The organism is Massilia aquatica (assembly GCF_011682045.1).
Classification (GTDB): domain Bacteria; phylum Pseudomonadota; class Gammaproteobacteria; order Burkholderiales; family Burkholderiaceae_D; genus Telluria_A; species Telluria_A aquatica.
The window spans coordinates 112,145-202,756 of the sequence record NZ_VVIW01000010.1 but is presented as its reverse complement, the minus strand read 5'-3'; the positions used below and the strand labels follow the sequence as shown (position 1 = coordinate 202,756).

Below are 90,612 nucleotides of genomic sequence, written 5' to 3'. Positions count from 1 at the left end.
GTCTGCGACGCGTTGAACATGGCCATTCAACAGCGGCAACCGGCACCGGGACTCGTCGTCCATTCGGACCGGGGCAGCCAGTACGCGAGCGCGCTTTACCAGGATCTGCTGGCAGAACACGGCTTCGGTTGCAGCATGAGCCGCAAGGGAAATTGTTGGGACAATGCCGTTGCAGAGCGTTTCTTCTTAAACCTCAAGATGGAACGCGTCTGGCAGCGCCAATATGCCAATCATGCCGAGGCCAAGGCCGACATCACCGATTACATCGTCGGCTTCAACTGCAAACGCATCAATTCAGCATTGGGCAATCTGTCGCCCGCCGTCTACGAACGGAAAATGGCAGTACGCGAACCTATCGTGGTGTCCGAAATTACTTGACCACAGCAGCTCGCAAGTCGGGCTTTCACCGTGCGTGATCCCATCCTCACATACTTCGAAATTCATTCAAAGCCTTTCCCCTCCATGAAAGGCCAGATCTGGACCAGGTCCTCAACGTGGAATTTAGTAGCAGCTACAAATTCTAAAATTCTTCGTCCAATATATGTTTCAAATTCATCATTCGCATTCGTGGCATATATGCATGTCTCGACCTCCTGAAAACACTCTCGGGCATTCAACCGAAAGTAATTTCCCGCATGGTCGCGAATGACGCAAACGGCGACAGGAGACATATCATCGATTCCGTCAAAAAACAGAAATCCATATTTATCAACTAGCTCAGCAACCTTCAGTTTGCTGTGCATAATAGCTTGGTCGATAACCACATCTTGTGGGCAACTGATTCCATCCAAATTTTCATAACTCAAAGTAAGGACGCTTTCTTCAAGGTGCTGCCGGTAACGGTGTCGGAGGTGCAGGAATACCGGGGCGTACCCGACAGGCGTGCCGCGAAACTACTGCGCGAGACGTGGCGTTTGCGGCTCGCCATCTATTCATGTCAAAGACGGCATTTACGCATGTCATGCACTCGGGCCTACCCGCGCTCGTGCAATTGCCACGAATAAAGGCAAGCGTCTCTTACGCCGCGTCCAGCATGCCGCTATAACACGCGTCCGCAAACCCGATCCGGTCGGTGGTGGCGTTGCGCGCATCCTCGACGCTGATCTTCTTCTCGCGCAGCAGGTTCACCAGCGCCGTGTTCATCGAATGGCAGCCCGCGTTGAACTTGCCGGTGCCGCCGTCCATCAGCGAGCGCACTTCGCCCACGCGGCCCGACTCGATCATGCGCACCACTTCCGGATTCGAACTCAAGCACTCGGTGGCCAGGTAATAACGCTCCCCACCCACCGACGGCAGCAAGGCCTGGCACAACACGCCGCGCAAGGCGCTCGCCAGGGCCTGCGCCTGCGCATCCGAGTTCCCCAGCAAACGCAGCATCTTCTGCAAACCCAGCTCGGTCGAACGCGCGTGCAGGGTGGCCAGCACCAGCGGTCCCGATTCGGCCAGCGCCAGCGCTTCCTGCGCGGTCTGGGCGTCGCGGATCTCGCCGATCACAATCACGTCCGGCCGCTCGCGCAGCGCGTCCAGCGCACCGAGATAGTAGCTCTCCACGTCGCCGTCAAAGCCCACTTCGCGCTGGGTGATGATGCATTTACGCTGCGGGATCAGGGTTTCGACCGGGTCTTCGATGGTGATGATGTGGCCCGAGCGCGTCTTGTTGATCTGGTCGATCATCGAGGCGATGGTGGTCGACTTGCCCTGGCAGGTGTCGCCGATGATCAGCACCAGCCCGCTGGTAAACAGCGCAAAATCCTGCTCGGCGGCGCGCAGACCCAGTTGATTGAGCGGCAGCGGTTCGCGCGGAAAGCGCCGCACCACGCAGCCGAGCCGCTTCTTGCCCTGGAAGGTAAAGCAGTTGGCGCGGATGCGCGCCGTATGCAGGTCGATCGAGCGGTCGAAAGCGCGGTCGGCAATGCGCTCGGCCCAATCGGGCTCGATCACCTCGAAGAACTCTTCCAGCTCCTCCTTGGTGATCGGCGAATCGGTCACCGCCACCAGCCCTTTCGGCTGGCGCAGCATCAGCGGACTATTCTGGTGAATGATGATGTCGCTGAAAATGAGCTTCGAATTGAGCAGGTGAAGAATCTGTTCGACCAGGGTGCCGAACACCGGATGGTCTTCATTCTCGACATAGGACAGGGTACGGATCTGCGAGGACTGGTGGTTTTCCATCTGGCTCTTGGCGTGGTCAATAGTGCCGATAATTATAAGACCAGTCCCCGCAAAAAATTGCAATCGTGAAAGATAATTTTTCTCGATGGTGATATCCGCGCCCTTCCTGTGTCACTCCAGTGCAACAGCGCGGCGCGATCCGGCCAGCCGCGCCAGCCCACAAGCGACGCCGACCGCGATCGCGCCCGCCAGCGCCGCCACCGGCGCCATGCCGGTCAGGCGTCCGTCGGCCGCTTCGCCCAGCTGCCAGCTGGTCACCAGCGCGGCCGCGCCGATCGCCACATCCTGCACCAGGCTTTGCAGCGACATGAAGCCGGCCCGCTCGTGCGGCGACGGCACCTGGCTGACGGTGGCGGCCATGGTCACGTTGCGCCCCGCGTTCCCGGCCATGAACAGCACGAAGAACAGGATCGGCAGCGCCGCGCCAAGTCCGAAAAACGGGGCCAGGCCGGCGCAGAAGGCGGTCGACGCCAGCGCGGCGGACAGCACCGGGCCGGAACGGTCGGCCAGGCGCCCGAGCAGCTGCACGGTGATCAGCGCCACCACGCCCCCGGCAAAATACAGCATGCCGAGCTGCGCGCGCGGAAAGCCCAGGTTCAGCAAAAAGTAGGCCGAAAAATGCGGGATCACCAAAAAGGCCGAGAACGCGCTGGCCCCTTGCAGCAGCATCGCCAGGCGCACCGCGGGCCGCGCCAGCAGGATGCGCGCCGAGACTTTTTCGCGCGCGTTCAGGTGCCCTTCCAAAGCCGGCAGCAGGAACGCCATGGCCACTAACACCAGCGCCGCCAGCGCCGCCACCATATAGAACGGCGCCTGCCAGCCGCCGATGCGCGCCACTTCCAGCCCGAGCGGCACGCCGGCAATGGCCGCCAGCGAAAAGCCCAGCATCACCTTGGCCATGGCCTTGCCGCGCTGTTCCGGCGCCGTCATGTCGATCACGATGGCCATGCCGATCGCCACCGCCGGCCCGCCAAAGGCGCCGGTCAGCGCGCGCGCCACCATCAGCGCCGGCAAACCGTGGCAAAAGCTCGTCGCCAGGGTCGCCAGCGCCAGCAAGCCGAAGGTGAGCAGCAGCGCTGGCTTACGGTCGAAGCGGTCCAGCAGGCGGAAGGTGACCAGGCCGGACAGCGCCGACGCCAGCGTGTAGGCGGCCGCCAGCCACCCCAGGCGGTCGACCGCAAAGCCATGCTCGCGCGCCAGGTCGGGGCCGAGCGGCAGCACCATCATGAAGTCGACCAGGTACACGAACTGCAGCGCCGCGACCAGCAAAATTGTGCGCGACTGCTTAGACATCGGCGCCTCTCCGCCGCGCCGCCACGTCCGCCCGCAGCGCTTCGCGCGCGGCGCGCAGCATGGCCGCCGTCTCGTCCCAGTCCACGCACGGATCGGTCACCGAGCAGCCGTAGCGCAGGGCCGACAGTTCGGCCGGAATGGCCTGGTTGCCCGCCTCGATGAAGCTTTCGATCATCACCCCGGCCACGCTGCGGTTGCCCGCCAGGCGCTGGCGCACCACGTCGGCCATCACGCCGGCCTGCAAGGTGTGGTTCTTGTTCGAGTTATCGTGCGCGCAGTCGATCACGATGTTGGGCGGCTGGCCGCCCTTCTCCAACGCCTGCCCGGCCAGCGCCACGCTGGCCGCGTCATAGTTGGTACGCCCTCCTCCGCCGCGCAGCACCAGGTGCCCGTACGGGTTGCCCGGCGTGCGGATCACCGCCGCGCGGCCATCGGCGTCGATGCCCAGGAACGCATGCGGATGCGAGCTCGATGCGATCGCGTTGACCGCCGTATCGACCTTGCCGTCGGTGCCGTTCTTGAAGCCCACCGGCATGCCCAAGCCGGACGCCATCTCGCGGTGCGTCTGCGACTCGGTGGTGCGCGCGCCAATCGCGGCCCAGCTGATCAACTCACCGACGTAATGCGGCGACACCGGGTCGAGCGTCTCGGTGGCCGCCGGCAAACCCAGGTCGGCCACCTCGATCAGGAAGCCCCGCGCCAGCGCCAGCCCTTCGTCGATGCGAAACGAGCCATCCATGCGCGGATCGTTGATCAGCCCTTTCCAGCCGACCCGCGTGCGCGGTTTTTCGAAGTACACGCGCATGACCACGAACAGCGTGTCGGCCACTTCGTCGGCCAGCGCCTTGAGCCGGCGCGCGTAATCGCGTCCCGCGTGCAGGTCATGGATCGAACAGGGGCCGACCACCACCATCAGGCGTGGATCGCGGCGGTCGAGAATATCGCGCACGCTCTGGCGCGCGGCGTCGATCGTCAGGGCGCTGGTATCGGACAGCGGCAGTTGCGCGCGCAGTTCGGCGGGCGAAGGCAGCGGGCCGGGCGTGTCGTGCGACAGCGGAGACAGGTCGCGCTTCATGCGCGCCCGCCGCAGGTGGTGGCGTGGACGGCATGGGCCGGCGCGGCGGGCGCTGCGAACAATAGCGCACCCGGTTGGCGAACGGCGATGTGAAGTGCGGGCATGGTAGGTCTTCTCAAGTGGGATGAACAATTGCCATCGTTGACAGGTGTGAAAGTTAAGCATACCATACTCGATAAATGCGAATCAATCTCATTTGCATTAATATTTAGGTTGTAAATGCTTATCATTTCGATCTATAGTTCGGCCCGCCTATCCGGCGAAACGCTCCGACTGCCCTCCTAACGCAAGGAACTTCACCATGAATGACAGACTGCACGGCCACTACCTGAGCCGCACCAGCGCGGCCGACCTGTGCGCGCACTACGAAGCTGGCGCCACCCTGTTTTCGTCGCCCGGCCACACACTGCTGGCCAGCGGCAAGCGCAGCATTCTGGCGCCGCAGTCCGGGGCGGCGCTGGCCGATGCCGCAGCAAGCCTCCTGCGCGCCGCGCGCCGCGACGGCGAAGCGCTGCCGGTCATGATCGGCGCCGTGCCGTTCCTGGCCGACGCGCCGGCCCACCTGTTCATCCCCGAGCATGTGCTCATCGCCACCGGCCCGGCCAACCTGCCGGCGGCCACCCCGCAAGCGCCGGCGGCGCGCGCGCGCTTCCCGCGCACCATCGCCGTCGTGCCCGACCAGGCCCAGTACCGCAGCGCGGTAGCCCGGGCGGTCGAACGGATCCGCGCCGGCCAGCTGGAAAAGGTGGTCCTGTCGCGTTCACTGACGCTGGAAACCGAGATCGACGTCGCCGCCCTGCTGGCGCGCCTGGGCGCCCGCAACGCGCACGGCTACACCTTTGCCATCGACCTCGCGCCCGACCATGACGGCCGCCGCACCCTGATCGGCGCCAGTCCCGAGCTGCTGCTCTCGCGTACCGGCACCCGCGTGCGCTGCCATCCGCTGGCCGGCTCGATCCCGCGCAGCGCCGACCCGCATGAAGACCAGCGCCGCGCCCAGGGCCTGCTGGCGTCGCAAAAAGACCTGCACGAACACGCGCTGGTGGCCGACATGGTGGCCGAGTCGCTGCGTCCATACTGCCACTTGGTGACTGTGCCGGCCGTGCCGTCGCTGATCGCCACGCCCACCATGTGGCACCTGGGCAGCGAAGTGACGGCGGAACTGAACGAATCCGGCATGACCTCGCTCGCGCTGGCCATGGCGCTGCACCCCACGCCCGCCGTCTGCGGCCATCCCGCCGCCGACGCGCGCAGCTTCATCAACGACGCCGAAGGTTTTGATCGCGGCTACTTCGCCGGCCTGGTGGGCTGGATGGACGCCGACGGCGACGGCGAATGGGCCGTCACCCTGCGCTGCGCCGACGTGCGCGCCCACAGCGCCACCCTGTACGCAGGCGCCGGCATCGTGGCCGGTTCCGATCCCGAACTCGAATATCTCGAAACCTCCGGCAAGCTGCGCACCATGCTGCGCGCGATGGGCCTCGAAGCGGTTCTGGAGGAAGCGGCATGAGCGGTGACTATCTGCCCGGTTTCACCCCATACCCGGAAGACTTTGCGGCGCGCTATCGCGCAGCCGGCTACTGGACGGGCGAAACCTTTGGTTCCCTGCTGCGCGAACGCGCAGCCCGACATCCCGAAAGCACAGCGCTGGTGTGCGGCACGCGCCGCTGGAGCTACGCCGAACTCGATCGCCGCGCCGACCGCTTTGCCGCCGGCTTGATTGGCCTGGGCATCGCCGCGCGCGACCGCGTGGTCGTGCAACTGCCCAACGTGGCGGAATTTTTTGTGGCCTGCTTCGCCCTGTTCCGCATCGGCGCACTGCCCGTGTTTGCCCTGCCCGCGCACCGCCGCCACGAAATCGGCCACTTGTGCGCGTTTACCGACGCCGCAGCCTATATCATCGCCGACGCCGATGCCGGTTTCGACTACCGCACGCTGGCGCGCGAAGTGCAGGCCGAAGTACCGGCTCTATCGCGCGTAATCGTGCTGGGCGAGAGCGCCGAATTCATCTCCTTCGACTCGCTGTATGCGGACCCAGTGACGATCGCCGGCCCTCAGCCGGACGACGTGGCCTTCTTGCAGCTCTCCGGCGGCACCACCGGCCTGCCCAAGCTGATTCCACGCACCCACGACGACTATCTATATAGCGTGCGCGCCAGCGCCGATATCTGTGAACTCGACCAGTCCAGCGTGTATTTATGCGCCCTGCCGGTCGCGCACAATTTTCCAATGAGCTCCCCGGGTTCCTTTGGCGTCTTCCATGCCGGCGGCTGCGTGGTGCTGGCGCGCCGCGCCTCGCCCGACGACGCATTCCCGCTCATCGAAGCCGAAGGCGTAACCATCACCGCGCTGGTGCCGCCATTGGCCATGATCTGGCTCGACGCCGCCGGCGCCACGCGCTACAAGCTGGGTAGCCTCAAGCTCTTGCAAGTGGGCGGCGCGCGCCTCTCCGCCGAAGCGGCCTGCCGCGTGGGGCCGGTGCTCGGCTGCGCCCTGCAACAGGTATTCGGCATGGCCGAAGGCCTGGTCAACTACACCCGCCCGGACGACTCGCCCGAGCTGACCGCCAACACCCAGGGCCGCCCGATCTCGCCCGCCGACGAAGTACGCATCGTCGACGACGAAGACCGCGACCTGCCCGATGGCCAGATCGGCCATCTGCTCACGCGAGGGCCCTACACCATTCGCGGCTATTACAACGCCGAAGAACACAACCAGCGCGCCTTTACCAGCGACGGTTTCTACCGCACCGGCGACCTGGTGATGCGCCTGCCCTCCGGCCACCTGGTGGTCGAAGGCCGCGCCAAGGACCAGATCAACCGGGGCGGCGACAAGGTCGCGGCCGAAGAGGTCGAAAACCACCTGCTGGCCCACCCCGCCGTGCACGACGCCGCACTGGTGTCGATGCCCGACGCCTACCTGGGCGAGCGCAGTTGCGCCTTCATCGTTACGCGCGGCGCGCCGGTGCGGGCGATTGAACTCACGCGCTTCCTGCGCGAACGCGGCGTGGCGCAGTACAAAATCCCCGACCGCATCGAATTCGTCGAACGCTTTCCTAAAACGGGCGTCGGCAAAGTCAACAAACGCCAGCTGCGCGAACAGATCGCCCAGTTGATCAGCACTCAATCACAAGATCGGCAAGCACCATGACCATCCCGAAAATCGCCTCCTACCCCATGCCCACGGCCATGCCGGATAACCGCGTGACCTGGATGCCCGAACCCAAACGCGCCGTGCTGCTGATTCACGACATGCAGGAATATTTTCTCGATTTCTACGACAACGCCGCCGCGCCGATTCCCGAACTGATCGCGCACATCGGCCAACTGCGCGCCGCCGCAGACGCCGCCGGCGTACCGGTGGTCTATACAGCGCAACCGGCTGTGCAATCGCTTGAGGACCGTGGCCTGCTCACCGACTGGTGGGGCCCCGGCCTGACCGCGCGTCCCGAACGCGCACCGGTGGTGGCAAGCCTGGCGCCGCGCCAGCAAGACGTGGTGCTGACCAAATGGCGCTACAGCGCCTTCTTTCGCAGCGACCTGCTGGCGCGCATGCGCGAACAGGGCCGCGACCAGCTGATCGTGTGCGGCGTGTACGCCCACATCGGCTGCCTGATGACGGCCGCCGACGCCTTCATGAGCGACATCCAGCCCTTCCTGGTGGGCGATGCGCTGGCCGACTTCTCGGCCGGACAGCACCAGATGGGCCTTGACTACGTGTCGCAGCGTTGCGGCGTGGTTGCCAGTACCGCCACCGTGACGGGCGCGCTCAAACCTGCGGCAACGTGGCACGCCACCCGCACCGCCCTGCAGGCCGAAGTGGCGGAACTGCTGGCCGTTCCGGCGTCGGACCTGCTCCCGGACGACAACCTGCTGTTCGCCGGCCTCGATTCGATCCGTTTAATGAGCCTGATCGAACGCTGGCGCCGCGCCGGCATCGAAACCACCTTCGTCGAACTGGCCGAGCGCCCGACCCTGGCCGACTGGTGGGAACTGCTCGACGCGCGCCGGGTGAGCCGGTGAGCGGCGCGCGCCTGGCGCTGACCAGTGCCCAATACGGCATCTGGCTCGGGCAGCAGTTGGATGCCGCCAGCCCGGCCTACTGGACGGCGGAAGCGGTCGAACTGAGCGGCCCGCTGGATGCCGCCCTGTTCGAAGCCGCGCTGCGCCAGGCCGTGCGCGAATGCGATGCCCTGCATATGCGCTTCGCCAGCGACGGCGAAGCGGTCTGGCAAACGTTTTATCCCATCGAGGACTGGACGTTCGCGCAGCACGTCATGGGCGGCGCCGACGCCCAGTTGTGGATGCAGGCTGACCTCAAGCAGCCAGCCGACCTGGCACGCGGCCCCCTCTTCGCCAGCGCGCTGCTGCACATCGGCCCCGAAAAAGCGCTGTGGTACCTGCGCACCCACCACATCGCCCTCGACGGCTTTACCTACGCCATGCTGGCGCAGCGCGTGGCGGCCCTGTATTCGGCGCTGTGCGCCAATACCGACGCACCGCCCGCCCGCGCCGGCAAGCTCGATCCGGTGGTGGTGGAAGATGCCGCCTACCTCGCCTCGCCCGCCTATGCACGCGACCGCGACTTCTGGATGGCGCGCATGCTGAACGCCCGTGCCCCTGCCATGCTGGCGCCAGCGGCCAGTGTCGCGCGCGGGGTGCGCCGTGTGCGCGGTGGCATTGCCACCAGCACCATCGAACGCTGTCAGGCGGTAGCTGCCGCCGCCGGCGTGGACTGGGCCGCCGTGCTGATCGCCGCCACCGGCGCCTGGCTGCGCCGCTACGCCTCGGCGGGCGACCTGACCCTGGGCCTGCCCGTCATGGGCCGGCTTGGCTCGGTGGCGCTGACGATTCCGTGCATGGCGATGAATATCGTGCCCCTGCGCCTTGCGCCAACGCCGTCGCAATCGCTGGCCGACCTGGCGCGCGCGGTCGCCGCCGAAATGAAGGCGATCCGCCCGCACCAGCGCTACCGCTACGAACACCTGAAACACGACCTGGGCATGAGCGGCGGCACGCGCCGCCTGTTCGGCGCAGTCATCAACCTGATGCCGTTCGACCGCCCGCCGGTATTCGGGCCATTGCAGGCGCTCTCGCACCCCGTATCCGCCGGCCCGGTGGAAGACCTGTCGATCACCATTGCGCCGGGCGCGAACAGCCGCATCGACATCGAAGCCAACCCGGATGCGTACGACGACGCCACCCTGCACGCGCTGCACGCGTCGCTGCTTGACGCGCTGGCCGCCCTGCTCGCGCAGCCCGACGCGGCACTTGCCGAGATCCTCGGGCAAGCGCCGCACGCAACGCCTGCAATGGCGTCCGGCGCCCCGCTGCCAACCGCGCCGGTCTGCGTGCTCGCCTCCCTGCTTCGGCACGAGGCGCACAAGACCGCGCTGATTCACGGCGACACCGAGCTCAGTTACGCCGAACTGGTGGCGGCAGTCCAGAACATGGCCGGCCGCCTGCGCGACGCCGGCGTGACCGAAGAAAGCCGGGTCGTACTGCTGCTGCCGCGCAGCCTTGACACCGTCGTCGCCATGCTGGCCATCCTGTGGGCCGGCGGCGGCTACGTGCCGCTCGACCCGGACGGCCCCGCCCTGCGCGTGGCCGCCGTGCTGGAAGACGTCAAACCCACGCTGGTGGTCAGCCTGCGCAAATACGCGCCCCTGCTGCCCATCTCCATGCCGCTGCTGTGCATCGACGAAGCCGCGCCAGCCGAACCGATGCCAGCCCCGCTGCCGGTCGCCGGCAGCGCGCTCGCCTACATTATCTACACCTCCGGCTCCACCGGCCGCCCGAACGGCGTGATGATCGAGCGCGCCGCACTGGCCCACTTCGGCGCCGGCGCCACGGCGCGCTACCAGATGACAGCAAGCGACCGCGTGCTGCAATTCGCGCCGCTGCATTTCGACGCCAGCGTCGAAGAGATTTTTCTGACCCTCGGCGCCGGCGCCACGTTGATCCTGCGCGACGACGCCATGCTCGAATCGCTGGAACGCTTCATCGACGCCTGCGCGCGCCTGCGCATCAGCGTACTCGATCTGCCGACCGCGTTCTGGCACGAACTGGCCTTCCACGTGGGTCAGACCGAGGCAAAGCTGCCCGACTGCCTGCGCCTCGTCATCATCGGCGGCGAAGCCGCGCTGGCCGAAAGGGTGGCGCGCTGGCGCACCGCCGCCCCAGCCCATCTGGTGCTGCTCAACACCTACGGCCCGACCGAAGCAACCGTCATCTGCACCACCGCCCAACTGGCCGGCCCCGACGCCATCGCCTGGAGCGGCGACGCGGTCCCGATCGGCCGTCCACTACCCGGTGTCGACATCGCCGTCTGCGCCGAGCACCCGGTCGGCATCGGCGAAGAGGGTGAACTGTGCCTGATCGGCGGCGGCCTCGCGCGCGGCTACTTCGACCGCGAAGCGCTGACTGCGCAACGCTTCGTCACCCTGCCCGACGGCCGCCGCGCCTACCGCACTGGCGACCGCGTGGTGCTGGGCGAAGATGGCGAACTGCGCTACCTGGGCCGGCTCGACGACGAAGTCAAGATCAGCGGCCACCGCATCGACCCGACCGAAATCGAAGCGGCCCTGCTGCAATACCCTGGCGTGCGCGAAGCGGCGGTGGTGTGCCAGTCGCAAAGCGACGGCGCCAAGCACCTGCGCGCCTTTGTCGCCACCGCCGGCAAGCTCAATGCGCCGGCCCTGCGCGCCTTTTTGGCCGAACGCCTGCCGGCAGCGGCGGTACCCGCCAATTACGCCAGCCTGGCGCGCCTGCCGCGCAACGCCAACGGCAAGATCGACCGCGCCGCGCTGCGCGCCAAAGAGCCCGACGCCGCGCCAACAGCCATCGGCGCCACCCCCTTGGAACAGTCGGTCATGTCCGTCTGGCGCGAAGTGCTGGGCGTGGAGGCCTTGACGCCGCTGGACGACTTTTTTGCCCTCGGCGGTAAGTCGCTGCAAGCGATCCAGGTCGCCAACCGCCTCGGCGCGGCATTGAAGCGCGAAGTGGCGGTGTCCATCCTGTTCCGCCACCGCACCGTGGCCGCACTGGCGCATTCGCTCGGCACCGTCGGCCATGCGCCGCCGGCAGCCGCCGCCGGTGGCGAATTCGCTCCGCTGCTGACCATCCAGCGCGGCAGCGGCCCGGCCCTGTTCTGCGTACACCCGGCCGAAGGCCTGTCGTGGTGCTACCTGGGGCTGGCCGCCTACCTGCCGCATACGCCGATCTACGGCCTGCAAGCGCGCGGCATGAGCGGCACGCCCCCGGCTGACATCGACATGCAGGTCGACGATTACCTCGGCCTGGTGCGCGGTGCGCAACCACACGGCCCGTACCGCCTGATCGGCTGGTCCTCGGGCGGCGGCCTCGCCCACGCGCTGTCGGCGCGCCTGCAAGCGCTGGGCGAAACGGTGTCGCTGCTGGCGATGATGGACTCCTACCCGAGCGACATCTGGGAAGGCAAGCCCGAAGCCGAAGAACGCGACGCCCTGATCGCCATGCTGGACGTGATCGGCGCGCCCTCGGTCGACGCCGACGGCCAGCCGCTCGGGCGCGAGGCGCTGCTGGCGCAGTTCCGCCAGCCGGGCAGCTCGCTCGCCACCGCCGATGACGCCCACCTCGAACGCATCACCACCACCGCGCTGCTGTCGATGCGCCTGTACCGCCAATTGCGCCATCCGCGCTATGAGGGCGACGTGCTGTTCTTCCACGCCAGCCGGCGCGGCCCCGATGCCCCCGACTGGCAAGGCTGGACGCCGTACGTGAGCGGCCAGCTCGAACGCATCGACGTCGATTGCACCCATTCGTCCATGAGCCAGCCGGCGCCCCTGGGGCACATCGGCCGCGTGCTGGCCCAACGTATCCACCCTGAAGGCAGATCATGACCACTCCCAAACGCACACCCCCAAGGATGCTGTACGTGCGGCGCACCTTGCAACTGACCCCGCTGATGCGCCGTATCACCCTGGCCGGCGACGCGCTGGCCGGCTTCCCGACGGGCAGCGACGGCGCCCACATCAAGCTGCTGCTGGCGCGCGAAGGCCAGCGCGAACCGGTGCTGCCGACCCTCGGCCCGGATGGCCCGGTGTGGCCGCCGGCCGACATCCGCCCCATCGCCCGCACCTACACCGTGGCGCGCTACGACGCCGACGCCGGCGAACTCGATGTGGACCTGGTGCTGCACGGCGACGATGGCCCCGCCTCGCGCTGGGCGGTGCACGCGCAGCCGGGCGACGCCGTCGGCGTGGCCGGTCCCGGCGGCCCGCCGCGCTTCGTGCCCGGCGCCGACTACCACCTGATGATCGGCGACCCGAGCGCACTGGCCGCGATTGCCGCCGCCCTGCGCGGCGTGCCCCGCAAGGCGCGCGGCACGGTACTGATCGAAGTGCCCGACCACTCCGAAGTCCAGGCCCTGCCCTACCCGGCCGCGTTTACCGTTCACTGGCTGTCGCGCCGTGGCGCGCGCGCTGGCGCCAGCACCTTGCTGCTCGACGCCGTCAAGGCGCTGGCGTGGCCACCGGGCCGCGTGTCGGTCACCCTGGCCGGCGAAAGCAACCAGCTGCTGGCCGTGCGCGACTATTTGCTGCACGAGCGCGGCGTGGCCCGCGCCGACATGTACGCGGTCCCGTACTGGAAGGACGAACACACCGAAGAGGCGTACCACGCCGAACGCCACCGCATTATGGATGAACTGGAAGAAGCCGAATCATGATCACATTCTCACCCCTGCGCCGCGTCGCCTTGTTTGCGCTCATGGCCATGTGCACCGCGCCCGCGCTGGCCCAGCGCAACATCGTGGACGCCGCCAACCGCGCCGTCACCGTGCCCGAACGTCCGCAACGCGTGGTGGCCCTGTCCGAACTCGATCTGGACGCCCTGCTGGCACTGAAAATCAAGCCGGCCGGCGCCACCAAGGGCCGTGGCCAGACCGCCATGCCGCGCTACCTTGGCGCGGCGGCGAACGCGATCCCGAGCGCCGGCAATTTTGCCGCGCCGGTGCTCGACCTGGTGGTCGGCATGCAGCCCGACCTGATCCTCGCCGGTGGCATGAGCGACCCCGAACTGCTGACCCAACTGGCCAAGATCGCCCCCACCGTCGTCACCTACCAGCCGGGCGAAAACTGGCAAGCGAGCTTTCGCCGCATCGGTACTGTCATGGGCAAGACGCCCGAGACAGACGCGTTTTTGGCCGACTACCTGGCCAGGGCCGACGCTTTGCGCCAGCGCCTGGGCAAGCGCGCCGACACCACCGTGAGCGTGGTGCGCTGGAATCCGCAAGGCCCGTCGTACATGCTGCGCGATTCGTTTGCCAGCCTGGTGCTGGCCGACCTCAAGATGCGCCGCCCCGCCGCGCAGATGCAGCCCGGTGCGGCGCACTCGCGTCCACTGAGCCTGGAAGCGCTGGCGGCCATCGACGCCGACTGGATTTTTGTCGGCACCCTGAGCAGCAGCGGGCCGGCCAACGACGCCCTGGCGGCGGCGCGCCAGTCGCCGCCCTTCCGCCAGCTTGGCGCCTCGCAGCGTAACCAAGTGCGCGCGGTGGACGGTTCGCTCTGGACCAGTCCCGGCGGCCCCCTGGCCGCCCTGGCGATCCTGGCCGACGTCGACAAAGCCCTGGCCGCGCCTTGAGTCCAGCCTGCCGCATCGCGCTCCTCGCGCCCATCCTGCCGGCACTGCTGCTGGCATCGATGCTGCTTGGTGCCGGCGACGCCGGCATGGCCGACCTGCGCGCCGTGCTGGCCGGCGGCGACAACGCGCCCCTGCACATGATCGTGCGCGACGTGCGCGCCCCACGCACGCTGGCCGCGCTGCTGGTCGGTGCCGCCCTTGGCGTGGCCGGCATGCTGATGCAAACCGTCACCCGCAACCGCCTGGCCGAACCGGGCCTGCTCGGCGTGAACGCCGGCGCCGCGCTGGGCGTGGTGGCCGGCATCACCTGGGCCGGCGCAGAATCGGGCCTGGCTTACCTGCTGTGGGCCGGCGCCGGCGCCCTGCTCGGAAACGCCTGCGTGCTGGCCGTGGCCAACGCCGGACGCAGCTCCGGCAGCCCGCTGCGCCTCGTGCTGGCGGGCGTGGCGTTGGGCGCGACCTTTCACGGCTTGAGCTCGGCCATGCTGCTTAGCCAGCCTTCCGGCTACGACCAGTACCGCTTCTGGGTTCTCGGTTCGCTCGCCGGCTCGAACGGCAGCATGCTCCTGCTGGCCGCGCCCTTCATCATTTTCGGGCTTCTGGCCGCGCTGTTCCTGGCGCGCCCGCTGTCGGCCATGCTGCTCGGCGACGACATCGCCCGCTCGCTCGGGCACTCGCCGCGCATGCTGCGCGCCGCCGTCGCCTTCACCGCCACGCTGCTGACCGGCAGCGCCGTCGCCCTGACTGGCCCGATCGCCTTTCTCGGCCTGCTGGCGCCCTTCCTCGCGCGCGCGCTGGCACAGGGGCTGGCGGCCCAACTGGCGGCATCGGCCTGGGTCGGCGCGATCGTGCTGCTGTTCGCCGACCTTGGCGCGCGCCTGGTGGCGCAGCCGTTCGAAACGCCGATCAGCGTGCTCACCGCCCTTCTGGGAGCGCCGCTGCTGGTGTGGCTCGCGCGCGGAAGCGTACGATGATGGCGCCCGAACCAGGTTTGCTGGTGCTGCGCGGCGGCGCGCTGTCGGTGCTGGTGGCCAGCCGTTCACTGTACGCCACGCTCGCCCTGCTGCTGGCGCTTGCGCTGGCGGTTGGTGTGGCCTTGTCGGCCGGCCCGGCGTGGCTGTCGCCATCGCAGCTGCTGGCCGTTATCAGTGGCGACGCACCCGGCGGCACGCGCCTGATGGTGCTCGAATTTCGTTTGCCGCGCGTGCTCACCGGCGTGCTGGCCGGCGCCTCGCTGGGTCTCGCCGGAAGCCTGATCCAGACCCTCACGCGCAACCGCCTCGCCTCGCCCGACATGCTCGGCGTGGCCGATGGCGCCATGCTGGGCGTCTTCATGGCCCTCATTGCCGGCACCACCGGCATGCTGGGACCGTGGTGGGTCGGGCCGCTGGGCGCCTTGGGTGCGGTGGCCTTGCTGCTGTTGGCCAGCGGCCCGCTCGACAGCCGCGGGCACCGCCTGCTGGTGGTCGGCATCGCGATTGCCAGCCTGCTGCGCGCCGGCGCCGAACTGCTGCTGTCGCAGCAGGAGCTGATGCACGCCAGCGCGCTGTACGCGTGGAGCATCGGTAGCCTGAGCGGGCGCACCTGGGGTTCGGCCTTGCCGCTGGCCGTCGCCCTGCTCGTGCTGTTGCCGCCCGCGCTGCTGGCCAGCCGCCGCCTGGCGCTGCTGCGGTTTGATCCGGACATCGCCAGCGGCCTTGGCCTGCCGGTGCGCGCCACCCAATGGCAGGTGCTGCTGTGCGCCGTGCTGCTGGCCGGGATGGCGGTCGGCGTATGTGGCCCGATCGCCTTCGTGGCGCTGGCCGCGCCGTTTATCGGCGAGCGGCTGGTGGGCTACGGACGCGGCGCCCTGCTGGCATCGGCCCTGTGCGGCGCCGTGCTGGTGGCCGCCGCCGACACGCTCGGGCGCGTGGTGCTGGGCGACGCCGAACTGCCGGTCGGCGTGATCTGCAACCTGCTCGGCGGGCCATTTTTGCTGTACCTGCTCCTTCACGAGCGCAATGGAGAAACACAGTAATGGACAAACAAGTGACCGAACTAGTTGTACGCGGCCTGCATGCCGGCCATCCGGGCCGCCCCGTGCTGCACGGGATCGACCTGGCGATCGAGCCAGGCAAGGTCACCGCCATCGTCGGCCCGAACGGCTGCGGCAAATCGACCCTGCTGCGCTGCATGGCGCGCCTGCATCGGCCGCAGCAAGGCAGCATCGCGCTCGGCGCGCACGACCTGTGGCAGATGCGCCAGCAGCAGGCCGCGCGCAGCCTGGCGATGCTGCCGCAAACGCCGCAGGCGCCCGAAGGCATTACCGTCAGCGCCCTGGTGCGCTTCGGGCGCCATCCGCACCAGGGTTTGTTTCGTCAATGGTCGCGCGACGATGAACTGGCGGTGAATGCGGCCATGTCGGCCACCGATGTCATCGCGCTGGCGCAGCGCCGGCTCGATCAGCTCTCCGGCGGCCAGCGCCAGCGCTGCTGGCTGGCCATGACCCTGGCGCAGGAGACGCCGATCCTGCTGCTGGATGAACCGACCAGCATGCTCGATCTGGGGCATCAGGTCGATGTGCTGGACCGGGTGCGCGCACTGGCCGCCAATGGGCGCGCGGTGGTGATCGTGCTGCACGACCTGGCTGCGGCGGCGCGCTATGCGGACACGCTGGTGGCCATGCGCGATGGCCGCATCGTCGCCGCCGGTGCGCCGCGCGATGTGGTCACCCCGGCGCTGGTGCGCCAGTTGTATGAGCTGGAGGTGGACGTGCTGTCCGCGCCCGGCGACGGCGCGCCGGTGGTGGTGCCGGTCCGGCGTTTTCATTAATCAGAGAAGGAACGAGATGACAAATCAATTCGAAGGCAAGGTCGCGCTGGTCACCGGCGCGGCGCAGGGCATCGGCGCGGCCGTGGCGCGCAAGCTGGCAACGGGCGGCGCTGCAGTGGCGGTGTTCGATGTCAAGGCTGGCGCGGTCGAGGATATGGCGGCCACGCTGCGCGCCGGCGGCACTCAAGCCATCGGCATCGCGGTCGATGTGACCGACAGCGCGGCCGTGAACAAGGCGGTGGCGCGCGTGCGGCGTGAACTGGGCGAGATTGATGTACTGGTCAACGTGGCGGGCATCCTGCGCATGGGGGCCATTCTGGACTACAGCGACGACGACTGGGAGCGCACCTTCGCGGTCAACGCCGGCGGCGTGTTCCGCCTGTGCCGCGCGGTGGCGGCCGGCATGGTGGAACGCAAGCGCGGCGCCATTGTGACGGTGGCCTCGAATGCGTCGAGCGTGCCGCGCATGCAGATGGGGGCGTATGCGGCATCGAAGGCGGCATCCACGCAGTTCATGCGCTGCCTTGGATTGGAACTGGCGCCGCACGGGATTCGCTGCAATGTGGTCTCGCCCGGATCGACCGATACCGAGATGCAGCGCCAGTTGTGGAATGGGGCCGATGGCTCGCAAGGCGTGATCGGCGGTTCGCTGGAGACGTTCAGGCTGGGGATTCCGCTGAAACGGATCGCAACGCCGGACGATATTGCCGACGCGGTGCTGTACCTGGCGTCGGACAGCGCGCGCCACATTACCATGCATGATTTGAGGATCGATGGCGGCGCGACCCTGGGAAGTTAAGTGCGGCAGCACCCGTGTGTGTTATCTGGTCCGGAGCTTCGCGTCATCGCCAGCAGTCACGCTGGAGAGGACGATGCAACAGTGCCATTGAATGCGGGGACTAGCGAGAATTTCCCGGCAATGAAATCCATGAACACGCTGACACGCCGTGGCATGAGGCGATTTGCCACATACAGAATATGAATCGGCACCGGTGGCGGCACATGCTCGCGCAGCAGAAGGCGCAAGCTGCCGTCGCTTAATCCAGCCTCGAACAGCCACTGCGGCCCATAAGCGATGCCAAGACCGGCCGCGACCAGTTCGCGCACGGCCTCGGGCGAATTGACACTCACCCTGCCCGATACCGGGACGTCGGCAGTCCGGAAACGCCAGCTATTGCCCGATGAGAGAAACGTGTAGGGCAGACAGTCGTGGCCGCGCAAATCATCAGGACTTTCCGGGTACCCGCGCGCAGCGATGTATCCTTCGCTCGCAACACAGACTCGCTCGAATTGGCCGATGCGGCGCGCGCGCAACGCGCTGTCTTCAAGATGGCCGATGCGAATTGCCAGCTCGGTGCTTTCATCGACCAGATTGACATAGCCATCGTTGAGCTGGAGATCCAGCGTGACTGCCGGATAGCGCCGAAGAAACTCCGGCACGTGGGGCAATACGAACGCATGCGTCAGTGTCGTGGGGCAAGCAACACGCAACAGGCCTGATGGCTCGACGTTGTCGCGAAGCGCCGTTTCCGATTCCGCCACGGCGGTCAGAATACGCCGTACCTCCGCGTAGTAGCGCTCGCCTTCCGGCGTGAGGCTGAGCCTGCGCGTGGAACGATGCAGAAGCCGGATTTGCAGATGCTCTTCCAACGCCGCCACATACCGGCTGACGTTGGGTTGGCTTAGCCCAAGGTCGCGCCCGGCCGCAGACAGGCTTCCCATCTCTACCGTGCGCGCAAAACATGTCATCAGCAAGAAGCGGTCCATTGCTCATTCATGCACTGAAAGCATGAATTATATACAAATACAGCCACTTATCTATTCCTGTAAAGAGGTCCATCCTGACGGTCGAGATGCAGCGGAGGCGCTTGCGTCCATGTCAACCAACCAAACAAAAGGATGTCAATGTCTCGCTTACAAGGAAAACGTACCCTGATTACCGGCGGTACCAGCGGTATCGGTCTTGAAACGGCCAAGCATTTCCTGGCCGAAGGCGCACGCGTTATCGTTACCGGCGTCAACCCCGATTCCATCGAAAAAGCACGATCCGAGCTGGGGCCCGACGTGCTCGTGTTACGTGCCGACTCTGCCAGCGTAGCGGCACAGCAAGAACTGGCGCAAGCAATCAAGGATCATTACGGCCAGCTCGACGTCGCCTTCCTCAACGCTGGCGTGTCGGTCTGGATGCCGATCGAAGAATGGACGGAAGAGATGTTCGACCGCTCATTCGATATCAACGTCAAGGGGCCGTATTTCCTGATCCAGTCGCTGTTGCCGGTGTTTGCCAATCCTGCTTCGGTGGTGTTGAACACCTCCGTCAACGCGCACGTGGGCATGGCGCGCTCGTCGGTTTACGCCGCGACCAAGGCAGCCTTCCTGAATCTGTCCAAGACACTGTCGAGTGAATTGCTGGGACGCGGCATTCGATTCAATGCGGTCAGCCCTGGCCCGGTGGACACCCCGCTGTACGACAAACTGGGCATCCCTGCCGCCTACCGCGATCAGCTCAACAAGGAAATCACCATGAGCATACCGTTCGGCCGTTTCGGCACGCCGGCAGAAGTGGCCAAGGCGGTGTTGTACTTCGCGTCGGACGAGTCCACATGGACATTGGGTTCCGAAATCGTGGTCGATGGCGGCCGAATGCTCAACGGTTAAAGGCCCTGGCTTCCCGATCGTGAAGCCCGCGATCGGGCGCAGGAATATCGGCGTGAACGATGCGTCAATGGCGCCAGTGATCTATGTTGATTATCGATGGCGCACTAGGTTGGGAAGTCAGGCGAAGCGCAATCAGTGGGAAGACCGTCAGTTTTTGCGCCGCAGACGATGCATCGGCATTGGGTAGCGGAACAACTGATGCATATTTTCCATGCATTATTTCGGTAATGCTCGGGTGTACGTCTATCCCAAGAGTTATTGCATTCCCGGCAGATACCGAATGACCGGACTACCTCCTTGTTTCTGCACGGCTCACTACAGTACAGCGCTACAAGTTCAGACGACATAAGAGGACCTAAGAAGAAGTAATGGGTGGTGCGAACCAGCCGGAAACCTCACGTTGATTACAGCGGGTTGATGGCCGCGCTGCTCAATTGTTCCGGCACGTCCATCTGCACTGCCTGCAATATCGAACGGCATGTCCTGGCAGAGTCGCAGGGAATCAGAAAATCGCCCTCCGCGCTCAAGCCAACGACGTCGAAGAAGACAATTCCCCTTGTCGATTGCAGCTTCACTTTGACGGGAACGCCATACGACGCTGCACGATAGATCGTGGCAGTTTCTTCCGGCCATTTCGCCGGCGTCGGTGCCATTCGCACGTTCATTTTGCTGTTCTTTATCTCGAAAACGGGCATGTTGGCGCGTACAGCGAACGAATCCGGCGTGGTTTCGACGACGATTCCCTTGGTATAGAGTACGCCCAAACCGAGCGAGATGCCAGTGACGACCAGTGCCCCCACGGCTAGGCGAACCATGTCATCTTCCTGGTGGTGAAACCGCTTCGTTGTACATGCCAGCGTGAACCCAGGTGCCGCCCTCCAGCCTCGCAAGCTCATCCCATTCCGTATTGACACCCGTACCATGATAATGCAGCACCACCGAGTCGGCACGCAGTGTCATGAACGCCAGGCCGCTTTCAAAAGCTCTGGGATGCAGTCCGGATTTGCGGCACTCATCTGCGCATGACGCTTGTACGGCATTATCGAGGCGATCAAGATCGCGGAGCAGGCTTCTTGCCACTTCCAGAAGCGGCTCGTCAACGTGGTCCGCCTCAAAATAGAGCGCGCATTGGTCATCGTCATCAACGCCCATCGGAAGCGAAATCAGGTAACTTCCGCTTTCATACTCGATGTTTTTCGCCTCGATATGTTGGATCATGGCGCGCGCGTTGTTTCTGTCTGGCGTTACTTTCAGCTCCAGCATGTTCTTCTCATTTTCAGATGGCGGCCGGTGACGACGCGCCACTTCATTTTAACGGAACTTGTAGCGTTCGCCCGTCTTCAAATCCAGCGCATACTTCACGCCATTCTCCGTCACCGGCACTTCATCGGGCGGCTCGTCGCCCGCCAGCGCGCCTTCGACGAACGGCAATCCTTCGCCCTTGCGCACCAGTTCATCGGCGCGCTCGTACACATTGCGGCAGCCGGTTTCGGCGATCAGGGTCTGCACGATCGGCACCTTCCACGCATCGACGCCGGCGGCCTGGAATTCGCAGATCAGATATCCCTCTTTACCGCCATACTGCTCCACCAGCAAACCCGGCAAATTATCCGCCTCGGCATTGACCAGCTTGACCACCTGGTCCGGACGCGCCTTTTTCGCCGCCGCCGCGCTCTTGGCGAGCGCCGCTTTTACCCGCCGCTTGATCAGCGCATGGTCAACCGGCTCGCCTTCGTCAAAAGTCCACACGCGCGCGCGGATCTGCGACTTGGAATTGTAGGCGGCGCGCGCCAGGAATTTGGTCGACGACGACTGCACGATCGCCGTGCCGCCCGGCTTCATTTTTTCGTTCGGCTTGCCGTCGACTTTCTCGATCGCGGACGCGTAAATCCAGGGCTCGCCGGCGAGCAGGCTCTTTTCCTTGCCCTGTTTGATGGTGATGATCAGCATGTGGTTCCAGTGAAAATGCATTGCAATACCGAATGATACCGCCTGCCGGCCCATTTAGAACCCATCCTCTACCCCGCAAAGATTTTTCTTGCGCCTAGACCGATCAGTCTATAGGATGAATTGCATGAAACCAAGCGATGCCAAACAGCGCCTGATCGGCGCCATGATCGACGCCCTGCAACGCCGTGGCCTGCACGGCAGCGGCCTGACCGAACTGCTGGCCGCCGCCGACGCGCCCAAAGGCGTGCTCTACCATCATTTCCCCGGCGGCAAGACCGAACTGGCGGTGGCCGCCATCGACCTGACCATCGCGCGCCTGTGCGACAGCATGGAGGCGAGCATGGCTGCCAGCGGCGATCCGGGCGCCGCGCTGATGATCTGGATTAACGGCGCCCAGAAGCGGCTCGACGCCAGCCATTACGAACGCGGCTGCCCGCTGGCCACCATCGCCCTCGAAACCACCGCCGACGATGTCGCCATCCGCGCAGCGCTGGCCAAGGGCTTCGCCGCGCTGCGCGAACGCATCGCCAGCAGCCTGACCCAGGCCGGCTACGAGGCCGCCAGCGCCCACGCCACCGCCGCCCTGCTGCTGGCCGCCTACGAGGGCGGCCTGCTGCAGGCGCGCGTGGCCGGCACGCCGGAGCCGATGGCACTGGTCAGCGCCGCCCTGCTCACCTATCTGAAACTGCAGCGCCCCAAGGAGCCCGATCATGCGTAAGCCAGTCGATGCCGAATCCCTGACCTTGATGACCGCCGACGGCTACCCGATCGCGGCGCTGCGCTACCCTGCCACCGGCCTCACGCGCGGACACCTGGTGGTGGCCGGCGCCACCGGCGTGCCGCAGGGCTTTTACCGGCGCTTCGCGCAGTACGCCAGCAGTTGCGGCTATAACGTGATGACGCTCGATTATCGCGGCATCGGCCTGTCCAAACCTGCCTCGCTCAAGGGCTTTCGCATGGATTACCTGGACTGGGGCCGCCAGGACCTGGCCGCCGCCGTCGAGGCCATGAGCGTGCCCGGACTGCCCTTGTACATGGTCGGCCACTCCTACGGCGGCCATGCCTTTGGCCTGCTGCCCAACCACGACAAGGTCGACGCCCTGTACACCTTCGCCACCGGCGCCGGCTGGCATGGATGGATGCCGCCGGCCGAGCGCCTGCGCGTGCTGCTGATGTGGCGCGTGGTCGGCCCGCTCATCGTGCGCGTCAAGGGCTACCTGGCCTGGAACTGGATGGGCATGGGCGAAGACCTGCCGATCGACGTGTACCGCCAGTGGAAGCGCTGGTGCACCTTTCCGCGCTATTTTTTCGAAGACCCGCACATGACCCACATCGCCGCCTCGTACGAGAACGTGCGCAGCCCGATCATGGCCTGCAACGCGCTCGACGACCTGTGGGCGCGCCCGCCCTCGCGCAACGCCTTCATGTCGGCCTACCGCAACGCCGGCTGGCAGTCGACCGACATCGACCCGCGCCAGGCCGGCCTGGGGCCGATCGGCCATATGGGCTATTTCAAGGCCCACTGCAAACCGTTGTGGGAAGGGGCGCTCGGCTGGCTGGAACAGCACGGACGGATTCGCCCGGCCGCTTTATCGCGTTAAATTGCAGCCTGTCCGGCGCGCGCTGCCGTCTGTCGCAAACGGCGCGCGGCGCGATGCATGCTTGCCTAGTATGCTGGTCAGGAGCCTTATCCAACCACATACCGAGGAAGCCGCCATGACCCGAGCACAAACAACCCGTTCCCCCCTGCGCTACCTCGTCCTCGCAGCCGCCCTCGCGTGCGCGCTGCCCGCCAGCCACGCGGCCGGCGACTGGTTCAGCGGCGAGCGCGTCGAGGGCAGCACCATCCTCAAACGCGAAACGCGCGCGCTGGGCCGCTTTAACGGCGTGGCGCTAAGCCTTCCGGCCAAGCTGGAAGTGCGCACCGGCGACACCGAAAGCGTCACCATCGAAACCGACAACAACCTGCTGCCATTGATCGAGACCGTGATCGAAGACGGCACGCTCAAGCTGCGCCCCAACAAACGCAACCTGCACCTCAAGACCGGCAACATGAAGATCGTGGTGCAGGCCAGGAGCATCGATCACCTGTCGATCGGCGGCGCGGGCAGCATCAGTGCCGACGCCGTGCGCGGCGACAGGGTCACTATCAACGTCGGCGGATCGGGCTCCATCGTCGTCAAACATATCGAGGCCGACAACGCCGTCATCGCCGTTGGCGGCAGCGGCAGCCTGTCGGGCGTCGCCGGCTCGGTGAACAAGGCATCGATTTCGATCGGCGGCTCGGGCGACGTCGACCTGGGCAAGGTCAAGGCGCGCGACGCCAGCCTCAGCGTGGCCGGTTCCGGCGAGGCGACCGTGTGGGCCAGCACCAGGCTGCATGCATCGATTGCCGGTTCGGGCAACGTGAACTACTACGGCGACCCGACGGTGAGCAAATCGATCGCCGGCTCCGGCAACACGCGCCGCCTGGGCGACGTGCCGCGCTGAGCGCTTACAGGTCGAAGCGCAGTTCCGCCACGGCGGTGCGCTGGGTGTACGGGTGAAAGGCCCAGTAGCGCGCATTGTTCACATTGTCGATCCCGAGCGCCGCGCTCCACTGCTTGCTGATCTTGTAGCGCACCCGCAGGTCGGCCACCAGATAGCTTGATACGCCCATGTAGGTGGCGCCGTTCGGATCGGTGTTATCCAGGGTGCCGTATTGCTTGCCGCTGTAGCGCACCCCCACGCTGCCGGCCCAGTCCCGGCCCAGGTGGTAAGTCGTAAGCAGGTTGGCGCGCCACTGCGGCACGCGCGGCTGGCGTTTGCCGACGCTGGCCGCAAAGCCGCGGTTTTGCACGATGCCCGAATCGGCGTAGGTCAGGCTGCTGTTGATGGTCAGGCCGTGCACCATCACGTCGTCGCCCTGCCATGCCATTTCCACGCCGTTGGTACGGATCTTGTCGACGTTCTGCACCGTGTTCACCAGGTTGGTCAGCGCTTGCGAGTACAGGGCGTCGCGCGTGGTTTCGTGGAACAGGGTGGCGCGCAGCGACGTATCGCTGGTCATCCGTTCGGCCGTCAGTTCGCCCGTCCATGAGCGTTCGGCGCGCAGGTTCGGGTCGCGGTTGACGATCTGCTGGTCGACGATCGAGCCCTGGAACAGTTCCGCCGCGGTCGGGTTGCGCACCGCGCGCCCGGCCGATGCCTTGAACGCCCACTCGTCGGTGGCCTGCCACGCCAGCGCCGCTTTCGGCGACCAGCTCGTTTCGCTGCGCTCGCCGAACGGCAGCGGCGCCACCGAGGCGGTGTTCGATACGTCGCCGCCGTACGCGCTCCAGCGCTCCAGGCGCATGCCGAGCGTGGTCTTCCACTGCGGCGCAAAGCGCCAGGTGTCCTGCGCGTACAGGCTGCGCAGGCGCGTGTTGCCGTTAAACGTGGACACGGTGGCACCGTCGCCCGCGCCGATCCAGTCGCTGCTCGAAAACACGCGCGTGCGCAGGGCCGCAGTGTCGCTCTGCACGCCCATGTCGACGATGTGGGACGCAATCGGGCGCCAGATGGCCTTGAGCGCCAGCGTGGTCCAGCCGCTGCCGCCCATGTCGGTCACGTTGCCGCGCCCCGTCTGATCGATGTTGGCAACAGGCACCACCGGCGTACGTACCAGGTCTTTGGCGTAGTCGTATTTGCTGGCCGCGACTTCCCAGTCCCACACGCCCTTGCTGTGCTGCTTGAGCGAGAAGCCGTGCATCAGGTGTTCAAGTTTGCCAATGCTCGGCGCCAGGTCCGAGGCCTTGAGCTCATAGCGCCTGCCGCCCACGTTGATGAAGCCATTGGCGTCGCCGCGATACACTGGCGCACCATTCGCGTCGCGCAGGTAGGTCTCGGTGGCGCGGTGGGCGTCGTTGCCCCACCAGCCCAGCGTATAGCTGGCGCGCAGCACCGGCGAGACATCGTAGGCCAGCTTGATCTTGGCGTGATCCTGCACCGTGTGCGACTGGCCGCTGGCGCCGATGATCAGCCAGTCCTTGTTGGCGGAGTTTTTGTCAAGCACGGCACCGCTCACCGGCAGGCCGGCGGCGCTGTTCACGCCCGTCGACACCAGCTTGTTGGCGAACGCGATCGGCTGGCCGCGGCTGTCGAGGCGCGACACATCGACCCACCACGACCACGCGCCCTGGCGGTTGCCGACCGAGGCGCTGCCCTGCCCTCCGCCGAAGCGGTCGTCGGTAGCGTACTGGCGATAGCGCTGGCTGAACGCGGACAGCTTCACGTGCGCTTCCAGGCGGGTCGGCATGCGGGTCTGGAAGTCGACCACGGCGCCGGCCGAATTACCGGGGTAGGCTGCCGAAAATGGCCCGTACAGCACATCGACGCGCTCGATTTCCTCGGGCGAGACCATGCCCCAGCGCGGGGTGAACGTGGCGCCGTTGCCGAGCAGGTTGGAGAGCAGGATGCCGTCGGCGTACACCAGCGAACGCGCACTGTTGCCGGTGCCGGACGCGCGGCTGGCCAGCACCGCGTGGTCGTAGTCGCCGATGTAGCGCTTGCGCACATTCAGGCTGGGGAAGTATTTGAGCGCGTCTTCGCTGTCGGTGGCGTTGATGCGCTGCTCCACCTGGGCGCCGCTGATCGATTCGATCGTGGTCGGGATCTGGGTCGGCAGCGAGCTGGGACGCCCGCCATTAACGGTCACCACCGGCAGCTTGTCGGGGGTGTGCGTGGCTTGTACCACGCCGGCGCTACAGGCGAGCAGGATCCCCAGCGCCGGGGCACTGGTAAAAAATGGTTTCATGACGAGCCCTTAGTGGTGGGGTGCGCCGGCTGCGGCGGGGAGAATCTCGATAAACGGTGCGGGCGAGGCGAGCTTCGCGCCGCTGGCGTCGGCAATGGCGTCCCAGTCCATGCGGCCTTCGTCGCACAGCTGCGTGACCTTGAAGTAGTGCCTGCCGACCGAGGCGGGCAGCTTGACCTGCATGACGAATTCATCGTAATGCGCGTCGAGCAGCGGGCCGCCTTTCCAGGTGACCTGGCTGGCCGTGGCGCTCACAGTCCACCCGGTTTTGGGCATCGGTTTGGCGCCATTGACGCCGTCGGGCAGGTTCACGGTGAGCGTGTGGGTCGGGCTGCCCTTGCAGCCGTGGCCGGCGCGGAAGGTCAGTTTTTGGTAGGCGCCGGCGGTGGCGCTGGTTTGTTCGAGCGTCACGTGGGCGTGCACGAGCGGCGCGGCCAGGGCCGCGCAGGCGAAGAGAAGGCGAATGTTCATGATGGAGTCCGGGTCGGGGTTTGCGTCAAGGTCAGTGGGCAGCGTGCGCACCGGGTTGGCTGACGAAGTTCAGCGGCTTGACGGGAACCTGGACGGTCATCGATTCGCGTTTCCTGTTCGGGTGTTCGATGGTCAACGTGAGCGGCACCGAGTCGCCCGCCTTGAGCTGGCGTTTCAGGTCGATCAGCATGAGGTGGTAGCCGCCCGAGGCCAGCCTGACGGCCTTGTTGGCAGGCAGCTCGATGGCGTCGACCTGCTCCATTTTCATCTGGTCGCCTTTCATCTCCATCTTGTGCATTTCGACGCTGCCGGCCACCGGCGAACTGGCGCCGACGAGGCGCACGTCTGTGGGCGACTGCAACTGCATGAAGGCGCCGCTGGTTTTCTGGACCGGCACGGTGGCGCGTGCCCACGGAGCGTCGACTTTAAGCTGGGCAAAGGCGGACGAGGCAAAGGCGCACAAGGCGACGAGCGCATAGATATTCTTGTTCATGGTGGTTCTCTGTAACAGGTTCTGTAGACGCGGGCCTGCCGGGCAGGCGCGCAAGGTCGCAAGGGTGCGGCGCGCGGGGCGCCGCAATATCCATCAGAGAACCGAAGGCGGGCCGCGCGGTGGAGCGGCGGTGAGCGCGAGCAGCGGCTGCGGCGCGCGATAGAACAGGAACGGGCGCAGCTCGTGGCCGCCGAGGATGGCCATGCCGGTGATCTGGTTCGGCATCAGCGAGTAGCTGCCGGCGTGCGGAAGGCAGTAGCCGCAGTCCTGCATCATGCCGGCGTCGGAGTGCTCGAGCTGCGCGGCGACGAAGCTGATGGCTTCGACGGCGGGTGCGGCGCGCATGCCGGGATCGGTGAAGCAGATATCGGCGCCGGGAGAGTCGGCGCGAACGGCCGCCAGCGCGTGCGAAATCGAGGGAGCGAGCACGTTCATCAGGATCGCAAGACACGCGATCCAGATTTGCAGGCGCCACTTTGTCGACTTCATATTCATGGGGTGAATTATATCGTAGCGATGCTGCGTTGGGGCCAATACCTCCCACGCCAAAAGAACTAGGTACTCCAAGGCATTTGGCGTTTTGATGATTAAACAACGGTTTCAAAAACGATAATTTTGCATTGGCGCTTGACGTACTATTTGCGACGCCCGGTCCGGGGAAACCCAATCCCAAGGAATGACCATGGCGCCGCAAACGCGCCGTGCAAAAAAACGCCTGACCTGGTCTACTGTGTCTCGCCACTGCTGCGTTTTCTGAACTGGGCGGCCTTGTAGCGATTGCCGCACAAGGCCATGCTGCACCAGCGGCGCTTGTGCGCCTTGGTGCGGTCGTAGAACCAGAGGATGCAGTCGGGGTGCTCGCACTGCTTGACGAGCGTGAAATCACCGTCCACCAGTAACTGCGCCACCGATTCGGCGACCGGTCCCAGCAACGATGCCAGCGCGTCGCCGCGCGCCATGCGCGTCAACATCAGCTTGCCCTCGCTGTCGCGATCGAGATGCGGGGCGCTCAGGTAGGCGTGCAGATACGGGTTGAGCGCGCTGGCGTCGCCCGGCTCGTCCTCCTTGCGCTGAACAATCAGCCGATGCGCCAGTGTACGCAGCGCCGTCGCGCGCGCCAGCAATACGTCCAGGTCGATGCCCCCTTCCGCCGGCACCACGCCGCAACGCGCCAGCCAGGCGAGCACATCCCCACCACTGTTCCAGTAATCGACGAGCGCGCCGTTGCTGCGCGCCTGCGTATTCATCAAGTCCATGGCGAGATGGTCGCCCAGGATCGGCGCCTCGGCCAGGCCGCCATCGCGCTGGATTCCTGCATTTGTCATTAGTAACCCCTAAAAATGTCGTTGACAGGTTACTAAAGCGCACGCATACTGCGGTTAAGTAACCTGTTTGAGTCAATTATAACGGTTATACGGATGCCATACCCATCACTTCAAGGACAATCATGAACCCCAACAACACACTGTTAGCCGCCGCCCTCGCCACTGCGCTCACCGCCAACGCCGCACCAGTTCCGGTGCAAGTCCACCACAAGACAATCGACATCCAGGGCGTGCAGGTGTTCTACCGCGAAGCCGGCTCACCCAACGCGCCGGCAGTGCTGCTGTTGCACGGCTTTGGCGCCTCGTCGCACATGTTCCGCGAGCTGATCCCGCAACTGGCCGCAAAATACCATGTGATCGCCCCCGACCTGCCAGGCTTCGGGCAGACCAGCGTCAAACCGGGAGTCAAGTTCAACTACACCTTCGACAAGCTGACATCGGTGATCGACGCGTTGACGGTGGCCAAAGGCATGGAGCGCTACGCCATGTATGTGTTCGACTATGGCGCGCCGGTTGGCTGGCGCCTGGCGGTCAACAACCCGCACAAGGTGACCGCGCTGGTGAGCCAGAACGGCAATGCCTATGAAGAGGGATTGAGTGCGGGATGGGCCGACATGCGCCGGGCCTGGGCCGAGCCGAGCGCCGCCAACCGCGAGGCGCTGCGCCGCTTTAACACGGCTGACATGATCAAGTGGCAGTACACGGAAGGCGTGCGGGATGCTTCGCTGATTGCGCCGGAAAGCTACCAGTTGGCCCACGCGGCCATCGAGCGCATCGGCGTCGAGGCGCAGATGGACCTGCTGCTCGACTACGGCCAGAACATCAGGCAGTATGCGCAGCTGCACGATTATTTCCGCCGTTACCAGCCGCCGACATTGGCAATCTGGGGCAACAAGGATCCGTTCTTCACCCCGGCCGGCGCCGAGGCATTCAAGCGCGACAATCCCAAGGCCGAAGTGCGTTTCCTCGACACCGGCCACTTCGCCCTCGAAACCCATGGCAAGGAGATCGCGGCGGCCATGCTGGAGTTTCTGGACCGCAGCGTCAAGCCCTGAGCTTGGGGCGCGCTGGTTTAACGCAGCGCCTTGAAATCCTCGCGCTCGATCAGCACCGTGTTGACGCTGTCGGTCAGGTAGATCTGGCCGTCCTGGATCGTGCACTGCAACTGCATATTGCGCTGCGCAAGGGCTTCGAGCTGCGCGCTGGCGTCGGCCGGGATGTTAATCACGGTCAGGTTCTTGGCGCGCTCGAGTTTATTGGCGATCTGCTTGTACCAGATATGGCTGGTCGCGCTGTAGCTGTAGACGATCACGCGCTCGCTGCGGCCGCACGCTTTCATCAGGCGCTTTTCGTCCGGCTGCCCGACTTCGATCCACAATTCGATCGCGCCGGTCAGGTCTTTTTGCCACAGGTCCGGTTCGTCGGTATCGAACAGGCCCTTGGTAAAGGTCAGCGATTCGCTCGCGTGGATGGCAAACGCGAGCAGGCGGATCATCATCCGCTCGTCGGTCTCCGATGGATGCCGCGCCAGGGTCAGGATGTGCTCCTGGTAGTAGTTGCGGTCCATGTCCGCAATCTGCAGCTCTGCCTTGTAAATTGTCGCTTTAAGTGCCATTGATACGCCTGCCTTTAACTTCTTTGAATTGAATTATTTGAAGACGACAGTCTTGTCGCCATTTTGCAAAATGCGGTGCTCCACGAACCATTTCACCGCGCGCGCCAGCACCACGCATTCGACGTCGCGCCCGATCGCGCTCAAGGTATCGGCATCCATCGCGTGATCGACCCGCTCGACATCCTGCTCGATGATCGGACCTTCATCCAGATCGCCGGTGACAAAATGCGCGGTCGCGCCGATCAGCTTCACGCCGCGGTGATGCGCCTGCGCATACGGCTTGGCGCCTTTAAAACTCGGCAGGAACGAATGGTGGATATTGATCGCCTTGCCGCGCATCGCCTCGCACAGGCCCGGCGACAGGATCTGCATGTAGCGCGCCAGCACCACCAGGTCGATCTTGTGCGTGTGCATCAGGTCGAGCACGCGCGCTTCCTGCGCCTCTTTGGCCGCCGCATCCGCACCGGTCGCCAGCGGCAAGTGGTGGAAGGGAATGTTGTAGCTGGCCGCCAGCTGGTAAAAATCCATGTGGTTCGACACGATGGCTGGAATGTCCACCGGCAGCAGGCCGCTCTTGTAGCGAAACAGCAAATCATTCAGGCAATGCCCGATTTTCGAGACCATCAGCATCACGCGCGGCTTGGCGCGGGCGTCGTGCAGTTGCCCGTTCATGCCCATCTGCGTGCACAGGGATTCGAAATCGGCGCGCAGCACAGCGTCGCCGACGGCGCCCTCTTCCAGCGCAAAGTGGACGCGCATGAAAAACAGCTTCGATTCGGCATCGCCGAACTGGGCCGAATCGATGATGTTGCAGCCATGCTCGGCGAGAAAGCCCGACACACGGTGCACAATGCCGCGCTGGTCGAGGCAGGACAGGGTCAATATGTATTCTGGATGCGTCATGGTCTTGGTGTGAATGGCGTGGAAACTGCGAACCTTGTATTGTCGCATGCGTCAGGGAAAATCGTTCCATTACAAAAAAGCACGCCCGTGCAGAATTACGGTATAGTAGGCAAATCACCACTTCAACCAAGGACTCGCCATGACCACTGCCGCACTGATGAACCAGCAGTTCCGCCTCGCCGCCCGCCCTGTCGGGATGCCGAAACGCAGCGACTGGGAGCAACTTACCGAACCAGTGCGCGAGATCACCGATGGCGAGATCGTGATCAAGGTCCTGTACCTGTCGCTCGACCCGGCCATGCGCGGCTGGATGAACGAAGGCAAGTCGTACATCCGCCCGGTCGCCATTGGCGAAACCATGCGCGCCGGCGGCGTGGGCGTGATCGTCGCCTCCAAGTCCGACAAGTTTGCAGTCGGCGACACCGTGTCCGGCGGCACCGGCGTGCAGCAATACTGGGTCGGCGCGGCCGATGACAAGTCGGGCAACTTCTACAAGATCTTCCCGGCCATGGCGCCGCTGACCACCTGGCTCAACACGCTCGGCATGCCGGGCATGACCGGCTACTTCGGCCTGATCGAATCGGGCCAGCCGAAAGCCGGCGAGACCGTGGTGGTGTCGGGCGCGGCGGGTGCGGTCGGCATGACGGTCGGCCAGGTCGCCAAGCAGCTCGGCTGCCGCGTGGTCGGCATTGCCGGCGGCAAGGAAAAATGCGACTTCGTGGTCAATGAACTGGGCTTCGACGCCTGCATCGACTACAAGAACAGCGCGGTCAAGGATGGCCTGAAAGAACATTGCCCGAACGGCGTGGACGTCTACTTCGACAACGTCGGCGGCGAGATCCTCGACACCGTGCTCACGCGCATCAACCTGCGCGCGCGCATCGTCATCTGCGGCGCCATTTCGCAGTACAACAACACCACCCCGGTCAAGGGTCCGGCCAACTACCTGTCCTTGCTGGTGAACCGCGCGCGCATGGAAGGCATCGTCGTGTTCGACTACGCCGACCGCTATCACCTGGGCGTGGCCGCCATGGCCAAGTGGATGCAGGAAGGCACGTTCAAGAGCCGCGAAGATGTCGTCGACGGCCTTGAGAATTTCCCGGAAGCGCTGTTGATGCTGTTCGAAGGCAAAAACTTCGGCAAGCTCGTGCTCAAGGTGGCGGACGCGTAAGCCATGCGCCGCGCACCATTAATATGATCTGAAGCACCGGGCCGCCCGTTCGCGGCGGCCCTTTACTCCCTTCCCGCTTGACCTAACGCGCCTTCGCGCAAAGTTCGTGGAACTTTGGCGCGCCTTGTCACGTCTATCACATGTCGACGCACGTTCGCCTGAACGCGACAGCGTCCTTCCCCATGTTTTACGACAAGGAACGTCATGCCATCCTATTCAAACCGACCACCGATGCATTCGCCCTTCGACACGCAGGTCCATTTTCTCACCGAGCTGGCGCGCGCGGGTGTCGATGCGCTACGCAGGCTGAGCGAGCTCAATCTGCAGCTCGCCCGGCAACTTAACGGCGACGCCATCAACGCCGCACGTGCGCTGGTGGCGTGCCCCGATCCGTTCCAGCTGGCGCTGGTGGCGGCGCGCGCGGCCGAGCCGGCCATCGGCCACTGGCACAGCTATCAGCAGCAGCTGGGCGGCGTGCTGTCCGGCGCCGGGCTCGATCTGGCAGGCGGCGCCGGTGCCGCGCAGCGCCTGCTGCGCTCGTCCGGCGAGGCGCACGCACCCCACCACCGGCCGGAGTAACGGCCGGCAAACAGTCACCACGGAGTTCACCCATGTCTACCCACGGTAAGCCAAAAAGCGGCGCGGCGATCGACGCGCTCGAATTGCTGAAAGCCGACCATGAAAAGGTCAAAAGCCTTTTTCTCGAATTTGAAAGCCTGCGCGAGAACGACAACGACGACGACGAACGCAAGTTCGAGCTGGTCGACGAGATCTGCTACGAACTGACCTTGCACTCGATGATCGAGGAAGAGATTTTCTATCCCATGCTGCGCTCCGTCATCGATGACGGTGACCTGATGGACGAAGCCGACGTCGAGCACGGCGGCATGCGCGACCTGATCAGCCAGCTCGAAGTGATGTATCCGGGCGACGACCATTTCGACGCCACGGTCACGGTGCTGGGCGAAGAGATGGCGCACCACATCGACAAGGAAGAACGCGACATCTTCGATGTGGCACTCGAATCGCTCCTCGACCTCGGGGAACTGGGCGAGCGGCTGGCCGCGCGCAAGGAAGAACTCGACGACGACCTGACCGCGCCGCCGACGCCGATCGACGCGATGGAACCGCACAACAATGCGCGCCGCACCCCGCGTCCACCGGATTAAGGGTCGCGTAGCGCCATCGCAGGGGAACTATTGAATTGAGCACTTCTCTAACCCACAAGCCCGGTAACGCACGAGAGCGGGGTTCCGATATCCATACACAAGGAGAACGACATGGCGACAAGTAAGGAAAGCGCAGGCAACAAAAACAGTACGTCAAGCGGCAACGCGCAAAAGAGCGGCAGCGGCAGCGGCAGCGGCAGCGGTCCCGCCAAGCGCGGCTTCGCGGCGATGGACCAGAATCAGCAGCGCGAAATTGCCAGCAAGGGCGGCCAGGCCGCCCACCAAAAAGGCACGGCGCACGAATTTGATTCCGAAGAAGCGCGGCGGGCCGGGCAAAAAGGCGGTGAAGCGGTCAGCCGCAACCGCGAGCACATGGCCGACATTGGCCGCAAGGGTGGCGAGAGCCGCCAGTCGGCGGCGCGTGCTGCCGCCGCCGCCGCCGCCGGCAATGGCGATGGCGCCGCCGCCAAGGGAGCACGCCAGGGCAGCAAGGAAAAGCCCAAGGACAAGGCGGCGGATTAAGGTCCGGTGGCGCTGCCGGCATGCGGGCGCCATCGGTCCACCTGCACAAACGTGATGGAGCCTGCGTGGTATCCACGCCGTGCGCATGCCGTCCGGACGGTACGTCGTTGACGGTCCAGGCAGGACCGCGAGCGACGGATGTGCACCGTCGTCCCTCGACACGCCAGAGTGACGATCCACACTGCAACGGCAGTGCCGGCCAGATCGCCGCCTGTTGATGTGCGCGTACGTTTCAGGGCTCAGCGGTATGCGCCCGGCACGGTGTGATGTCGAATCAGGCATCTGCATGCATATGCAGATTGGCGACAGCGCACCACCATCGCGCACATCGCCCCGCACCTTTGCATCGCGCCTTCGCGCGCAGAATCTTCCGCTGCAGCCGCATGCATCTATGCACAGGTTCGCACCAGTCACGGCGCTCGCCGCGTGCACGTGCATATGGCAAGCGCGCCAACGCCAGCAAGGCGCGCTGTCAAATTAGTTCGCCGCCTCACCTCCTCAAGAAATAGTAAATAATCTATGATGCAACTCTGGAAGCCGCATCCGACGGCATCCCCATCCAACAAGAAAGACGTTCGCCATGCCACGTTTCGCCTTGCGTTTATCCGTGACCGTCATCGCCGCAGTGTGCGGCGCTTCCAGCTTTGCCCAGGCCCCCTCCGCGGTCGATGCCGGGCTCGCGTTTTCCCACCCAAATCAACTGGTCGATATCGGCGGACGGCGCCTGAACCTGTATTGCAGCGGCTCCGGAGCGAACACGGTCATCTTCGACGCGCCGTCCGGCATGGGAGGCTGGGTCTGGCACAACGTGCAGCCGGAGGTGGCCAAGCAGACGCGCGCCTGCATCTTCGACCGCGCCGGCATGGGCTTCAGCGACCCGTCGCCGCGCCCGAACACCTCGGCCAACGTGGTGGAAGACTTGCACGCCGCCCTGGGCAAGGCCGGCATTGCGCCGCCTTACGTCCTGGTCGGCAATTCCCTGGGCGGCGCCAACGTGCAGTTGTTCACCTACCGCTATCCCGATGAAGTCAAGGGATTGGTGCTGGTCGAAGGCCACCATGAAGATGAAATGGACCGCATCAATGTCGTCTCGAAAGGCAAGTTCAAGGAGATGATGGCGGGCAGCCTCGAGTACGCCAACGCCTGCGAGGCCCAAGCCAAAAAAGGCTTTGTTCCCGGCAGTGAGCTGTTCACCAACTGCACGGGTGGGGTCCAGCCGCAATTCGGCCGCGCCCTCAACGCCGCCTACCTCGCCTCGCTCACCTCGCCCGCCTACTGGCGCGCGCGCAACGCCGAGGAAGACGCTTTCGAGGTCAGCAACGCCCAGCTGCGCGCGGCGCGCAAGCCCTTTGGCGACCTGCCACTGATGGTGCTCACGCGCGGCGTGTCGCCGTATGCCATTCCGGGCAAACCGCAAAGCGAGTTGAACAAGGCAACGGAAAAGGAAAACTACGCGATCCACCAGGAGATGGCGGCGCTGTCCACGCGCAGTACGCACCGGGTGGTGCCGGGCGCCGGCCATATTATCCAGGCCGACCAGCCGCAGGCGGTGATCAAGGCAATAGCTGACGTACTCGCGCAAATCAAGCCATAATGCCGGACCGGGCAGGTGGACCGACACCGCCTGCGGAACACAAGGAACCAGCATGATCCCAGACGAGGTAAGGACCGAGATAATGACGCGCCTGGCGCGCACCGAGCGCGAAGAAGGCGTGCGCATTATCCTGGCGATTGAATCGGGCAGCCGCGCCTGGGGTTTTGCGTCGCCCAACAGCGATTACGATGTGCGTTTTATCTATGCGCGCCCGGCCGACTGGTATCTGGCGGTCGATCTGGAAGAGCGGCGCGACGTGATCGAATACCCGATCGTCGACGACATCGACCTCAATGGCTGGGACCTGCGCAAGGCCCTGCGCCTGCTCTGGAAAACCAATCCGGCGATGGTGGAATGGATCCAGTCGCCGATCACCTATATCGAGACTGGCGGCTTCGGCGCCGGGGCGCGGGAACTGCTGCCGGCGCTGTATTCGGCGGAGCGCGGGATTTATCACTACCGCAGCATGGCCAAGACCAATTACAGCGACCATTTGCGCGCCGCGCAGGTTCCGCTCAAGAAGTATTTTTATGTGCTGCGCGCGCTGCTCTCGGTGCATTGGATCGAGCGTTACGGCACGGCGGCGCCGATCGAATTCCACAAGCTGCTGCATTTGCTCGACCATCGCCCGGATTTGCTGGCGCGGATCGACGCCCTGCTGGAGCAAAAACGCGCCGCGCCCGAGCTGGGGCTATCCGAACCGATCGCCCTGCTCAATGACTTCATCGAGCAGGAACTGACGCGCCTGGAATCGGTGCAACCGCTGCCGGTGCCGCGTGCCCAGCCCCTGCCCGCCCTGAACGCCCTGTTTCACGCCGTACTACGCGAACACGAAAAGTAATCCGGCCGACCCGCCTGGCGCCACCCCGCTTGGTGTCAGGTCCGACATTTGGACACGGCCTCATCCTTGCCCCCTGGGTGTGAGGTCTGACATTTGGACCCGGCCCGGATACGCACGACCTCATCCTTTATATCTAGTCACATGACGCGCCTGCCAAGCAGGCGGGCGCCCGCCTGACCGTCCAGTTCGTGTCCGAATATCAGACCTGACACCCAGCGAGGACACCCAGCGACGCAGCAATGGCATTCCAAGCTCTCCCCTGCACGTAATTCGTAAACCTTCTATAATTTCAGTAATTCCTGAAAATTCAATACTTCCAAAGACCTATAGACATGACAAATCTCAGTCCACTTGCCCAGAAATTCATCCTCCACTTCGGCGAAATGGGCAGCCGCTGGGGCATTAACCGGACCGTGGGGCAGATCTACGCGCTGCTGTACGTGCTGGCCAAGCCGCTCAATGCCGACGAAATCGCTGAACATCTGCAGTTTTCGCGCTCGAATGTGTCGATGGGCCTCAAGGAGCTGCAATCCTGGCGCCTGGTCAAGCTGCTGCACCAGCCGGGCGACCGCCGCGAGTACTTCGAGCCGCCCAAGGATATCTGGGATATCTTCAAGGCCCTGCTTGAGGAACGCCGCCGCCGCGAAGTCGAGCCGACCCTGTCGATGCTGCGCGACGCCCTGCTTGAAACGCCGGCCACCGACGCCGACCGCGTGGCCCAGGAGCGCATGCGCGAAATGTATAACCTGATCGAGCTGTCGAGCTCCTGGTTCGACGATGTCCAGCGCCTCTCGCCCGAAACCCTGACCTCGCTGATGAAAATGGGCTCCACCGTCAAGACCCTGCTCAACGTGGGCGACACCGTGCGCGGCACCTTCCGCAAGAAACGCCCTGCGGAACCGGTCGCACCCGAGCAAGCCGAAGCCGGTAGCGGCGACGCCAGCGGCAAAGGCGAATAAGATGCGCGCCCTTCTTCACCGCCTCCCGTTCGCACTGGCGATCACGCTGGTGCTGGTTTTGAAGGCCGTCATCCTGTTCATGTTCTACAAAGCCTTCTTCTCCACGCCCCAGGTGAAAAAAATGCGCATGCCGACCGCGCAGGTCGAACAGCACCTGCTCGCCACGCCCCGACCGAAACCACCACCACTTACTCCTGCCAAGGCCACGCCATGATTCCCATCGATGATGTTGTCAGCCTGTCGCGATTGCAGTTCGCCGCGACCGCCATGTATCACTTCCTGTTCGTTCCCCTCACCCTCGGCCTGTCGTGGATCCTGGTGATCATGGAATCGGTCTATGTCATGACCGGTCGCGAAATCTACCGCGACATGACCAAGTTCTGGGGCAAGCTGTTCGGGATTAACTTCGCCATGGGCGTCACCACCGGCATCACCCTCGAATTCCAGTTCGGGACCAACTGGGCCTACTACTCGCACTACGTGGGCGACATCTTCGGCACCCCGCTGGCGATCGAGGGCATGATGGCCTTCTTCCTCGAGTCGACCTTTGTCGGCCTGTTCTTCTTCGGCTGGTCGCGCCTGTCGAAAGTGCAGCACCTGGGCGTGACCTTCCTGGTGGCCCTCGGATCGAGCCTGTCGGCCTTGTGGATCCTGATCGCCAACGGCTGGATGAACAACCCGGTCGGCGCCGAATTCAATTTCGAGACCATGCGCATGGAACTGGTCAGCATCTCGGATGTGATCTTCAACCCGGTGGCGCAGGTCAAGTTCGTGCACACCATTTCTGCCGGCTACGTGACGGCATCCATGTTCGTGCTGGGCGTATCGGCTTTTTATCTGCTCAAGGCGCGCGACGTGCCGTTCGCCCTGCGCTCGTTTGCGATTGCGGCCGGTTTCGGCCTGGCCTCGACGCTGTCGGTGATCGTGCTGGGCGACGAATCGGGCTACACCGCCGGTGAAGTCAACAAGGTCAAGCTGGCCGCCATCGAAGCCGAATGGGAAACCGAACCCGCACCGGCCGGCCTTACCCTGATCGGCCTGCCCAACGATAAAGAAGAACGCACCGATTACGCGGTCAAGATCCCATACGTGCTGGGACTGATCGCTACCCGTTCGACCGACACCCAGGTGACCGGCATCAAGGACCTGAAAAAGCTGCACGAGACGCGCATCCGCAACGGCATGCTGTCGTACGCGGCCCTCACGCGCCTGAAAAGCGGCGACAAGTCGCCCGAGGCGCGCGCCGACTTCCTGCGCCTGAAGGACGACCTGGGCTACGGCCTGCTGCTCAAAAAGTACACCCCGCGCGTGATCGACGCCACCGAAGCGCAGATCAAGATGGCGGTGGGCGACACCGTGCCGAAAGTGGCGCCGCTGTTCTGGTCTTTCCGCATCATGGTCGGATTGGGCTTCCTGTTCCTGTTCATCTTCAGCGCCTCGTTCTACTTCCTGATCCGCAAGCGCCTGGCGCAGCAGCGCTGGCTGCTCAAGCTGGCCGTGTGCGCGATCCCGCTGCCATGGGTGGCGGCGGAGCTGGGCTGGGTGGTGGCTGAATATGGCCGCCAGCCGTGGACCATCGCCGGCATCCTGCCGACCCACCTGTCGGCGTCGACCCTGCAGGTGTCGAACCTGTATTTCAGCCTGGCCGGCTTCATCGGCTTCTACACGCTGCTGCTGGTGATCGAGATGGGACTGATGATCAAGTACACGCGCCTCGGCCCGAGCGCGCTGCATACGGGTAAATATCACTGGGAACAGAAGGAGGCCGCATGATCTTCGACTACGACACGCTCAAGGTGATCTGGTGGGGCTTTGTCGGCCTGCTGCTGATCGGCTTCGCGCTGACCAACGGTTTCGACTTCGGGGTCGGCATGTGGCTGCCCTTCCTCGGCAAGGATGACATGGAACGGCGCGTCATCATCAACGTGATCGGGCCGACCTGGGAAGGCAACCAGACCTGGTTCATCGCCGCCGGCGGCGCCATGTTCGCGGCCTGGCCGCTGGTGTACGCGGCCGCCTTTTCGGGCTTTTACGTGGCGCTGATGCTGCTGCTGTTCGCGCTGTTTTTCCGGCCGGTCGGTTTCGACTACCGCAGCAAACTGGCCGACACGCGCTGGCGCAATGCCTGGGACTGGGGCCTGTTCACCGGGGGCTTCGTGCCGCCGCTGATCTTCGGCATCGCCTTCGGCAACCTGCTGCAGGGCGTCCCGTTCCACTACGACGACACCATGCGCATGGAGTACACCGGCAGCTTTCTCGGCCTGTTCAATCCCTTCGGCCTGCTGGCCGGGGTGCTGGGCGTGGCAATGCTGACGATGCACGGCGCCACCTTCCTGTATCAGAAGACCGAGGACGTCATCGCCGAGCGCGCGCGCAAGGCGGCCATGGCGGCCGGCGCGCTCACCTTGCTCGCCTTCGGCGCGGCCGGGCTGTGGGTCGCCACGGGGCTCGACGGCTTTCGCATCGTTTCGATGCCGCCGGTCGATTCGGCCTTCATGCCGACCGCCAAAGTGGTCGAACGCGGCGTCGGCGCGTGGATGGATAACTACACGCGCTGGCCGCTGACGATCGCCTTCCCGGCCATGGGCCTGTTTGGGGCCGCGCTGGCGGTGCTGCTGTGCGCGGCGCGCCGCAGCCTGCTGGCGTTTTTGGCCAGCGGCGTGTCGGTGGGCGCGATCGTGCTCACCGCCGGCGCCGCCATGTTCCCCTTCATCATGCCGTCCTCGCTCTCGCCCGGCAGCGGCCTGACCGCGTGGGATGCGGTGGCCAGCCACAAGAGCCTGGGCGTGATGTTCTGGGTGATTGTGATCATGCTGCCGATCGTGGTGATGTACACCAGCTGGGTCTATTCGATCATGCGCGGCAAGGTCACCGCCGCGCATATCCGCGAAAACGAACACGAATCTTACTAGGAGCAGACCATGTGGTATTTTGCCTGGATATTGGGAATCGGCCTTGCCCTCTCGGCCGCCATCATCAACGTGATGTGGCTGGAGGCGAACTACGCGTTCGGCCTGCGCGACGAGGATGTGACGCGGACCAGCTTTGAAGAGGCGAACAAGGAAAACCGCCTGTTCTGATTGCCACGCCGGCGGCCCTCCGGGATGGGGGCGGCCGGATCGTTACCGGCCGATGGCGTCAGGGCGCGTCCTGCTCCTCGGTGATTTTGACGTACTGCACATTGAGCGTGATCGTTTCGCTGTAGCGCAGCACGAACGAGTCGCCGTCGACCTCGTAGAAGCGCTCGCTGTCGCTGGCGTCGGGTGCATCCGGGCCGGGCTTGTCGGCCACCATCGGCCGGCGCGATACGCCTTGCAGCACCATGCGGTCGAGCTGTCCTTCCGCATTGACGAAAAATTCGTCCAGCACGCCCACGTACAGCACGGCTTCCTTGGCAATTTCGACCACGGCCGAGACGATGATGAAGTCGGGCGCGTCCTCCTGCTTGAAATCGGCGCCGGTCAGCAGGTAGTACCAGGGTGCGTCGTGGAAGCGGAAAAACGGGCCAAGGCGCGCCGTGGAGCGGTCCAGCCGGTAACGCGAAATGATCAGGCGCGCCAGGGTCGGCAGGACAAACGAGGCCAGGAACAGGCTGACGAAGTAGGCGGCGATCCAGCTGAAACCGGCGGCCACGGCGGCCGTGGCATCGGCCTGGATCGACGGCGCGGAGGACAGCAGTTCCATCAGCACCAGCGGGGCGAAACGCTGGCCGAAGACCACCGCCGACAGCGCCAGCCAGGCCAGGTGCGCCATCAGCGACCACAGCACCGCTTCGGCGACTACCTGGCCGAACGGCGAAAAATCGAGGGAAGTGCGCTCCGAGCGCTTCAGGCGGGTTCTGAAAATAAAGCCGGGCAAGAGCAGCAGGAAGGCAATGAGTGCGGGAAGGGCAATATTCATCCGACCGTCATGCGGCCTTTGCCTTGGGCACCAGTTCGACCTTGACCGTGACGGCGGAGCCGCCGCGACGGATCTGGAACGGTCCGCTGGCGGCGCTTTGCGGCGTCGCTGGCGAGCCTTGACGCTTGCCGACCAGGAAACGGCGTAGCTCGTCGCGTGCCGCCGGATCGGCAAGCAGTTCGACGGCAAGGGGACTTTTGAGCGCTTTCATGATGAGATGATGCCACAAGTACGCCATCAACGCATCATTGCCGGCCCCGGCTGCGGCTTGATGCCGCCAGGCTTGCCGGCGGCGCTGTGGTAAAGTGCCCACATGCAACCCCTTAAATACCTGAGCGCCTATTCCGAGCAGACGCAGGCGCAAGTGACCCAGCTGATCGCGCAAAACAAGCTCGGCGAGGTACTCAAGCAGCGCTATCCCGCCGCCCACGAGGTGCGCACCGACCGTGCCCTGTACGACTACGTGCAAGACCTCAAGACCGAATTCCTGCGCAACGCCGACCCGATCAACAAGGTCGTTTTCGACAGCAAGCTGCATGTGATCCAGCACGCGCTGGGCCTGCACACCTATATCTCGCGCGTGCAGGGCAACAAGCTCAAGGCCAAGCACGAAATCCGCGTCGCGACCGTGTTCAAGGACACGCCGATCGAGTTCCTGCGCATGATCACCGTGCACGAACTGGCGCACGTCAAGGAAAAGCAGCACGACAAGGCGTTCTACAAGCTGTGCTGCTACATGGAGCCGAACTACCACCAGTACGAATTCGACCTCAGGCTGTACCTGACCCAGCTCGATGTGTCGGGCGAGCGCCTCTGGTAGGCGCGGCGCCGTTGCGGCGTTCGCGCGAGCGCGTTGCCAACTGCGTCAGGCAATCGGCACCCCACGTAGCTCAGCGTCGGGATCGGTTTGAATCACGGTGCCTCCGTACATCCCGATGTCGTCCGGCTCCAATGGCGTCATCAGATGCCAGATCCAGAGACCGCGGATGCCACCTGCCACATGCAAGAGGTCGTGCCCATCGCTTCGGCACGCGAGCTGGCGTAGCGCAGGTTCATATCGGTTGAGCGATTCGGCACGGGATAAGAACATGATCAGCGCCGCTGCCGGGCCGTCGGCTTCGTACTGTTCGTACGCCATGCTGAAGTCGGAAAACGTCGCGGAGACAGTAAACAACATGGTTCGACCTTCATGCACCCTGGCGTATCAGACCATCGCAGTCCAAGTTACCGGCGTGTTGATTTATTAAAAAATGAAAGAGTGTGCATCTGGGAAGACGCATTGATGCGCTACGACGTTGAGAATAGACGCATGTCGAACAATTGACAATATTATTCGATTGAAATGGTGGATGACCAGCTTGCGGAGCAATGAGGGGGGGCTGCCACAACCCCCTGCGACCACCGTTTCGGTCCCGTCAGCCGGGCAGCCGCGCTCGAGCGATCCCACAATCTCTCCGAATGTTGCTTTTCCGCAGCACAAGTTATCAGGGCGATTACGTTCGTGAGGAAAATGTTCGACAAGCGCCACCCTGCTCTATAAAGTCGAGCCTGAATCCCGCGCTGGCCAAACCCGCGCTAGCCTGACCGACAATATTCCCGCACCTGACCCAGCCGGCGCGCCTCCGCCGGTGCTGCGCCTGCGCGAAGCATGCTTCACCGGACCTCTATTCATGACCAAGCCTGACCCACGCACCGCCCAAGTCGTCGCCACCCGCGCATGCATTTCTGTCGCACTGCTGGCCGGCGGCGTGGCGCAGGCGGCCGATCCCGACGGCCTGGCCTGGACCTTCGGCGGCTTCGGCACGGCGGCGGTGAGCCACTCCGACAACCGCCGGGCCGACTTTGGCGCGAGCGTGCTCAAAGCGAGCGGCGCCGGCTACAGCGACGCCTGGAGCCCGCACGTGGACAGCCGTCTCGGCGCGCAGCTCGGCGTGACCATCAACAAGCAATGGTCGGGCGTGGTGCAGGTAATCACCGAACAGCGGCTCGACCGCAGCTACCGCCCGCTGGTCGAGTGGGCCAACGTAAAATACCAGGCCACGCCCGACCTGTCGCTGCGCGTCGGCCGCATCGCCCTGCCGATATTCCTCGCAGCCGACTACCGCAAGATCGGCTACGCCTATCCGTGGGCGCGCACGCCCGGCGAGGTGTACGGCGCCCTCTCGATCAGCAGCAGCGACGGCGTCGACGCCAGCTACCGCTGGAAGGCGGGCGGTCTCAAATTGCTCACCCAGGCCTTCGTCGGCGGCACCGGTTTCGATCTGTACCAGGGCTACACCGTCAAGGCGCGTAAACTCACCGGCGTGTCCACCACCGCCGAACGGGGCGCCTTCAGCAGCCGCGTGAGCGCCTTCAGCAGCGAAGTGTCGATCAACCTGGCCGACGAGCTGTTCGACGGCTTCAATCAGTTCGGCCCTCCCGGCCAGGCCCTGGCGCGCCAGTACGGGATCGAGCGCAAGCGCTTCAACGCCCTGACCATCGGCGCCGGCTACGACCCCGGCGACTGGTTCGTGATGGCCGAAGTGGGCCGCTTCAATTCCCATTCCTTCCTCGGCAAGACCCTCACCGGCTATGCCGGTGGTGGCTACCGTATCGGCGCCTTCACGCCGTACCTGACCTACGCCGCGTCGCACGCCAAAAGTCCCACGCGCGACCCTGGCCTGGCGCTCGACGGCCTGCCGCCGGCGCTGGCCGCGCCGGCCGGCCAGCTCAATGCGGGCCTGAACTACCTGTTGATGAGCGTATCGGTGCAGAACACCGTCAGCGCCGGCGTGCGCTGGGACGTGCGCCGCAACGTCGCGCTCAAGCTCCAGTACGACCGGGTGCGCCCGGACGCGCATTCGCGCGGCACCCTGCTCAACGTGCAGCCGGGCTTCGGCGAGCGCCCGCGCGTCAACCTCGCGAGCGCGGTGCTCGATTTCGTGTTCTGAGGACGGCGCCATGCACAATCGAACCCTGCGCCGCCTGCTGGCAAGCTGCGCCATGACCGCAGTCTTGTCCGCGTCATCGCTGCACGCTTGCGGCGCCGAACTGGTGGTGATCGTCTCGGCCAGGAGCCCGGTCGCCAGCCTGCGCGCCGACCAGGTGGCCGACATCTTCCTCGGCCAGGCCGGCACCTTTCCCGACGGCGCCGAAGCGGTGGCGCTCGACCAGCGCATCGGCAGCGCCCTGCGCGACGAATTCTATGCGCGCGTGACCAGCAAGACGCCGGCCCTGCTCAAGGCTTACTGGACCAAGATGATCTTCACCGGCCGCGGCCAGCCGCCCAAGGAAGCCGGCGACAGTGCCGCCGTGCGGCGCATGGTGGCCGACAATCCCGCCCTGATCGGCTACATCGACAAGGCCGCGCTCGACCCGAGCGTCAAGGCCGTGCTGATGGTGCGCTGAGCATGAACAGCATGCGCGCCCGCCTCACGCGCCTGCTCGGGCTCGGGCAGGAAACCCACATCTCGCTGCCGCTGTTCGCGCTGCTGCTGCTGGTGATGATCTGGATGGCGACCGACCACTTCATCGGCATCGAGCGCAGCGCCGCCGCCAACGCCGCGCGCGCGTCGAGCCAGGAACTGATCGACACCTACGAAGCGCAGATGCAGCGCAATCTGGGCAGCATCGACCAGACCCTGAAAGTGCTCAAGTACGCGGTCGAGCTGAAAGGTACGGCCGGCGCCCTGCCCGCCCTCGACCAGCAAGGCTTGCTGCCGTCCGGCCTGGTGTTCGTGGTCAGCATCGCCAACCGCGACGGCATGGTCGTGGCCAGCAACCCGCCGGCGCGCGAGATCGACGTGTCGCAGCAGGGCTACTTCGGCTTTCACCGCGACAGCGACACCAGTACGTCCTACGCCAGCCAGACCTTGCGCGACGACGCCAACCAGGACTGGCACCTGCACTTCACGCGGCGCCTGAACGACACCGACGGCAAGTTCGCCGGCATCGTCATCCTCGAAGTCGACCCGGCCTACTTCACCAGCGGCTACGAGCGCTCGCGCCTGGGCGAGTCGGGGGCGCTCGGGCTGTACGGCGCCGATGGCGTGTTTCGCGCCCTGCGCATCGGCGACAAGGTGACCTGGGGCCAGAGCGCGCCGCGCTTCTCGTCCGGCACCGGCGCCGGCCAGGTGGTGGCCAGCGGCTGGGACGGCGTGCCGCGCTACACCAGCGTGCGCCGCCTGCACGGCTTTTCGCTGACCGCGCTGGTCGGCCTGTCCGAACACGAATCGATGGCCGCCTTCGAGCAGCAGCGCCGCAACTACCTGTGGGTGGCCGGCGGCAGCAGCACCGTGCTGGTCGTCATCGTCACCCTGGTGTGCGTCTGGTCGTGGCAGCTCACGCGCACCCGGCGCCGCATCCGGCGCGCCCAGGAAACCTACGCCGCCGCGTCGGAAGCGAGCCTGGATGCGTTTTTCGTCATGCGCCGCATTCTCGACGAGAGCGGCGCGATCACCGACTTCGTCATCGAAGCGACCAACACGCGCGCCGAAAAACTGGCCGGCATGGACAAGCCGGCCCTGCGCGGCATGCGCCTGTCGGCCATGCTGCCGGCATTCCGGGACACCGGCATCTTCGAGGACCTGATCAAGGTCACCCTGGCCGGCGGCGTGCACGAAGCCGAATGGCTGGCCGAACTGAGCGGCGATCGCACCTGCTGGCTGCACCGCCAGGTGGTGGCGGTCGAAGACGGCGTGGTGGCGATCGTGCGCGACATCACCGAACGCAAGGTGGCGGAAGAACGCATCCGCCACATGGCGCACCATGACGAGCTGACCGGACTGCCCAACCGCAGCCTGATCCGCGACCGGCTGGACCAGGCCATCGTCCAGGCCCAGCGGCGCGGGCGCTGCGTGGCGGTGGCCTTCATCGACCTCGATGGCTTCAAGCTGGTCAACGACGGCCTCGGTCACAACGCCGGCGACGAACTGCTCAAGGTGGTGGGCACGCGCATGGCCGCCTGCGTGCGGCGCGAAGACACCCTGGGGCGCTTCGGCGGCGACGAATTCATCATCATCCTGCCCGACCAGGCGGACAACCCGATGGCGGTGGCGCCGGTGCTGGAAAAGATCCGCCAGGCCGTCACTGAACCGATCCTGCTCGACGGCCAGGAAGTCCAGGTCAGCTGCAGCATGGGCGTGGTGATGTACCCGCGCGACGGGGCCGAACCGAACACCCTGATGATGAACGCCGACGCCGCCATGTACCGCGCCAAGGAGATGGGCAACAATAACTTCCAGTTCTACACGCGCGAAATGAACGCCAGCGTCGAAGAAAAACTGGTGCTGCTCGAAGGCTTGCGCGGCGCCCTCGACGACGCCCAGTTCCATCTGCTGTACCAGCCCAAGGTGGACCTGCGCAGCGGCCTCATTTTCGGGGTCGAAGCGCTGATCCGCTGGGAGCATCCCGAGCATGGCGTAGTCTCGCCGATGCGCTTTATCGGCCTGGCCGAAGAAAGCGGGCTGATTGTCGCCATCGGCGACTGGGTGCTGCACACGGCCTGCCGCCAGAACAAGGCGTGGCAGGATGCGGGCCTGGCGCCGGTGACGATGTCGGTCAACGTCTCGCCGCGCCAGTTCGAAGAAAAGCGCCTGGTCGAACGGGTCGCCGCCGCCCTGCGCGAGAGCGCCCTGGCACCAGGCGCGCTGGAGCTGGAAGTGACCGAAAGCCTGATCATGCGCGACCTGTCGCAGTCGATCGGCAAGATGCGCGAGCTAAAGGCGATGGGCATTTCGCTGTCGATCGACGACTTCGGGACTGGCTATTCGAGCCTGTCGGCGCTCAAGTCCTTCCCCATCAGCACCCTCAAGATCGACAAGTCCTTCGTGCGCGAACTGGCCGACAACACCGATGACCAGGCGATTGCGAAGGCGGTGATCTCGCTCGGGCACATGCTCAAGCTGCGCGTGATCGCCGAGGGCGTCGAGACCGAACAGCAGTGCGCCTTCCTGCGCGACAACGACTGCGACGAAATGCAGGGCTACCTGTTCAGCCGCCCGGTGCCGGCGGCGCAGATCGCGTTGCTGCTGGAAGAACAGGCGCGCATGCAGGCCGGCTGCGACAGCGCCGGGCGGCCATTGTTCGCGCCAGAGGCCGATGCGGCGTGACGAAACTGACTGATGCGCCGTCACGCAAACCGCATCGCCACCGCGCCACCCGCAATCAAACCGACCGCGCACACACGCCGCACGCCAAGCCGCTCGCGCAGGAACACGCTGGCGATCAGCGCCGCGAACAGGATCGAGGTTTCGCGCAGCGCGGCGATGACGGCCACTGGCGCCGCCGTCATGGCCCACAAGGCCAGCCCGTACGAGGCCATCGACACCAGGCCGCCGAGCAGGCCGGTCTTCCAGTACCGGCGGCCGTAGTCAGCCAGGGCGTGCCGTTTGCCCACCACCGACACGAGCAGCACGAGCGCCGACAGCGCGAACAGCCACAGGGTATAGGCCACTGGCGCGCCGGACAGGCGCACGCCGACGCCGTCGATCAGGGTGTAGCACGCGATCACGGCGGCGTTGAACAAGGCAAACAGGGTGGCGCGGCGCGACGGCGGCGTGGTGTCGGCGCCGCGCCACAGCCCCATCGCCAGCACACCGGCGCAAATGAGTGCGATCGCGCCATACTGCCGCACGCTGAGCACTTCACCGACCAACGCGGCGGACGCCAGCGCCACCAGCAGGGGCGCGCTGCCGCGCATGAGCGGATAGGCGTGGCTCATGTCGCCATGCGCGTAGGCGGCGGCCAGCAGCCGGTAGTAAACCAGGTGCATGCACGCGGACGCGGCCAGCCACGGCCAGCTGGCCGGCGCCGGCAGCGCCAGGAACGGCAGCGCCAGCGCGGCCGGCAGAGCGCTGCCGCAAGCTACCAGCACGGTGGAGAGGAGTTTGTCGGGGCCGGCCTTGACCAGTGCATTCCAGCTCGCGTGCAGCAGCGCGGCAAACAGCACCAGCAGCACGATGGCGCCGGACACGGGGTGGCCGGCTTAGCCTAGCGGGCCAGCAGGCGCGCCAGCAGCGCCTCCGGCTCGGCTTCGACCATCATCAGGCCCACATGGTCTTCGCGCACGAACGCTTCGCGATGCTGGTGCATGACAAACGCGGCCAGCAGGTCGTAAAAGCCGCCGGCATTGAGCACGCCGATGGGTTTACGGTGGATGCCGAGCTGCGACCAGGTCAGCATCTCGAACAGTTCTTCGAGCGTGCCCATCCCGCCCGGCATGGCGATGAAGCCGTCCGACAGTTCGGCCATCATGGCTTTGCGCTCATGCATGTCGCGCACGATGAACAGCTTGGTCAGGCCCTGGTGCGCCAGTTCGCGCTCGACCAGCGCCTGCGGAATCACGCCGACCGCTTGGCCGCCAAGACGCAGCACTTCGTCGGCGATGACGCCCATCAGGCCCACCTTGCCGCCGCCAAATACAAGACCGATGCCCTGCTCCACCAGCGCGCGGCCCATGGCGCGCGCGCTGTCCGCGTACAGCGGCGAGGCGCCGTACGAGGCGCCGCAATAGACTGCGATTGATTTCATGTGTGCCGCTTCTTATTTGAGTTTTTTCAGGTATTCCTCGGACAGCTTCTGGAACAGCAGGTGCGTGTCGCCGCGCAGGTAAGGACCGATCTGCGAGAGCACCTGGTAGCAGCCGCGCGCCAGCGCGTCCGACATGGCCTGCTGCTCCGAATACTTGCGCGGATTGAGCACGTATTCATACGACAGCCAGTAGGTGGCCACCACCACCATATTGGTGGCCATGGCGTTGATGTCGGCGTCCGACGCTTCGAGCGACTTTTCGCTGCGCAGGTCTTCGCACAGTTCCTTGGCCACCTTGATCTTGTGCGCCAGGATCAGCTTGAAATGCAGTTCGAGCTTGCGGTTGCGCGAGAGCAGGTCGTTCAGGTCGCGGTAGAAAAAGCGGTAGCGCCAGATCAGTTCGAACATCAGGTGCAGGTAGATCCACACGTCCTCGATGTTCGAGCGGCGCCCGTCCGGCACCGTCAGGATGCGTTCGATCTCGGCTTCGAACTGCACGAAGATCGAATTGACGATGTCATCCTTGTTACGGAAATGGTAGTAGAGATTGCCCGGAGAAATATTCATCTCCTCGGCGATCACCGTGGTCGTGATATTCGGCTCGCCGAACTCGTTAAACAGCCGTAACGACAATTCGAGGATGCGTTCACGGGTGCGGCGGGGAGCTTTCTGTAGCATGGCGGGGCGGTCGGTGTTTTTTCTCATGCAAGCATAACACCGAACATGGGGGTATTCACAGGCCAATGACGATACCCCGGCGTACGGTCAGGCGTCCTCGCCGCCCGGCGGTGCAGGGGCTTTGGCTGTTGCGCGCTTGCGTGGCGTCCCCACTGCCTTGGCGGCTGGCTTGGCGGCTTTCTTCGCTGCCGGCTTGGCAGGCGCCCTGGACGCCGTCTTCGCGGCGCTCCTGGCGGCGGCTGCCGCCGGAGCCGGTTTACCGCTCAGTTCAGCCACCTGCTTGCTCAATTCCTCGACGCGCGAGGCCAGCGCCTTGAACTGCTCCTGGGTCGGCACGCCCATGCCCGCCAGGGCGCGCGTGACGCGGTCTTCGAACACCTGCTCCATCTTGTCCCATGATCCGGACGCCTGGCGCGCCACCAGCTCGGCCACGCTGGCGGCGCCCTCGGCCACGCCACCGGCCTTGTCCTCGGCCATCGAGCGGGTGCGTTTTTGCAGGTCGTTGCCTTCCTGGACCAGTTTGCTGAATACCCGGCTGCCCTCTTCCTGCGCCTTGGCGAACGCGCCAAGGCCGGCTTGCCAGATCTGGTGCGCCGAAGCGCGCACGGCGTCGGCCAGTTGCGAGTCGTCCTCGACGGCCTGCGGCTTGAGTTTTTTTGTCATTGCGGAACTCCGTGAATGAAATAGGGGTCGGATCTGCGATCCATTCTAGTGAGCTACGCTAGAGAGTGCGTTCTAAAGCGCATGCGGTGCCGGCCGGCGGTCAACCCTGCGATGCGACGCGCAGCATTGTGTCATACACATGCTGGTTGGGCGTGACCTTGAAGCGCGGATCGCGCGGGTAGCAGGTGTCCGCAATCGCTACGCCATACAGGCCGGCCAGCACCTCGGCCACGGCCGGGGAACGGCTGGCGCCGGCGAAACAGTGCACCAGCAGCAGGTCGATCCCTTCGCGCGCCAGCACCTCGCGCAGCTCGCGCAGGATGGCCCGGGCGATCGTTTCCGAGAAAAGATGCGGCGCCGCGCCGGCATCGCTCGCGGCGCCGGGCACGATGTCGTCGAAGGCGTATTCGCGCACCCAGGCGTGCCCCTCGCGCAGCGGCGGATAGACGTGATGTCCGACCGCCTGCCCGTCGAGGATGCGCAGCACGTACGTGCGCGCGGAAACGTCGGGCGGCACCTCGCTGGCATCCTCGGCGCTCATGAACAGCACCTTGCGGATCTGGCCTATTCCGGTGTCTTGACCTTGCATCATCGTTTTCACTCCATGTCCACCAAGGTGACACCGCATGCGAACACGGTGAGGGATTTGTTCGCGCTCAAGAAATAGATACGGTAATGCCGTACCCGGCCGCCATAGGGAAAATGCCTGGTCCATGCCGTGGCCGCTTCCGAATCGGGATACTCGGCCAGGGCGTCGATCGGCACCGTGTGCGCTTGGTCATGCTCGAACGCGGCCGTCGCCACGCCGGGAAATGACGCGTAGGTGAACGAGCACACCGATGTGAACACCAGCTTTTTGCGCTCAAGCACTTGCTCGCCGTCGAATTCGATGATGACCGACAGCTCCCTGCCGTCGGTGGCCACGTCGACCGTCGTCTCGCCATACTCAGGCAACCACGCGCTGGTGTCGATTACCAATACATCACGTCCCAATTTCATCGTTGTGTCCATTCTCATCGACATGCGCAGGTCGGGTAACCGTGCCCATGTTTATTCTACGCAGTGCGAAAATCTTCCCGCGCCGAGGTTGGCGTAACGTATCGCAAATGCATCATCGTTACGCGTTCATTGCGTGCACCGGGTAAATTTTCCTGCCTTGACGATCCGGTATTGCAAGGCCTTTGTCGCCGCGTCATCGGTCCCGCCTCCAGCCACCACGCGGATGCTCCGGATGTCGATGCCGGCCGGCGCCGACCAGCATCGCTCGCTTTCCGTCAAGCGCGGCAGGCGCAGGCGCGAGCGGATCTTTTCGTTTTCGAACTGGAAACTTCGAAACAGGTACGGCACCGTGCCGATGGCCGGGCTGGCAATATCAAACTCGATCACCTCGCCAACCACCTCGGACCAACTGATCCTCAACGTCCCTGTCGCTCGCACATTGCCTTTGAAAAGAAAGATACCGGCATGGTAGTCTTCGATGGGCGCGTATCCGCAGGCGGCGACCAGCGTCAATGCCGGCGTACCCTTCAAAATACTGCTGTCCCGCAGTTGGAGTGGATAGCCCGGCAGCAGCGAGCTGCCGCAATCGCAACCGGGTCCCACATCGAGCTCGGCGGCATAGCGGGCGCACCGGTCCGCACCGGCGGTGGCGGCGCCGGACAGGGTTGCCATTAGTACAGCGGCAATAAACAGGATGGATTGCAAGACAGCGGCTCCTCGGGCAGGCAAGACGGGCCTGCGTGGCATGGCCGCCATGATACAGGGTCAGCGCGGCTATTCCAGGGGCGCAATGCCGTGATCCTTGTACGAGAAAGCATACACCTTCTGCAGCCGCGCCAGGCGGCGCTGCGCGGGGCCGGCGGGCAACGCCACCAGCCAGTCGCCGATCTCCCTGAAACATGCCGCGCGCAAAGCGCGCTGCTGGATGCGGATGTTCCCGAGGGCGGCTTCGGCCTGTTTCGCCACATCCTCGCCGGACCCGGCCGCCATCCGCAACAGCACGCTCATTAGTTCAGGCGTCCTCGGTGCAATGCGCTCGATGCGCAGCACCGCCAGCCCTCCCCTGGTGGTCGGCATGGTGCTCTCGGGCATGCCGGGACTCATGCCGATTGATCTGCTGTATTCGCTGTACGACTGCGCCAGCGCGCGATCGGCATCGGCGGCGAATGGCAGTGCCAGCAAGCCCGGCACGACGCGCGCCTGATAAGTTGCCAGAAACTCTTCGCCGCCCGGCGCGAGCAGCATGGACTCGACCATGACCAGCCGGTCGCCGCGCAGGCGGCCAATGCCAGCCGCGATGCGCGGCACGGCGGGCGCGATATTGATCGTCAATCCGCGCCGCAGATCGTCCATGTCGTGCTCGCGGCGGCTGGCCAGGAAACGCTCGTACAGGAATTCAAGGGCCGGACGCGACCCCAGGCTGGCGATCAGACCGGTGGTGTTGCTCAGGCACGCGCGCGCACCGGCCTGTGCGGCGTCGCGGTACGCGCGTTTGAGCATCGGCAAGTCGGACGCCACGAGCGCTCCGGATTTTTCCAGCAGCCTGGCGCTCAGGCAGTCGACCGGCGCGCACAGCTGGCCCTTGCAGGGGCGTTGACGCTGTTCCAGGTCCTTCTGTCGCAGCGCCACCCGCAGGTCGTCTTGAAAAGCGTCGAGCAGCAGGCTGCGCGCAATCCCGGTGACCGGGCCGGTGCTGTCGATCGCATTGAGCAAAAGATTGCGGCGCGCACGGTCCCGCGTGCCGCCGGCGTCCAGCAGCGCCAGCAGTTTTTGGTTGGCCGGCGCCGATTTGCGCCCGATGGTAACGAACGCCGTGGCGGCACTGTCGGCGCTTGCTGGATTGTCCAGCTCGTCAACCAGGTGCGCCATCGCGCCTGGCAAATCGATGTCCCTGAGCAGGGCGATGGCGGCCGTTCTCGATGACGGTAGCTTGATGGCGTCCGTTACATACCGGTCAGCCAGCGGACCCCGCTTTCGGAGCGTATCGGCAACCGGCGTGGGCGACTCCCCTCCCACCTGGAACAGATACGGGATACCGATCTCGTCTCCCTGCACGGCAAGATAAGCATCAATCAGTCCGCTCGTCCAATCATTGAGCAAGCTTGTCCGCAGTGCAGGCAAGACCGGACTGGCGCGGCTACCCATGCGGATCAGGAATGGCGCGATCAATTGTGCCGCCTCATGCGTCACCTTCCCGCTCGACAGCAGCGCCGCAATCGTCCGCAGGCGTGCGCTGTCATTTTCCTCGGAGATCTGCCAGATCGCCATGGCGATCTCGTCACGCAGCCCGTGCGGGTAGGCGGGATTGGCGTACAGCGCCGACAGATACGGGATCGCCGGCTGCGCGACGCGGCCAAGATCCCTGAACACGCGCGTGACGGTGGTCGCCGCACTTTGCGCTTGCGCAAGGGTCTTGTAGTCGGCGCCTTGCGCCTGCAGGCGGTCCAGTTCGCCCATCTCGCGCTGGTGCAGCGCCATCAGCTCGGGCAAGGCCGGCGCTGCCGCCGGACCCAGATGAACCATCGTCCACAGGGCAACGGTGCGTGAAACATCGCGCTGATCGCGCAGCAGGCGAACCAGGACAGGCACGGCCTGCCCTTGCGAGCGCACCAGGGCCCGCATATAGCACTCAAGGTCGGGCCGCGGCTCCTGCTGCATCATCGTCTCGACGCGCTCGGGCGTGAGATCGGCTAACTGGCTGGGACATTCAAGCTCATACGCGATCTTCGACGCCTGTGCCGCGGGTGCAAACACGGCAAGTGCCGCGCTCAGTACCGTATATTGTATTGCCGCCTTCAATCTCATTGCGTTCGCTTCCCGTCGTGGCAAACGGCCAGCCGGGGCGGCCGGACGTTGTCCCATTAGATTTCCTCTAGACATTAATTGTATACTGTCAACTTAGCTTACCGACAAGTGCCGCCTGCGCGCCACGGAAAGACGAATGTGAACAAGAACATGATGCGATGGAATTTACTGGCGCTGGCGCTGGCCGGATGGCAGGGACAAGCGGCCGCGACGGCTATTCCAATGCGCGAGGCGGCCAAATTCTCCGACAAGATGAGTTGCACCATTGATGGCGCCGCCACCTTCAGCGCCAGCGGCGCCCAGGTCAGGATCACCCGCCTGGGCGCGGTCGAAGGGCCGGCCGTGCTGAGCTTCGGGCTGGGCATGACGGCGGCCAGCAATGGCCAGACGCACGAGATCGACACCGGCGCCATCGAACTGCCCGCCAAAGAAGGCCACTACCAGTTTCCCAGGCCGGGGCAAGATGGCGCCTGGTCGAGCGTGTACCGGATCCGGAATGGCGCCAACGCCGTCGTGGAAGACTATACCGGCAAGGCCTGGTGGCAATTTTATGGCGTCGCGGCGCAAGGCGCGCAAGCACGCCTGATGCTCGATATCGACCGTCTGAACGAGCTGGAACTTGGCAGACGCTACGGACGTCCTCTGCGTTTCAACATGAGCGGGCAGTTTCGCTTCAACGCGGCCTGGGCCGCCGGCGTCGACGGCAAGCTGGCGCAAGCGTGCCGGGCGGCCACGCCTTGGTCGATCCCCGCCGCTGCGCCGGCAGTTGATGCGCGCCGCGATCCGGCCGCGTGCGGGGTGCGCCAGCATTTGGTCGAGTGCGCCTTCGAGGTCTACCTGGAATTGCCTTACCGCCGCTAGTGTCCTGAGTTGGAAATGCGTTGAATATAAATATGGCGAAATCGTGCTGAGACAAGGAACAAAGCGCAGGCAGGCAAGCGCCTGGCGAGCATTTGTGACGCGGTATCGGCGCGATTATCGCCATATTTATTCAACGAATTTCTAACTCAGGACACTAGCTCCTGGATTAGCGACAGTCCGCGTTCCACGCATCGTAGTCGGCGCCGCTGCGGCGCGCCCAGATGGTGGCGTCGGCCCCGCGCCCGCTGCGGTAAGTCAGCGCCACCATTTCCTCGCTGCTCGAGCCGGTGGCGCCGACATCAATCGCATGCAGGTAGTACGGCAGCGAACGATCGCGCGCGCAGGCGGTGTTCCCGGCCAGGAGCAGGCGCGCTTTTTCCAGCAATGCCCCCTGCTGCGCCAGCACCCCGGTCAACTCCGTGTCGGGCATGCGCTGCAACAGTTCCACCGGCCTGGCCGGGATCGCGCAGCCGCTGGCGCGGTCCAGCCAGACGAACTGGCGCAGCCTGTCGGCAGCGCTCCACTGGCCGCCGGCGACGTACGTGAAGTCGACCCGCTGCATGCGGCACAGCTGCTTGAGGCCGCGCCGTGGCGCCATGCTCACCGCCGCGCTGACTTCCCACGGCGCGCCGGCGTGCGCGCGCGTGACCGAAAACGTCGGCTGCGCACTGTGATTATCGGGAAAGCGCTTCTGGTAATACGCATGGAAGGATTTCACCTCGGCCTCGGAGGGCGCGCGCGTCTGGAGGTTGATCACGGTATCGGCGGCGGCCGGCGCGCCCGCCGCCAGCAGCGCTGGCAGCACCAGCATCAACACCCGCCTCATGCGCGCGCCAGCATGCGCCGCTCGACCGAGGCGCCGGCTTGCATGCGGAACGTGAAGCGGGTGGCGCCATCCTCGGAAATCACTTCCAGCGTGGCGCCGTGCGAACGGGCGATTTCGGACACGATGAACAGGCCCAGTCCGAGGCCCTCGCTGGCGACCTGGCTGGACGCCCGCCAGAATGGCTTGAACAGCTGCCCGATCGTGGCCGGCGCGATGGCCGGCCCGCCGTTGCTCACGCTGATCTCGAACTGGCCGTCGCGCGCCCGGGCGCACACCAGCACTGGCTCGCTGCGCGCACCGTGCACCAGCGCGTTTTTGAGCAGGTTCGACAGCAGTTGCTGGATGCGCGCCGGGTCGCAGTACACGCTGTGCGGCAGGTCGACCTCGAGCCCGATGCGCTGCTCCGGATAGGCGCCCTGCAACTCGGCCACCACCTGTTCGAGCCACTGGCGCAGGCCGGCCTCATTGCGCAGGTCGAGCGCGATACCGCCGCCCATGCGCCCGCGCGTAAAGTCCATGACGTCGCCAACCAGCGCCGAGATGCGCAGCGCGCTGCGCCGCATGCGCTCGACCACGCTTTCGGCCTGCGCCGAGAGGGGCTCGCGCCGCAACAGTTCGGTGCCCAGCAGGATCGACGAGAGCGGCGTGCGCACATCGTGCCCGAGCACGGCGATGAACTGCTCGCGCAATTCCGAGGTATCGCGCTCGTCCAGCAGCGCCGACTGCGATTCGGTCAGTTTCAGTTCGTTTTCGAGATGCTTGGAGATGAGCTGGGCGAACAGGGTCATGCTCGACACCGTGGCCGTGGTCGACAACGACGCCGGCAAGGGATCGAGCCCGCACAGGGTGCCGAAATACGAGCCGTCCGGCCGGTGGATGGGCAGCGATATATAGCTCTGGAAGCCGTACATGCGCGGCGTATGGTGGTCGCGGTAGCGCGCGTCTTCGCTGACGTTGTCGATGATGACCGGGCGGCCCGAGTCGCGCACTTCCTCGCACAGGGTGGTGGCCACATCGAGGCCGTCGCCGACCTTCACGCCGAGTCCGAGCTCGTCGCGCACGGCGCAGGTGGTCCACGCATCGTGCGTCACGCGCGCGATGCAAACAAAACGCAGGCCCGTGATCGCGGCCACCGCTTCGAGGATGGTTGGAACAGATGAAATCGCCTCAATGGCGGCGATATCGGCGGCTATCTCTGTTTGCATCAATCTCTCTTGCGCGAAAACCCGGTTGGACGAAGCGCAATCGTATCATGCGGGCCGGGTGCGGGAGATTTTGCGCCGCTCTAAGCCGCCTGGCGCCCGTGCATCTGGCGATGCAGGCGGAAGCCTTCGCGGATATTCTCGCGCAGGACCGCCCCCTTCCACGGCTTGGTGTAAAAGCGGTCGATCGCGCCATGGTTGATCGCCGCCATGATGGGCGTGAGGTCCGAATACGCCGACAGCATGATGCGGAAGGTATCCGGGCACAGGTTCTTGACCCGCTCCATGAATTCGGTCCCGCTCATGAGCGGCATGCACTGGTCGCACAGGATCACCTGCACCTTGTGGCGCGCCAAGATGTCGAAGCCTTCGGCCGCCGTCTGCGCGGTCAGGATGCGGTAGCCATCCTGCGCCAGGAAGTCCGACAGCACGTCGAGCATGAAGGCGTCGTCGTCGACGATGAGCAGGGTTTGCTGGTTCAGCAGCGACTCGTCGAGCGGCGGCATCAGGTACTTGCCTTCGCCGAGCATCTGCTCGAAGTCCTCTTCCGGCAGCGGGCGGCTGAAGTAGTAGCCCTGCATCTCGTCGCAGCCGTGGCGGCGCAGGTAGGCCAGTTGCGCATCCTTCTCCACGCCTTCGGCGATCACCTGCAGCTTCAGGCTGTGCGCCATGTTGATGATGGCCAGCACGATGGCCGCGTCGTCCGGATTGCTGGTCACTTCGCGCACGAAGGCGATGTCGATCTTCAGTTTGTCGATCGGGAAGCGCTTCAGGTACGCCAGGCTCGAGTAACCAGTGCCGAAATCGTCGATCGAAATCTGGATCCCGAGCGCCTTCAGGTTGCGCAGCACGGTAATGGTATCTTCCGCGTTCGACATGAGCGAACTTTCGGTCAGTTCGAGTTCGAGCAGTTCGGGCGCGATGTCGTGCACCTTGATCGCATTGAGCACTTCCTGTTCCAGGCCGCCGACGAAAAACTGGATGCCCGACACGTTCACCGACAGATGCACCGGCCCGATCTTGCTTCTCCCCCATTCGCTGATCTTGCGGCACGCTTCGTTCAGCACCCAGGTGCCGACCCGCACGATCAGGCCGGTCTCCTCTAAAATCGGAATGAACAGGCCGGGCGAGACCATGCCGTGGCCCGGCCGCTTCCAGCGGATCAGCGCTTCGGCGCCGCTGATGCGCCCCGACCCGATGTGCACCTTGGGCTGGTAGTACAGCACGAATTCTTCGTTGTCGATGGCGCGCCGCAGCGCGTTTTCCAGATCCAGCCGCGCCAGCGACTGGGCGTTCATCTCGGCCGTGAAAAAGCGGAACGCATCGCGCCCGGCTTCCTTGGCGCGGTACATGGCTGTGTCGGCGTACTTGATCAGGGTATCGGCGTCGAGCCCGTCGTCCGGATAGACCGTGATGCCGATGCTGGCCGTGACGGTCACTTCGTGCCCTTCCAGGTCGAACGGGCGGCGCAGGCTCTCGCGGATCTTGTCGACCACCGCAATGGCCGTCTGCGGACCTTCCGGCAGCATCAGGATGGCGGCGAATTCGTCGCCGCCGAAGCGGCCGATGGTGTCGCGCACGCGCAGGCAGTCGACCAGGCGGCCGGCGAACTGGCGCAGCAGCTCGTCGCCGATCGGGTGCCCGAGCGTGTCGTTGACGGTCTTGAAGCGGTCCACGTCGAGGAACAGCACGCCCACCGCCCAGCGGTGTTCCGCGGCCTGTTCCAGCGCCCGCGTGAGCGAAGAATAGAACTGGCTGCGGTTGGGCAGTCCGGTCAGGGTGTCGAAATGGGCCAGCTTGAGCAGGCGCAGTTCGGATTCCTTGCGCTCGGTGATGTCGCGCGCCACCGCCACCAGGATCCAGCTGGAACCGGAGCGCAGGGTGCGGCGCTGCACTTCGACCGACAGGGTCGAGCCGTCCTTGCGCTGCACCAGGATTTCGGCCATGGCGCCCGACTGGTCGCCCGAAAGCAGCTTGTCGTACAGGTCTTTGAGGCGCAGCTTGTCGTTCTCGTCCTCGCCCGGCCGCGCCGGCGCCGACAGCGCCAGGAAGTCGTCGCGAAAGAAGCCGAGCATGCGGCAGGCGGTGGCGTTGACGTCGACGAAGGCCATGCCCGAGCGGTCGATCAGGAAAATCGCGTCGGCGGTGGCGTCCATGGCGGTGCGAAAGCGGCGCAGGTCTTCGTCGAGGCGAATGCGCGCCGTCATGTCGGCCGTGAGCTGCGCGTGGTGGCGCTTGATTTCTTCGTACAGCAGCAGGTTTTCGTAGGCCACCGCGATCTGCGCGCTGACCGTCACCGCGACCCGTTCGTCGACTTCCGAAAAGCCGTCGGCGCCGAGCTTGTCGACCAGGTACAGCCAACCGTGCACGCGCTCGCGCGAGGCGATCGGCACGCCGAGAAAGGAATGCACCGGCGGGTGGCCCTGCGGCAGGCCGACCGAACGCGGGTCGCCATCGATGCCCTCGATGCGCACCGGGACTTCCTCGTCGAGCACCTTGGCCAGCACCCCGGCGCGCGGAGTGGCGGCCACCACGCGCGCCTGGCGGTTTTCGCCGCACGAGGAAAAGTAGCTCAGTTCATCGGCGCCCTCATCGAGCACGCCGATGCAGGCATATTTGGAGACGCAGATGTTCTGCGCCACGCGGCAGCCGATTTCGAGCAGCGCGGTCGGATCGCGCTCGGCGCCCAGTTCGATACCGAGTTCGATCAGGGCGGTCAGGCGCAGGCTCACCGCCTGCAGGCTCGACAGGGAACTCGAGAGCCGGTCGGTCATCTGCGACAGGTCGTACGAGGGCTCGGGCATGCCGTGGCTGGCGATGCGCGAGAGCACCTGGCTGCTGCTCGACTCGACTTCGACCAGGTATTCGGCCACCGTGTTATCGATCGAGAACATGCGGCTTGGCTCGGCCGGCGGCGCCGTGAACGAGGGCAGCATGACCGGATCGGTGATGCCAAGCGCTTCGTGCACGGTGCGCAGGATCACATCCGGGTCCGACGGTTTGGGCAGCACCCATTGCACCCCGCAGGCCTGCGCCATCTTGTTCGCTTCGCGCTCGCGGTAGGTGGCGGTGTAGAAGATCACCGGCAGGTGGGCCGTGGCCGGATCGCTGTGCAGGCGCGTGACGAATTCGTAGCCGTCCATGTTCGGCATCAGGATGTCCGAGATGACCAGGTCAGGCCGCTCGGCATGCACCATCTTCAGGCCCTCGACGCCGTTGGCCGCTTCGAGCAGGCGGTGGCCCCCGTAGCCGAGCAGGGTCATCAGGAATTCGCGGTTCAACACATGGTCGTCGACGATCAGGATGGTGGCCTGCTTGTCGGTGCGGCCCACGCCCGCCGGCGCGGCGGTCGGCACGGCCAGGCTTTCCTCGACGCTGGCCACCAGCTCGGCCGGCGCCTGCAGCGGCAGGAAGCTCTCGAGCTGGGCCACGAAGGTATCGGGCTCGATCGGCTTGCCGATGTAGCCGTCGAAACCGGCGTCGAGCAGGCGTTCGCGGTCGCCCACCATGGCCAGCGCGGTCACCGCCAGCACCGGGATTGCGGCCAGGCTGGGGTCGCCCTTGAGCGCCGCTACCACCCCGTAGCCGTCCAGCTTGGGCAGGTGCACATCGCAGATGATCAGGTCGGGCATCGTCTCTCGGGCGGTGTCGACGCCGCTCACGCCGTCGTACGCCGTCAACGGGGTATAGCCGAATGCCTTCAGCAGATACACCATCAACTCCATGTTGGTGGGGTTGTCTTCGATTATGAGGATGCGTGCGGACACTGTGGCGCTCCTGGTTAATACCGGTACTCGTGCAACTGGTGGCATCACCGTCTGCTCTTCTGTTGCATCCTGACACATTCATGCATGCATAGGCAATTGTGCGCGACGAAACAGGAACAACACGGCCGCAGCAGTCGTTAATCGGCGACAGAATGCGCCGGCATCATGCATACAGCATAAGAAACTCACCATTACTCACGAGAGGAAATCGGATTGTCCATGACAATCAATTTCACAATGACTGTAGCACGGCTTTCAGGGGTGTTGCTAAAGATTATCGCGGGCTGTAGACAGAGTGTTAATTTCCTGCATCAGGCGCGCCAGCACGCGCCGGTTGCGTCCCAGCGCCACGTGGCCGACGCCACCGAAGGCGATGTTGCGGGCGCCTTCGAGCACGCTCGACGTTTGCGGGGCGACGATGTTGTCGTGATGGGTGAAGAGCGACGTGATCAGCGCGCGCGTCTGCGCGCTTTCGCTGGCGGCCAGTGCGCGCAGCCAGCCACCCGCCGCTGGGTCGCCGCCGTCGCCGCCGGCGTCGCCGCCGTGGTACTGCATCTGGACCGCGTTCAGGCCCGGCCCCTTGCTGGCCAGGCTGGTGCCATGGTGCGGGGTGCCGATGGTGAAGACATGCGCCACGCGCGCGCTGCCGTGGGCGCGCAGGTAGGCGCGCGCCACCAGGCCGCCCATGCTGTGGCCGACGATGATCACCTGCTGCGCGCCGCTGGCCGCGCACAGGGCCTCGACGGCGCCCCGCACCGCCGGCACGAAGTCGTCGATCCCGGCCAGCATGGGCTCCAGGTCGAGCGTGGCGTGGCTGATGCGCGCCGCGTCCAGCTCGCGCACCAGGTGGGTCCAGTAGCCGCTGTTGCAGCCGTAGCCATGCAACAGCAGCAGTGGCGGCGCCGTGGCGCCCGCGTGGATGCGCTGGTGCGCCGACGCGTGCGCCATGAACCATGAGGAATGGGTCAGGGTCGCGATGAATTCTTCGGCGAACAGGCGCAGCCTGGCCCCCGCGCCGATCTGGAACGGCGCCGGGGTCGCGCTGGAAAAGCGCGCCGTGGCCCTGAAGTTGTTCGCCGTGAGCAGCATGCGCGCCAGCAGCACGCAGGCCAGCCCGCAGGCGGCCGCCAGCCAGGTCGACGCCACCGCGCCGTAGCGCAGCGCGCCGTACGCAATGGCCGCCGACAGCACCAGCTGCACCAGCAGCACCCAGCGCAGCATGGCGCGCGCGCTCATGCCGCTGGCGCCAAGGGCGCGGTCGGGCGCCCGGTCAGCGCCTGCGCCAGCTCGCTGGCCAGGCGCGCCGTGATGGCGTACACCGACAGCTGCGGATTGGCGCCGATGGAGGTCGGGAACAGCGAGCCGTCGTGCACCGACAGGTTGCGCACGCCGTGATAGCGGCCGTTGGAGCCGGCCACGCCGCGCCGCTCGTCGTCGCTCATGGTGCAGCCGCCCATCACGTGGGCCGAGACCACGCGCGTGATGTGCTCTTTCATCGGCAGCGCGCCGATGCCTTTTTTGGCGGCCTCCCAGCTGGTGTAGCGCGCCGCCAGTTCGTGCACCGGCTGCACGCTGGCCGCGCCCGCGGCGAACTGGATTTCGGCCATCGACAACAGGGCGCGCCGCATGCCGTCCCAGACATAGCCTTTGATCGGGTAGTCGAGCAGCGCCGCGCCCTCGCGGGTCAGGCCCACGCTGCCGCCGGGGGCGTCATCATGGAAGCCGTCGCGCAGCAGCGCCAGCAAGCCATGCACATGCGGGAACTGGCGCATGGTGTCGGCGTGCGCCTGGCCGTAGCCGGCCATGGTGGTCGACAGCAGCAGCGGGTGCAGGGGCGGCGCTTCGAGCTTGTAGCCGATCGGGCCGTCGAGCGGGCCGTTGTGCAGGAAGTGGTCGGAATAGATGGTCTGCGGCGCGCCCGCAAAGCCATCGACGCGCTGCGCGAAAATGGCGGCCGAAATCACGGTCGGATGCAGGAAGGTGCGCCGCCCCAGCAGCCCGTGCGGATCGGGCGCGCGCGAACGCAGCAGCAGCGCCGGCGAGTTGATCGCCCCGCCGGCGACGATGAAGTGCTTCGCGCGCAGCGTGACGGTGCGCCCGCTGGCGGCCAGGCCGTCCGCGCCGAGCGCCTCGCACAGCAGGTGATCGACGGCGTCGCCCCTGAACACCAGGCGCTGCGCGCGCGCATGGGTGACCAGGGTGGCGCCGTGGGCCAGCGCCGATGGAATCGTCGTCACCAGCATCGACTGCTTGGCGTTGGTCGGGCAGCCCATGCCGCAGTAGCCGAGGTTCCAGCAGCCCTTGACATTGCGCCTGATCGCCGCCGAGGAGATGCCGAGGCGTTCGGCGCCGCGCCGCAGCAGGTCGTTGTTTTCGTTGGGCGGGGCTTGCCACTCGCCGATCGACAGGCGCGCCTCCATCATGGCGAACCACGGAGCCAGCGCCGCGCTGGTGTAGGTCGACAGGCCGAAGTTCTTTTGCCAGTAGCCGAGGGTCGGTTCCGGCGTGCGAAAGCTGGAGGTCCAGTTGACGGTGGTCGAGCCGCCCACGGTACGGCCCTGCAAAATGTTGATCGCCTTGTCGCGCGTCTTGCGCGCGGCCGACTCCTGGTACAGGGCCGGATACGCATCCGCTTCGCGCATCTTGAAGTCGCTCGAGGACTTGAGCGCGCCCTCTTCCACGATGATCACCTTCAGGCCGGCCAGCGCCAGGATTTCGGCACTCACGCCGCCGCCGCCGCCGCTGCCGATGATGACGACGTCGGCCTCAAGAGCGCGGTCGGCTTCCAGCGCGGCGGCGTCGATCACCTTCCAGCCGGCGGCGATGCCGGCGGCGACCGGATCAGGGATAACAGAAACTGCGGCGCTCATGCCAGTTCCTTCATCGGCCCGGGGTAACCGATGGCGGCCCAGCTCGACGGATCGGCATACCAGGAGCCGATGATCAGGTCGTGCAGCGCGTGGTAGGCGCTTTGCAGCATGCCGAGGCGGTGAAAGCGCCAGTCGTGCAAAAACACGGCCACCTGCTCGACGCTGGCGCCGGCCCAGCCGCCCGATACGCCCGCCAGCAGACGCCGCGCAGGCGCCAGCGACAGCAATCCGAACAGGTCCTGGACTTCCTTCTGCGCCGCCAGCGGCAAGCCCAGAATGGCCTGGTGCACGCGCACGGTGGTCGCGGCCACGGCGGCGCCGCGCGCGCCCGGATCGTCCGGCAGGGCCCCGGCCAGCATGGCCGGCACGATGGCGTCGATGGCCGCCTTGGCTTCGCCGTCGAGCACGAAGCGCCCCAGCGGCGAAGGGTGGATGTAACGATAAATCCCGCCGCCCGCCGCCAGGGCCAGCGCGCCGAGCGCGCCAACCTTGAGGAAGGTTCTGCGTTTTGTCTCCATGTCGTTGTTTTCCATACTATTTTTTGGCTAGTGTACGCCAAAGCGGCGGGCGCGAAATCGCACAAACTAGAGTCATCCATCTAGGAGTTTCTGGTAAAAAGACGGGCCCGCGTTAACTTTAAACGTATAGTTATTACTATGTTTTATTACTTTGAGGAATCGGAACTTCGTGTAATAATAGAATGTATTACTTTATGGAATCGGTTTTACGCCGGTTTCACCATGCCAGGCGCGCCGCATCATTGTCCCGGGCGCCACCGACCCGCGCCCGCGCGCCCGCACTCTCACGACCCATGTTGCACGCCACCTTGTTTGCCCGACTTCTTGCCCGACCATGACAATATACGACCTCAAGCCACGCTTCCAGGCGCTCCTGCGCCCCTTCACCACCTGGCTGTTCCGGCGCGCGGTCACGGCCAACATGGTCACCGTGGCGGCCATGCTGGCCTCGGTGGCATATGGCGCGTGGATGCTGTTGGCCGGCTCCACCCTGCCCTACCTGCTGCTGCCGCTGTTCATGTTTGCGCGCATGGCCCTGAACGCGGTCGACGGCATGCTGGCGCGCGAGCACGGCCAGCAGAGCAAACTGGGCGCCGTGCTCAATGAAGTGGGCGACCTGATCGCCGACGCCGCCCTCCTGGTGCCGTTCGCCGCGCTGGCGGGCGTTAATCCGCAACTGGTATACGCGGTGATTTACCTGTCCACGCTGACCGAATTCATCGGCGTGGTGGGCCAGACCACCGGAGCAGGGCGGCGCTACGACGGCCCGTCCGGCAAAAGCGACCGCGCCTTCCTGCTCGGCCTGCTCGGCCTGCTGATCGGCACGGGCGTGCCGGTCCTGCCCTACCTCAATCCGGTCTTCATGTTCATGCTGGTCCTGCTGGCGCTCACCTGCTGGAACCGCGCCCGCCGCGCCGCCGCCGGCGCGCCCTGACCGCCCTACTCTGACAAACGCTCTCCCACATCCAGGATTTTGACCGATGACCATTGATCACAGCAGTAACAGCAACAGCACCAGCACCGTCCGCACCTGCCAGGAATGCGGCTTCGACAGCTTCGACGGTACGCGCCTGTTCTACCGCTACTGGCCGGGCGCCGCCGCCAGCGGCCAGCGCGCCGTGGTGCTGTTTCACCGCGGGCACGAACACGGAGGCCGCGTGGCGCACCTGGTCGACGAGCTGAAACTGCCCGAATTCGCCTTCTTCGCCTGGGATGCGCGCGGCCTCGGACGCTCGGCCGGCGAGCGCGGCTACGCCGAGAGCATGGCCACCCTGATCAAGGACATGGACGCCTTCATCGCCCACATCGGCGCCACCTACGCCATCGCCCCGAGCGAGCTGGCGGTGATTGCGCAGAGCGTGGGCGCGGTGGTGGCCTCGGCCTGGGTGCACGACTACGCACCGAAGATCCGCGCCATGGTGCTGGCCTCGCCCGCCTTCAAGGTCAAGCTGTACGTGCCGCTGGCCCGTCCGGGCCTGGCGCTGCTGCAAGCCTTGCGCGGCAAGTTCTTTGTCAATTCCTACGTCAAGGCCAAGTTCCTGACCCACGATCCGGCCCGCATCGCCTCGTACAACAGCGACCCGCTGATCACGCGCCCGATTGCCGTCAACATTTTGCTGGGGCTGTACGACACCGGCGAGCGCGTGGTGGCCGACGCCGGCGCCATCACCGTGCCGACCCAGCTGCTGATCTCCGGCGCCGACTGGGTGGTGCACCACGGCCCGCAGCACGCCTTTTTCGATCGCCTGGGCAGCCCGGTCAAGGAAAAGCACGTGCTCGACGGCTTTTATCACGACACGCTGGGCGAACTCGACCGCGCCAAGGCGGTCGACCTGGCGCGCGCCTTCATCGTGCGCCAGTTCGCCGTTCCCGCCTCGGTGCCGAGCCTGCTCGACGCCGACAAGCACGGCCTGACCAAGACCGAATTCGACAACATCAGCCGCCCGCCATCGTCAAGCCTGGCCAGTGCCTACTGGGCCATGTCGCGCTTCTGGATCGGGGTCGGCGCCAAATTGTCGGAAGGCTTGCGCATCGGCGCCGACACCGGCTACGACTCCGGCACCACGCTCGACTATGTCTACCGCAACAAGGCCAGCGGCGTGCCGCTGCTGGGCACCCTGGTCGACCGCATTTATCTGAACAGCGTCGGCTGGCGCGGCATCCGCGTGCGCAAGGTGCACCTGGAACGCCTGATCGCCAGCGCCATGACGCGCCTGGAAGCGGCAGCGACGCCGGTGCGCATCGTCGACATCGCCGCCGGCCACGGCCGTTACATCCTGGAAGCGCTGGCGCCCCAGCAGCAGCGGGTCGAGCAGATCCTGCTGCGCGATTACAGCCAGCTCAATGTGGACGGCGGTTCGCGCCTGATCGAGTCGATGGGCTTGAAGGAGCGCGCGCGCTTCGTGCTGGGCGACGCGTTCGATCGCGGCTCGCTGGCCACGCTCACCCCGCGCCCGACCCTGGCGGTGGTGTCGGGCCTGTACGAACTGTTCCCCGACAACGCCCTGATCCGCGCCTCCTTGGCGGGCCTGGCCGAAGCGGTTGCCGAAGGCGGCTACCTGGTCTACACCGGCCAGCCGTGGCATCCGCAGCTCGAACTGATCGCGCGCTCGCTGACCAGCCACCGCCAGGGCGCGGCCTGGGTCATGCGCCGCCGCACCCAGGGCGAGATGGACCAGCTGGTGGCCGACGCCGGCTTCGAGAAGGTCGACCAGTTCACCGACGAATGGGGCATTTTCACCGTTTCGCTGGCACGCCGCACCGGCGCGCCCGTTCGTTAAATGGTGGCGGCTCCCGCAACGCCGCAGGCAGAGGCGCGGCCATGGCGCCGCGCCTGCGTCTGGCTGGCCTTCCTCGGCCCCTTCTTCTTCCTGACCTACGGGCTGGCCAACTGGTGGAGCGCCAGCCTGCCGCACGTGGGCAGCCTGGCCTTCGAATGGGAACGCCATATCCCGTTCTGGGACTGGACCATCCTGCCGTACATGTCGATCGACGCCTTTTACGCGGTGTCGCTGTTCGTCTGCGCCACCAAGGCCGAGCTCGACACCCACGCCAAGCGCCTCTTGATGGCCACCTGCGTCTCGGTGCTGTTCTTCTTCCTGTTCCCGCTGCGCTTTTCCTTCGACCGGCCCGAGACCACCGGCTTTAACGGCGCCCTGTTTACCGCGCTGGCCGGCTTCGACAAGCCGTTCAACCAGGCGCCCTCGCTGCATATCAGCCTGCTGGTGCTGCTGTGGCTGGTGTACGGGCGCCACTTGCGCGGCGTGGGCCTGTGGCTGCTGCACATCTGGTTCATCCTGATCGGCGTTTCGGTGCTCACCACCTTTCAGCACCACGCGATCGACATCGTCGGCGGCCTGCTGGTGGCGGTGGCCTGCGTGTACGTGTTCCCGGACGCCCCGCACGGCTGGCAACGCTCACCCGCCCCGGGCGTGCGCGGCAAGCCGCTGGCGCTGTTCTACGGCATCGGCGGCGCGGCCCTGTGGGCGGCGGCGGCCCTGCTGGGCGGCTGGGCCTGGCTGCTGACATGGCCCGCCACCGCCTTGCTGCTGGTGGCGCTGGCCTACAGCCACTTCGGCGTAAACGTGTTCCAGAAACACGGCGGGCGCACCAGCTGGGCCGCGCGCACCCTGTTGCTGCCCTATCAGCTGGGCGCCTGGACCTCGTCGCGCTGGTTCACCCGCGCCATTCCGGCGCGCGCCGAAGTGGTGCCGGGCGTGTGGATCGGGCGCGTGCCTGGACGCGAAGCGCTGGCCGGCATGGCCGTGCTCGACCTGACCGCCGAATTCCACGCCGCGCCACACCGCCGCGCCCGTTACGAAAGCGTGCCGATGCTCGACCTGCGCGCGCCTTCGCGGGCGCAGCTGGGCGCCGCCATCGACGCCCTCGACCGTTTGCACGGGCAAGGACCGGTGCTGGTGCACTGCGCGCTCGGCTATTCGCGCAGCGCGCTGGTGATTGCCGGCTGGCTGCTGCGCCGGGGTCTGGCGGCCGACGCCGCGCAGGCGCTGTCCATCCTGCGTAAAGCACGCCCGCAAGTGGTGCTGAACCAGGCCCAATTGACCTTGCTGGAAACCCGCGCCCATGGCTAATCCACATCTTCGCGAGCAAGCCACGCAAGCCGGCGTGATGGCGTCTTTCCTGCGCGTCGGCGCTCCGGTCGACCACGCCTCGTCGCTGCTGCTGGCGCTGGGCGTGCTGTGCGCGCTGCTGGGCCACGCGGCGCCGCTGGCGGGGCTGCTGGCCCTGCTGCTGGGCCTGGGCGAGAAATATGTTGCCTGGCGCGCCGCGCTCGACGCCGACCTGTTCGCCGTGCTGGCGCGCGAACCCGGCAACGAGGCCGCCTTCGACGCCGCCCTGGGCGCCTGCCTGGGCCGCGGCACGCCTTTGCCGCAGCGCACCCTGGCGCAGCGCTGGCCAGGGGCGCGCCGCTTTTTGCTGTGGCAGATCGGACTTGTCCTGGCGCAAGCCCTGCTGCTGGCCGCCATGCTGTTTTTGGGGTAGTGTACGTTCTTCCCTGTCTGTTTCCGGTGCAAGAACCATGAACAAAGACACGCTGGCCAAAGAACTGGAAAGCCACCTGCGCGCAGTCGCCGCCGAACGCGAGATGGCGCGCCGCGATCCGGCCCTGCAGGCGGCGCGCACGGCCGTCAAGCGCTACCAGTCGGCGCGCCTGGCGGCCACCCACCCCGACCTGCTGGCTGCGCCCGACACGCGCGAGGCGGCCGCGTTTTTTCTCAACGATATCTACGGCGCCCACGACCTGGGGCAGCGCGAGGCCGACCTCGAACGCATCGTGCCCAGCCTGCAACGGCTGCTGCCGGCCGAGTCGCTGCACACCATCACCAGCGCCATCGCGCTCGACGCGCTGACCGAAAAGCTCGATACCGGCCTGGCGCGCGCGCTGGGCGCCGTTTTCGATGAACAGGCCTATCTGATGGCCTACCGCAGCGCCAGCGCGCCCGAGGAGCGCGCGCGCCAGCTCGACCTGGTGCAGCAGCTGGGCGATTCGCTGTGCACGCTGGTGCGTATTCCGCTGTTGTCGCTGACCCTGTCGGTGATGCGCGGACCGGCCAGGCTGGCCGGCGTGAGCGCGCTGCACCAGTTCCTCGAGCGCGGCTTCGGCAGCTTTAAAAAGATGAAAAAGCCGGCATATTTTGTGGACACCATCGTCGGACGCGAACGGCGCGCCATGGGGCACATCTACGCCGGGCGTAAAGAGCCGTTCGACGTGTTTTGATTTCAAGGACAGCAATTTTGGTCCGACAATCTCCGAGCGGCTGCATGCGGTGAAACTGGCTGATTCGACACCGTCATGCCCCCACGCCTTGCGCAACGCGCCGAGCCCTTGACCACGCGCAGATAAACAGGCTTCATTCGCCGGCCGAGGGCGCACGGGCGCCGAGCATCGCCACGTACTCCTGCAAGAAATCGTCGCTGACGCGCCAAGGGCCGCCGCTGCGCTCGAAAATGAACTCGCCTTCATGCGCGTCGCTGATGCCCGTGCCGTCCATCTCCCACTCGCGCCTCTCGATCACCAAACGGCAGCTGTAGCGGCGCTTCTCGATCAGTACGCGGCACGGCCCGACCGGCTCGACCTCGGCCACCCGGTGCGGCGCGGCTTCGAGCACCGGATAGCTGCGCCGGTGGCGCGCCAGGATCTTGAAAACCCCTGCGCGAAATGCCTCGTCGAGACGGGCGCGCCCGATCGGCGCTCCCGTGTCGGGAAACTTGCCGCCGCTGTCGAGATGACCATAGCGCGCCTGCACCAGCGCCGCTTGCGCCGGCAGCACCTCGGTCACCTTGTGCTTGCTGTCGATTGTCACCGTAAAGGCGAATGGCTCGGCCTTGCCGTCCACGGCGAGCGTGGCGGCGCAGGCGCGCACCCGCGTCTGGCTGGCAAAGCCGACTTCGCGCACCCCGGCCAGCTGCGCGAGACTGGCGCGGGGAACCCGGTTGTTGGCCGCCAGGAGCACATCGGGGTCGGTGCAGGCGGGGACCGGGAGCACCGGACCGGGCCGTATCGCCAGCCAGAGCAGCAGGCCGGCCACGGCCAGCCCGGCGCCGATCCACAGCCGGCGCGAGCCGGGTATGCGCTCGACCAGCAGGCCGGCGACGTCGCGGTCGAAGCGCATCAGCATGGTTTCGGCTTGGTCCAGGATGGCGCCGCGCTCAAGGCTGTTGTCGCGACGGGCGCGCAGGTCCCATACGCGCCGGCGCGGGATGATGTCCTTGAACACGACCCAGGCCAGGGCGGCGCCGGGCGAGGCCAGGATGTCGTCGTCGCCGGCCGCCGCGTCGAGGGCGGCGGCGTCGATGGCGGCGGCGCGCTCGTCGGCGCTGATCACGCCTTCCACGAACAGGGTGTCGAGATGCTGGCGGTTGAAGCTGGCCCCGAGCAGCGCCAGCTTGTGCAGCGCGTCGTCGAGCGCCGCCAGGTCATCGGGCGCGGTCAGACCGGCGCGCGTCTGGCGCAAGTCCTTGACCGTGAGGATGTCGCGGCACGCCAGCCACACCATCTGGTCGGCCACGGAAAATTCGCCGGCCAGTTCGGTGGCCAGCGGATGCGCCAGGGCGCGCGCGTGGCCGGCGGCGTCGATGACGCCGATCCGCTCCAGATGCGCCAGCGGCGCCGGATGGGGTGCGCCGCTCATAGGCGAACACGCGACAAGGGAAATGCGGGCGACTCGGGGACCATGGCGTGCTCGGCTGGCTGCTAATTGACTATTTTACAATATCATGGCGCTTGATACGGGGCCGCGATGGCCGCCTCGTATTCGCGCTGGAAGTCGGCGCCGACCTTCCACAGGCCGGCATATCCGCCCTGCTCGATGGTAAATTCGCCCTGATGCAAGGTGGAAGCGCCGACCACGCCGGGGCGCTGCGGGTCCTTGCGTTCGATCAGCAGGCGGCAGGTGTAGCGCACCCCCACCACCAGCGCGCGGCAGGGCTCGACCGGCTCGAGGTCGGCGATGTCGCTGCGCGGTTCAGGGGCGAACCGTGCCGACCAGCCGTCGGTGGCGCGCCCCGGCGCCGCGCGCCGCCCGCCCTCGCGCATGGCCGATTCGAGCGCGGTGCGCGGAATCGGGTACGTCAGGTCGGGCGGACGGGCGTTGGCGTCAAGACGGCCGAAACGCATCTGCGCGATTACCGGATCGGCCGGGGTCACCACCAGTTTGTCGTCTTTCGGGTCGCTGGCGACGGTGTAGGCGAACGGTGCCGCCTTGCCATCGACGCTGAGCGTGGCCCTGCAGCCGCGCAGCTGCGCCGCTTCGATGTAGCCGATCTCGCGAATATCGGTGAGGCTGCGGGCGACGCCGGGCGGCGTCAGCGCCCTGATCTTGCGCCCGACCGTCCAGCCGTCGCAGGCGGGCAGCGCGTTGAGCGCGCGCGTGATCATGCCGATCCCGAACGCCAGCAGCACCGGCGCCAGGATCCACAGCGCCAGCTCGCCCCAGGCCCGGAAGGGCTTACGCGGCGCCTTGCGCACGACGGCTGCGCGAGGCGTCGGCGCGTCGCTGGGCAAGCTGGCGGCCGCATCGTCCAGGATGGCGCGGCGCCTGGCGCTGCCGCCGCTGGCCTTGCGCAAGGCATCGAAGCGTTTGCGCGGCATCACACCGCGCTTGACCATGCGCACCAGCACGGCGTCCGGCGCGGTGAACGGTGTTTCGAATCCGATCGCTTGCAGCACGTGCTCGCGCTCGCCGGCGCAGACCAGCCCTTCGCGCACCAGCAAGTCGAGCCAGACGCCGTTGGCCTCCATGCAAAACAGCTCGTATTGTTCCAGCGCCTGGTCGAGCATGTCGCGGTCGCCGGCCAGTGCAAGGCTGTCGCAGGCCTCGGCCAGTGCGTCGGCCGAGACGATCTGTTTGCGCATCAGCCACACCAGCGGTTCCACCAGGCCCGGGCTGGCGGCCAGCGTTTGCGCCGCCGGGTGCTTCATGGCGCGCCAGTATTGACTGGTTTCGAGCAGGCCGATACGCTGCAAATACAGGAAGGGACAGGATAGCGGCGTGACGGTCATGTGGCGCGCAAAGGAGTAGGCCGGGAGGGATATGAGGCCCTCATGCGGACGGCCTGGCCATCCGCATGAGGGTGCAGCTTTACTCGGGCGCCTTGGCACGCGCTTCGGCCAGCGCTTTCTTGCGCGCCGCGTCGATGGCGGCCCGGTACTCCTGCTCAAAGCTGTCGGCCATGGCCCACTCCGCCCCCTGGCGCACGAAGCTGAAGTCGGCCTCGAACACGCTCGACGATCCGGCGCCGATCGCTGCGAGGATGGCATCCTTGCGCTCGACCAGCAGGCGGCAACTGTAGGCGCCGCCGGGCGTGATTTCGCGGCATGGCGCCAGCGGCTCGATTTCGGGAATGTCGCGCGTGCGCTCCGGCGCGCTCTCGCTGGTGCGGCTGGCCCTGCGCGGGCTGCCGGCCACACTTTCCATCAGTTTAGCCATGCGCTCTTCGCCGGCATCGGCCTTGAACTTGTCGGCGGCGGCGCGGAAGGCCTTGTCGATATTGGCGCGCCCCACCGGCGCACCCTTGCTGTCGGCCCTGGCCGGGCCGGCGCCCTTGCCGAAGCGCGCCTGCACGATCTCCGGATCGGCGCCGGTGACGGTGTAGCCGCCTTCCTTGTCGCGCGCCACCGTAAAGGCGTACGGCCGCTCGATCGGCCCCATGGTCAGGGTGCCGATGCAGCCGCGCACCCGGCCGACCTCGTCGAAACCGACTTCGCGGATGCCGGCGACCGAGGCGCGTGGCGCGCGTTCGCCGCCGGGGCGCAGGTAAGCGTTGACGCCTTCGTCCACGTTCAGGCGGAACATGATCGAGGCGACCGTGGAGGTGACCTCGCGGTCGGTGCAATCCGGAATCGGGACCGGCCGCACCAGCGACCAGACAATGTAGCCGACGAAGGCCAGCGCGGCGCCGATCCACAGCCACAAGGGGCCGGGGAAAATGCCGCGGATGACGGTGCTGCGCGCGGCGGAGGAGATTTTGCCGAACATCTCTTGCACTTCGGCCAGGATGGCGGCGCGTCCGGGGCTGCCGCCGGTAACCGCGCGGATCTCGTCGAGCCGTTCGTGGGTGATCAGCTGGGCATACACCATCCAGACAAAGGCCGCCGCCGCCGAGGCCAGCATCTCGTCGCCCGGCAGCGCCTCCAAGGCACGGGTGCGCTCCTCGTCGGTGAGGATGTTTTCGGCGACCAGGGTGTCGAACCAGTCGCGGTTCAAGCCTTCGCGCACGCCGTGAATCTTCAACAAGGCGATGTCGATCGCGCGCAGGTGCTGTTCACGGTCTTCGCCGCTGTAGGTGCTCAGGAAGCGCTGGTATTTTTGCTCGAGGTCGTCTTCCTCGAGAATGTCGCGCAAGACCAGCCACACCAGATGGTCGGCCAGCAGCGGATAGTCGGCCAGTTCGCCCACCTGAGGATGGTCCAGCGCGCGCTGCACCTGGTTGCGCGTGATCAGGCCGATCTGCTGGAGGACGGAAAAGTGACTTGCGCTGGATTGATCGGACATGGAAAGCTCGGCTGGTTCGTGATTGCCGATTTTACAATATTAGTTTTTACTCAGGGGAATTATTTTTTTCTCAACCATACCGGGTGTTGCGTCGGCACGTACGCATCATCCTCCACTAGCTTGGAGCCGGTAGTGCTCGATCGCCGCCACCAGCGAGGCCAGTCCGACCCCGTAGCCGATGGTGGGGTGGTAATAATCAGCGTCCATCAAGTTGCGGCAAAACGCGACCTGGCGCATGAAGGCCTTGTGTTTGCCGGGCGGCACGGCGATCGTGTCGGGCGAGTCCAGCCACAGGAAGATTGCCGGATTGCCGCCGTACTCCCCGCCTTCCACCGCGCTGATGCGCTCCCACGGCAAAACGATCGGCAAACCACGGCCTGCCAACGCCAAACCGTCGGCGCGCAAGGTGATCTGCCCGACAGGCACGAGGCGCGCCAGCACCGCCGCCAGCATGCCCACGCCACCGGCCACCAGCAACCACGCGCCGCCCCGAATGATCGGCGTGAGCGTTGTCATGGTGATCAGGGGCATGGCGCCGATTGCCAGCATGCCGATCGCCACGGTCATGGCCTTGCCGCGGGACGGGCGCAGCGGCACGCCGAACGGCACCTTGGTGATGTCGGCCACTTCCATGGCGGTGCGGTAGAGCCGGATCAGGCGCCATACCGACGTCGCGGCTGCCAGGGAACAAACCAGGAGGATACCGAGGGACTGGCCACGCGCCGCTTCGCTGGTCTGCGCCAGCGTGTTCGACAGCGCTGCAATGGCAAGCGCCACGCAGATAATCGTGCTGGACCAAATGATGAAACCGGGTTTGGAATGCATGGGTCCCGCTGGATTTTCAATGGATGACAAGGTGATCGATGGACGCTTGCGCTTCAATCAAGGGCGCGCCTTGAGGATGTGACGCGCGATGCCGCGCAGGATGTTCACTTCCTCGGTCTCGAGCTGGGTGCGCGCAAACAGGCGTTTCAGGCGCGGCATGAGCTTTTTGGGATTGTCGGCATCGAGAAAATCGATCGCCACCAGCGCCTGTTCCAGGTGCGCATACATGCCTTCGACCTGGTCCAGGCTGGCGGAGTCGCCGTGAAAGCCGATCGCGCTCGGCGCCGGCACTTCCGTGTCGCCGGCCACCCGGCATTCGTAGGCCAGCACCTGGGCCGCCTGGGCCAGGTTGAGCGAGGAATAATCGGGATTGGCGGGAATATTGATCAGCACATTGCACTGCTCGACGATCTGGTTCGGCAATCCAAAGCGCTCGTTGCCGAAAATGAGCGCGGCCGACAAGTCGCCCTGCCCCGCCACATGGCCGGCAAAGGCGCGCGGGGTCCATACCGGCGGCGAGAATTCGCGCAGGCGCGCCGAGACCGCGGCGGCGAAATTGCAGCCGTCCAGGGCCTCGCCGATGCTGCCGACGATGCGCGCGCGCGCCAGCACATCCTGCGCGCCGCTGGCGAAGGCGACCGCTTCCGGGTCCTGCAAGGCATCGGGAAAGCGCGGATTGACCAGCACCAGGTCGGAAAATCCCATGGTTTTGATGGCGCGCGCAGCGGCCCCGATATTGCCGGCGCGGCTGGTCTCGACCAGGACAAATCGGAGGCGTTTGAAAACAGACGTGTTGATTTCGGGCGTGTTCATTTAAAATAGCGCTATCGCGCAGTGGCGGATGAGTAAAAACAGGGCTGACCAGCCCGCGATTTTAACCAGTTCGCCGCCGCACCGCTCTTTAATTCATTCTTGTTCTCTACCGTACGCTGCGCCCAAGGGGGCGCCGTGGGCGTTAGCGTTCTTTTAACGGAAGCTCCACATGCACCCAATGCTCAATACGGCGATCAAAGCAGCTCGCCGCGCCGCCACCGTGATCCAGCGCGCGTCCTTCGACGTCGACCGGATCAGTGTTACTGAAAAACAACACAACGATTTCGTCACCGATGTCGACCAGGCGGCCGAACAGGCGATCATCGAAACCTTGCTCAAAGCCTATCCCGACCATGCGATCCTGGCCGAGGAATCGGGTGCATCCGCCAACCTGAACGACGAGAGTGAATTCGCCTGGATCATCGACCCGATCGATGGCACCACCAATTTCATGCACGGCTATCCCAACTATTGCGTCTCGATCGCGCTGGCCCAGCGCGGCATCGTCACGCAGGCCGTGATCTACGATCCGGTGCGTAACGACCTGTACACCGCCAGCAAAGGCGCCGGCGCCTACCTGAACGACAAGCGTATCCGCGTGACCAAGCACGACCGCCTGGCCAACACCCTGCTGTGCTCCGGCCATGCCGCCGGTCCGCGCGCGCTGGCTGAATACATGAAGATGTACGGCGTCGTCGCCGAGCGTTGCCAGGCCGTGCGCAGCGCCGGTTCGGCCGCGCTGGAACTGGCCAACGTGGCCGCCGGCCGCAGCGACGGCTTCTACGAAAAGGGCCTGAAAGCCTGGGATATCGCCGCCGGCTCGCTCCTGGTGACGGAAGCGGGCGGCATCGTCGGCGAGTTCAACGGCGAGTCCGACTACCTGCACAAGGGCGACATCATCGCCGCCAGCCCGAAGGTCTTCGGCCAGATGGTCACGCTGTTGGCGCCTTTCGCGTAAAATGCCGTACTAAGCTGTCCGGGAGGCCGTGTAAGGCCTCCACTTTCCCTCCGCCAGGCTTAACAAGCCGCACGTGAAATTTCCACAGCGAAACCTATTTCTGTTAAATTTAGCATCGCTGTGTATGCTGCAATGTCGGGTGGCACCGTTTCCAGTGCCTTTGCCACCACGATTTTCTAATATTGATTGCCTGCGACTGGCGCTTTTTGCATGAGCGACGGGCCGATCTCCACCATAAAGTTATCATGTCATTTTCTAAACTCGGCCTGTCCGATGCTATCGTTCGTGCCGTAACCGAACACGGTTACACCGTCCCGACCCCGATCCAGACCCAGGCGATCCCCGCCGTGCTGAACGGCGGCGACCTGCTGGCGGGCGCACAAACCGGCACCGGCAAGACCGCCGGTTTTACCCTGCCGATCCTGAACCGCCTCTCGACCGATACGGTCGGCGCGGCCCAGACCAGCAAGACCTCGACCCGCTCGGTGCGCGCACTGATCCTGACCCCGACCCGCGAACTGGCGGCCCAGGTCGAGGAAAGCGTGCGCGTGTACGGCAAGTACACCAACCTGAACTCGGCCGTGATTTTCGGCGGGGTCGGCATCAATCCGCAGATCAAGCAGCTCAAGCACGGCGTCGACATCCTGGTGGCAACGCCAGGGCGTCTGCTGGACCACATGGAACAGCGCACGGTCGACCTGTCGAAGGTCGAAATCCTGATCCTGGACGAAGCCGACCGCATGCTCGACATGGGCTTCATCCGCGACATCAAAAAAGTGCTGGCCGCCCTGCCGCCGAAGCGCCAGAACCTGCTGTTCTCGGCCACCTTCTCGGAAGAGATCAAGGCCCTGGCCGATGGCTTGCTGAACAAGCCGGCCATGATCGAAGTGGCGCGCCGCAATTCGACGGTCGAAGTCATTTCGCAAAAGATCCACCCGGTCGACCGCGACAAGAAGCATCCGATGCTGTCGCACCTGATCAAGTCGAACAAATGGACCCAGGTGCTGGTGTTTACCCGCACCAAGCACGGCGCCAACAAGCTGGTCGAGCAACTCGGCGCGGACGGCATCGGCGCCATGGCAATCCACGGCAACAAGAGCCAGTCGGCGCGCACCAAGGCGCTCTCCGAATTCAAGGATGGCGCCCTGCAGGTGCTGGTCGCGACCGACATCGCCGCGCGCGGTATCGATATCGACCAGTTGCCGCACGTGGTCAACTACGACCTGCCGAACATTCCTGAAGACTATGTACACCGTATCGGCCGTACCGGCCGCGCCGGCGCCACCGGCGAAGCCGTGTCGCTGGTCTGCGTGGACGAGCACGACATGCTCAAGGATATCGAAAAGCTGATCAAGCAAACCCTGCCGCGCCAGATCATCGCCGGTTTCGAGCCGGACCCGACCGCGCGCGCACAGCCGGTGCAGCTGCGTAGCGGCGCGCCGGGCCATGGCGGCCGTGGCGGCCGTTCCGGCGGCGGGCAAGTGGTCAAGGTCGGCGGCGGCGGTGGCCGTGCTCCGGCCAAGCCGCGCAGCGCCGGTGGTGGTGGCGGCGGCGGCGGTGGTGGTACGGCTGGCGCGCGCGGTCCGCGTCCGGCGGCGCCGCACCGTTCGGGCGGCCGCGGCCGTTAAGTAATCATGTAGTCCGGCGCTCTGGCGCCGGACGCACGCCTTGGCGCGTGGTCATCTGTCAGCCCATCTGCAACGATGCGCTGACAGGTTGCCACGCGCTTTCTTTTTGTGGGGACCTCTCCAGATTTTGTTTGTTTCAGGTTTTACTGGCGCATTCACGACGCCAGCCATCCATTTCCAGACGTTACGAAAGCACACGGTACTGCAGCGCGGCGGCGCGCCTGGCCGCCCCCTTCTTTTCCTCAATCTGAGCCAGCGTCAGCTTCATACCGGTGTCGTCACTCAGATCCTGCATGACATACGTCTCCCCCACCATCGCGATACCTCGATCCAGTAGTGGGACTGCATCAGAGTAGTTTTTGGCGCTGATCAATATAGCTGCCCGACGCAATACTCCTTGACACTGGCATACGCCGGGTCCGTTGCCTGGCCCGTGACTCAACGCGGCTCCTTCTGAAAAATGAGCTCGGCCGGCCGGTCATCTGGCAAGGGGTGGTCCCGCTCGAACCGCGCAATGAGGGTTGCATTAAAAGCATGGTTGAGGCGTGCTATTTTAAAAAGTTCCTCTTTCGGAATATTAACAGCCTGACTATGCGCGCCATGGCTTGCCACCAAGTCGTTCAAGGTCAGCCTGGCATCCGGACGCAGGTAAAATTGGAGCGATCCGTCTTAGCCTCCAGTCACCAGGACAAACAGCAGCCCGGTTTCAAAGTGGATCTGATGGCTTACCGCCGGGTTTTCACAACTAGTCAGGGAGGAAATATGGCTCGACACGATTATTCCGATGAAGATGAGTTTTATGAACAAAATTTTGAAAAAAAAGGCGTGCTTTCGGCATGGATCGGTTTGACACCTCAGACTGAAGAAGATGACGACATCGACATTCTGCAAGACCTGTGCGGCGTGGGTTATTACAGGCTCAGCGACCAGGAAAGCATGTCTTTCGACAATGAAGTGGTTGAGCTATCACGCCTACTGGCCCCGCTGTCTTATTCAACAACATATAGTGACGATGTGATGGCAGCGGCGAAAAAAACAGGCATAGAAAAAGCACGAGAGCTTGTGATTCAATTTGACTTCGCGTATGACCCGGCAGTCGTCACCCGCGCGATAGCGGATGATCCTGTTTTTATCGGTGTTTTTGCTTACTCCGATGAATAGCATCGAGGCAACTTGCTGAAGCGAGAAGGCAAGTTGCAGGATTCCAGGCGAAATTGTCTCTGGTCGGGAAACACGGCGCCACGGATCAGGCGTTCTTTGCTACGTCACTGACTTCATTCCATGTAGTAAATGCCTGCGTGCGGACGTGCCGGTACTGCTCCGCTGTCAAGCGCTTGCGCTGGCGCCGGCGAAGTTCATTGGCATCGCCTGGCCGCAAGTTGACAATGCCTTAAAATCCTATATACTTGCGTACTCAAATATCTATACCGCATCAATAAAGGAGATTGCAATGAATGAACTCAATTCCCACGCCGAACTATGCCTGCGCATGGCGCGCGCCAACGCGGCCCTGCTGCGCCGTTTCGACAACTCGCTGGGCGGACACCACGGCATCAGCTTTTCCGACTTCCAGATCGTCAACCACCTGAGCCGCGCACCGGGCGGACGCCTGCGCCGGGTCGACCTGGCCGAGCGCCTCGGGCTGACCGCCTCCGGCATCACGCGCAGCCTGCTGCCGCTGGAAAAGATCGGGCTGGTCACGCGCGAGGCCGACCCGCGCGACGCCAGGGTCGGCTTTGCCGTCATCACCCCCAGCGGGCAGGAACTGGCGCTTAACGCCAGCGATGTCGTCGACCTGATCAGCCGCGAAGCGCTGCGCCCATTCCCACCGGACCAGCTCGAAGCGATGTCGGCCATCCTGGGCCAGATCGCCGGCATCAACCTGAGCAACAGTTAAGCCATGGACGATCCCAAGCAAGCCAGGGCGGCCCTGCTGCGCGAGCCGAATTTCCTGTGGATGATGGGCGGCGGCATCATCTCGGCCCTGGGCGACCAGTTCACCATGATCGCCCTGCCCTGGCTGGTGCTGGTGAGCACGGGCGATCCGCTCAAGATGGGGCTGGTGATTGCACTGATGAGCGTGCCGCGCGCCATTTTCATCCTGCTCGGCGGCGCCCTGGTCGACCGCTACTCGCCCAAGTCGATGCTCATGATCAGCAAGTACGTGAACACTGTCTTGCTGGGCCTGCTGGCGGTCATGGTGTTCACCGGCCACATGGAATTGATGCTGATCGGCGCGCTGGCGCTGGCGATCGGTTTCGCCTCGGCCTTCAGCATCCCGGCCGGCACCTCGATGCTGCCGAACGTGGTGGCGCCGGCCCAACTGCCGATGGCCAACGGCATCATGATGGGGATTCGCCAGGTCAGCATGCTGGCCGGGCCGCTGCTGGCGGGCCTGTTGCTGGCGCTGTTCGGCGACGGCAGCCGGGGCGGCAACGCGAGCGGCATCGGCGTGGCCTTCGCGCTCGACAGCGCCAGCTTCCTGCTGTCGGCCTGGACCCTGTCGCGCGTGCGCCTGCTGCATGCGGCCCCGAAGGCGGCGCCCGAACCGGTGCTGCGCGCGGTCGGCGCCGGCATCAGGATGGTCTGGAACGACATGGCGCTGCGCACCAGCATGCTGTACTGGGGTTTGTGCGCCTTTGTCGTCGGCGGCGCCATGCAGGTCGCGCTGCCGGTCCTGGCCAGCACGGTGCTGCATGGGGCCTCGGCGCTGGGCCTGATCATGGGCGTGCATGGCGCCGGCAGCCTGGCCGGGATGGCCCTCAGCGGCGTGCTGGGCAAGTTCAGGGTACGCAATTTCGGCACCACGGTGCTGCTGGTCGATGTGCTGGTCGGGCTGCTCCTCATCCCGCTGGGGCTGGTGGTGGCGACCTGGCAGGCGGCCGGACTGCTGCTGCTGATCGGCGTGCTGGGCGGCTTCATGCAGGTGGCGGTGTTCAGCTGGCTCCAGCAACGCGTACCGCGCGCCATGCTGGGGCGGGCGATGAGCATCTTCATGTTCATCTTCATGGGCGTGGCGCCGCTGTCGGCGGCGCTGACCGGCTGGCTGCTGCAATACATGTCTTTGCCACAGCTGTTCGGCGGCGCGGGATTGTTCCTGGTGGGAGCGGCGGCGCTGGCCTGGCTACTCACGCCGATGGGGACGATCGCGGACGGGGCGCCGCCGGTGCGGATGTAACCAAGCGTGGCTGAACGACGAGTTCATTGACCTTGTTGGCGTCAACGACAACCATGGAAACACGCGAATAATCGTGGCGAGGGGGACAAACGTCGCCCTCGCTCAGCGACGCCGGCCGCGAAAGTAGCTGGCCCGATCCGCTGACGCCACCCAAGCACGCGATGCCATGCTCAAGTCCTCATTTCCCTGACTGCCCTTTCCAGATTGGCCCGCATGATCACGCGATGAAACGGCGCAATCGTCGCCAGATAAACGCGTCCCAGTCTGTTATGGCAGTGCACCACCGTCCCCGCGAGCAGCTCGCGGCCATGTGCCGCATCGGCGCGGAACTGGATGGTGACGCGGAAGTCGAGATGGCGGTCATCCGCGCCCAGGATTACCTCCGTCGCACTCTTTGACAGCAGCGGCAGGAAGCCGACCACCGGCCCGCGCGCCGCTCCGGCAAGACCGACAGCGCCAGACGATGCGACGCCGACGGTCGCCATCACCCCATCGCGCACGCGCAGGAGCGCACGAATCCACCACGCCTGGTGCTCTAGCGCGATGCGTGCCAGCACCTCCAGATCATCGCTTGCCTGCGCCGGCAATGCAATGGCAAAGGCGTCCAACAGGTCCGCGTTGGCGTACAGCGGCGCCAGCACGGTGTTGCCGGGCATGGGCACAGCGCGCGCTTTGGTCGAGCTTATGTTGCGGGGGAGGTTCATGGTGGCGTCCAGGTAGGTAGTCGTGAGAGAGCCGCGAATCTGCGCGCAAGCGGACGGCCACGACACGCTGCTGGTGGCGGACAGCGGCCAAGCAGTTACTAAGGTGCTTCGAAACAAGCAAGCCGTTCTTCAAACTCATAATGTAACAGAAATTCGGACAATATTTACTCTTTGGCAATCATGATCCCCAGTTTCTCTTCGGGCCCCGCGACCGCGCCACGCGCCGGCATTTGGATTACGATGAAGCATTGCCACATTCGAAGCGATGCCGATGCCAAAGTTCTGCGCCAATCTCAGCCTGATGTTCACCGAAGTAAGCTTCCTCGACCGTTTCGCCGCCGCGCGCGATAATGGTTTCGCCGGGGTCGAGTTCCTTTTTCCCTACGCCTTCGAGGCCGGCCAGATCGCCGAGCGCCTGGCGCGCTCCGAGGTGCAGCTGGTGCTGCACAACCTGCCGCCGGGGGACTGGAGCGCGGGCGAGCGCGGCCTGGCCTGCGATCCGCGCCGCCTCGGCCAATTCCAGGACGGCGTGGCGCTCGCGCTCGACTACGCCCGCCAACTCGGCGTGCGCCGCCTGCACTGCCTGGCCGGCATCGTGCCGCCCGGCCTCGAGCGCGAACGCGCGCACGAGACTTACATCGCCAACCTGCGTTTCGCCGCCGCCCAGCTGGCCGCGCACGGCATCGACCTGATGATCGAACCGATCAATACCTACGACATGCCGGGCTACTTCCTCACCGGAAGCGCCCAGGCCGCCGCCGTGATCGCCGAATGCGGCGCGCCGAACCTGTTCATGCAGTACGACATCTATCACATGCAGCGCATGGAAGGCGAACTGGCCAACACCATCCGCGCCCACCTGCCCCTGATCGGCCACATGCAGGCCGCCGACAACCCGGGCCGCCACGAACCGGGCAGCGGCGAAATCAATTACCGCTATCTGTTCGCCCTGCTTGATGAACTCGCTTACGACGGCTGGGTCGGCTGCGAATACCATCCGCGCGGCGACACCAGCACCGGCCTGGATTGGCTGAAAGCACTTAGCAAAACCGACCGGCACACCGCCAACAGATGAGCGAGCAGGCGGGCGAAAGGAACGCCGGATGTCTGTCTGCTCGTCGTTCGTGCCGGATGCGCAACCTGCGAAAGCGATGTAGCGAACCCAAGGTATGCGCGACCACCCAACGCCGTCGTCCAAGCCTTTCCCTGTTTGCAGCCGAGTTTGCCACGATCGGTGTGGTTACGGCCCGTATGCTCGCCACCGTCAGGTGCCGGTACGCTAGCGGCGTCAACGCTAGCTCGATCCCGCATGATCTGGTCGTGCTCGCGGCGCCGCCACGGAAGCGTTTCATGGATACGCTGCCGGCTTGCATCCATTCGTGAAGTCGACGCCAGCATGTCATGCCACTAGTGCTTGGGCCATGGCATCACTCCGGCTGAGAACACGGCCTTTATCGTCATGCTCGGACGGAGCCCGTGTACGTCCGCTATCGCCCCAAAGCAGACCTTAACTCGACTATTCCCCAAGTTGCTCGATGAGATCCTCTAGCAGTTCTTCGAACTCATCGATACCGACAGTCTGCTCCTCTTCTGGCACTAAAAACATAGTGATACTGTCAAGGTGGGCAATCAACTCTGGCGAAACTCCCTCATCGAGTTTTCTCTCCGACCATTTTATGTAACCGGGTAGTTGCATGAGTGGCACATCCCTTCCACTGCTCTGCAAATGTTGGACTCGAAGAGCAATTTCTTTGTCTGTAGCCACAGTTCATCCTTATGTATTTGAGGTGATCGCACTATGTTTAGGCCCCGCACCTGGCATGATCGCGGCCGTTTGCGAAAGTCAGCTTCTGGCCGATAGCTGACCGTCGGTATGGCTCAGTGTACGATCTTGTTGCCATCACGGCAAGTAACAGGCCTGGTTAGGCGCTCCAGAGCAAGGTGGCATATTTACGTAATTCATGACAAAATTAACAAGATGATCGACGGCATATTTCGCCAGTGGAAACATTAGCGAGGTTTGACTTTAAACAAACCCGATGCAAATTATCGGCGCAAGAATGGGAACTTCTGGCCAGCCTTCCCGCCGCTGCCTGAAAGGATGTATGAACACCCTTCGCACCCTCTGCACCTCCGCCCTTCTCGCCGCCAGCCTGCTGCTGGGCGGCTGCGCCAGCAACCGGGTCAACCTGGAGGAGGTGCGCGAATTCGCGGACGCCTCGGCCCGGCTGGGCGGCTACGCCGAACTGTCCACGCGCTACCGCGACACCTATCTGCGCGAGCAGCCCTACCTGCCGCCCGCCGCCGAACAGGTCGCGAAGGACAACGACGCCAGGCGGCACGCCGCCTACAACGACTTCGTGACGATCCAGAAAGCCGTGGTGCTGTACATGCAGACCCTGAGCCAGCTGGCGGGCGCGGCGCGCTACGATTTCTCGCCGCAGCTCGACACCTTCGGCGTGGGCATGGCCGGTATGAGCAACACCACGCTCGGCCAGAAACAGGTGGGCGCCTACACCGGCCTGGCGCGCCTGCTGACGCGCGCGTTCACTTCGCGCCTCCAGAAAGAGAGCGTGGAAACCATGGTGCGCGAAGGCGACGCCGACGTGCGCATCCTGCTCGAGGCCATGGCCAGCCTGACCGATATCTACGCGGCGGCCCACGAGAATGAAAAGAAAACCGTGCTCGGCTTTTTTGAAGTGGCCCTGCCGCTGGCCGAGCGGCCCCAGGACCGCCTGCTGTACACACTGGCGCGCGCCCACGTGCAGGCCAAGACCAGCGAATACCGCCTGGTCGACCGCCGCATCGACCTGGCGCGCCAGGGCCTGGCCAAGGTGGCCCAGGGGCACCAGAAGCTGCGCGAGAACCTCGACACGATGTCCTCGTCCGAGATGCGCCACATGCTCTCCGACGTGGTGCGCGACCTGAACCTAATCCGCGCCGGCCTGGCCAGCGACTAAACCGAACCGAGGTGTGCTATGAAGACAGATCAAGACGGACTGGCCAGCGTAGAGGACATCATGGCGCTGGCCGCGCAATTATCAAGCGTGGCCGGGGCCATCCATGAGCGCGCCCTGACCGCCATCCGCGCACCGGCCGACGCGGCACTTGGCGAGGACGAGCGCCAGCGCGCCTTCGCCCTGCTCGACGACGAACTGCTGCTGCGCCAGCACGTGCACGCGCTGTACCTGGACGCGGCGCGCGCCGTGGTCAAGGGCCTGGGCCAGCCGCAGCAGCACGTCCTCGACCTCACCGCCAACGCCGCCGAAAAGATCCGTAAAATCACCGTCATCGCCAACATCACCGGGCTGGTGGCGGCGCTGGTCGGACTGGCAGGCGCGGCCGCCAGCGGCGTGCCCGGCACCGTTTCGCTCGCACTCAAGGGCGTCCGCGACCATATCAAGGCGCTCAAGGCGCAATAAGAGTTGATCATGACCTATCCGCCCGGATAGGCATCGCCGCCGGCGCGCGTGCGCCGGTATTCAGCGCCGCGCGAACGCGCTACACTCATCTCCATGCGCGCGGCCATCCGGGCCGCCGCGCCAACACACCATCCACTTTCCCGGGCATTTGACCATGAACGGACTGGAACCAGGGCAGCTTGCGCTCCTCAAAGCCGTCCTCGAACAGCGGCTGGCCGAACTGGCCCGCCACGACGGGGCCGAGTTGCCGGCCGGCCCGCGCGACCTGGCGGTGCAGGAAGTAGAAACCTCGCCCGCCGACAAAGCCACCGTGCGCCTGCTCAACGACCTGGCGCTGGAGGCGGCCGGCCACCACGTGGCGCAACTGCGCACCATCCGCCAGGCGCTGGCGCGCATCGATGAGGGCAGTTACGGCGAATGCGAAGAATGCGGCAATCCGATCGGCTTTTCGCGCCTGCAGGCGCGTCCGGAAGCGCGCCTCTGCATCGCCTGCCAGACCCGCGCCGAGAAGCGCTGACCAGTACGGCGGCGATCGCGTACTGGAAGCCCTGCTCAGCTCATGTGCTGCCCGCCATTGATGGCGATGTTGGCGCCCGTCACGAAGGCCGCCTCGTCCGACGACAGATAGGCCACCAGGCCCGCCACTTCCTCCGGCTCGCCCAGCCGCCCGACCGGAATCTGCGGCAAGATGCGGCTGCTCATCACCTCCTCGGGCACGGCCATCACCATGTTGGTGCGCAGGTAGCCGGGTGAGACGGTGTTGACGGTGACGTTGTGGCGCGCCATTTCCAGCGCCAGCGCCTTGGTAAAACCATGCATGCCGGCCTTGGCGGCGGCATAGTTGGCCTGGCCAAAAGCGCCCTTCTGCCCGTTCACCGACGAGATATTGATGATCCGCCCCCAGCCCTGCGCGATCATCGGTTCGATCGCCTGCTTGGACAGGTTGAATACGCTGTCGAGATTGGTGCGCATGACCTCGACCCAGTCGTCGTGCTCCATCTTGGCCAGGCTGCGGTCGCGCGTGATGCCGGCGTTATTGACCAGCACGTCCAGGCGCCCCTGTTCGGACAACAGTTTCTGCACCATCCATTCGCTGTCGGCAAAGTCGCCCACATCGACCTTGTAGGCGGTGAAGCGGAAGCCCTCGTCGCGTTGCGCCGCCAGCCAGCCCTCGGGCGAGCTGTTGTGCGGTGAGTAGGTGGCCGCCACGCTAAAGCCAGCCCGGTGCAAGCGCTGGCAAATTGCCGTACCCAAACCTCCCATGCCCCCGGTTACGAGTGCCACTCTTTTGATTTCCATCATGCTTTCCTGTCATCGTGGTGAAGTCCGAACCCAAGTCTAGGGTGGTTACCGTACGCAACATTGAGCAATATCAAAGCTTGGGGAAAGATGGTTTAAGATGATGCATATCACGTTCACCGAGACAGGCATCATCATGGCGTTCCAGACCATCCTCGTCCACGTTGACGACAGCCCCGCAGCGCCGGCGCGCATCGGCGTGGCCATCGCGCTGGCAAAGCAGGGCGGGCATCTGATCGGGATGGCTCCGACCGGCGTCTCGCGCACCCTCCATCCGAGCCTGGCGCCGGGCCAGACCGACCCCACCCTGGCGCTGCACCTGGGCTTTTTGCGCGAACAGGCGCACACGGCGCTGGCGGCGTTTACCGCGCGCTGCGAGGCGGCCGGACTCACATCCTACGAAGCGCGCGTGCTCGACGACGACGCCGCCGGAGGCCTGTGCCTGCATGGACGGGTGGCCGATGTGATCGTGCTCAGCCAGACTGATCCCGGCCAGGGCGGCCCAGGCCTGCTGGCCGACCTGCCCGCCGAGGTGGTGCTGCACGCCGGCACGCCGGTGCTGATGGTGCCGTTTTCAAGCCAGCGCGCCAGCGTCGGCCAGCGCGTGCTGGTTTCGTGGGACGCCAGCCGCGAGGCCGCGGTCGCGCTGCAACTGGCGCTGCCGCTGCTGCGCCACGCATCCAGCGTCGACCTGGCCGTGTTCGATACCGGCTCCGGCAGCCACACCGTGGCCGAAGCGCAGGCGGCCGATCCGCGCCCGTGGCTGGCGCGGCACGGGGTACGCGCCAGTTTCGCCATGCATCCGCTGGCGCACAAGCGCCAGCACGTGGGCGAGGCCCTGCTGGCGCTGGCTGCGCAGAAAAATGCCGACCTGCTGGTGATGGGCGCCTACGGCCACTCGCGCGTGCGCGAAACCATCCTCGGCGGGGTCACGCGCACCCTGCTCGAATCAATGACTGTGCCGGTGCTGATGGCGCACTGATTCCAGGCTTCAATGCCAGTCGAGCTCGCGGATGCGCGAGACCTGGCGGCGCGCCATCAAGGCCCACAGCTGCTGGGCCAGGGGCAGGTCGGCGCGCATGCGGCGCGGCGGCGCCAGCGCCAGTTCGCAGTCGCGGTCGGACCATTCTTCGAAGCGGATCTGGCCGCCGCTGCTCACCTCGATCACATACATGAGGCCGTCGTCGTAGCCGAAGCGCAGCGCAGCGCTGGCCGGTTCGGGCGCGGCGCCGGGCGCTCTCTTGGCCTTGCCTTTGCCCTTGTCTTGGTACAGCGGCGCGTACAGTTCGGCGAGGACCGCCGCCAGCTGCGCCTCGGTGGGCGCGGCGATGTCGCGTCCGTCCATGCTCGTCAGGGTGAGCCAGGCTTGGGTCATGGTCGCGTCCTCCCGGAGGCACGCAGTCACCGGCGCGGATGCCCCGGCTGGACTGGTACGGATGCACTATGTAAAGAGCATAATACCCAAAAAGCCGGTGATGGGAAGCACTATCTGAGCGCTGTTGCAGGCGCGATGAATCAGGCATCCAACCGAGAACGCGCCGCCCGGCGCAAGGCGGGGCGGCGCGCTGCCAAACCTTGTTACTTAGCTTACTGCACCAGCACCGGCAAACTGAGCGGATCGAAATCGGTCCAGTCGCCCCCGACGATGGTGCCCTTGGCACGTTCGATATGGTGGCCGCCGAGGCGGCGCAGCACGTCGATGGCGCGCGTCTCGTCTTCCGGCTGGTCGGCCGCGACCGCGATCAGCATGCCCGACTGGCGCGGCACGTAGCGGTTTTCGCTGCTGCCTTCTTCGCCCTCGCCGGCATCCTTCATTTTCGACAAACTGAACAGCGAGCCGACGTGCGCCCCGACCAGGCCGCCGACGATGGGGCCGACCGGACCGGTCACGACCGAGGTGGCCGCGCCGACCGCCACGCCGATGGCGCCGCCGGTGGCGGCGCCCGCCATCACGCCTTCCGGGGTTTCCTTGGCGCCGGGCGACTGCATATTGTCGCCGCCGATGGCGGTCTGGTCATGCTGGCCCGGCTGGTTAAGGAAAAAGGCCGAGATGCGGTCCTCTGAAAAACCGGCGCGTACCAGTTCGCGACGCGCGTTGTCAACTTCGTCCTGAAGCTGAAAGTGACCTGCAACGATTGTAGACATGCTAACTCCTCCTGCATTAATGATGGCCCAGCATGCACCCAAGCCGCCATTTATTCTGTACGCAAACGCACCTAAGGCCACAGAGCAACAAAAAGAAATCTTCGCTTCCGCTCTGTAAATATTTCTCCGTATAATAAATCGAAGGCATGCCGCTTCCCCGGCGGCCTTCGCACGGCCAGAACGCTCGCATTTTTCACCGAAAGACGCTGATGGAAGTCGATACCGCGCATTCCTCCCGACCGCTTGCCGGCGCCGCCGCGGCCGCCTGGGCCGCCTGCGCCAATGGCGTGCTGCTGGTCGACGCCGGCGCGGCCGGCTTGCCCATCCTCGCCGTCAACCCGGCTTTTTGCCGCCTGCACCACAGCACCGAAGCCGGGCTGGTCGGCGCCAGCGCGCTGCTGCTGGGCGGTAACGAGCCCGACAATCCCCTGGCCGCCGCCCTGCGCACCGCCGCCGCCGGCGGCGCCACCGAGTCGCTGTTGCTGCGCGCCGGCGTCTGCGCCCCGCTGTGCCGCTGGACCATCAGCGTGGCGCCGGCCGGGCCCGACGCGCCGCGCCAGCTGGTGTGCGTGGTCGACGATGTGACCGAACTGTACGAGCAGCAGGCCTTGCTGGCCCACCTGTCGACCCACGACGCGCTCACCGGCCTGGCCAACCGCGCCCTGTTCAACGAACGCCTGCAAGCGGCCATGGCGCAGGCGCAGGCCACGGGCGGCGGGGTTGCCGTGCTGTGCCTGGCGCTCGACGGCTTCAACCTGGTCAGCGAAAGCCTCGGCTACGTGGCCGCCGACCAGCTCCTGATCAGCGTGGCGATGCGGGTACAGGCCTGCATGCGGGCGCAAGACACCCTGTCGCGCCACGGCGGCAACGAGTTCGTGCTGGTGCTGGCCGACGTGGCCGACAGCGCCCAGGTGCATGCCGTGTGCGAGCACATCGTGCGCGTGATCGGCGCCCCGTTCCCGGTGATCGGCCAGAGCCTGCACGCCGGCTGCAGCATCGGCATCGCCCGCTATCCGCAGGACGCCGACGATGGCGTGACCCTGCTGCGCTACGCCGACATGGCGCTCTCGCACGCGCGCGGGCTGGGCGGCAACCAGCTGCGCTTTTTCGCCGCCGAGATGAACCAGCGCACCGCCGAGCGGGCCCAGATGGAAGCGGCGCTGCGCATCGCCCTGATCGAAGGCCAGCTGCAACTGCAGTACCAGCCCTTGGGCGACCTGCAAGCCGGCGCCATCTGCGCGCTCGAAGCGCTGGTGCGCTGGCAGCACCCGGTGATGGGCCTGATTCCCGCCGGGCGCTTCATTCCGCTGGCCGAGGCGGCCGGCCTGACCATCGCGCTCGGCTACTGGAGCCTGCACCGCGCCATGGAAGACATGGCGGCCTGGCGCAGCGCCGGCCTGGCGCCGGTGCGGGTGGCAATCAATATCTCGCCCAAGCAGTTCCGCGACGCCGCCCTGCCCCAGGCGGTGGCCGACGCGCTTGCATCCTCGGGCATTGCGCCGGCCCAGCTCTCGCTCGAAATCACCGAAGCGGCCCTGATGCAGGACCCGCTCGCCAGCGACGCCACCCTGGCCCAGTTGAAGGCGCTGGGAGTCGGCCTGACCCTGGACGACTTCGGCACCGGCTACTCTTCGCTGAACCACCTCAAGCGTTTCCCGCTCGACCTGGTCAAGATCGACTGCGGCCTGACCGGCAATATCGTCACCGGCGCCGACGACGCGGCCCTGGTCAAGACCATCATCTCGATGGCCCATCACCTGGGCATCGAAGTGGCGGCCGAGGGCGTGGAAACGGAAGCCCAGTGCGACTTTTTGCGGCGCAATATGTGCGACCAGATCCAGGGCTGGTTCTTCAGCAAGCCGTGCGACCGCGACCAGGTGGCCGACATGCTGGCCGCGCGCCATGCGCTGCCGCCGCACCTGCTGCGCATCCAGAAGCAGCCGCGCACCCTGCTGCTGGTGGACGACGAACAAAACATCGTCTCGGCCCTGAAACGCCTGCTGCGGCGCGACGGCTACCAGATCCTGTCGGCCAACAGCGGCCAGGAAGGGCTCGATGTGCTGGCCGCCAACGAGGTCGACGTGATCGTCTCGGACCAGCGCATGCCG

The 90,612-nt window shown here is 65.3% G+C and carries 90 protein-coding genes and 2 pseudogenes (1 of these 92 running past the window's edge); 48 read left to right on the top strand and 44 right to left on the bottom strand.

Annotated features, from left to right (window positions below; genetic code table 11):
• A partial coding sequence (locus tag F1609_RS18525) for a DDE-type integrase/transposase/recombinase (protein WP_167077869.1) occupies positions 1-378 on the top strand: 378 nt, incomplete at its 5' end.
• A 62-nt stretch (positions 379-440) separates the two neighbouring features.
• Here F1609_RS18525 and F1609_RS18520 read toward each other — a convergent pair.
• The 4 genes from F1609_RS18520 to F1609_RS18505 all read right to left on the bottom strand — a co-directional run bounded on the left by F1609_RS18520 (position 441) and on the right by F1609_RS18505 (position 4,540).
• The gene (locus F1609_RS18520) at positions 441-806 is read right to left on the bottom strand and encodes a hypothetical protein (protein WP_167077868.1); all 366 of its coding nucleotides are present in this window, start codon (positions 804-806) and stop codon (positions 441-443) included.
• 211 nt (positions 807-1,017) lie between these two features.
• Positions 1,018-2,172 carry a type IV pilus twitching motility protein PilT gene (locus tag F1609_RS18515; RefSeq protein WP_167077867.1) on the bottom strand — a complete coding sequence of 385 codons (1,155 nt, stop codon included), beginning with the start codon at positions 2,170-2,172 and terminating at the stop codon, positions 1,018-1,020.
• 111 nt (positions 2,173-2,283) lie between these two features.
• Positions 2,284-3,465, bottom strand: coding sequence for an MFS transporter (locus tag F1609_RS18510; RefSeq protein ID WP_167077866.1), 1,182 nt, complete (start codon positions 3,463-3,465; stop codon positions 2,284-2,286).
• Positions 3,458-4,540, bottom strand: coding sequence for a 3-deoxy-7-phosphoheptulonate synthase (locus tag F1609_RS18505; protein ID WP_167077865.1), 1,083 nt, complete (start codon positions 4,538-4,540; stop codon positions 3,458-3,460). The genes F1609_RS18510 and F1609_RS18505 overlap by 8 nt, the downstream gene beginning before the upstream one ends.
• A 301-nt stretch (positions 4,541-4,841) precedes the next feature.
• On the opposite strand from F1609_RS18505, the gene F1609_RS18500 reads away from it, so the two are divergent.
• From F1609_RS18500 to F1609_RS18455, 10 genes are read left to right on the top strand one after another with little or no spacing between them, the layout of a single operon-like run.
• Positions 4,842-6,050: an isochorismate synthase gene (locus tag F1609_RS18500; RefSeq protein ID WP_167077864.1), complete on the top strand. Its 1,209-nt coding sequence runs from the start codon at positions 4,842-4,844 to the stop codon at positions 6,048-6,050.
• On the top strand, positions 6,047-7,690 hold the full coding sequence (locus F1609_RS18495) for a (2,3-dihydroxybenzoyl)adenylate synthase (protein ID WP_167077863.1): 1,644 nt from the start codon (positions 6,047-6,049) through the stop codon (positions 7,688-7,690). The genes F1609_RS18500 and F1609_RS18495 overlap by 4 nt, the downstream gene beginning before the upstream one ends.
• Positions 7,687-8,562: an isochorismatase gene (locus tag F1609_RS18490; protein ID WP_167077862.1), complete on the top strand. Its 876-nt coding sequence runs from the start codon at positions 7,687-7,689 to the stop codon at positions 8,560-8,562. The genes F1609_RS18495 and F1609_RS18490 overlap by 4 nt, the downstream gene beginning before the upstream one ends.
• Positions 8,526-12,419 (top strand): non-ribosomal peptide synthetase, encoded by a 3,894-nt coding sequence (locus F1609_RS18485; RefSeq protein ID WP_196785458.1) that lies wholly within the window; start codon positions 8,526-8,528, stop codon positions 12,417-12,419. The genes F1609_RS18490 and F1609_RS18485 overlap by 37 nt, the downstream gene beginning before the upstream one ends.
• Complete coding sequence (locus F1609_RS18480; RefSeq protein ID WP_167077861.1) at positions 12,416-13,246, top strand: siderophore-interacting protein; 831 nt, start codon at positions 12,416-12,418, stop codon at positions 13,244-13,246. The genes F1609_RS18485 and F1609_RS18480 overlap by 4 nt, the downstream gene beginning before the upstream one ends.
• Entirely contained in the window at positions 13,243-14,163 is a 921-nt protein-coding gene (locus F1609_RS18475; RefSeq protein WP_196785457.1) for an ABC transporter substrate-binding protein, read from the top strand. The genes F1609_RS18480 and F1609_RS18475 overlap by 4 nt, the downstream gene beginning before the upstream one ends.
• Positions 14,160-15,137 (top strand): FecCD family ABC transporter permease, encoded by a 978-nt coding sequence (locus F1609_RS18470; RefSeq protein ID WP_196785456.1) that lies wholly within the window; start codon positions 14,160-14,162, stop codon positions 15,135-15,137. The genes F1609_RS18475 and F1609_RS18470 overlap by 4 nt, the downstream gene beginning before the upstream one ends.
• Entirely contained in the window at positions 15,134-16,180 is a 1,047-nt protein-coding gene (locus tag F1609_RS18465; protein WP_167077860.1) for a FecCD family ABC transporter permease, read from the top strand. The genes F1609_RS18470 and F1609_RS18465 overlap by 4 nt, the downstream gene beginning before the upstream one ends.
• Positions 16,180-16,974 (top strand): ABC transporter ATP-binding protein, encoded by a 795-nt coding sequence (locus F1609_RS18460; RefSeq protein WP_167077859.1) that lies wholly within the window; start codon positions 16,180-16,182, stop codon positions 16,972-16,974. Before F1609_RS18465 ends, F1609_RS18460 begins: the two co-directional genes overlap by 1 nt.
• Before the next feature lie 16 nt (positions 16,975-16,990).
• Positions 16,991-17,773 (top strand): 2,3-dihydro-2,3-dihydroxybenzoate dehydrogenase, encoded by a 783-nt coding sequence (locus tag F1609_RS18455; RefSeq protein WP_167077858.1) that lies wholly within the window; start codon positions 16,991-16,993, stop codon positions 17,771-17,773.
• A gap of 56 nt (positions 17,774-17,829) precedes the next feature.
• Here the strand turns inward: F1609_RS18455 and F1609_RS18450 are convergent, their stop codons facing one another.
• Positions 17,830-18,741, bottom strand: coding sequence for a LysR family transcriptional regulator (locus tag F1609_RS18450; protein WP_167077857.1), 912 nt, complete (start codon positions 18,739-18,741; stop codon positions 17,830-17,832).
• 138 nt (positions 18,742-18,879) lie between these two features.
• Between F1609_RS18450 and F1609_RS18445 the strand changes: the two genes are divergently transcribed.
• Complete coding sequence (locus tag F1609_RS18445; protein ID WP_167077856.1) at positions 18,880-19,632, top strand: SDR family oxidoreductase; 753 nt, start codon at positions 18,880-18,882, stop codon at positions 19,630-19,632.
• A 404-nt stretch (positions 19,633-20,036) separates the two neighbouring features.
• Here the strand turns inward: F1609_RS18445 and F1609_RS18440 are convergent, their stop codons facing one another.
• From F1609_RS18440 to F1609_RS18430, 3 genes are read right to left on the bottom strand one after another with little or no spacing between them, the layout of a single operon-like run.
• A complete protein-coding gene (locus tag F1609_RS18440) occupies positions 20,037-20,447 on the bottom strand; it encodes a hypothetical protein (protein ID WP_167077855.1) in 411 nt (136 codons plus the stop codon).
• Between the two features lies 1 nt (position 20,448).
• Positions 20,449-20,895 (bottom strand): hypothetical protein, encoded by a 447-nt coding sequence (locus tag F1609_RS18435; protein ID WP_167077854.1) that lies wholly within the window; start codon positions 20,893-20,895, stop codon positions 20,449-20,451.
• 48 nt (positions 20,896-20,943) lie between these two features.
• Entirely contained in the window at positions 20,944-21,582 is a 639-nt protein-coding gene (locus tag F1609_RS18430) for a class I SAM-dependent rRNA methyltransferase (RefSeq protein WP_167077853.1), read from the bottom strand.
• 124 nt (positions 21,583-21,706) lie between these two features.
• Between F1609_RS18430 and F1609_RS18425 the strand changes: the two genes are divergently transcribed.
• The 3 genes from F1609_RS18425 to F1609_RS18415 all read left to right on the top strand — a co-directional run bounded on the left by F1609_RS18425 (position 21,707) and on the right by F1609_RS18415 (position 24,072).
• Positions 21,707-22,300 (top strand): TetR/AcrR family transcriptional regulator, encoded by a 594-nt coding sequence (locus F1609_RS18425; RefSeq protein WP_167077852.1) that lies wholly within the window; start codon positions 21,707-21,709, stop codon positions 22,298-22,300.
• Positions 22,293-23,183 (top strand): alpha/beta hydrolase family protein, encoded by an 891-nt coding sequence (locus tag F1609_RS18420; RefSeq protein WP_167077851.1) that lies wholly within the window; start codon positions 22,293-22,295, stop codon positions 23,181-23,183. The genes F1609_RS18425 and F1609_RS18420 overlap by 8 nt, the downstream gene beginning before the upstream one ends.
• A gap of 115 nt (positions 23,184-23,298) precedes the next feature.
• Complete coding sequence (locus F1609_RS18415) at positions 23,299-24,072, top strand: head GIN domain-containing protein (protein ID WP_167077850.1); 774 nt, start codon at positions 23,299-23,301, stop codon at positions 24,070-24,072.
• Positions 24,073-24,076: 4 nt separating this feature from the next.
• On the opposite strand, the gene F1609_RS18410 is transcribed toward F1609_RS18415, so the two are convergent.
• The 5 genes and pseudogenes from F1609_RS18410 to F1609_RS18390 all read right to left on the bottom strand — a co-directional run bounded on the left by F1609_RS18410 (position 24,077) and on the right by F1609_RS18390 (position 28,645).
• Positions 24,077-26,356 (bottom strand): TonB-dependent receptor, encoded by a 2,280-nt coding sequence (locus tag F1609_RS18410; RefSeq protein WP_167077849.1) that lies wholly within the window; start codon positions 26,354-26,356, stop codon positions 24,077-24,079.
• Positions 26,357-26,365: 9 nt separating this feature from the next.
• Positions 26,366-26,827, bottom strand: a complete 462-nt coding sequence (locus tag F1609_RS18405) for a YcnI family copper-binding membrane protein (protein WP_167077848.1) — start codon at positions 26,825-26,827, stop codon at positions 26,366-26,368.
• Positions 26,828-26,966: 139 nt separating this feature from the next.
• Positions 26,967-27,320 (bottom strand): annotated as a pseudogene (locus tag F1609_RS18400) (copper chaperone PCu(A)C); the annotation flags it as partial.
• A gap of 93 nt (positions 27,321-27,413) precedes the next feature.
• On the bottom strand, positions 27,414-27,809 hold the full coding sequence (locus F1609_RS18395; protein ID WP_167077846.1) for a DUF2946 domain-containing protein: 396 nt from the start codon (positions 27,807-27,809) through the stop codon (positions 27,414-27,416).
• 236 nt (positions 27,810-28,045) lie between these two features.
• On the bottom strand, positions 28,046-28,645 hold the full coding sequence (locus F1609_RS18390; RefSeq protein WP_167077845.1) for a CGNR zinc finger domain-containing protein: 600 nt from the start codon (positions 28,643-28,645) through the stop codon (positions 28,046-28,048).
• A 122-nt stretch (positions 28,646-28,767) separates the two neighbouring features.
• On the opposite strand from F1609_RS18390, the gene F1609_RS18385 reads away from it, so the two are divergent.
• Positions 28,768-29,700, top strand: a complete 933-nt coding sequence (locus tag F1609_RS18385) for an alpha/beta fold hydrolase (protein ID WP_167077844.1) — start codon at positions 28,768-28,770, stop codon at positions 29,698-29,700.
• 17 nt (positions 29,701-29,717) lie between these two features.
• On the opposite strand, the gene F1609_RS18380 is transcribed toward F1609_RS18385, so the two are convergent.
• Positions 29,718-30,260 (bottom strand): YaeQ family protein, encoded by a 543-nt coding sequence (locus F1609_RS18380; RefSeq protein ID WP_166882436.1) that lies wholly within the window; start codon positions 30,258-30,260, stop codon positions 29,718-29,720.
• Between the two features lie 33 nt (positions 30,261-30,293).
• A complete protein-coding gene (gene purU, locus F1609_RS18375; protein WP_167077843.1) occupies positions 30,294-31,163 on the bottom strand; it encodes a formyltetrahydrofolate deformylase in 870 nt (289 codons plus the stop codon).
• Positions 31,164-31,302: 139 nt separating this feature from the next.
• Here purU and F1609_RS18370 point away from each other — a divergent pair, with 139 nt between their 5' ends.
• The 11 genes from F1609_RS18370 to cydX all read left to right on the top strand — a co-directional run bounded on the left by F1609_RS18370 (position 31,303) and on the right by cydX (position 40,499).
• Complete coding sequence (locus F1609_RS18370; RefSeq protein ID WP_167077842.1) at positions 31,303-32,334, top strand: NADP-dependent oxidoreductase; 1,032 nt, start codon at positions 31,303-31,305, stop codon at positions 32,332-32,334.
• Positions 32,335-32,538: 204 nt separating this feature from the next.
• Positions 32,539-32,913 carry a phasin family protein gene (locus tag F1609_RS18365; RefSeq protein ID WP_167077841.1) on the top strand — a complete coding sequence of 125 codons (375 nt, stop codon included), beginning with the start codon at positions 32,539-32,541 and terminating at the stop codon, positions 32,911-32,913.
• A gap of 32 nt (positions 32,914-32,945) precedes the next feature.
• A complete protein-coding gene (locus F1609_RS18360; RefSeq protein ID WP_167077840.1) occupies positions 32,946-33,503 on the top strand; it encodes a hemerythrin domain-containing protein in 558 nt (185 codons plus the stop codon).
• A 111-nt stretch (positions 33,504-33,614) separates the two neighbouring features.
• Complete coding sequence (locus F1609_RS18355) at positions 33,615-34,025, top strand: KGG domain-containing protein (RefSeq protein ID WP_167077839.1); 411 nt, start codon at positions 33,615-33,617, stop codon at positions 34,023-34,025.
• 580 nt (positions 34,026-34,605) lie between these two features.
• The gene (locus tag F1609_RS18350; RefSeq protein ID WP_167077838.1) at positions 34,606-35,619 is read left to right on the top strand and encodes an alpha/beta fold hydrolase; all 1,014 of its coding nucleotides are present in this window, start codon (positions 34,606-34,608) and stop codon (positions 35,617-35,619) included.
• A 52-nt stretch (positions 35,620-35,671) separates the two neighbouring features.
• Positions 35,672-36,460: a nucleotidyltransferase domain-containing protein gene (locus tag F1609_RS18345; RefSeq protein ID WP_167077837.1), complete on the top strand. Its 789-nt coding sequence runs from the start codon at positions 35,672-35,674 to the stop codon at positions 36,458-36,460.
• A gap of 332 nt (positions 36,461-36,792) precedes the next feature.
• Complete coding sequence (locus F1609_RS18340; protein ID WP_167077836.1) at positions 36,793-37,419, top strand: GbsR/MarR family transcriptional regulator; 627 nt, start codon at positions 36,793-36,795, stop codon at positions 37,417-37,419.
• A 1-nt stretch (position 37,420) separates the two neighbouring features.
• Positions 37,421-37,633, top strand: coding sequence for a cytochrome oxidase putative small subunit CydP (gene cydP / locus F1609_RS18335; RefSeq protein ID WP_167077835.1), 213 nt, complete (start codon positions 37,421-37,423; stop codon positions 37,631-37,633).
• On the top strand, positions 37,630-39,192 hold the full coding sequence (locus tag F1609_RS18330) for a cytochrome ubiquinol oxidase subunit I (RefSeq protein WP_167077834.1): 1,563 nt from the start codon (positions 37,630-37,632) through the stop codon (positions 39,190-39,192). Before cydP ends, F1609_RS18330 begins: the two co-directional genes overlap by 4 nt.
• Complete coding sequence (gene cydB / locus F1609_RS18325) at positions 39,189-40,331, top strand: cytochrome d ubiquinol oxidase subunit II (protein ID WP_167077833.1); 1,143 nt, start codon at positions 39,189-39,191, stop codon at positions 40,329-40,331. Before F1609_RS18330 ends, cydB begins: the two co-directional genes overlap by 4 nt.
• Before the next feature lie 9 nt (positions 40,332-40,340).
• Positions 40,341-40,499 carry a cytochrome bd-I oxidase subunit CydX gene (cydX, locus tag F1609_RS18320; RefSeq protein WP_167077832.1) on the top strand — a complete coding sequence of 53 codons (159 nt, stop codon included), beginning with the start codon at positions 40,341-40,343 and terminating at the stop codon, positions 40,497-40,499.
• A 58-nt stretch (positions 40,500-40,557) separates the two neighbouring features.
• Here the strand turns inward: cydX and F1609_RS18315 are convergent, their stop codons facing one another.
• Entirely contained in the window at positions 40,558-41,319 is a 762-nt protein-coding gene (locus tag F1609_RS18315; protein ID WP_167077831.1) for a hypothetical protein, read from the bottom strand.
• 7 nt (positions 41,320-41,326) lie between these two features.
• Positions 41,327-41,530, bottom strand: coding sequence for a hypothetical protein (locus F1609_RS18310; RefSeq protein ID WP_167077830.1), 204 nt, complete (start codon positions 41,528-41,530; stop codon positions 41,327-41,329).
• A gap of 102 nt (positions 41,531-41,632) precedes the next feature.
• On the opposite strand from F1609_RS18310, the gene F1609_RS18305 reads away from it, so the two are divergent.
• On the top strand, positions 41,633-42,139 hold the full coding sequence (locus tag F1609_RS18305; RefSeq protein ID WP_167077829.1) for a YgjP-like metallopeptidase domain-containing protein: 507 nt from the start codon (positions 41,633-41,635) through the stop codon (positions 42,137-42,139).
• A 45-nt stretch (positions 42,140-42,184) separates the two neighbouring features.
• Here the strand turns inward: F1609_RS18305 and F1609_RS18300 are convergent, their stop codons facing one another.
• A complete protein-coding gene (locus tag F1609_RS18300; protein WP_167077828.1) occupies positions 42,185-42,496 on the bottom strand; it encodes a hypothetical protein in 312 nt (103 codons plus the stop codon).
• A gap of 493 nt (positions 42,497-42,989) precedes the next feature.
• On the opposite strand from F1609_RS18300, the gene F1609_RS18295 reads away from it, so the two are divergent.
• From F1609_RS18295 to F1609_RS18285, 3 genes are read left to right on the top strand one after another with little or no spacing between them, the layout of a single operon-like run.
• Complete coding sequence (locus F1609_RS18295; protein ID WP_167077827.1) at positions 42,990-44,249, top strand: hypothetical protein; 1,260 nt, start codon at positions 42,990-42,992, stop codon at positions 44,247-44,249.
• A gap of 10 nt (positions 44,250-44,259) precedes the next feature.
• On the top strand, positions 44,260-44,706 hold the full coding sequence (locus tag F1609_RS18290) for a type 2 periplasmic-binding domain-containing protein (RefSeq protein WP_167077826.1): 447 nt from the start codon (positions 44,260-44,262) through the stop codon (positions 44,704-44,706).
• A gap of 2 nt (positions 44,707-44,708) precedes the next feature.
• On the top strand, positions 44,709-47,408 hold the full coding sequence (locus F1609_RS18285; protein ID WP_229421937.1) for a bifunctional diguanylate cyclase/phosphodiesterase: 2,700 nt from the start codon (positions 44,709-44,711) through the stop codon (positions 47,406-47,408).
• A 20-nt stretch (positions 47,409-47,428) separates the two neighbouring features.
• On the opposite strand, the gene F1609_RS18280 is transcribed toward F1609_RS18285, so the two are convergent.
• From F1609_RS18280 to F1609_RS18245, 8 genes are all read right to left on the bottom strand, one after another.
• Positions 47,429-48,271 carry an EamA family transporter gene (locus F1609_RS18280; RefSeq protein WP_167077825.1) on the bottom strand — a complete coding sequence of 281 codons (843 nt, stop codon included), beginning with the start codon at positions 48,269-48,271 and terminating at the stop codon, positions 47,429-47,431.
• A 17-nt stretch (positions 48,272-48,288) separates the two neighbouring features.
• Positions 48,289-48,828, bottom strand: coding sequence for an LOG family protein (locus F1609_RS18275; RefSeq protein WP_167077824.1), 540 nt, complete (start codon positions 48,826-48,828; stop codon positions 48,289-48,291).
• Between the two features lie 12 nt (positions 48,829-48,840).
• Complete coding sequence (locus tag F1609_RS18270; protein WP_054263370.1) at positions 48,841-49,506, bottom strand: TetR/AcrR family transcriptional regulator; 666 nt, start codon at positions 49,504-49,506, stop codon at positions 48,841-48,843.
• 87 nt (positions 49,507-49,593) lie between these two features.
• On the bottom strand, positions 49,594-50,169 hold the full coding sequence (locus F1609_RS18265; protein WP_167077823.1) for a phasin family protein: 576 nt from the start codon (positions 50,167-50,169) through the stop codon (positions 49,594-49,596).
• A gap of 100 nt (positions 50,170-50,269) precedes the next feature.
• Positions 50,270-50,761, bottom strand: a complete 492-nt coding sequence (locus F1609_RS18260; RefSeq protein ID WP_167077822.1) for a protein-tyrosine phosphatase family protein — start codon at positions 50,759-50,761, stop codon at positions 50,270-50,272.
• 5 nt (positions 50,762-50,766) lie between these two features.
• Positions 50,767-51,168 carry a hypothetical protein gene (locus F1609_RS18255; RefSeq protein ID WP_167077821.1) on the bottom strand — a complete coding sequence of 134 codons (402 nt, stop codon included), beginning with the start codon at positions 51,166-51,168 and terminating at the stop codon, positions 50,767-50,769.
• A gap of 126 nt (positions 51,169-51,294) precedes the next feature.
• Entirely contained in the window at positions 51,295-51,873 is a 579-nt protein-coding gene (locus tag F1609_RS18250) for a hypothetical protein (RefSeq protein ID WP_167077820.1), read from the bottom strand.
• A gap of 69 nt (positions 51,874-51,942) precedes the next feature.
• On the bottom strand, positions 51,943-53,922 hold the full coding sequence (locus tag F1609_RS18245; RefSeq protein ID WP_167077819.1) for a hypothetical protein: 1,980 nt from the start codon (positions 53,920-53,922) through the stop codon (positions 51,943-51,945).
• A 204-nt stretch (positions 53,923-54,126) separates the two neighbouring features.
• Between F1609_RS18245 and F1609_RS18240 the strand changes: the two genes are divergently transcribed.
• Positions 54,127-54,834, top strand: a complete 708-nt coding sequence (locus F1609_RS18240; protein WP_167077818.1) for a hypothetical protein — start codon at positions 54,127-54,129, stop codon at positions 54,832-54,834.
• Between the two features lie 166 nt (positions 54,835-55,000).
• Here F1609_RS18240 and F1609_RS18235 read toward each other — a convergent pair whose 3' ends face one another.
• The 6 genes from F1609_RS18235 to F1609_RS18210 form a co-directional block, all read right to left on the bottom strand.
• Entirely contained in the window at positions 55,001-55,660 is a 660-nt protein-coding gene (locus F1609_RS18235; RefSeq protein ID WP_167077817.1) for a hypothetical protein, read from the bottom strand.
• On the bottom strand, positions 55,657-56,865 hold the full coding sequence (locus tag F1609_RS18230) for a GAF domain-containing sensor histidine kinase (RefSeq protein WP_167077816.1): 1,209 nt from the start codon (positions 56,863-56,865) through the stop codon (positions 55,657-55,659). The genes F1609_RS18235 and F1609_RS18230 overlap by 4 nt, the downstream gene beginning before the upstream one ends.
• 80 nt (positions 56,866-56,945) lie before the next feature.
• Positions 56,946-60,629, bottom strand: coding sequence for an EAL domain-containing protein (locus F1609_RS18225; protein WP_167077815.1), 3,684 nt, complete (start codon positions 60,627-60,629; stop codon positions 56,946-56,948).
• A gap of 267 nt (positions 60,630-60,896) precedes the next feature.
• Positions 60,897-61,865: an esterase/lipase family protein gene (locus F1609_RS18220; protein WP_167077814.1), complete on the bottom strand. Its 969-nt coding sequence runs from the start codon at positions 61,863-61,865 to the stop codon at positions 60,897-60,899.
• On the bottom strand, positions 61,862-63,499 hold the full coding sequence (locus F1609_RS18215; protein WP_167077813.1) for a GMC family oxidoreductase N-terminal domain-containing protein: 1,638 nt from the start codon (positions 63,497-63,499) through the stop codon (positions 61,862-61,864). Before F1609_RS18215 ends, F1609_RS18220 begins: the two co-directional genes overlap by 4 nt.
• Entirely contained in the window at positions 63,496-64,017 is a 522-nt protein-coding gene (locus F1609_RS18210) for a hypothetical protein (protein ID WP_167077812.1), read from the bottom strand. Before F1609_RS18210 ends, F1609_RS18215 begins: the two co-directional genes overlap by 4 nt.
• Before the next feature lie 334 nt (positions 64,018-64,351).
• On the opposite strand from F1609_RS18210, the gene F1609_RS18205 reads away from it, so the two are divergent.
• From F1609_RS18205 to F1609_RS18185, 5 genes are read left to right on the top strand one after another with little or no spacing between them, the layout of a single operon-like run.
• Positions 64,352-64,951, top strand: coding sequence for a CDP-alcohol phosphatidyltransferase family protein (locus F1609_RS18205; protein ID WP_167077811.1), 600 nt, complete (start codon positions 64,352-64,354; stop codon positions 64,949-64,951).
• A gap of 46 nt (positions 64,952-64,997) precedes the next feature.
• Positions 64,998-66,797: a bifunctional alpha/beta hydrolase/class I SAM-dependent methyltransferase gene (locus tag F1609_RS18200; RefSeq protein WP_167077810.1), complete on the top strand. Its 1,800-nt coding sequence runs from the start codon at positions 64,998-65,000 to the stop codon at positions 66,795-66,797.
• Positions 66,798-68,108, top strand: a complete 1,311-nt coding sequence (locus F1609_RS18195) for a phosphatase PAP2/dual specificity phosphatase family protein (protein ID WP_167077809.1) — start codon at positions 66,798-66,800, stop codon at positions 68,106-68,108.
• On the top strand, positions 68,101-68,520 hold the full coding sequence (locus F1609_RS18190) for a hypothetical protein (protein WP_167077808.1): 420 nt from the start codon (positions 68,101-68,103) through the stop codon (positions 68,518-68,520). The genes F1609_RS18195 and F1609_RS18190 overlap by 8 nt, the downstream gene beginning before the upstream one ends.
• A 37-nt stretch (positions 68,521-68,557) precedes the next feature.
• Entirely contained in the window at positions 68,558-69,256 is a 699-nt protein-coding gene (locus F1609_RS18185) for a DUF8198 family protein (RefSeq protein ID WP_167077807.1), read from the top strand.
• Positions 69,257-69,389: 133 nt separating this feature from the next.
• On the opposite strand, the gene F1609_RS18180 is transcribed toward F1609_RS18185, so the two are convergent.
• The 5 genes from F1609_RS18180 to F1609_RS18160 form a co-directional block, all read right to left on the bottom strand.
• A complete protein-coding gene (locus F1609_RS18180) occupies positions 69,390-70,670 on the bottom strand; it encodes a hypothetical protein (protein WP_167077806.1) in 1,281 nt (426 codons plus the stop codon).
• Between the two features lie 83 nt (positions 70,671-70,753).
• A complete protein-coding gene (locus tag F1609_RS18175) occupies positions 70,754-72,040 on the bottom strand; it encodes a hypothetical protein (RefSeq protein WP_167077805.1) in 1,287 nt (428 codons plus the stop codon).
• A 79-nt stretch (positions 72,041-72,119) separates the two neighbouring features.
• Positions 72,120-73,532, bottom strand: a complete 1,413-nt coding sequence (locus tag F1609_RS18170; RefSeq protein WP_167077804.1) for a hypothetical protein — start codon at positions 73,530-73,532, stop codon at positions 72,120-72,122.
• Positions 73,533-73,637: 105 nt separating this feature from the next.
• A complete protein-coding gene (locus tag F1609_RS18165) occupies positions 73,638-74,357 on the bottom strand; it encodes a hypothetical protein (protein ID WP_167077803.1) in 720 nt (239 codons plus the stop codon).
• 57 nt (positions 74,358-74,414) lie between these two features.
• Positions 74,415-75,170: an RNA methyltransferase gene (locus F1609_RS18160; protein ID WP_167077802.1), complete on the bottom strand. Its 756-nt coding sequence runs from the start codon at positions 75,168-75,170 to the stop codon at positions 74,415-74,417.
• Positions 75,171-75,348: 178 nt separating this feature from the next.
• On the opposite strand from F1609_RS18160, the gene F1609_RS18155 reads away from it, so the two are divergent.
• Both F1609_RS18155 and F1609_RS18150 read left to right on the top strand, forming a co-directional pair.
• Positions 75,349-76,128, top strand: coding sequence for an inositol monophosphatase family protein (locus tag F1609_RS18155; protein ID WP_167077887.1), 780 nt, complete (start codon positions 75,349-75,351; stop codon positions 76,126-76,128).
• A 245-nt stretch (positions 76,129-76,373) separates the two neighbouring features.
• Positions 76,374-77,756 (top strand): DEAD/DEAH box helicase, encoded by a 1,383-nt coding sequence (locus F1609_RS18150; RefSeq protein ID WP_167077801.1) that lies wholly within the window; start codon positions 76,374-76,376, stop codon positions 77,754-77,756.
• 184 nt (positions 77,757-77,940) lie between these two features.
• Here the strand turns inward: F1609_RS18150 and F1609_RS18145 are convergent, their stop codons facing one another.
• Positions 77,941-78,129, bottom strand: a complete 189-nt coding sequence (locus F1609_RS18145) for a hypothetical protein (RefSeq protein ID WP_167077800.1) — start codon at positions 78,127-78,129, stop codon at positions 77,941-77,943.
• Positions 78,130-78,248: 119 nt separating this feature from the next.
• Here F1609_RS18145 and F1609_RS34225 point away from each other — a divergent pair, with 119 nt between their 5' ends.
• The 3 genes from F1609_RS34225 to F1609_RS18130 all read left to right on the top strand — a co-directional run bounded on the left by F1609_RS34225 (position 78,249) and on the right by F1609_RS18130 (position 80,934).
• A complete protein-coding gene (locus F1609_RS34225) occupies positions 78,249-78,917 on the top strand; it encodes a hypothetical protein (RefSeq protein WP_196785455.1) in 669 nt (222 codons plus the stop codon).
• 289 nt (positions 78,918-79,206) lie between these two features.
• A complete protein-coding gene (locus F1609_RS18135; RefSeq protein WP_167077799.1) occupies positions 79,207-79,653 on the top strand; it encodes a MarR family winged helix-turn-helix transcriptional regulator in 447 nt (148 codons plus the stop codon).
• 3 nt (positions 79,654-79,656) lie between these two features.
• Entirely contained in the window at positions 79,657-80,934 is a 1,278-nt protein-coding gene (locus F1609_RS18130) for an MFS transporter (RefSeq protein WP_167077798.1), read from the top strand.
• A 170-nt stretch (positions 80,935-81,104) separates the two neighbouring features.
• Here F1609_RS18130 and F1609_RS18125 read toward each other — a convergent pair whose 3' ends face one another.
• Positions 81,105-81,638 carry a DUF2867 domain-containing protein gene (locus tag F1609_RS18125; RefSeq protein WP_167077797.1) on the bottom strand — a complete coding sequence of 178 codons (534 nt, stop codon included), beginning with the start codon at positions 81,636-81,638 and terminating at the stop codon, positions 81,105-81,107.
• Positions 81,639-81,909: 271 nt separating this feature from the next.
• On the opposite strand from F1609_RS18125, the gene hyi reads away from it, so the two are divergent.
• On the top strand, positions 81,910-82,713 hold the full coding sequence (gene hyi, locus F1609_RS18120) for a hydroxypyruvate isomerase (RefSeq protein WP_167077796.1): 804 nt from the start codon (positions 81,910-81,912) through the stop codon (positions 82,711-82,713).
• Here the strand turns inward: hyi and F1609_RS35375 are convergent.
• Positions 82,679-83,047: pseudogene (locus F1609_RS35375) on the bottom strand (hypothetical protein); the annotation flags it as partial. The gene hyi and the pseudogene F1609_RS35375 sit on opposite strands and share 35 nt — an antisense overlap.
• A gap of 107 nt (positions 83,048-83,154) precedes the next feature.
• Positions 83,155-83,403: a hypothetical protein gene (locus F1609_RS18115; protein WP_167077795.1), complete on the bottom strand. Its 249-nt coding sequence runs from the start codon at positions 83,401-83,403 to the stop codon at positions 83,155-83,157.
• 340 nt (positions 83,404-83,743) lie between these two features.
• Between F1609_RS18115 and F1609_RS18110 the strand changes: the two genes are divergently transcribed.
• From F1609_RS18110 to F1609_RS18100, 3 genes are all read left to right on the top strand, one after another.
• Positions 83,744-84,598, top strand: coding sequence for a hypothetical protein (locus F1609_RS18110; RefSeq protein WP_167077794.1), 855 nt, complete (start codon positions 83,744-83,746; stop codon positions 84,596-84,598).
• An 18-nt stretch (positions 84,599-84,616) separates the two neighbouring features.
• Positions 84,617-85,060, top strand: coding sequence for a hypothetical protein (locus F1609_RS18105; protein ID WP_167077793.1), 444 nt, complete (start codon positions 84,617-84,619; stop codon positions 85,058-85,060).
• 154 nt (positions 85,061-85,214) lie between these two features.
• Positions 85,215-85,577 (top strand): TraR/DksA family transcriptional regulator, encoded by a 363-nt coding sequence (locus F1609_RS18100; protein WP_167077792.1) that lies wholly within the window; start codon positions 85,215-85,217, stop codon positions 85,575-85,577.
• A gap of 35 nt (positions 85,578-85,612) precedes the next feature.
• Here the strand turns inward: F1609_RS18100 and phbB are convergent, their stop codons facing one another.
• A complete protein-coding gene (gene phbB / locus F1609_RS18095; RefSeq protein WP_187363053.1) occupies positions 85,613-86,359 on the bottom strand; it encodes an acetoacetyl-CoA reductase in 747 nt (248 codons plus the stop codon).
• Between the two features lie 100 nt (positions 86,360-86,459).
• Between phbB and F1609_RS18090 the strand changes: the two genes are divergently transcribed.
• A complete protein-coding gene (locus F1609_RS18090) occupies positions 86,460-87,341 on the top strand; it encodes a universal stress protein (protein WP_229421936.1) in 882 nt (293 codons plus the stop codon).
• A 9-nt stretch (positions 87,342-87,350) separates the two neighbouring features.
• On the opposite strand, the gene F1609_RS18085 is transcribed toward F1609_RS18090, so the two are convergent.
• Both F1609_RS18085 and F1609_RS18080 read right to left on the bottom strand, forming a co-directional pair.
• Complete coding sequence (locus F1609_RS18085; RefSeq protein WP_167077791.1) at positions 87,351-87,734, bottom strand: hypothetical protein; 384 nt, start codon at positions 87,732-87,734, stop codon at positions 87,351-87,353.
• 212 nt (positions 87,735-87,946) lie between these two features.
• Positions 87,947-88,504 carry a hypothetical protein gene (locus F1609_RS18080; protein WP_167077790.1) on the bottom strand — a complete coding sequence of 186 codons (558 nt, stop codon included), beginning with the start codon at positions 88,502-88,504 and terminating at the stop codon, positions 87,947-87,949.
• 209 nt (positions 88,505-88,713) lie between these two features.
• Here F1609_RS18080 and F1609_RS18075 point away from each other — a divergent pair, with 209 nt between their 5' ends.
• Positions 88,714-90,612: the 5' portion of an EAL domain-containing protein gene (locus tag F1609_RS18075; protein ID WP_167077789.1), read on the top strand. The gene runs 630 nt beyond the window's last position; the window shows 1,899 of its 2,529 coding nt (coding positions 1-1,899); it begins with the start codon at positions 88,714-88,716; its stop codon lies beyond the right edge, outside the window.

What these genes read in the sequence shown, in the direction of transcription:
- F1609_RS18220 (WP_167077814.1), bottom strand. Translation starts at nt 61,865, where the DNA reads ATGAGCGCGCGCGCCATGCTGCGCTGGGTGCTGCTGGTGCAGCTGGTG.
- F1609_RS18435 (WP_167077854.1), bottom strand. Translation starts at nt 20,895, where the DNA reads ATGCTGGAGCTGAAAGTAACGCCAGACAGAAACAACGCGCGCGCCATG.
- F1609_RS18110 (WP_167077794.1), top strand. Translation starts at nt 83,744, where the DNA reads ATGAACACCCTTCGCACCCTCTGCACCTCCGCCCTTCTCGCCGCCAGC.
- F1609_RS18270 (WP_054263370.1), bottom strand. Translation starts at nt 49,506, where the DNA reads ATGCTACAGAAAGCTCCCCGCCGCACCCGTGAACGCATCCTCGAATTG.
- F1609_RS18505 (WP_167077865.1), bottom strand. Translation starts at nt 4,540, where the DNA reads ATGAAGCGCGACCTGTCTCCGCTGTCGCACGACACGCCCGGCCCGCTG.
- F1609_RS18260 (WP_167077822.1), bottom strand. Translation starts at nt 50,761, where the DNA reads ATGATGCAAGGTCAAGACACCGGAATAGGCCAGATCCGCAAGGTGCTG.
- F1609_RS18315 (WP_167077831.1), bottom strand. Translation starts at nt 41,319, where the DNA reads ATGAATATTGCCCTTCCCGCACTCATTGCCTTCCTGCTGCTCTTGCCC.
- F1609_RS18515 (WP_167077867.1), bottom strand. Translation starts at nt 2,172, where the DNA reads ATGGAAAACCACCAGTCCTCGCAGATCCGTACCCTGTCCTATGTCGAG.
- F1609_RS18300 (WP_167077828.1), bottom strand. Translation starts at nt 42,496, where the DNA reads ATGTTGTTTACTGTCTCCGCGACGTTTTCCGACTTCAGCATGGCGTAC.
- F1609_RS18360 (WP_167077840.1), top strand. Translation starts at nt 32,946, where the DNA reads ATGTCTACCCACGGTAAGCCAAAAAGCGGCGCGGCGATCGACGCGCTC.
- F1609_RS18460 (WP_167077859.1), top strand. Translation starts at nt 16,180, where the DNA reads ATGGACAAACAAGTGACCGAACTAGTTGTACGCGGCCTGCATGCCGGC.
- F1609_RS18135 (WP_167077799.1), top strand. Translation starts at nt 79,207, where the DNA reads ATGAATGAACTCAATTCCCACGCCGAACTATGCCTGCGCATGGCGCGC.
- F1609_RS18480 (WP_167077861.1), top strand. Translation starts at nt 12,416, where the DNA reads ATGACCACTCCCAAACGCACACCCCCAAGGATGCTGTACGTGCGGCGC.
- F1609_RS18425 (WP_167077852.1), top strand. Translation starts at nt 21,707, where the DNA reads ATGAAACCAAGCGATGCCAAACAGCGCCTGATCGGCGCCATGATCGAC.
- purU (WP_167077843.1), bottom strand. Translation starts at nt 31,163, where the DNA reads ATGACGCATCCAGAATACATATTGACCCTGTCCTGCCTCGACCAGCGC.
- F1609_RS18355 (WP_167077839.1), top strand. Translation starts at nt 33,615, where the DNA reads ATGGCGACAAGTAAGGAAAGCGCAGGCAACAAAAACAGTACGTCAAGC.
- F1609_RS18105 (WP_167077793.1), top strand. Translation starts at nt 84,617, where the DNA reads ATGAAGACAGATCAAGACGGACTGGCCAGCGTAGAGGACATCATGGCG.
- F1609_RS18190 (WP_167077808.1), top strand. Translation starts at nt 68,101, where the DNA reads ATGGCTAATCCACATCTTCGCGAGCAAGCCACGCAAGCCGGCGTGATG.
- F1609_RS18420 (WP_167077851.1), top strand. Translation starts at nt 22,293, where the DNA reads ATGCGTAAGCCAGTCGATGCCGAATCCCTGACCTTGATGACCGCCGAC.
- F1609_RS18380 (WP_166882436.1), bottom strand. Translation starts at nt 30,260, where the DNA reads ATGGCACTTAAAGCGACAATTTACAAGGCAGAGCTGCAGATTGCGGAC.
- F1609_RS18230 (WP_167077816.1), bottom strand. Translation starts at nt 56,865, where the DNA reads ATGCAAACAGAGATAGCCGCCGATATCGCCGCCATTGAGGCGATTTCA.
- F1609_RS18200 (WP_167077810.1), top strand. Translation starts at nt 64,998, where the DNA reads ATGACCATTGATCACAGCAGTAACAGCAACAGCACCAGCACCGTCCGC.
- F1609_RS18255 (WP_167077821.1), bottom strand. Translation starts at nt 51,168, where the DNA reads ATGAAATTGGGACGTGATGTATTGGTAATCGACACCAGCGCGTGGTTG.
- phbB (WP_187363053.1), bottom strand. Translation starts at nt 86,359, where the DNA reads ATGGAAATCAAAAGAGTGGCACTCGTAACCGGGGGCATGGGAGGTTTG.
- F1609_RS18215 (WP_167077813.1), bottom strand. Translation starts at nt 63,499, where the DNA reads ATGAGCGCCGCAGTTTCTGTTATCCCTGATCCGGTCGCCGCCGGCATC.
- F1609_RS18365 (WP_167077841.1), top strand. Translation starts at nt 32,539, where the DNA reads ATGCCATCCTATTCAAACCGACCACCGATGCATTCGCCCTTCGACACG.
- F1609_RS18265 (WP_167077823.1), bottom strand. Translation starts at nt 50,169, where the DNA reads ATGACAAAAAAACTCAAGCCGCAGGCCGTCGAGGACGACTCGCAACTG.
- F1609_RS18205 (WP_167077811.1), top strand. Translation starts at nt 64,352, where the DNA reads ATGACAATATACGACCTCAAGCCACGCTTCCAGGCGCTCCTGCGCCCC.
- F1609_RS18285 (WP_229421937.1), top strand. Translation starts at nt 44,709, where the DNA reads ATGAACAGCATGCGCGCCCGCCTCACGCGCCTGCTCGGGCTCGGGCAG.
- F1609_RS18395 (WP_167077846.1), bottom strand. Translation starts at nt 27,809, where the DNA reads ATGAAGTCGACAAAGTGGCGCCTGCAAATCTGGATCGCGTGTCTTGCG.
- F1609_RS18475 (WP_196785457.1), top strand. Translation starts at nt 13,243, where the DNA reads ATGATCACATTCTCACCCCTGCGCCGCGTCGCCTTGTTTGCGCTCATG.
- F1609_RS18455 (WP_167077858.1), top strand. Translation starts at nt 16,991, where the DNA reads ATGACAAATCAATTCGAAGGCAAGGTCGCGCTGGTCACCGGCGCGGCG.
- F1609_RS18295 (WP_167077827.1), top strand. Translation starts at nt 42,990, where the DNA reads ATGACCAAGCCTGACCCACGCACCGCCCAAGTCGTCGCCACCCGCGCA.
- F1609_RS18125 (WP_167077797.1), bottom strand. Translation starts at nt 81,638, where the DNA reads ATGAACCTCCCCCGCAACATAAGCTCGACCAAAGCGCGCGCTGTGCCC.
- F1609_RS18500 (WP_167077864.1), top strand. Translation starts at nt 4,842, where the DNA reads ATGAATGACAGACTGCACGGCCACTACCTGAGCCGCACCAGCGCGGCC.
- cydP (WP_167077835.1), top strand. Translation starts at nt 37,421, where the DNA reads ATGCGCGCCCTTCTTCACCGCCTCCCGTTCGCACTGGCGATCACGCTG.
- F1609_RS18490 (WP_167077862.1), top strand. Translation starts at nt 7,687, where the DNA reads ATGACCATCCCGAAAATCGCCTCCTACCCCATGCCCACGGCCATGCCG.
- F1609_RS18195 (WP_167077809.1), top strand. Translation starts at nt 66,798, where the DNA reads ATGGTGGCGGCTCCCGCAACGCCGCAGGCAGAGGCGCGGCCATGGCGC.
- F1609_RS18175 (WP_167077805.1), bottom strand. Translation starts at nt 72,040, where the DNA reads ATGACCGTCACGCCGCTATCCTGTCCCTTCCTGTATTTGCAGCGTATC.
- F1609_RS18465 (WP_167077860.1), top strand. Translation starts at nt 15,134, where the DNA reads ATGATGGCGCCCGAACCAGGTTTGCTGGTGCTGCGCGGCGGCGCGCTG.
- F1609_RS18275 (WP_167077824.1), bottom strand. Translation starts at nt 48,828, where the DNA reads ATGAAATCAATCGCAGTCTATTGCGGCGCCTCGTACGGCGCCTCGCCG.
- F1609_RS18080 (WP_167077790.1), bottom strand. Translation starts at nt 88,504, where the DNA reads ATGTCTACAATCGTTGCAGGTCACTTTCAGCTTCAGGACGAAGTTGAC.
- F1609_RS18290 (WP_167077826.1), top strand. Translation starts at nt 44,260, where the DNA reads ATGCACAATCGAACCCTGCGCCGCCTGCTGGCAAGCTGCGCCATGACC.
- F1609_RS18410 (WP_167077849.1), bottom strand. Translation starts at nt 26,356, where the DNA reads ATGAAACCATTTTTTACCAGTGCCCCGGCGCTGGGGATCCTGCTCGCC.
- F1609_RS18185 (WP_167077807.1), top strand. Translation starts at nt 68,558, where the DNA reads ATGAACAAAGACACGCTGGCCAAAGAACTGGAAAGCCACCTGCGCGCA.
- F1609_RS18495 (WP_167077863.1), top strand. Translation starts at nt 6,047, where the DNA reads ATGAGCGGTGACTATCTGCCCGGTTTCACCCCATACCCGGAAGACTTT.
- F1609_RS18160 (WP_167077802.1), bottom strand. Translation starts at nt 75,170, where the DNA reads ATGAACACGCCCGAAATCAACACGTCTGTTTTCAAACGCCTCCGATTT.
- F1609_RS18345 (WP_167077837.1), top strand. Translation starts at nt 35,672, where the DNA reads ATGATCCCAGACGAGGTAAGGACCGAGATAATGACGCGCCTGGCGCGC.
- F1609_RS18180 (WP_167077806.1), bottom strand. Translation starts at nt 70,670, where the DNA reads ATGAGCGGCGCACCCCATCCGGCGCCGCTGGCGCATCTGGAGCGGATC.
- F1609_RS18510 (WP_167077866.1), bottom strand. Translation starts at nt 3,465, where the DNA reads ATGTCTAAGCAGTCGCGCACAATTTTGCTGGTCGCGGCGCTGCAGTTC.
- F1609_RS18235 (WP_167077817.1), bottom strand. Translation starts at nt 55,660, where the DNA reads ATGAGGCGGGTGTTGATGCTGGTGCTGCCAGCGCTGCTGGCGGCGGGC.
- F1609_RS18130 (WP_167077798.1), top strand. Translation starts at nt 79,657, where the DNA reads ATGGACGATCCCAAGCAAGCCAGGGCGGCCCTGCTGCGCGAGCCGAAT.
- F1609_RS18405 (WP_167077848.1), bottom strand. Translation starts at nt 26,827, where the DNA reads ATGAACATTCGCCTTCTCTTCGCCTGCGCGGCCCTGGCCGCGCCGCTC.
- cydX (WP_167077832.1), top strand. Translation starts at nt 40,341, where the DNA reads ATGTGGTATTTTGCCTGGATATTGGGAATCGGCCTTGCCCTCTCGGCC.
- F1609_RS18440 (WP_167077855.1), bottom strand. Translation starts at nt 20,447, where the DNA reads ATGGTTCGCCTAGCCGTGGGGGCACTGGTCGTCACTGGCATCTCGCTC.
- F1609_RS18415 (WP_167077850.1), top strand. Translation starts at nt 23,299, where the DNA reads ATGACCCGAGCACAAACAACCCGTTCCCCCCTGCGCTACCTCGTCCTC.
- F1609_RS18450 (WP_167077857.1), bottom strand. Translation starts at nt 18,741, where the DNA reads ATGGACCGCTTCTTGCTGATGACATGTTTTGCGCGCACGGTAGAGATG.
- F1609_RS18155 (WP_167077887.1), top strand. Translation starts at nt 75,349, where the DNA reads ATGCTCAATACGGCGATCAAAGCAGCTCGCCGCGCCGCCACCGTGATC.
- F1609_RS18330 (WP_167077834.1), top strand. Translation starts at nt 37,630, where the DNA reads ATGATTCCCATCGATGATGTTGTCAGCCTGTCGCGATTGCAGTTCGCC.
- F1609_RS18370 (WP_167077842.1), top strand. Translation starts at nt 31,303, where the DNA reads ATGACCACTGCCGCACTGATGAACCAGCAGTTCCGCCTCGCCGCCCGC.
- F1609_RS18430 (WP_167077853.1), bottom strand. Translation starts at nt 21,582, where the DNA reads ATGCTGATCATCACCATCAAACAGGGCAAGGAAAAGAGCCTGCTCGCC.
- F1609_RS18385 (WP_167077844.1), top strand. Translation starts at nt 28,768, where the DNA reads ATGAACCCCAACAACACACTGTTAGCCGCCGCCCTCGCCACTGCGCTC.
- cydB (WP_167077833.1), top strand. Translation starts at nt 39,189, where the DNA reads ATGATCTTCGACTACGACACGCTCAAGGTGATCTGGTGGGGCTTTGTC.
- F1609_RS18150 (WP_167077801.1), top strand. Translation starts at nt 76,374, where the DNA reads ATGTCATTTTCTAAACTCGGCCTGTCCGATGCTATCGTTCGTGCCGTA.
- F1609_RS18165 (WP_167077803.1), bottom strand. Translation starts at nt 74,357, where the DNA reads ATGCATTCCAAACCCGGTTTCATCATTTGGTCCAGCACGATTATCTGC.
- F1609_RS18340 (WP_167077836.1), top strand. Translation starts at nt 36,793, where the DNA reads ATGACAAATCTCAGTCCACTTGCCCAGAAATTCATCCTCCACTTCGGC.
- F1609_RS18100 (WP_167077792.1), top strand. Translation starts at nt 85,215, where the DNA reads ATGAACGGACTGGAACCAGGGCAGCTTGCGCTCCTCAAAGCCGTCCTC.
- F1609_RS18445 (WP_167077856.1), top strand. Translation starts at nt 18,880, where the DNA reads ATGTCTCGCTTACAAGGAAAACGTACCCTGATTACCGGCGGTACCAGC.
- F1609_RS18210 (WP_167077812.1), bottom strand. Translation starts at nt 64,017, where the DNA reads ATGGAGACAAAACGCAGAACCTTCCTCAAGGTTGGCGCGCTCGGCGCG.
- F1609_RS18085 (WP_167077791.1), bottom strand. Translation starts at nt 87,734, where the DNA reads ATGACCCAAGCCTGGCTCACCCTGACGAGCATGGACGGACGCGACATC.
- F1609_RS18170 (WP_167077804.1), bottom strand. Translation starts at nt 73,532, where the DNA reads ATGTCCGATCAATCCAGCGCAAGTCACTTTTCCGTCCTCCAGCAGATC.
- hyi (WP_167077796.1), top strand. Translation starts at nt 81,910, where the DNA reads ATGCCAAAGTTCTGCGCCAATCTCAGCCTGATGTTCACCGAAGTAAGC.
- F1609_RS18310 (WP_167077830.1), bottom strand. Translation starts at nt 41,530, where the DNA reads ATGAAAGCGCTCAAAAGTCCCCTTGCCGTCGAACTGCTTGCCGATCCG.
- F1609_RS18090 (WP_229421936.1), top strand. Translation starts at nt 86,460, where the DNA reads ATGATGCATATCACGTTCACCGAGACAGGCATCATCATGGCGTTCCAG.
- F1609_RS18390 (WP_167077845.1), bottom strand. Translation starts at nt 28,645, where the DNA reads ATGACAAATGCAGGAATCCAGCGCGATGGCGGCCTGGCCGAGGCGCCG.
- F1609_RS18240 (WP_167077818.1), top strand. Translation starts at nt 54,127, where the DNA reads ATGCGATGGAATTTACTGGCGCTGGCGCTGGCCGGATGGCAGGGACAA.
- F1609_RS18305 (WP_167077829.1), top strand. Translation starts at nt 41,633, where the DNA reads ATGCAACCCCTTAAATACCTGAGCGCCTATTCCGAGCAGACGCAGGCG.
- F1609_RS18350 (WP_167077838.1), top strand. Translation starts at nt 34,606, where the DNA reads ATGCCACGTTTCGCCTTGCGTTTATCCGTGACCGTCATCGCCGCAGTG.